The following is a 115,343-nucleotide window of genomic DNA, read 5'->3' as shown; positions in this document are numbered from 1 at the left end:
CGCACGCGCACGCCGTTCATCTACGCCTCCTCGGCCGCGACCTACGGGGGCGGCGAGCTGGGCTTCGACGACGACCCCGCCTTCGAGGCGCATGCGGCGCTGCGGCCGCTGAACCTCTATGGCTGGAGCAAGCAGCAGTTCGACCTGCTGGCGCTGCGCCGCGCCGAGCATCAGGCGACGCGGCCGCCCCAGTGGGCGGGGCTGAAGTTCTTCAACGTCTTCGGGCCCAACGAGTACCACAAGGGCGCCATGCAGAGCCTGGTGGCGAAGGTCTGGCCGGACGTCGACGCGGGCCGGCCGGCGCGGCTCTTCCGCTCGCACCGGCCGGACTATGCCGATGGCGGCCAGCTCCGGGACTTCGTCTGGGTCGGCGACGTCGTCGCCGTGATGCTCTGGCTGCTGGACAATCCCGGGGTCAGCGGGATCTTCAACGTGGGGACGGGGCAGGCGCGCAGCTTCGAGGCGCTGGTCTCGGCGGCCTACCGCGCCGTCGGGCGGGAGCCTGCCATCACCTTCGTGGACATGCCGCAGGAGATCCGCGGCCAGTACCAGTACTTCACCCAGGCCCGCATGGAACGGCTGCGCGCGGCCGGCTACGCCGAGCCGTTCACGCCGCTGGAGGACGCCGTGGGCACCTATGTCCGCGATTTCCTGGCTGCGGAGAACCGCTACCGCTGAGTGCGGGGCCGTCCGGGGCGTGAAAGCAGGAAGGCCTGCCCGGTCGGGCAGGCCTTCCTCTTTTCAGGGCTCGCCTGTCGGGCAACAGCGCTTGCTCTATCGATAGAGTTAGGCATTGCTTTACCAATTGTCAACCGGGTAGCGGACAAGCTTTCCCGGGCTCACCCCGCGTCATGCGGAGGCCGGCAGGGCGCCTGTGACGAAAGCGGGCGGCGGCGCGTGCCGTCACAACGCGCTTTGCCTTGCCGTCTCGGCGAGACTATACGGGTGAGCGGGGACGAACGAATTACGCCCATTGGCTCCGCCCTAGGCCATTGTCGCAGCGCAACCTCGCTCAGCCGGAATCAGACAAGAATGTCATCCAACGCAGCATCCGAACTCTTCGTCGATGGCCTGCTCGACGTGTCCTTCGCGCGCGGCATCGTGCGCGTGGACCTCTACAGCCTGTCGGCGGTCGAGAAGAACGCACAGGGCCAGCCGAAGCCGGAGCTGCGCCAGCGCCTGGTGCTGAGCGCGCAGGGCTTCGTCGATCTCGTGAACGGTCTTCAGATCGCGGCCCAGTCGCTGCGCGAGCGCGGTGCGCTTCCGGGCGCACCGGCGGCCGTCCCGCTGCGGGCCGTCGAGGCGGAGGCACCCGCGCCTGAGCCCGACGCGGCCCCGGCCGCAGCCGCGGCCCAGGCCCCGGCCGACACTGCCACCCGGGCCGTTCCCGCCCGCACGCCGCGCTCGCCGAACTTTCCGGCCAGCGCGGACCAGCTCGAGAGGGTGTGACGCCGCACATGTCCGTCCCCGACAACCAGAATCACACCTCGCTCCACTGCCTCATGCTGGTGGCGCGCCACCGTGGCGTCGAGCTGTCGGTGCAGCGCATGCTTCACGACTACGCCATCGGCGACGAGGCGCCGTCCCGGCCCATGCTGCTGCGCATCGCGCGTGACGCGAAGCTGCGCGCGAAGCTCGGGCGGCTGCGCTGGTCGGACCTGCGCAAGGTCGGCGAGGCCTATCCGCTCCTGGTCCCGCTCAAGAACGGGAACTGGGTCGTGCTGGCGGGCTATCGCGAGGCCGACGACCACGTGGCGGTCTTCGACCCGCTGGCCGACGTCCCGGAGATGATGTTCCTGTCCGAGGACGCGTTCTGCTCCGCCTGGACGGGCGACGTGCTGTTCGTGAAGCGCGCCCAGACCGCCGACGATCCCAACCGCCGCTTCGGCATCGGCTGGTTCGTGCCGGAGATCATGCGGCAGTGGAAGCTGTTCCGCGACATCGGCATCGTCGCGCTGGTGATGCACTTCCTGGCGCTGCTGTCGCCGATCTTCATGCAGCTCGTCCTGGACAAGGTGCTGACGCACGAGGGCTACTCGACCCTCTACGTGCTGACCATCGGCATCTCCTGCGCCATGCTGTTCGAGGCGTGCTTCGGCGCCCTGCGCCAGTATCTCGCCCTCTACGCCACCAACAAGATCGACGTCCGGGTCAACGACCGGATCTTCACGCGCCTGCTGAGCCTGCCGATCCACTTCTTCGAGCGCGCCTCGACCGGCATGCTCGTGAAGCACATGCAGCAGGCCGCGAGCATTCGCCAGTTCCTGACGGGCTCGCTGTTCATGACCATGCTCGACGCCACCGTCCTGCTGGTCGCCGTGCCCATGCTGCTGATGTACAGCGTGAAGCTGACCGTCCTGGTCGTGCTCTTCGCGCTGCTGATCGCCTCGGTGATCGCGATCGTGATGAAGCCGTTCCAGCGGCGCCTGAAGGAGCTCTACGAGGCCGAGGGCGAGCGCCAGGCCCTGCTGGTCGAGACCATCCAGGGCATGCGGACGGTCAAGTCGCTGGCGCTCGAGCCGCACCAGCGCCGCCATTGGAACGACAGCTCGGCGCGCAGCGTCGCCATGCAGTTCCGCGTCGGCAAGATTTCGCTCAGCGCCATGGCCGTGGTGCAGTTCCTGTCGACCTTCATGACGGTCGCGGTGCTGTTCGTGGGCACCCATTCGGTCTTCGACGGCACGCTGACCATCGGCGCGCTGGTCGCCTTCAACATGCTGTCGGGCCGCGTCACCGGCCCGCTGGTCCAGATGGTCGGGCTCGTCCACAGCTACCAGCAGGTCTCCCTGTCGGTGAAGATGCTGGGCTCGATCATGAACGAGACGCCCGAGCGCGGGAACGCCGGCCTGCGGCCGCCGCTGCGCGGTCGGATCGAGTTCGACAACGTGTCCTTCCGCTATTCCCCGGACAGCGCGCCGGTCCTGAACGAGGCGTCCTTCACCATCGCCGAGGGCATGATCTTCGGCCTGGTCGGCCGCAGCGGGTCGGGCAAGACGACCGTCACCCGCATGATCCAGGGCCTCTACCCGCCCCATGGCGGCGTGATCCGGATCGACGGCTACGACATGCGCGAGATCGACCTCGTCCATCTGCGCACCCATACCGGCGTCGTGCTGCAGGACAACTTCCTGTTCCGCGGCTCCGTGCGCGAGAACATCGCGGCGGCCCGCCCGGACTGCACGCTGCTCGAGGTGATGGAGGCCGCCAGGCTCGCCGGCGCGGACGAATTCATCGAGCGCCTGCCGCGCGGCTTCGACACCCAGCTCGAGGAGAACGCGGCGAACCTCTCGGGCGGGCAGAAGCAGCGCCTCGCGATCGCCCGTGCGCTCGTGACCAACCCGCGCATCCTGATCCTCGACGAGGCGACGAGCGCGCTCGACCCCGAGAGCGAGGCGATCGTCCAGCGCAACCTGAAGCAGATCGCCAAGGGGCGCACCCTGGTGATCGTCTCGCACCGGCTGTCCTCGCTGGTCGAGGCCGACGCGATCATGGTCATGGACCGCGGCCGGATCGAGAGCATCGGCCGGCACCACGAACTGCTGGCGCGCAGCCTCGTCTATCGCGGGCTGTGGAACCAGCAGACCAAGCACATCGCCTGAGCGGGACCAGATCATGAGCCACGAAGCCGATCCCAAGGGCGGGCAGCCGGGCCTGACCCTCGGTGCCCTGCAGCCGGACGCCAGGTCCGGCGCCGGACGCCGCGCCCGGCGCGAGGCCGCCCGCAAGGCGGCGCGCCAGCGCGACATCAACGAGCTGATCGTCGAGTTCCAGTCGGACTCCGTCGAGATCGAACACGGCCCGCCCCCGCGCGTCGCGCTGATCACGACCTACATGCTGCTGGCGCTCTTCGCGGTGGCGGTGACCTGGGGCTCGCTGGCCGAGGTCGACCGGATCGTGAGCGCGACCGGCACGCTGGTCACCACCGACCCGCAGATCGTCGTACAGCCCTACGAGGTCGGGGTGATCCGCAGCATCGACGCCCAGGTCGGGCAGGTCGTGCGCAAGGGGCAGGTGCTGGCGACGCTCGATTCCACCTTCGTGAAGGCCGACGTCTCCGATCTGCAGACCCGCAAGAGCAGCCTGGTGGCCGAGGTCGCGCGCCTGCGCGCCGAGGTCGACGGCAAGCCCTACGCGCCCGGACCCAACGCCTCGGCCGACGAGCTGCTGCAGGCGACGATCCACCAGCGCCGCATCGCCTCGTTCCGCTCGCAGGTCGAGGTCGCCGAGCAGGACATCGCGCAGACCGAGGCGAACATCCGCACGCTGATCGCCGACATCCAGGTCAACGAGCAGCGCATGGGCGTCGTCACCGAGGTCGAGAAGATGCGCAACGACCTGGAGCGCACGGCCGTGGGCTCCAAGCTCAACGTGCTGATCGCCCGGTCGGACCGGCTGACGGTGACGCGCGATCTCGACCGCGCCCGCAACTCGCTGGCCGAACAGCGCCACCGCCTGAGCGGGCTGCAGGCGCGGCGCGAGGCGATCGTCCAGAACTGGCGCCAGGAGGCCGCGAGCTTCCTGGTGGAGGCGTCGCGCCGGCTCGACAGCGTCGAGGAGCAGCTGCAGAAGGCGGTACGCCGCAGCGAGCTAGTGACGCTGACGGCGCCCGAGGACGCGGTCGTGCTCTCGGTGGTCGACCGGTCCGTCGGCTCGATCCAGCAGGAGGCCGAGCCGCTGATGACCCTGGTCCCGCTGAACTCGAAGCTTGAGGCCGAGGTCAAGGTGGATCCGAGGGACGTCGGCCTGATCGCGACCGGCATGCCGGTGCAGGTCAAGCTGGACGCCTTCCCGTACCAGAAGCACGGGATGATCCATGGCGACCTGCGCACGATCAGCGAGAACACGATCAAGCCCCAGAACCAGCAGGACAACCGCAGCTTCTACCGGGCGCGGGTCGGACTGGACGAGATCAAGCTGCGCGCCATGCCCGAGAACTACCGCCTGCTGCCCGGCATGACGGTGGGCGCCGAGATCAAGCTCGGCACGCGCTCGGTGCTGTCCTACTTCCTGTATCCGCTGGTCAGGACCTTCGACGAGAGCCTGACGGAACCCTGACCGGGGGCACGGACACGTCCATGCACTTCCTGTTCTTCCACCAGACGACGCCCGGTCAGTTCGAGCGTGTGGCGACCCGGCTCGCGGCGGAGCCGGGCAACCGGGTCTTGTGCCTGGGCCGCCGTCCGGTCTCGGAGACCCTTCCGGGCCTCGAGGTCCGGACCTACGAGATCGACGGCGATCCCAAGGCGAACCCGCACCGCTTCCTGCGCGAGGCGGACCTGGCGGTCCGCCACGGCGAGGGCATCGCCCGCGCGGCCATGGCGCTGAAGGCCGAGGGGTTCCGCCCCGACGTCATGATCGGCCATGCCGGCTGGGGCGAGGGGCTGTACCTCAAGGACGTCTGGCCGGACGTGCCGCTGGTCTCGTATTTCGAGTACTACTACGACGGCCGCGGGCTGCTGGCGGGTTTCGACCGCGCCGAGCCGCTGCCTTTCGATGACATGATGCGCGTGCGCACCAAGAACGCCGTCAACCTGATGTCGCTCGAGGCCGCCGACTGGGGCATCTCGCCGATGGTCTGGCAGCGGCTGCAGTACCCCGCCCATTACCGCGACCGCATCTCGGTGATCCATGACGGCGTCGACACGGCGCGGGCGCGCCCCGATCCCGCGCAGGTCGTGCGCCTGGCCGACGGCACCGTGCTGCGGGCCGGCGAGGAGATCGTCACCTATGTCGCGCGTGGGCTCGAGCCCTACCGCGGCTTCCCCGTCTTCATGCGGGCGCTGCCCGAGATCCTGGCCCGCCGGCCGCAGGCCCGGGTCGTCGTGGTGGGATCGCCCCAGACCGCGTACAACTCGCCGCTCCCCAACGGCGAGACGTATCTCGCGCGCATGCTGGCCGAGCTCGGCGACCGCCTGCCGCGCGAGCGCGTGAGCTTCCTGGGCTGGGTCCCGTTCGAATCCTATCTGGGCCTGCTGCGCGTCTCGGCGGCCCATGTCTACCTGACCCATCCCTTCGTCCTGTCCTGGTCGATGATGGAGGCCATGGCTTCAGGCTGCGTGCTGGTCGGCTCGGCGACGCCGCCGGTCGAGGAGGTCGTCCGCCACGGCGTCAACGGCTTCCTGTGCGAGTTCGGATCGCCCTCGGCCGTTGCGGATACGGTGGTCGAGGCGCTGGCCCGGCGGGCCGAGCTGGGCCCGATCCGCGCCGCGGCGCGCCAGACCATCGTCGACGGCTACGACCTGGAGCGCGTGTCGCTGCCGCGCTACCGGACCCTGATCGAGGCGATCGCGTCGGGCCGCCGGCCGCAGACCTACGATACGCCGACTCACGACAGGCCGGCCGCGGCATGACGGCGGACGTCCCGCTGACGGTGGTGGTCGAGGGGTGGCGCTGGGTGCTCCACTCCTACGCGATCGTGAACCAGTACCATCTGGTGGAGCTGGCGCGCCGGCCGGGCCTGCGCCTGTTCCACCGCGACCGCCCCTATTACGGGGCCAAGTGGACGCCGCTGCGCGGCCTGTTCCCGGCCGATGCAGAGGCGACGATCGCGGCGGTGCCGCCACCCCCGCCGGGGCTGGTGCCCGACATCGTGCTGCGGCTGACCGTGCCCTACGACCTGTCGGCCGCCGAGGCCGGGGCGACCATGGTGTTCGTGACCGCCGACATGGGGCGCCTTCCCGACGAGATGGTCGTGGGAAAGCGCCCGGCCGCCGCCGTGCAGCGCGAGACGGGGGCTTTCATCCTGACGCCGTCGCGCTGGTCGCGGGACGGGCTGGTGCGTACCGGCGTCGACCCCGACCGCGTCTTCGTGGTGCCCCATGGCGTCGACCCCGCCTGCTTCCGCCCGGCCTCGGCCGAGCGGCGGGCCGAGCTGCGGGCCCGCCGCGGCTGGACCGGGCGGTTCGTGCTGCTGAACGTGGGCGCGATGACCGCCAACAAGGGCGTGGCCGAGGCGATCCGGGCCGTCGCGCGCCTGGCCCCGCGGCATCCCGAGCTGCTGATGGTGTTCAAGGGCGGCGATCACACCTACCGCTCGCGCCAGCTCTTCTCCGAGGTTCTCGGCGCGCTTCCGGCGGCGCAGCGGGCCCTCGTCGCCGAGCGCATCGTCTATGACGGCTCGACCCTGGGCTTCCAGGAGATGGCCGAGCTCTACCAGGCGGCGGACTGCTACGTCTCCCCCTACAGCGCCGAGGGCTTCAACATGCCCGTGCTTGAGGCGGCGGCCTGCGGCCTTCCTGCGGTCTGCACGGCCGGCGGGCCCACCGACGACTTCGTGGCGGACGGCTTTGCCCGGCGGATCGCCGCCCGCGTCGTGGAGACCGGCGGCGGCTACCGCCACCTCCGGATCGAGGAGGACGACCTGGAGGCCTGCCTTTCCGCGGTGATCACGGACGGCGCCTGGCGCGAGCGCGCCCGCTTCACGGGGCCGCGGCACGTGCATGGCGGCTTCTCCTGGGCCGCCGTGACGGAACCGCTGGTCGCGGCGCTTCGGGCCGCCGCTGCACGCAACTGACGGGATTGCCGACACGCCGATGCGCTACCTGTTCGTCCACCAGAACTTCCCGGCCCAGTACAGGCAGGTCGTCCAGGACCTGGTCGCGGATCCCGCGAACGAGATCGTGTTCCTGACGCAGCCCAACGCCAAGACCATGGCGGGCGTGCGCAAGATCGAGTACCGGCCCGAGCTCTCGGCGCCGCAGGGGATGTCGCCTTATCTGGGCCCGGTCGAGCCCGCCATGCGCAACGCCGAGGCGGTGTGGAAGGTGGCGAAGCAGCTCGCGGCCGAGGGGTTCCGGCCCGACCTGATGGTCGGGCACAACGCCTGGGGCGAGATCCTGTTCCTGAAGGACGTCTGGCCCGACGTGCCCCTCCTTGGGCTGTTCGAGTTCTTCTACCGCGCCAAGGGCGCCGATGCCGGGTTCGACCTGTCCATAGCCAAGCCGCGGGCCGATGCGGACGCGCGCCTGCGCATCCAGAACACGGTGAACCTGCTGGGCCTCGATGCCGCCGACTGGGGCCACTGCGCGACCCATTGGCAGCGGCGCCAATATCCGCGGGTGCACAGGTCCAGGATCTCGGTGATCCACGAGGGGATCGACACCGCGGCCGTGCGCCCGAACCCCGGGATCCGGGTGAACCTGGCCGGGGCGGGGCGGGTGCTGACGCCCGAGGACGAGGTGATCACCTATGTCTCGCGCAGCCTGGAGCCCTATCGCGGCTTCCACATCTTCATGCGCAGCCTGCCCGAGATCCTGCGCCGGCGTCCCGCCGCGACGGTGATCGTGATCGGCGGCGACGATGTCAGCTATGGCGGCGCGCTGTCGGACGGCCGGACCTTCCGCCAGGCGCTGACCGAGGAGCTCGGCCCGCGCCTGGACATCAGCCGGGTCCATTTCCTGGGCCGCGTGCCGTTCGAGCAGTACCTGGCGGTGCTGCAGCTCTCCTCGGTGCACATCTACCTGACCTATCCTTTCGTGCTGTCCTGGTCGATGATCGAGGCCATGTCGGCGGGCTGCATGGTGGTGGGCTCGGCCACGCCGCCGGTGCAGGAGGTGATCGCCGACGGCGTGAACGGGCTGCTGGTCGATTTCTTCTCGACGACGCAGATCGCCGATGCCGTCGACCGGGTGCTGGACCATCCGAATCGCATGCGCGCGCAGCGCGAGGCCGCTCGGCGCACCGCCGTCCTGCGCTTTGACGCCAAAACCATCTCGGTGCCCAGGTTCCGTGCGCTTTTCGACGCCCTGATCGAGGGCCGCCAGCCCGAGACCTATGTCGACCCGCGGCTCGATCTGCTGGTGGGCGGCGACGGCGCCTGAGCCCGCGCGCACGCGCAGTGCGGCGCCGGTGCAACGCCTTTGCCGAGAATTTCGGCAAAGGTCGCGGTAAGGGGCCAGGAGGCCTGTAACCTCCGGTGTCCCAGCGCTTTTGTCGGTTGCAACTTCCCCCTTTTTTCAGGTAGCAGTTACTCCGAACGGGTGGGTCCAAAGGGGCTCCCCGTCGGGCAACTGCGCTTGAGGGATAACCCATGGCGACTTTTAATGGTACGTCGTCGGCAAACGACGTGCTGTATCTGGGCACCGGTGCCACCGATGCCCTGACCGTTTCCATCGCCCCGGTGGAAACGATCATCGGTACTGCTGGCACCAACGATCAGGTGGTGCTCGATCCGGCTGCGGCGACGACCGCCGTCACCGGCGTCGAGTCGATTAGTGCGGTCGGTGCCGGCACGCAGACCATTGTGCTTCTTGGCACCGGTTCCGCGCTCCGCAGCACGTTTACTGCCGCACAGACTCTTGGCTCCACGACGATCACCGCCGGCACCTTCGGCGAGACGATCGCGGTGGCGGGCATCGAGGCGGTGATCGGCGGCAGCGGGTCCGATCGCGTCACGATCGTCGGCAGCAGCGTCGGGGCGGCCATCTCGGTCAGCGGTGTCGAGACCATCATCGGCAGCACGTTTGGCGGTGAGTCGCTGACGCTGCTCGCGGGCGGTCAGACCACCACGGTCGACCTGTTCGAGAGCATCACCGGCAGCATCGGCACCGATGTCGTTCTGCTGGGAACCTCGAACCAGACCGTAGAGGTCCGCAACGTCGAGCAGGTCATCGGCGGTGCCGGCACTTCCTACGGCGTCACGCTCAGCAATGCCTCCGGTCAGACCCTGACGGTTTCGGGCGTTGACACCATCACCGGCGGGACCGGTGCGGACCGTGTGACCCTCGGGACCGGCGGCAATGACGTCGTGGTTTCCGGCGTCGAGACCCTGTTCGGCTCCTTCGGCACCGCCAGCGTTGACGTGGTCAGCCTCAGCAATGCTGCTGGCAACACGATGATTCTGATCGGCGTCGAGTCGCTGACGGGCAGCTCCGGCTCCGACGTTATCACGCTCGGTGCGGCCGGCAGCACGATGACCATTTCGGCCATCGACGTGCTGAACGGCGGATCGGGCGCTGAGCGCATCACTTTCGCCACGGGTGGCGTCAACGTCACGATCTCGGGCATCGAGACGCTTGTTGGCTCGACCTATGCTACGGATGCCGTCACGCTCGCCTCCGGCGGTAACGTCATCACCCTCTCGGGCATCGAAACCCTCGTTGGCGGCGCCGGCGTCGACGTCGTCACGCTCGCCGCTTCGGGCACGGCCACCTACCAGCTCACCGTCAGCGGCATTGAGAGCCTCGTGGGCGCCGCTTCGACGACGGACACCGCGACCGGCGTTGAGACGGTCTACAGCGAGAACGTCATCCTCGGTTCCGCCGGGACGACGGCCACCTTCTCGGGCATCGAGACGATCACGGGTTCGGGCCTCAGCGGCACGCGCGACGTCATCACGCTCGGCAACGCGAGCAACACGCTCACTGTTTCGGGCATCGACACCCTGATCGGCGGCTCGGGCGTTGACAGCATTACGCTGGGCGGTGTGGGCAGCCAGACGCTCGCGGTGATCGGCATCGAGACGCTCGTCGGAAGCGGCGCCACCAGCGACCAGGTGAACCTCGCGTCGACCGGCGTCGTCATGACGATCTCCGGCGTCGAGATCATCAACGGCGGCGCTGGCGCTGACCGCATTACGGTCGGTGCCTCCGGGACGGAGCTCTCGGTTAGCGGCATCGAGACGCTGTTCGGAGCCACGGCCGGAACTACGAACGTTTCGCTTGGTACCGCCGGCACGACGATCACCCTCGTCGATGTTGACGCCCTGGTTGGTTCCACGCGGGCCGGCGACAGCGTGACGCTCGGCGCACGTGGCAACACGATGAACGTCACGGCCATCGACACGCTGTTTGGCGGCGCTGGCAGCGATGCCATCACGCTGGCGAACACCAGCGGCACGACCATGATCCTGGTCGGCGTCGAGACCCTCGTGGGTGACTCGGCCGTCACGGCTCGCGACGTCGTCTCGCTGGGTGCGCGCGGCAACACCATGACGGTCTCGGCCGTCGAGGTGCTGAATGGTGGCAGCGGGTCCGACCGCATCACTCTGTCCGGCACCAGCGTGATCACCGTCTCGGGTATCGAGACGCTGATCGGTACGGGCACCGAGACTGTTACGCTCAGCTCGGGCGGTGACGTGATCTCCATCCAGGGGATCGACGTTCTGAACGCAGGCGCGGGCGCCGACAGCGTGACGCTTGGCACGGTCGCGGAGGTGATCACGGTCACCGGCGTCGAGACCCTGTTCGGTGGCACGGCCAATGATAGCGTCACCCTCGGCGCGACGGCCGGCAGCACCTTGATCCTGGTCGGGGTCGAGACGCTCGTTGGCAACACCGCTGGTGCTGACAACGTCACCCTGGGCAACCGTGGTTCGACGATGACTGTCTCGGCGATCGAGACGCTCTTCGGCGGTGCGGGCGCTGACAGCGTGACGCTGGGCACGGACGGCTCCACGATGATCCTGGTCGGCATCGAGACGCTGACCGGTGGCACTGGCTCCGACCTGATCACTCTCGGTGCCCGCGGCGCGACGATGACCGTCTCGGCCATCGAAACGCTGCGCGGCGGCGCGGGGGCGGAGCGGATCACGCTCGGCAACGCGGCGCAGGTGATCACCGTCTCGGGTATCGAGACGCTGTTCGGTGGCGACCTGGGTGACAATGTCACGCTGGGCTCGACCGGCAACTCCATCATCCTCGTGGGCGTCGAGACGCTGACGGGCGGTGCGGGTGCCGACAGCGTGACCCTCGGCGCGCGTGGCTCGACGATGACAGTCTCGGGCATCGAGACGCTGTTCGGCGGTGCTGGCGTGGACGACGTGCGGCTGGGTGATACTGGCAACACCATCATCCTGGTCGGCCTTGACAGCCTCACGGGCGGTGCGGGCACTGACGTCGTTAGCCTCGGCAATCGCGGCAACACCCTGACCGTCTCGGCCATCGAGACGCTCACCGGCGGCGCCTCGGCCGACGTCGTGGTCGTCACCGGCGGGACCGGCATGACCTTCCGCGGAAACGCGGGTGCCGACTCGCTGACCCTGGTTGCTGGTACCAACACCGACGTGGTGGTCTACGCCGCGGCGGCTGACGGCAGCGCGCTCGGTACCGCGACCGGTGCCGACACGATCACCAACTTCCAGACGAGCGACACGATCTCGATCGTGGGTGAACTGCGTACGCTGGTGGACGACAATCCTAACAGCGTCCTCCAGGTGAACACGGCGACCACGGGGACTGCGAACTTCACGACGAGCGAGGCGGTCGTCCTGACCACCACCGTCTCGGCGCTGGACGACGCGGGCTTCGCGGCCTTCCGGACGGCTCTCGGCAACGTCGCCGGCAGCAGCGCCGGTGCGGATGCCCTGGTCCTTGCCAACAACGGCAGCGACACGGGCCTGTACCTGGTCACCGACACCGACGGCAACGGCACGGTCGCGTCCAACGAAGTGCGCCTCCTGGGTCGCTTCAATGGCGTGATCCTGACCGGGACCAACCTCAACCTGGGCTGATAACCTCAGCATTGGGTCTCTACCGGGGGCAGCCGCAAGGCTGCCCCCATTTTTTTTGGCGTACCGGCTGGCAATGCCGTCACAGCCGATCGCGGCCGCCTTCAGGGTTCGAACGCACTGCCGAGCGCAGGGCTGGGTGTAGCGCGGCGCGCTGCACGGGCACGGAGAAAGAAGCGCTTCAGCAGAACTTGGAGCGATCCCGGGCTCGGATCTCAAGCCGCCACCCAGCGCTCGTGACAAATCGAGGGATTCAGCGTGGGATGGCGACGACGTGTTGCAGCTCGCAGTCGTGAAATGCGCGCTGTAGAGAGGATGGAGTTCATCCTCGAATCTCAATGGCCTTAGAGGACGGTGACGAATTGTAGCCTCCAGGGGCTAAACTTGACACCTATGCTAGCCCATGGGAGAACGGCCGAAGTTCAGAGGTCCCTCTCTTGTCGTGAGATCCTCGCAGTAGAAGTGAAATGGACATGCAGGACCAAAACCAAAATATTTTGTCTGGTCTCAGGCTTGTCGAGGGGCTGTTCGCGCAGGGGCGGTTTGTTGAAGTCAGGCAGGTCGGCAAGCAGGTGCTCGATACTGCTGGACCCGTGACCGAGTCCGGCTGGCACTTCCTGGTGCATCAGATTATTCATGCCGCCGAGAAGGAACTCGAGCGGCAGGCTACGGTTCCAGCGAAGAAGCTCAATATCGCCGTTGTCGCAGTCGCAACCGGAAAGTACTTTAGGTTTGTCGATCCTCTCGTCTCATCGCTTCGCGCAAATTTCCTCACATCTCATGATGTAAAAATTTTCGTCTTCTCGGATACGTATAAGTCGACGTCGGATGACGTTCACGTGCAGAAGGTCTCTCGGAAGGGGTTTCCTGGAGATACGCTGTACCGATATCATTATTTTGCCAGCATGTATGATGTTCTTCGTGGGTTTGACTACATCTTCTATCTAGATGCCGATATGTCCGTGTGTGATGTCGTCGGTGACGAGGTCATTCCAAGCTACGGCCGGACGCTCGTCGGCGTCGCTCATCCTGGCTTCTTCTGCATGCAGAACTATCTCGGAACTCCTGAAACACGGAGCGAATCCGTGGCGTTCCTGCCTGCCACTCAGTCACGCTACTGCTACTGGGCCGGGGGCTTCAACGGGGGCAGGGCGGACGCATTCCTCGACATGTGCGTTGCTCTTGCGCGTGCGGTCGATGAGGATGCGCGCCGCGGGACAACAGCTGTCTGGCATGACGAATCGCACCTCAACCGCTACTTTTCCGCGCATGCCGGTGCTGTCATGACCCTTACACCGGCTTACTGCTATCCCGAGGGGACCAACCTGCACCTTCCCATGAAGAGAAAGATCATGGCCCTCAAGAAGGATCATGCCGAGGTAAGATCCTTGTGAGCGACGGGATGGGCTGACGAGCTCGACAGCCATTTCAAAGCCGAAGGCAGCCGATAAACCGGATTAGCAACCCGCCGTGAAAGATCTTAGTCAATGACCAATCTGCGCAGTCAGGCGTCGTGGGATCAAAGTTATGCTGCCGTCCGGTTCGCAAAGGCGGATGAGAGCAGCAGCGTGGCCAGGTTTCTTAAGAACTCAGCAGCGGGGCTCACGGGTGAATGCATCGAGATCGGATGCTTTCCCGGCCAGTTCCTGCCGATCCTTGGCGATCTCGGTTTGAGGCTTAACGGGATCGATCTGGCGCCTGGAACGGATGACGCGCTTCCCACTTGGCTGCGGGGCCTTTCCTATGAAATCGGGCAGTTCGTTCGACAGGATTTCACGGAGTGGGCGCCAGAGAAATCATACTCGTTCGTCTATTCTCTTGGCTTTCTTGAGCACTTCGTGGAGTGGCCGAGCATCATCGCCCATCATGCAAAGCTCGTGGTGCCGGGCGGAACAATAGTTCTCGGAGCTCCAAACTTCTCGGGGATCCTGCAGCGCATCCTTCACAAGTTCCTAGATGGCAGAAACTATTCGACCCATTACGTCCCGTCGATGAACACGGAGGCCTGGTCAAGGGTGCTGGAGTTGCTGGGCTTCGATGTTACGTACGCGGGGCCCTTGGGAGGATTCGATTTCTGGGCTGAAGGTGATGTGCGCAGTCCTGTTCAAGACGCGTTCCTGGGGGTGGTCCAGAAGGCCCGCCCTTACCTGATGTCTTTGCCCGACTTGAACGGGTTCCATACGTCCAGCTACCTGGCCTTGGCGGCCAAGCGCCGGCCGCAGGTTGACGTGATGCAGCGCTACCAGCAGGCTGCGCCCGTGATCGAGATGATCCGATCCGATGCGGACGAAAAAAGTGCTGCGCTCGATACGGTGGCTGACGGGATTATCTCGGCCCTCAAGGCGCATATTCGGTAACAGACAGCCAGAGCGCGAAAATGACTGTCAGAATATACACATACGCTGACAAGCGGCCGGACTTCATCGCCGCTCAAGATGTATGCTTTAGGAAATTCATGCGCGAACCGTATGAGTTCGTCGTATTCAACAACGGGTCGACTCCCCAATTGGTTGAGGCTGTCGACCAAGCCTGCCGCAATCGGGGTATCAAATGTATACCGGTAGAAGGCAGGCGGCATGATACACCTGGAATCGCGTGTTCATATAGCATCCAATGGTCTATGGAGAACATAATCCGCTACGATAATGACGTAAGCGTCATTATCGACTCGGATATGTTTCTTCTAAAGGGTTGGTCGTTTTCCGAGTTTCTCGGTGATTTTCATTTGGCGGCTCTACGCCAGCGACGTCGCCACGTTCGTTATATTTGGAATGGTCTGGTGGTCATGCGGCCAGCGGCAATTCCTGGCTTGAATGAAATGAATTGGCATGGTGGCTATGTCGACGCTGTGCCGGTCGACGTTGGTGGTAACTTGTTTCATTGGATGAACAAGTACGCAGACAGGTTGCGATTCAAGCACATTTATGACAGCGGTGCAATTGAAGCACGGGCGGACAACCTGTTTCTTCTGCCGGAGGAGGTCAGGCCTTTATACCGAGATGAATTTTGCATTCAGATTTTGGAGGGGGCTGTTGTCCACTATAGAAAGGGCAGTAACTATAATCAGATGGGGAATGATTACCATGTGCAGAAGTCAAGGTTTTTCGAGAACCTTATAAACGGGTGTGTCTCCGGACGGTTCTCTCTAATGGATTTTGACTACCAGTGGATGCGGCCATGCGGTATGGAGGGCGAGTAGGAATAAATCCTGGGTGGTGTAGGGCGGCAGTTAGGTGGCGTAATCACGGTGAGCAGATACTGTGCCTAGCGCGAGCGTTATGGATTTTGGAATGCCGTCTGTAAATTATAGTAAATGATTTAGAGAGCGGTCGGAATGATTACGATGTTTGATATCGGCTACAACGGCCGACTCGGCAACCAGATGTTCCAGCTAGCTGCCCTATATGCAAGAGCGAAGAGTGGTGGATTTGATCTTCGCTTGCCGCTTGAGAACACAAGCTTCAGGCCGCTCGGCCCGGCAGATGCTCAAACAGGCAATCCCATGCCGGTTAAACTGGACCTCTTTGACGCATTTGATCTGAATACGGACTGTTTGAGGCCGCTTGAGCAGATCCGTTCTCATATAAAATTTCTGTTCAATGAGCCCGGGTTTGAGTACAGCGCTGATGTTCTTCGGACACCAGATGGAACTGCATTCCGGGGCTATTTTCAGAGCTTCAGATATTTTTTAGAGTGCGCTGCTGATGTAAGGAGACTTTTCACGTTCAAGAACGCTTGGCGGCTTGAGGCCGAAAGCTACCTTCGTGATGTCAGGCGAGGCGATTGTGAGTTGGTTTCGCTTCATGTCCGCCGGACGGATTACGTTGGCGCCGCCAACCTTCATTATGCATTGCAAAATGAATATTATAGGGTTGCCGCAGATCGTGTGGGCGCAGGGCGAAGATTTCTTATTTTTTCGGATGACCTGGATTGGTGTCGCGAAGAGTTCTCGGACCTGGAAGCGCAGTATGTGGAAACAACCTCGCCCTACATAGATCTTCAAATCATGGCAATGTGCGATCACCACATCATTGCGAATAGTAGCTATAGCTGGTGGGGGGCTTGGCTCAATCCGACGCAGAGCAAGACCGTGATCTATCCTCGCCAGTGGTTTGCGGGGCAGTCTGCCAAGAGTACGAAGGATCTCTGCCCAGGAGACTGGATGGCAATTTGAAGCCAGGGGGTAGGTCGGGCGTGGTCAGCCAGGACTAGGTTATTGGCGGCGACGTCCTTGGGTGGGATATAAGAGACAAACACCGTGTGAGCGGTTGAGCACCTTGCGCTCCCGCTCCGGCTTTGTGCCGATCGCCTGCTGGCGGGCGGGCGTGGTGCTGATGTCGGCCTGACGACAACTTCGCTCGCCCATGGTCGCCAGACCCAGGCTTTCCTTCAGCAGGTATCGCCGCCTCGTGCCGCTGCAGTTGCTCCGGCACCGCGCGTGCGGTTCGCGCCAAGTCGTGCACTGGACGGCCGCGGCGCGACCGCCCGGGCGGCAACAGGTTCAGGAGACGCCGGAGCCGCCCGGTTCTCCCCGTCTTCACCGCTTGCCTTAAGGGAGCTTCAGGCAACCGGCAACGGAAATCAGAAAGCGAAACTCGGAACGATGCCGGCGTCGGCGTTACATACCTTGGATTACGTCAGGGTGATCGACGGGCAGAAGATCAGTGCCAGTCCACCAGTTTGCAGATCTGGGCGGCCTTGTTGCGGATCATCACATGCTCCTCGGGCGTCATGTGCGGATACCGGTCGTAATGCCATTCGCAGATCAGCTCGCGGACCATTCCAAGGCTGCCATCGAAGATCATTTTTGTGAGTACGGCGTACTCTGCTCCCTCGATATCCATCTTGAGAACAATAAAGTCGTTTGCAGTGAAAGCGCTCACGATCCAGCGGCTTATGTCGACGCAAGGAACCGTGACATGCTTGGAGTAGTCGATTTGGCTGAAGCCGTACTGCGGGTGCTCGCGCTTTCCGCTGACGATCGTTGAAGCAACGTCTTCGTTCGACTGGAAGAAGCTGATCTGCCCATCGCGGATCCAGGCCGCTGCGGAGTGATGGACGATGTTGCGGCCGAGTTTCTGCGCAACGGCAGCGATATCGTTACGAAGGGCTTGGTTCGGCTCGAAGGTGAAGAGTTCGAAGTCCGGATGCTCCCGGCCGAATTTTTCGGTCACCACTCCATGGTTCGCGCCGAGGTCGATAAAGACTTTCCGCATGTGCATGCCCTTCATGTGCCACATCCGGGACCATCCGGGAGTTCGGTGAATCAAGTCTTAAGATCGTATGAGCTTGCAATCCGCGCCGCATTGGCATGTCGCCCGCGGCGTCAAGCCGAAGGGGCTGGCTGGGTGGGGCGGTAACGGATTGTTATCCAGGATTGTCCATCGTTGTGCGCTGGCGCGGCAGGCGCCGATCACTCAGAGCGACATGATGCAAATCTCCGTCAACGATGCGCTTTGCTATGCCCTTCAGCACCATGCGGCGGGTCGCCTGGATGATGCGGCGGCTCTCTATGAGGCCATTCTCCGCGTCGTTCCTCAGCAGGCCCAGGTGAAGGCGCTCCAGCACCAACTGGCCTTGCAGAAGGGACTCCAGGCTTCGGTCCGTGCGTCGCGGGAGCAGTGCGAGCCCTTCTACCTGCCGAACCAGACCTGCCAGGTGCGCGGCCTGGGGGCTCTTCTCGAACATCATCTTGGCCGTAAGACGGACGGCCGCTTTGTCGAAGTCGGAGCTTTCGACGGCGCGACTACCAGCAACACCGAATTTTTGGCCGACCTCGGATGGTCCGGTCTCTATATCGAGCCGGTTCCGGAGTACGCCCGCCTGTGCTTGAAGCGCCACCGCCACAGCATCGGGATCGAGGTGGCCCAGTACGCCGTGGGCTCAACCGAGCAGGACATCGAGATCTTTGTCGCCGGCGTGCTGACGACAGCAGCCCCCACCGTTCGGGACATGTATGCGACCATCGACTGGGCCAAAACGCTGCACGCGCAGGGCAAGACCATCACGGTCCCACAGAGACGGCTGGAAACGCTCCTCGAGACATATCAGGTCCCTCCCGGCTTTGACCTGCTGGTGATCGATGTCGAGGGGCGCGAACTGGACGTTATGCACAGCTTCGACCTGACCCATTGGAAGCCGAAGATGGCGATTGCGGAGCTTTCCGACGATCATCCGGACCTGAAGTCGGATGACGTGACCTCGGCCGGATCCCGGAAGGTCCGGGAGATCTTTAGCGCTGCCGGATACCGCGAGGTCTACCGAGACACGATCAATACCGTATTCGTGCGAGGCTGAACCAAAGAGGAAGAGCACGAGGCGCGAGCCGGTGACAAACACGGATCTGCGGGCTAAGCTCTCCCATAGCCGTCCGGCGCGGGCTTGATCAGTTTGATGAAGTAGATTGCAGCGCCATGCTCGCGCCGGAATCCAGCCGAACGCCGCAGGAAAAGATGTCCCGCCCCGCGGCCTTCCTCGACCGTGACGGCGTGCTCAACATCGACCGCGGCTATGTGCACCGGCCGGACCAGCTCGAATGGGTCGGGAACGCGCCGGAAGCCGTGCTCCTGCTGAACCGGCGGGGCTATCTCGTCTTCGTGGTAACGAACCAGTCGGGCATCGCCCGCGGCTTCTTCGGGCGTGCGGCGGTCGATGCGCTGCATGCCCACATGCAGGCGGAGCTGGGTCGCCTGGGCGCCCATGTGGATGCCTTCGCCCTGTGCCCGCATCACCCCGATTTCGACGGCGACTGCGCCTGCCGGAAGCCCAGGCCCGGCATGCTGCTCGACCTGATGGCGGCCTGGCCCGTCCGCAGGGAGGGCAGCTTCCTGATCGGCGACAAGGAGACCGACCTGGAGGCGGCGTGCGCGGCCGGCCTTCCCGGCCATCTCTTCCCCGGCGGCGACCTGCTGGCCTTCGTCCGCGGCATCCTTGGCGAAGGCCCCGGGGCAGACTGACGACGCCAGGCGCAGGGCCTTGCCCAGTGCGCCAGCACGGCGGCTTGGCGCGCGGCCGGCTCCTGCCCTGCGCCGATGCGCAGGAGGGAAGGGCACCTATTCCGGCGGGCCGCTCCGGGCAAGCTCCAGCACCAGGTCGCGCTCGGGGCGCTCCTCGTGCGGACGGTCCGCGCCGCGGCGGCTATTCGCCGTGACGATGGCGATCAGCAGCCAGGTGCCGTGGAACAGGCAGCCGCAGAGCAGCACCGCCATGCCCGAGATCGGCCCGATGGCCGCCCGCGCCCAGAACTCGTCCAACGTCGTGATCGGGACCGGGTGGATGATCAGCTTGCCGAGATAGGCCGTCACCTGGATCAGGAAGATCCAGGCATAGTTGTGCCGCAGCCGCCGGCCCAACGCCTCGGCCATGGTGATGTGCAGGACGGGATTGCGATAGTCCCGGTAGAGGATCCGGCTCCATTCCCGGTCGCGGCGGCCCCGCTCGCCGCGCAGGATCGGGCCGAAGAAGTAGACCTCCAGGATATGCGCGCGGATGCGCCAGAAATCGAAGAACCGGTAGCGCCGCGCCTCGATGAACAGGAACACCCCGACCAGCAGCCCCACCAGCATCAGCGGCAGGGGCGAGGCCGACGGGTCCGCGAAGGTCAGCGACAAGGCCAGCCCCGTGCTCACCACGGCCCAGTTGGTGGTGGTGTCCAGCCGCGTCCGCCAGACCGTGCTGCGGTAGAGCTCGCCCCGGTACAGATGGGCCAGCACGCCCATCTCGGCCGCGCTGAAGCCCGTCTCCGCCGCCGGAAGCCTTGCTCCCGTCGCTGCCGGCCGTCCCGCCTCGTCCATCGCATTCTCCCCCGGGCCGCGCCTTCGCGGCGCTTCCAGAGGTGAACAGCGCAGGATCGCGGATTGCGCCGGCCCGTCGGGGGCCGCGCGGCCGTTGCGGCCCCCGGTCAGGTCGTTTGCGGTCGCGGGGCGGAAAGGGGGCTCAGCCCGGGATCGCAGACTTGATGAGATAGGCCGCGAAATCGGCGGCCTTCACCTTGGGCGGCACCAGCTCCTCGGCGCCGGCCATGGCGCGGGCCACCAGCAGATGGTTCTCCACATTGGCCTGGGGCACGCGGAAGATGCCGGCGGCCCCCTTGATCCGGGGATAGTAGAAGGGATCGACGGGCTTCACCTTGGCCGCCAGGCGCTCCAGCGCCTGCTCCTCGGTGAGGCCCTCGACCTCCTGCTTCTTCACCAGCGTCCAGTCCGTCTCGCCGGCCCAGCCGGTCTCGATCAGCGGCTTCACGGGCTCCTCGGCGACGCCGACCTTGTACACATGCTTGCCCAGGCCGACGTCCGAGGCCCATTTCGTCAGGTTGGCGCTGCGCGCCACGTAGATCACGGCCATGCTGCCCTGCGTCTTCGCCCGGTCTCATCGTCCTGGGCGTGCTCGCCCCAACACGATGGGACCGGGCGCAGTTCTCCCACGAAACCAATCCCGGGCCAAGAGGCGAGGGCACGGGCGCGGGGGGCTGGGCGGCGCTCAGCGCGTCTGGGTGAAGCCCTCGGGCGTGGTGGTCTGCTCGATGTGGCCCTTGCCCTCCTGGCCCTCGGCGTCGGGCGGAACGTCGCGCTCCTCCGCCGTGTGCATGCCGGCATTGGCGGCGTCCAGCGCATCGCGGGTCTTGGGGGCGGGGTTGGCGATGGGGTGGGCCTCGCCCTCCTCGATCCGCTTGCCCTCGGCGCGCTTCTCGCGGGCGTAGTCCTCGAATTCCTTGCTGGCCATGGCGGGGCTCCGCTTGCGGTGGAGCCCCGACCAACAGCGCGGGCGCGCCGGCGTTGCGCCGGGTGCCGCGGAAACGCGGCCCGAAGGCCCGGCCGCGGGCCGCGCCGCAGGTCCTGCTACAGGCCCTTGGCAGCCTTCAGCACCTCGGCCACGTGGCCGGGCACCTTCACCTTGCGCCAGATGGCGCGCAGGATCCCCTCCCGGTCGATCAGGAAGGTCGCGCGGTCCACGCCCATGTACTTGCGCCCGTACATGCTCTTCTCGACCCAGGTCCCATAGCGCTCGCACACGGCGCCGTCCTCGTCCGAGGCCAGGGTGAAGGTCAGGCCGTGCTTGCCCTTGAACTTGTCGTGGCTCGCGACCGAATCCCTGGAGACGCCGATCACCACCGCGTCGATCCCCGAGTAGTCGGGCAAGGCATCGCGGAAGCCGCAGGCCTCGGCCGTGCAGCCCGAGGTGTCGTCCTTGGGATAGAAGTAGAGCACCACGGTCTTGCCGCGGAGATCCCGCAGGCCGACGGTCCCGCCGCCGTCGGTGGGCATGGTGAAGTCGGGGGCGGGCTGCCCGATGTCGAGGCTCATGGTCTCTCCTGGTCCGGTGCCGGGGAAAGCCGGGCCGCCGGATCCTCCACCAGCGCGCGGAAATGCGCGTGGGTGCGGCCGGCGACCGCGGCGATGTGATCTGTCATGGCGGCGAAGTCGAAGTCGCGCTCGGGGGCCATCACGGCGCGGAACAGCGCGCGCTTCAGTGCCTCGGGCGCGGCTTCGGCATCGAAGCCGCCTTCGGTGGTCAGCCGCAGGAAGCCCTGGATCCGGCGCCACATGCGCAGCGCCTCGACGAGGTCGCGCGCGGCCGCGAGATCGAGGAGGCCCGCCGTGGCGAGATTGTCCAGCGCCGTCGCCATGTTGGCCGACAGGACCGAGGGATCCCGGGCTGCGTGCCGCAGCATCAGGTACTGGGCCACGAACTCGGCGTCGATCTGCCCGCCGCGGACGTATTTCGTGTCCCAGAGGTCCCGGGTCCCGAACTCCCGGTCGATGCGCGCGCGCATGCTGGCCACGTCGCGCAGCAGCGCGTCGGGATCGCGGGGCCGCGTCAGGACTGCCGCCACCTCGGCGTCGAGCCGGCGGCAAAGCGCGGCCGGCCCCCAGATCACGCGCCCCCGGGTCAGCGCCATGTGCTCCCAGGTCCAGGCGGCATCGCGCTGATAGGCCGCGAAGCCGTCGATGCTGACGGCCAGCGGGCCCTTGTTGCCCGAGGGGCGCAGCCGCATGTCGACCTCGTACAGCGCGCCCTCGCCGGTCTGCACCGTGACGGCGTTGACGAGGCGCTGGGTGACCTTGGTGTAGTACTCGGTCGCGGACAGCGGCTTCGGCCCGTCCGAAAGGCTGCCGTCCGCCGGCGGCTCGTAGACGATGATCAGGTCCAGGTCGGACCGGATCGTCATCTGGCGGCTGCCGAGCTTTCCCAGCGCAAGGATCGCCATGCCGCCTTCGGCGAAGCGGCCATGGCGGCGCGAGAACTCGTCGAGGACGCTGGGCACCAGCGCGCCCACCGAGAGATCGGCGATGTCCGACAGGAAGGGGCCGCAGGCATCGCCGTCGGTGATGTTCCTCAGGATGTGCAGGCCGGCCCGGAAGCGCTGGTCGTTGGACCAGCGCCGCGCCGCGTCCAGGACGTCCTCGAACCCGGCCGCGACCCCGACCACGGCCGCAAGGTCGGCCTCCAGCTCGTCGCGCTCCGGAAGGTGCTCGAAGAAGCCCGGCGTCAGCACGGCATCGAGCCGCGAGGGCGAGCGCGCCAGGATCTCGGCCAGCCGCGGGGCGGTCCCCATCACCTCGGCCACGAGGCCCAGCAGCGCCGGGTTGCTGTAGAACATCGTGAAGAGCTGCACGCCTGCCGGCAGGCGCCCCAGGAACTCGTCGAAGCGCAGGAAGGCCTCGTCCGGGCTCGGGGTCGTCGCCAGCGCCTCCAGCAGCGCGGGGGTCAGCTCGGTCAGCAGCTCGCGGGCGCGGGTGCTGCGCGTCGCGCGGTAGCGGCCGTGATGCCAGCCGCGGATCGTCGCGGCGATCGCGGGGGCGTTGCGGAATCCCAGCCGCTCCAGCGTCTTCAGCGTCTCGGGGTCGTCCTCGGTGCCGGTGAAGACGAGGTTGCCGGGGCCCGAGAGCGCCGGCGCCTCCTCGAAGAGCGCGGCGTAATGGTCCTCGACCGTCGCCAGCGTCGCCGTCAGCTCCGCCCGGAAGGCGGCCGGGTCGTCGTAGCCCAGGAAGACGGCCAGCCTGTCGACCGCCGCGGGATCGGCGGGCAGCCGGTGGGTCTGGTGGTCCTCGATCATCTGCACGCGGTGCTCGACCCGGCGCAGGAAGCCGTAGGCGCGCTCGAGATCCCCGGCGGTCTCCGGCGCCACCCGCCCGGCGGCGACCAGGGCGTGCAGGCTCTCGACCGTGCCGCTGGTGCGCAGGCGCGGGTCGCGCCCGCCGAAGATCAGCTGCTGGGTCTGCGCGAAGAACTCGATCTCGCGGATGCCGCCGCGGCCGATCTTCACGTCGTGCCCCTCCACCGCGGTCGTACGGAAGCCGCGATGGGCGTTGATCTGCCGCTTGATCGAATGGATGTCCTGGATCGCCGCGAAGTCCAGGTGGCGCCGCCAGACAAAGGAGCGAAGCACGCCCAGCAGGTGCCGCGCCGCCTCGCCGTCGCCCGCCACCGGGCGCGCCTTGATCATCGCGGCGCGCTCCCAGTTCTGGCCGAGGCTGCCGTAATAGGCCTCGGCCGCCGAGACCGACACGGCCAGGGGCGTCGCGCCGGGATCCGGGCGCAGGCGCAGGTCCGTGCGGAAGACATAGCCGTCCTTTGTGCGTTCCTCCATAATGCGAACCAGGTCGCGCGCCAGCCGGATGAAGGTCCGGGCCATCAGGTCGGGTTGGGCGGTCTGGACGACCTGGTCGTCATACAGGACGATCAGGTCTATATCGCTGGAATAGTTGAGTTCGCGCGCGCCCAGCTTGCCCATGCCGAGGACGATGAGACCCGAGCCGATCTCCGGATTTTCCGGGTCCGGAATGATGAGCGACCCGCCGCGCGCCGCCTTGCGCAGGAGGTGGCCGCAGGCCTGCCGCAGGGCTGCCTCGGCCAGCTCGGACAGCGCGCCCGTGACCCGCTCCAGCGGCCAGGCGCCGCCTATGTCGGCCAGCGCGATCAGCAGCGCCGCGCGGCGCTTGGTCACGCGCAGGACCTCCATCAGCCGGTCGGTGTCCTCGACTCCGCGGCACTGCGCCTCCTGCTCGCGCAGCAGCGCGCCGAAGGCGTCGTCGGGGCCGTCCTCCACGAGCCGGCGCGCGAAGGCGATCTCGCGGACCAGCGACTGGCTGAGATACGGACTGTTCCCGAAGACCGCCTCCAGCACCGCGCGGCCGTGCGGCGCCTCGGCGAAGGACCTGGCGAAGGCGCGCAGCTCCGCGTCGTCGAGCCGGTCCGCCTGCTCGTGCCAGTGCGTCAGGCCAAGCGCAGCGGCCTGGAGATCGCCCGGGCGGGGCAGGGACGGGAAGGCCGGGGTCACCGCGCTGGTCCTCTTCGGTGGTGCAGGCCAGGCGACCATGCGCGTCCGACGGGCGCCGGTCAACGGTGACCGGCCGTGATCCGCCCGGCCTTCCGCCTCGCCGCCGAAGGGGTCAGCATCATCCTGGTGCTGCTGCTGGTGCTGGCCGGGGCAGCCATCTGGCGCCTGTCGCAGGGGCCGGTCGCGGTCGGCTTCCTGACCCCCGTCATCGAACGTGCCCTGACAGGCGCGGGGCTGCAGGTCGACATCCAAGACACGCTGCTGAGCTGGGGCGGAGGGGACAGCGTTCTGGAGCTGCGGGCGCGCGGCGTGCGCGTGGTGGGGACCGAGGGGGTCGAGGTCGCCTCCCTGCCCGAGCTCGGAATCGGGCTCGACCTGCGCCGGCTGGTGACCGGAACGCTGGCGCCGACCCGGCTCGAGCTCGTGCGCCCGCGCATCCGCGCCGTGCGCGACGAAGCCGGCGAAATCCATCTCGACATCTTCGAGAATGCCGATCCGCGGCCCCAGCCGGCCGATGCCCCCGATGTGGGGATGGGCCTGCTCCAGGCGCTCTCCCGCGCGCCCGGCGAGGGCGAAGGCGTGCTGGCCGAACTGCGCGAGGTCGGGATCGAGGGCGCAGCCCTGACCCTCGAGGACCTGCGCACCGGCCGGTTCTGGCATGCGCCGCGGTTCGATGGCGTGCTGCACAGGGACGCGGGCGGGGTGCGCGGGGCCGCCGGGCTCGACCTCGCGGTCGGGCAGGGCCAAGTCCGGCTCGGCACGCGCTTCTCGCTGCGCCTCGGCGTGGGCGCCGAGGTGGAGGCGGAGCTCCATGGGCTGCGTCCCGCCGATCTCGCCGCGCGCGCGCCGGAGCTGGCCTCGCTCGCGGCCGTCTCGCTGACCCTGGGCGGCACCGCCAGCGCCCGTTTCGACCGCGGCCTGCTGCTGCGCGAGGCACGCTTCGACCTCTCGGGCGAGGACGGGGCGGTGAACCTCCCCGAACTCTGGGCGGAGCCGCTGCATGTCGCTCGCGCGCGGCTCAGGGGACATCTCGACGCGGCGGCCCGCCTCCTGACGATCGAGGGGCTGGAAGCCGATCTCGACGGGCCGCGCCTGGCCCTGCACGGCACGCTGCGCGACCTCGGCGGCGCGCTGGATCTCGACGCGCAGGCGCGCCTGCAGGACGTCGCGCTGGATGGGCTGGGGCGGCTCTGGCCGGCCTCGGTCGCACCCAGTCCGCGGGGCTGGATCACCGAGAACCTGTCGCACGGAACCGTCGACGCCGCCGAGGCCAAGGTCTCGGCGCGGCTGGGGCTGGACGGCGCAGTCCAGGAGATCCGCACCCTCGACACCCAGATCCATTTCCGCGACGTCACCGTGCGGTATTTCGGGGACCTGCCGCCGGTGACCGGCGTCTCGGGGACCGCCCGGATCGACCGGGCGCGCCTGGAGGTCGACGGCGAGGGCGGAAGGCTGCGCGATGCGGTGCTCGGGCGCTCGCGCATCGTGATCTCCGGCCTCGATGCCGAGACCCAGGCGATCGACATCCGCATTCCCCTGACCGGGCCGCTGCGCACGGTGCTGGAGGTCGTCGACATGAAGCCGCTGGGCTATCCGTCGCGCCTCGGCATCAAGCCGGCGACGGCCGGGGGGCGCGTTGACGGCGTGCTGACATTCGCCTTCCCCCTCGTGAACGCGCTGACGCTGGACGAGATCGTCTTCGGCGCCAAGGCCCAGCTCGCGGAGGTGGCGCTGCAGGAGGTGGTCGGCGACATGCCGGTCACCGAGGGCGCGGGCACCCTGACTCTGGACCCGCGCAAGCTCGCCGTCGAGGGGACGGCCAGGCTCGCGGGCGTGCCCCTGTCCTTCGCCTGGGACGAGAACTTCGCGCGCAAGGCCGAATTCTCGACGCGGGTGCGGGCCCGCGGCACCCTGGCCGAGGCGGACAGGGTCCGGCTCGGCCACGACCTCGCGCCCTGGCTCGCCGGGCCGGTCGGCTTCAACGTGACCTACCTCGTGCCCGAGCCCGGCCGCGCCACGCTGTCGGGCGACCTTGCCCTGGCCGAGGCCGAACTCGCCGCGGCACCGCTGGGCTGGCGCAAGCCGCCGGGCACCGAGGCCAGGGGCCGGTTCGAGCTGGCCTTCCGCGCGGGCAAGCCCGTGGGGCTTCCGGCCTTCTCGCTGGACGGCGCGGGCATGCGCCTGCGCGGGAGGGCCGACCTTGCGGCCGATTTCCGGCCGACGCGCATCCAGGTCGACGAGCTGACCCAGGGCGAGAACCGGCAGCTCCGCGCCGAGATCCGGCACGAGGGGCAGGGACCCTGGCGCGTGAACCTGCAGGGCGCCTCGCTCGACCTGGGTCCGCTTCACGACGACATGGAGAAGACGCCGCCCGTCCGCGACCCCGGGAAGCCGCGGCGCACCGCGCCCGAGTTTCCGCTGGAGGTCCAGTTCCGGCTCGGCCGGTTGCTGCTCGGGGCGGAGCGCGTCTTGAGGGAGGCCGGCGGAACGCTGGCGGGCGACGGGCGGCAATGGACGCGCGCCTCGGTGGATGCACGGGTGGGCGACGGCGTGCCGATGCTGCTGCAATACGTGCCCGACGGAGCGGTCCGGCGGCTCACCCTCGAGACCATGGACGGCGGGTCGGCGCTGCGCGCCCTCGGCATCTACGAGACCGTGCGCGGGGGGCGGCTGCTGGTCTCGGGCACGACGGACGCGCGCGACCCGGACGCCCCGTTGCAGGGATCGATCGAGCTCCAGGACTTCTCGCTGACAGAGGCGCCGGCGCTGGCCAGGCTGCTGAACGCGGTCTCGCCGACCGGCTTCGCCGAGCTGCTGTCCAGCCGCGACATCCGCTTCGACCGGCTCTCGGCCGAGTGGGAATGGAAGGGAAACCGCATCCTCGTCCGCAAGGGCCGGACGGCCGGCGCGGCGCTGGGGCTGACGGCGGACGGGCTCGTCGACCTCAACGAGGACCGCCTGGATTTCGAGGGGACGATCGTTCCGATCTACGGGCTGAACAGGATCATCGGCTCGATCCCGCTGCTCGGCAGGCTGCTGACCGGCGGCGAGGGGCAGGGGATCTTCGCCTTCACCTATTCCCTGCGCGGGCCCATGGACGACCCCGCGGTGACCGTCAACCCGCTGTCCGTGCTGACGCCGGGCTTCCTCAGGAACCTCTTCTTCCTCGGCGATGCGCCCGGCGAGGAGCGCAAGCCCCCGCCGCCGGGCACCCCGCCGCCCGGCGGGTCGCCGGGATGGGGGCCGGAACAGTCGGGCGGCGGAAACTGACGGCGTCTCCGCCGCAGGCGGTCACGCCGCCGCCGTGACGCTCACAGGGCCTTGACGCTCAGACGGCCTTCGCTCAGAGGACCTTGACGAGGACGTGGCGCTTGCGCCCGGCCGAGAGCTTGGCGGTGCCGTCGCCGGTCAGGTCGGCCGTGCGCAGGGCCGCGGCCTCGTCGGCCACGGCGGCGTCGTTGAGCCGTGCCCCGTTGCCTCGGATCAGGCGGCGTGCCTCGCCCTTGCTTGCGGCGAGGCCGGCGCGGACCAGCAGGTCGACCACGGGGATGCCGGCCTCGATCTCGGGGGCGGCGACCTCGATCGTCGGCAGGCCCTCGGCCAGGCTGCCCTCCTCGAAGGTGCGCCGCGCCGTCTCGGCGGCCTCCTCGGCGGCTGCGGCGCCGCGGCACAGCGTGGTCGCCTCGTTCGCCAGGATCTTCTTCGCCTCGTTGATCTCGGAGCCGCCGAGGCGCTCGAGGCGCGCGATCTCGTCCAGCGGCAGCTCGGTGAACAGGCGCAGGAAGCGGCCGACATCCGCATCCTCGGTGTTGCGCCAGAACTGCCAGTAGTCGTAGGCCGACAGGCGCTCGGTGTTGAGCCAGACCGCGCCCGAGGCCGTCTTGCCCATCTTCGCGCCCGAGGCCAGCGTGATCAGCGGCGTCGTCAGGCCGAACAGTTCGCGCCCGTCGATGCGGCGCGTCAGCTCGATGCCGTTCACGATATTGCCCCACTGGTCCGAACCGCCCATCTGGAGCTGGCAGCCGAGGCGGCGCGACAGCTCCATGAAGTCGTAGGCCTGCAGGATCATGTAGTTGAATTCGAGGAAGGTCAGCGGCTGCTCGCGCTCCAGGCGCAGCCGGACGCTCTCGAAGCTCAGCATGCGGTTGATGGTGAAGTGGCGGCCGACGTCGCGCAGGAACGGGATGTACTCGATCCGGTCCAGCCAGTCCGCATTGTTCACCATCACGGCGTCCGCCGCGCCCTCCCCGAAGCTCAGGAACTGCGAGAAGACCTTGCGGATGCCGGCCATGTTCTGGCCGATCTGCTCGTCGGTGAGCATCCTCCGGCTCTCGTCGCGACCCGAGGGGTCGCCGACCTTTGTCGTGCCGCCGCCCATCAGCACGACGGGCTTGTTCCCGGTCTTCTGCAGCCAGCGCAGCATCATGATCTGCACCAGCGAGCCGACATGCAGGCTGTCCGCCGTCGCATCGAATCCGATATAGCCCGGCAGGCCGCCCGCGGCGGCCAGGGCATCCAGCCCCTCGGGGTCGGTGCACTGATGGATGAAGCCGCGCTCGTGCAGGGTGCGCAGGAAGTCCGAACGGAAGCTGCTCATCTCGGCGGATCCGGGTTGACGCGGGTGGCGGAGGCCGCGTCTGTTAGCATGAAAGCCGGCCGGGGACCACACCCCCTGGGACCACATCCCAGAGGCCGCACGGGGCGGCCGCAATGCGGAGGCAAGGCATGCAGACGGCGATCGGGCTGATGAGCGGGACCTCGCTCGACGGCATCGATGCGGCCCTGGTCCGGACCGACGGGCGCGAGCGCGTCGAGACCGGCCCGCACCTGACCCTTCCCTACGAGTCCGCCTTCCGGGAAAGGGTGCGCGCGACCTTCGGCGGCCGGGGGCCGGTCGCCGAGGTCGAGCGCGAGTTGACCGAGCTGCATGCCGAGGCGGTGGCGCGCCTCCTGGCGGCCGCCGGGCTGGCCGCCGACGCTGTGGACCTCGTGGGCTTCCACGGACAGACCATCCTGCACGCGCCCGAGCAACGCCGGACCTGGCAGATCGGCGACGGTGCGCTGCTCGCCAGGCTGACGGGGATCGCCGTGGTCGCCGATTTCCGCACCGCCGACGTGGCGGCGGGCGGCCAGGGCGCGCCGCTGGTGCCGGTCTATCATGGCGCGCTTGCGGCGGCTCTTGGCCGCCCGCTCGCGGTACTGAACATCGGCGGCGTCGCCAACGTGACCTGGATCGGGCCCCACGGCGAGCTGCTCGCCTTCGACACCGGGCCCGGCAACGCCCTGATCGACGATTGGGTCCTGCGCCGCGCCGGCCGCGCCTTCGACGCGGACGGGGCGCTTGCCGCCGCCGGAAAGGTCGATGCCGGCGCGCTCGCCGCGATGCTGTCCCATTCCTGGTTCGACTTGCCGCCGCCCAAGTCGCTGGACCGCGACGCCTGGGATCCGTCGCCGGTCCAGGGGCTGTCGGTGGAGGACGGGGCCGCGACCCTGGCCGCCTTCACGGCCGGTTCCGTGGCGAAGGCGGCAGCCAGCCTGCCGGTGGCGCCTGCGCGCTGGCTCGTGGCGGGGGGCGGGCGGCTGAACCGCGTGCTGATGGCGATGCTGCGCGAGCGCCTTGGCGTTCCCGTCGAGCCCGTCGAATCGGTGGGCTGGGAGGGCGACGCGATCGAGGCCCAGGCCTTCGCCTATCTTGCAGTGCGCAGCCGGCTGGGTCTGCCGCTGTCCTTTCCCGGCACCACCGGCGTGCCGGCGCCGCAGCCGGGCGGGCGCTTCCACCCCGTCACCGGATGAGCGCAGCGCCCGGGCTTCGGGTGCGGCCCGCAGATGCTCGGGGTGGAATCAGGCGTGATCCGGAACTTGGCTGGTCGCGTCGGCAAGGTTCAGCCGCGTCGCCTCGGCCTCGGCCTCGTCGTAGGTGGCGAAGGGGTGTTGCTCGCCTGTCTGCGAATCCAGCACGCGGAAAGGCCGGGGCACCTTTCCGCCTTTCGCCCAGAGGACGAAATACCGAGCCTTGACCGCGTCGTCCATGGCTCTTCCCCGTTGCCTGCCCGGACGATAGCACGGGCTTGCGGGGAAGGCCAATCCACCGGACGCTCCGAAACGGAGAGGCGGACTGGCCTTTCGAACTATTCCGCGACCGCGGCGACCCGCTGGCCGCCTCCGAGGATGCGGTCCAGATAATCCCCGACATGCCGGTCCAGCTCCTCGACATGGTTGCCGAAGAAGTGGTTCGCGCCCTCGACCTGGCGGAAGTCGATGCGGATGTCGCGCTGGCTCGAAAGCTTGTTCACGAGCTTGGCGACCGACGCCTCTGGGACGTGCTCGTCGCTCTTGCCATGGATGATCAGCCCCGAGGCGGGGCAGGGCGCCAGGAAGCTGAAGTCGAAGACGTTCGCCGGCGGCGCGATGGAGACGAAGCCGTCGATCTCCGGCCGCCGCATCAGGAGCTGCATGCCGATCCAGGCGCCGAAGGAGAAGCCGGCGATCCAGCAGGTCGAGGCGTTCGGGTTGTAGGTCTGCAGCCAGTCCAGCGCCGATGCGGCATCGGACAGCTCGCCCTCGCCGCGGTCGTAGGTGCCCTGGCTCCGCCCGACGCCACGGAAGTTGAAGCGCAGGCAGGAGAAGCCACGCCGCGCGAAGGCATGGAAGAGCGTGTAGACGACCTTGTTGTTCATCGTCCCGCCCTGCTGCGGGTGCGGGTGCAGGAACAGCGCGATCGGAGCGTTGGGCTGCTTGCTGTGGTGGTAGCGCCCTTCGAGCCGGCCTGCCGGCCCATTCATGATCACTTCAGGCATCGCGTCCCTGGTCCTGCGCGGGGCATCGAGCGGCGGGAGGCGCGCCTGCCGCATGCACCCGAGTCCTGGACTCGGGTAAGCGGCCACGGCGCTCGACGGCCTCCCGGCCTAAACTTGACCACCCCGCTGGGTAATCCTATATCCCCGAGGCGTGGCCGGACGCACGGGTCCGTGCGGTCGCCGCACGGTCCGCGCATCGATCCCGCCGGTCTACGCCGGGGCGGCGGACTATACCACGCGGCGCCCGCGCGAATTCAAGCCTCTTGAGGCGCGCCTCAAGAGGCATGCAGGGGGTCCGATGGCGGCGACGGAGATCGCATGCGACTGAGCACCAAGGGCCGGTACGCCGTCATGGCGATGGTCGACCTCGCCAGCACCGGCCGGGAAGGCCCCGTGGCCCTGGCCGACATAGCCCGCCGGCAGGAAATCTCGCTGTCCTATCTCGAGCAGCTCTTCGCGAAGCTGCGCCGTGCCGGGCTGGTCCGGAGCGTGCGCGGCCCGGGCGGCGGGTACATGCTCGGACGGGCGGCGGTTCAGACCCGCATCAGCGACATCGTCCTGGCCGTCGACGAGCCGATCCGCGCGACGCGCTGCACGGCGGGATCCGCATCGGGCTGCCATGCCGACCGCTCGCGCTGCATCACCCACGACCTGTGGGAGGAGCTCGGCAACCAAATCCATCTCTTTCTCAGCAGCGTCACCGTGGCCGACGTGGTCGAGCGGCGCGTGCTCGGCACCAGCGGCCTTTCGGACGAGATGCGGGAGCGCCTGCGCAGGGAGGCTGTCGACTGAGGATCTATCTCGACCACAACGCGACGGCGCCGCTGCGCCCGGAGGTCCGGGACGCCATGGCGGCCGCGCTGGATCTCGTCGGCAACCCGTCGTCGGTGCATGCCGAGGGGCGTGCTGCCCGCGCCGCGGTCGAGGGGGCCCGGGCTGCCGTCGCCGTGCTCGCCGGCGCCGATCCCGCCTGGATCGCCTTCACCTCCGGCGGGACCGAGGCAAACAACCTGGCGCTCGCCGGCGCCGGCAGCGGCCGCCGAATCCTGGCAAGCGCCGTCGAGCATGACTCCGTGCTCCAGGCGGCGCCGGATGGCGCGCTGCTGCCGGTCGACCGGCACGGCGTCCTTGACCTCGGCACCCTAGACCGCGTCCTGGCGGCAACGGAAGGGCCGGCGCTCGTCTCCCTGATGCTGGTCAACAACGAGACCGGCGTGATCCAGCCTGTGGCCGAGGCCGCCGCCATCGCGCATCGGCACGGCGCGCTGCTCCATTGCGACGCTGTCCAGGCCGCCGGGCGCGTCCCGCTCGACCTCGACGCGCTGGGCGCGGACCTTCTGACGCTCTCGGCCCACAAGATCGGCGGCCCGAAGGGCGTCGGCGCACTGGCGCTGCGTCCGGGATTGGCGCTGTCGCCGCTGCTCCGTGGCGGCGGGCAGGAGCGGCGGATGCGTGCGGGAACCGAGAACGTGGCGGGCATCGTGGGCTTCGGCCGGGCGGCCGAGCTGGCCCTCGCGGAGCTCGATCGCCAGCACGCCGTCGCCGCCCTGCGCGACCGGCTCGAGGCGGCGCTTTCCGCGCGGGCCCCCGGCACGCCCCTCCATGGCGCGGGGGCGCCGCGCGTCGCCAACACGAGCTGCGTCGGCATGGCCGGCGTTCCCAGCGAGGTCCAGGTCATGGCGTTCGACCTCGCCGGCATCGCCGTTAGCGCGGGCTCTGCCTGCTCGTCCGGGAAGGTGAAGCCGAGCCACGTGCTGGCCGCCATGGGCCTGCCTGCGGCCGAGGCCGCCTGCGCGGTGCGGATCTCGCTGGGCCCCGGCACAACCGAAGCCGAGATCGACCGGATTGTGGAGGCCTGGACGGCCCTGCGCGCCCGGCGGAGCGCCGCTGCGTGAGCGGCGGGGCCCCGATCCCCCTCGCGATCCACCTCGACCATCAGGCGACGACGCCGATCGATCCCCGCGTGCTTGACGCCATGGATCCCTGGCTGCGCGCGCCCGCCGCCAATCCCCACGCCCGCAATCCGCTGGGCTATCGCGCCGCCGAGGCGCTGGAGAAGGCGCGCGCCCAGGTGGCGGCGCTGCTGGGGGCGAACCCGCTGGAGATCATCTGGACCTCGGGGGCGACCGAGGCCAACAACCTCGCGCTCAAGGGGATCGCCCGGGCGGCGCGGGCGCAGGGGCGGGACCATGTGGTGACCACGGCGATCGAGCATCCCAGCGTGCTCGAACCCTGCCGGCGGCTGGAATCGGAAGGCTGCAGGATCGAGATGCTGCCTGTGGGGACCGGCGGCCTGATGACGCCCGACGCCGTGGCGGCGGCGCTGACGCCGCGCACGGCTCTGGTCTCGGTCATGGCCGCCAACAACGAGATCGGGACGCTGCAGCCGATCGCGGCGATCGCCGAGGCCTGCCGCGACCGGGACGTGCCCTTCCACACCGACGCCGCCCAGGCCTTCGGGCGCGTGCCGCTGGAGGGTGCGGCCGACCTCGTCAGCGTCTGCGCCCACAAGCTGCACGGCCCCCCCGGCATCGGCGCGCTGCGGGTCCGGCGCGGCATCGCGCTGGAGCCGCTCCTCGAGGGCGGAGGCCAGGAGCGGGGCCTGAGGCCCGGCACGGTGCCGGTGGCGCTGGCGGTCGGGTTCGGGGCTGCGGCTGCGATCGCAGGGGCGCAGATGGCGGAGGAGGGACGCCGGATCGCGGCGCTGCGGGACTTCCTGCTGACGCGTCTGCGCGCCGCCTGCCCGGAGCTTCGGCTGAACGGCGATGCCGTGCGCCGGCTGCCCGGAAACCTGAACGTGACGCTTCCCGGGGTTGATGCCGAGGCGCTGATGCTGGCGCTTCCGGAGCTGGCGCTCGCCAGCGGCGCCGCCTGCGCCTCTGGACGGCCAGGGCCCTCGCACGTGCTGCTGGCCCTCGGTCTCGGTCCCGAGGAGGCCGCCTCGTCGCTGCGCATCGGCATCGGCCGCTTCACGACCCGGGCCGAGGTCGAGCGCGCGGCCGACCTTCTGTCGGATGCGCTAAGATCCTTCACCGCTGGCCGCTGAGGGCCGCGTGCAGCAGGCGAAGCCGTTGCCCCGGCAGCAGGCGAAGCCGTTGCCTCGGCGGCGACTTGGCTGTATGACCGCGGCCGGACGAGGAGAAAAGGTCCCATGCCGAAGATGGTTTTCATCGAGAAGGACGGCACCCGCCGCGAGGTCGACGCGCCGGTCGGCCTGTCCGTGCTCGAGATCGCGCACCGCAACCGCATCGACCTCGAGGGAGCCTGCGAGGGCTCCCTCGCCTGCTCGACCTGCCATGTTGTGGTCGAGCCCGAATGGTACGACCTGCTGAACGATGCGAGCGAGGACGAGGAGGACATGCTGGATCTGGCCTTCGGCCTGACCAAGACCTCGCGCCTGGGCTGCCAGATCATCATCAGCGAGGAGCTGGACGGGCTGACCGTGCGCCTGCCGGCGGCGACCCGCAACAACATGAAGGGCTGAGGGCGCCGCCGCCATGGCCGGTCTCTTCTCCCGCCTGAAGGAGGCCTGCCGGCCGGACTGGGAGGCCTATGTCGGCCATGCCTTCGTCCGCGGGCTCGGCGACGGGTCGCTGCCCGAGCGGTGCTTCCGCCATTATCTCGTTCAGGATTACCTGTTCCTGATCCAGTTCGCCCGCGCCTATGCGCTGTCGGCGTACAAGAGCGATACGCTCGGGGACATGCGGCGTGCCGCCGGCGCGATGGGTGCCATCCTCGACCGTGAGATGGCGCTGCATGTCGAGTACTGCGCGGGCTGGGGCCTAGACGAGGCCGCCATGGCCGCCACCCCGGAGGCGACCGCGACGCTCGCCTATACCCGCTTCGTGCTGGAGCGCGGGATGTCCGGCGACCTGCTGGACCTGAACGTGGCGCTGGCGCCCTGCGTCGTGGGCTATGCCGAGATCGCCGCCGCCTTGCAGCGCGATCCCCGGATGCGGCTCGACGGCAATCCCTACCGAGCCTGGATCGAGGCCTACTCTGCCGATGACTACCAGGCCGTCGCGCGCGACAAGGTGGCGCTGCTCGACGACTTGGCCGCGCGGCGCGGGGGCGAGGCGCGCTTTACTGCGCTGACGCGCGATTTCTCTGCCGCCTGCCGCCTTGAGGCCGGTTTTTGGCAAATGGGGTACGACCTCTCGGCCTAGTCCTTGGCGGAACCTCCCATGTGACGCCGTGTTGCCTTCGCGACCGGTGTCACCATCGAATAGGGGGTTCGCATGTACAAGATCGGTATCGCCCTTCTGTCCCTGGGCGTCCTGGCCGCCTGCGGCAACAACGATACCAGCCGCGCGGCGAGCGGCGGCGGCGCGGGTGCCCTCGGCGGCGCGGTCGTGGGCGGTCCCGTCGGCGCCGTGGTCGGCGGCGTCGGCGGCGCCACGGCGGGCGCCTCGATGAACGAGGGGCTCGAGGACAAGACCACGCTGGACGAGCGCGCCAAGGCCGCGATCAAGAAGTAACGGCGCGGCACGCCGTTCGGCGCCGGCGGCTCCCGGGGCGGGGCCGCCGGCGCTGGCTTCTTGCGACGGCTCCGCGACACGCCTTGACCGCCGGGCGGCATTGCGCCGGGCGCGGATGCTGTCTATATCGCGCCCCATGAACAGCCTTGGGATCGACAAGCCCGCTTCCGCTACCCGGGTCGTCGTCGCCATGTCCGGCGGCGTCGACAGCTCGGTCACGGCCGCGCTCCTCCAGGCCGAGGGCTACGACGTCGTCGGGATCACCCTGCAGCTCTACGACCACGGCCTGACCGTGGGGCGCAAGGGTGCCTGCTGCGCGGGGCAGGACATTTACGATGCCCGCCAGGTCGCCGACCGGCTGGGCTTCCCGCACTACGTCCTGGATTACGAAAGCCGGTTCGGGCAGGCCGTCATCGACGACTTCGCGGATTCCTACCTGCGCGGCGAGACCCCGATCCCCTGCGTGCGCTGCAATCAGCGCGTCAAGTTCCGCGACCTGCTGGACACCGCGCGCGATCTCGGCGGCGACTGTCTCGCGACCGGCCACTACGTGCGCCGGGTCGCCGGGCCACGGGGCGCCGAGCTGCACCGTGCCGCCGACCCGTCCCGGGACCAGAGCTATTTCCTGTTCGCGACGACCCAGCCGCAGCTCGACTACCTACGCTTTCCCCTGGGCGGGCTCGCCAGCAAGGCCGAGACGCGGGCGCTTGCCGAACGGTTCGGCCTGGCCGTCGCCGACAAGCCTGACAGTCAGGACATCTGCTTCGTTCCCGACGGCGACTATGCGGGCGTGGTCGCGAAACTGCGCCCGGGCGCCATCGATCCCGGCGAGATCGTGCATGTCGACGGCCGCGTTCTCGGCCGGCACGACGGGGTGATCGGCTACACCGTCGGACAGCGCCGCGGGCTTGGCATCGGCGGCATCCGCGGAGAGGCGGGGGAGCCGCTCTACGTCGTCGGGCTCGACCCCGCGGCGCGGCGCGTCGTGGTGGGCCCGCGCACGGCGCTGGCGCGCGACCGCGTAATCCTGCGCGAGGTGAACTGGCTGACCGATCCCGACCCGCGGGGAGAGAGCGTCACCGTCAAGCTGCGCTCGGCCCAGCCGGCGGTTCCGGCGACGGTCGTCCCCGGTGCCGAAGGCGGTGCCGTAGTGGCGCTGGCCGAGCCGCAATACGGCATCGCGCCCGGCCAGGCCTGCGTTTTCTATCGCGGCGAGCGCGTCCTCGGCGGCGGCTGGATCGCGGCGGCCGAGCAGTCCGCGCCCCATCTCGGCATCGGCGCGGCATACGCGGCGCCGGCTGCGGGATAGAGCGCGGGGCCGGCCCTCAGGCCGCCAGCGGCACGGCCTTGCGCTCCAGCATGCGGCGGAAGGCGAGATCCATCAGCGTGCCGTATGCGGCGGGATCCGCGAAGGTTGGGCGCTTGGCCATCTGGGCAGTGACGGCCGCCGCTGCGGCCTTCCTGTAGGCCGCGTCGAGACCCAGCCGCACCGCGCGGGCCACATAGGCTTCGGCATCCTGGCAGACCAGCTCGCCGAGGCCGAGCTCCAGCAGCATCGCGGCTCCCTGCTGGTTGCGCAGGGTCGCACCGGCCGCCGCCACGACCGGCAGGCCCGCCTCCAGCGGATCAAAGGTCGTGTTGGCGCCGCCATAAGGGAAGGAGTCGAGATAGATGTCGCACTGGCGCAGCAGGGAGACCACATCGCTGCGCGTTGGCAGGCCCTTGATGATCCGGATGCCGTCGACCACGCCTGCGGCAGAGAGTTCTGCCTTGAAGGTCTCGAGGAAACGCTCCTCGGGGTAGGCGCTGCTCCACGCGCGGCTAAACGGATAGAGCACCAGCAGGGATCCGGGCACCGATGCAAGGATGCGCGTCCAGCTGGCGCGCAGATCTGGACCGATCTTGTAGAAATTGGCCCCGCTGACGAAGACGGTCCGTCCCACGGTGCCCATGGCCCTGCGGTCCGGGATCCGGACGGACGGGGCAGGTGCCATGGAGTAGTCGAAGCAGAAGCCGGCGCCCGGGAGCAGAAGCGGCGTCTCCGTGTAGTGCTGATGCGCTTCCGCCCGGTCATCCGACAGTTCGCCGCTGACGTAGAAGTCGACCGATGGAAAGCCCGTCGTGATCGGAGAGGAGAAGCCCGTGCACTGCACGCGGGCGAGCTTGTGGAGCGCCACGAGCGCCACCCGGTGGGTGACCGCCGTGACGTTCATCCCGATATGCAGAATGTCGAGGTCGCGGCTGCGGATCAGGCGCACCGCCTCGCCGGTGTCCTCGGGCAGGGCCAGCACGCTGTCGCCCGCCGCGCGCCGGGCCTGCTCGATGGCGCCGCCGGTCGGGTGCTGCAGGAAGATCGTGACCTCGTACCTGGAACGGTCGAGCCCCGCGAAGACGGGAAGCGTCGTGAAGGTCTCCGTGCGCGGCGTCAGGTCGCCGAGCAGCACGCCGAGCCGGATCCGGCCCGGCCGGCGCGGGGGTGGGGCCCAGTCGACGGCGTGGCCGTTCCTGCGCAGCCATCGATCCAGCAGCTCGGCCCGCAGGCGGCAGAGCGCCTTCAGGTTCCGGGTCGACATATAGGCGGCGATCAGGTTCAGACGCGTGACCGCCACCGCCGCTGCCTGGTTCCAAAACGGGGACTCAGGTTCGACGGCGAGCCGGGCCGTGATGACGGCGAGCAGGGTCTCCTGAATCACGACCTGCGTATTGCCGTCGTTCCCGCTCGTCAGCAGCGCCGGCGGTGTGAGGGCCCAGCGAAGATAGTCCTCGAGCATCTGGAGGGGCACCGCGTCGAATGCGGGGTCGTCCAGCTCGTGCGGCGCCAGGAAGAGCGTCGCCGCGACCCGTGCCAGGCCGGCGCGACGCTGGGAGCCGCTGTGCAGCTCCGGGCGCACCTTTTCCGCGAAAAAGCGACGGTCGACCTCGGGCAGCGGCTGGAGCGCCGTCTCGCCGCAGCGCTGGAGGTCGGCGAGCTGCTTGCGCTCGGGCGAGCTCGCGAATACGGCGACCGACGCCGCGCCGAGGGTCATCAGCCGTTGTGCGAGGCCGGTTCGGGTCGGGATGTCGGCGGTCAAGATGTCCGTCTCCTTCAACGGCCCACGCGCCGGCGCAGGTCGTCGCGTACGCGGAGCAGGACGGAATCCCAGTCGCCCTGCCGCGGCTGGCGGTAGAGGCGTGCCGTCGGATACCAGGGGCTGTCGTCGATGTCCTCGAGCCAGCGCCACTCCGCCGCATGGGGAAGCACGACCCAGAGCGGGCGGCCCAGCGCCCCTGCCAGGTGGGCCGGGCCGGTGCAGGACGAGATCACGAGGTCCAGGTTCGCCATGACGGCGGCCGTGTCGTCCCAGTTGCCGGCCTCGACCAGGTCGGTGAAGCTGGGGTGCCCCGGAAACCCGTCGAGGTCGCGCCGCCCGGCGCCCTGCTGCAGGGCGTAGAAGGCGATGTCCGGCACGTCCAGCAGCGGCAGATAGGGCTTCAGCCCCGGCGAGCGGATCCGGTCGGCCTTGTATTCGGGATTGCCTGCCCAGACCAGCCCCACGCGCAGGCGTCGGCCGCCGTCCCGCGCCTTCAGCAGCTCGGCCCAACGCCGCTGGCGCTCGGGCTCCGGCCGCAGATAGGGCACCGCAGTGGGGATCGTCGCCAGCGTCGTGCCCAGCAGGTGCGGCAGGCTCAGCAACGGCACGTGGACATCGTGGGCCGGAACGGGCATGCCGCGGGCCACCACCTCGGCGGCACCATCGAGCCCCCGCATCACGCCGGTGATCCGCGCATTGCACTCGAGGATCACGGTCGCGCCCTGCCGTGCCAGAAGCGGCACGAACCGCGCGAACTGGAAGGCATCGCCGACGCCCTGCTCGTCATGCACGAGAATGCAGCGTCCGGACAGCGGACCGCCGTCCCAGCGCGGCGTGGGGAAGCTGCGGACGGGGGACGGGAAGTCGGGCATCCGCGTCCGCCACTCGTAGGCGGCCCAGCCCTCGGCGTAGCGGCCCAGCATCAGCAGGACGGAGGCGAGCTGCGTGTGGCCCTCGGCGAGGTCGGGCTTCAGCCGCACCGCCTCGCGCGCCGCGGCAAGCGCCTTGTCGTGGCGACGCTCGGCCATCAGGGCCAGCGACAGGTTCAGATGGGCCTCCGCATAGGCAGGGCTATGGGAAATGGCGCGCTGCTGGCAGGAGATCGCCTCCGCGTACCGGTCCAGGTCGGCCAGCACGACCCCCAGGTTTGACCATGTCCCGGCGGCGGCGCCGTCCAGGCGCAGAGACGCCCGGTAAGCATCCACCGCCTCGTCCAGCCGGCCCAGCCGGCGCAGCGCGACTCCGAGATTGCTGAAGGCGCCGGCATGGCCCGGCGGCCGCTCGGCAGTTCGCCGGTACAGCGCGATGGCCTCCTCGACCGCGCCCGCGTTCAGCATCAGCGAGCCGGCCTGGAGCGCCAGGTCCGCATCCGACGGATGGTTGGCCAGTGCCTGGCGAAACGCGTCCAGCGCCTCGCCGGTGCGGCCGAGGTCCCGCAGCAGGCGCGCCATGTTTCCCGCGGCATCCGCCTGGCGCGGCTCCAGGCGCAGCGCCTCCCGATAGGCCTCCAACGCCTCGTCGTGGCGGCCCAGACGCTTCAGGGCGCTGCCGAGATTGTTGTGGTAGTGCGCGCTGTCGGGCCTGCGGGCGATCGCCTGGCGGATTAGTCTCGCCGCCTCGTCGTTGCGGCCGAGCTGGTAGGCGGCCACGCCCGAGAGGTGCAGCGCCTCCGCATGGCCGGGCTCGGCGGCGAGAACGGCGCGGTAGCAGGCCGTCGCCCGCGGCAGGTCGCCCCGCCCGTGATGGGCGAGCCCCTCGGACAGGAGCGCCGCCAGGTCGGTGCCGGCAAGGGCCGCTTGGGCAGTCATTGTCTCCGATCCCCCCGTCCGCCTTCAGACGATCGTGTAGTCGATGTTGCGCCAGATGTAGCACTTCTGATTGAAGTGCTCGGCGTCGACGGCGCAGTGCAGCATCGGCGAAGGCGCGTCGCGCCTGAGCGCCGCCGCCATTGAGTTCGCGCCGGAATGCACGGTGATCAGCGCCCTGGCCGAAGCGATGGCGTCGCAATAGTCGAAGATGCTCTTCACCGTATAGGTCGGAACGCCCTCGAGCCGCAGGTTGGGATCGCCGACATCGGGGCCCGCGAAGGCGATCTGCACGAGATCCGCGCGTGCGTAATGGAAGCGCGCGCAGATCATGTCGAGATACGCGCGCAGGCTCTCGGGCCTGTAGTGGATGGTCTTCGAGTGGAGGTCCACGAGCACCGCCCCGGCGAGCTGCGCGTGCCGCGACGGCGCGTAGTGGAGGCGCGGCAGGTCGTTGGACGGCGCGAAGCCGTGCAGGACCTCCATGCGCGTCAGCCAGTTGGTGATCTCGGTCAGCCGGTCGAAGCCCTTCAGCATCGGAGCCACCCCGGCATTCGGGAAGGCCTTCGAGATCCCCGCCACATGCGGATTGCAGCCCCAGACGAGCTCGTGGATCTCGGGATTGCGGACGGGATTCTGGTCCGAGACGAAGAACCGCCGCCCCGTGGCGGCGAACAGGCCGGGCAGGGTCGAGAACAGCAGGTTGTCGCCGAGGCCGCGCTTGTTCAGGAAAAGCACCACGTCGCCCTCGGGCGGCACAGGGGCGCCTCCGCAGGCGTAGATGGCGCGGTCGATCACGATCGGCAGCAGGTTCCGCGCGGGCCTGTGGTCGGGCTCCAGCTCGAGCACCCGGCGCAGCAGCGCCATGGCGGCCTCGATCCCGCCCTCGCGCATGCGTCCGTTCGCGAGGTTGTAGAGGGCGTCCGGCCAGTCCGGCCTGCGTGCCAGGGCTCGCTCGATCAGAGCAAGCCCGTCCGAGCCCCGGCGCCCCAGGAGCACTCCGAGAAGATGCAGGGCATCGGGATCGTCCGGCGCCTCATCCAGCACGCGGCGGTACAGCAGCTCCGCTTCGTCGAGTCGGCCGTCCCGGTGGGCGGCCGCCGCGGCCTGCAGGAGCTGGTCGGGCGGCACGGCACCCACCTGCGCTGCCAGCGCCATCGCGGGCGCGGTCACGGCTGCCCTCCCTGCGCATAGCGCGTGAAGGCGGTCGATGCGATCTGCGCCGCGGCGCTCGGCAGGCTGGCCCTGATGGACCAGAAATAGGCGTCCTCGTCACCGACGAGGCTTCCGTCCCTCATCAGCCGCATCTGCAGCCGATGGATCGAGGTCGGCAGCGATGCGAAGCCCGGGCGTTCGCCAGCCGGGCGGCAGCGCAGCGCCGCGAAGAGCGCGATCTGGTCGAGGAACCAGCGTGCCCGCCCCGTCTTCAGGAAGCTGCGCATGTAGGCGGCGGCCACCCTCAGTGTCTCGATCGTCCGCGGGCTCGGCCGAAGCAGAATCACGTCCGCCCAGTACCGGTTCCAGACGTCGGCGCCGGGGCTCTCGACCATGGCGAGCTCTGCCTCGTCCAGCACGGCCAGCAACGGCGCCGGGTCGCGCTGCACGATCAGGTCGATGTCCAGGCACAGCATGCGCCGGCCATAGCGCGCCAGCAGCTCGGGCAGCACCTGGAAGCGCGCGCAGGCGAAGTAGGTCCGCGCCTCGGCCCCGAAAGGCGCCAGGTCGACACGCTCCGTGCTGCAGGCCAGCGTCCAGCCGGGAAGCCGCCCCGAAATAGCCTCCATCTCCGCCGCAAGACCCTCGTCCGGGTTCACCACATGCAGGTGGAGATGCGCTCCCGGCAGGCCCGACCCCGCGAGCGAGGCGGCGAAGCTGGTGCCGAAACGGCGGAGATAGCCCATGTCGGCGCCGGCGAAGACGACGATCCCGGCCGATGCGGCCGGCGCGGCGCCCTGCACCGATAGCCGGGCCTGGACGACGCGTTCGCCCAGCAGCCCGCGCATGAAGCTGTCTGAGAGCCGGATCGCCGCGTCGCGGGTTCCGGGCTGGCGCGCCGCTTGCTGGAACAGGGCGTCGGCCTCTTCCAACCGGCCCAGTTCGGCCTGCAGGCAGGCGAGGCGGCTCGCGGCGAAGGGCAGGTCGGGCGCCAGCGCGAGAGCCGTGCGGAAGGCCGCCTCGGCCCCCGCGAGGTCTCCCGCGGCGCGGCGCTGGTTGCCGAGGCCGATCCAGGCGGGATATGGGCCGCGGCCGAGAGCCACGAGGCCGGCAAAGTCGACGTCGCCGGCCAGCTCACCGCCGAGCTTCGAAAGGACGCGCCAGGCGTTGTCGGCATGGCCGGCATCGTCCGGGGCAAGCCGGCTCGCCGTCAACAGGTGGACGGCGGCATCATAGGGATTGGTCTTCTGGCATGCGATCGCCATGGCGGCATGCAGCTCGGCCACGTCAGGCGCATAGGCGAGGCCGGTCCGCAGAAGGCCCACCGCAGCAACCGGGTCCCGCTCCATCGCCGCATTCGCGAGCGAGCCGAAGGTCATCGCGATGTTCCGGCGCGTCGCGGCATCGCAGGGCTTCAGCGCGTCGGCCATGCGGAAGCAGCGGTCGGCGTCCGCGAAGGCACCGGCCTGCCAGAGCCTGACGCCCAGCGCGAACAGCGTCGCCGGCATGGGACCGTCGGCGCGCGACAGCGCCGCACAGCGGCGCAGCGCCTCCGCGCAGGCCTCCAGCGCCTCGGTGAGCCGACCCTCGCGTTCAAGGCCGGTGATGCGCTCGATGTGGTGCCCGGCGTGGTGCTCGACGCTTCCAGACGTAGAGCCGGCGCCGGCACGCACGGGAGTCGCACCGCCAGGGCCTGCCGCGGGAGTCGTCGCCGCGACGAGCCGGGCGCGCAGCTCGGCCGCGCGCTGGGGCGCGCCGTCGGCCTCGGCTCGGCGCACCAGGGCCAGCAGCTCCTCGGGCTCGAGAAGCAGGTGCCGGGCCCAGTCCTGCGGGCGCTCCGAAAGGCTTCGCGGCAGGTCGCCTCCCAGCGGGATGCGTTCCCAGAGATAGTTGTCGCGGCCGAAAAGGTCGCGGCGCTCGGCCAGCGCCCGCTCCACGTCGATCGCGGCCGTGGTCTCGGGCGTGTTGTTCTCCTGGTGGGCGTAGTTCCTGATCTTGTTCAGGACATGCGCCTGATCGCCGATGAACGAGAAGTGCCAGCCGGCGCGGTCGAAGACGCGCGCATGGTCGGGCAGGCGGCCGTTCTCGCCGAGCTGCAGCCAGAACCGGCTGTCTCTGAGCTTCTGAGGGCTGTACCGCGCCAGCAGGCGCGCCCTCACACCGACCGGCCAGACGACGTGTGCCTCGGGGCCGGCAGCGTTCAGGTAGTTCAGGCGCAGGTAGAAGAGCGCCAGGCGGAAGCCCCAGACCTGGGTCCGCTCGGCCTGCAGGCCCGCCACCACCCCGGCGCGGACGATTTCGTCGGCATCCGACACCAGGATCACGTCGTCGCCGGTGATGCCGTCGAGGCCGCGCAGGATGGCGTCTCGCTGCATGTTCTCGCGCACCCATGCATCGCCGTCGGCCGGCAGGTCGTCGACGACGATGTGGCGGATCTTGTCCGCCCAGGGAGCGAAGCGGCTGCGGGAATCCGCGAAGTAGAGCGGCTTGGGACGGCCGGCATGGGTGCGCGTCGCCTCGACGAGGACGAAGCGGTCGACCACGCCGTGGAGCTCGCGCAGGCGAAGCTCGAGGACGTCGAGCTCGTTGAAGAAGGTGAAGGCGTCGATGATCATGCCGGGACGGCCTCCGCGGCCGGCCTCGTCGCGGCCACCTGGCCCGACGCGCACCAGGCCTGCCACATGCCCCTGTAGGCGAATTCGAGGTTGCGGGTGAAGCGCGGAGCGTCGCACAGCGGCGAGGCCGCGACCTGCTCGCGCAGGCGGGCGCGCAGCGCCGCAAGGCCGGCCGTGTCGGCCGCCTGGGCGACGGCGGTCTCGACATAGGCCGCGAGATCCGGCGCCACCAGGTGACCCAGGCCGCAGGCGAGGTTCAGCGTCGCTCCGACCCGCGCCACATGGGTGCGGCCCAGCAGGGTCACCGTCGGGACGCCCATCCAGAGCGCCTCGCAGGTGGTCGTGGTGCCGTTGTAGGGGAAGGGGTCGAGCGCCAGGTCCACCTGGCCATAGAGGGCGAGATGGTCCCTCGGCGAGGCCGTGGCGCCGAGCAGCACCAGCCGCCCGGCCTCGATGCCCTGGGCCGCGAAGGCCGCGACGACCCGGTCGCGGGTGCCGCCGTCCAGGAACTGCTTCGCCTTCAGCAGCAGGCGTGCGCCGGGGACGCGCCGGAGGATCTCGGACCAGGTCGCGATTACGTGGTCCGTGACCTTGGCGAGGTTGTTGAAGGACCCAAAGGTGAAGGGCGCGCCCACCGCGGCCGGAAGCGGCGCCACTTCGGGTGTTCCCGGTTGCGGCCGGTAGCACAGGAAGGTATCGGGCAGGCGCCAGAGCTTTTCCGTGCACAGCGCGTTGGCGCTTCCCGGCGGATCGGTTACCGCGTCGACGATGCGGTAGTCCATGGCCGCCATGCCGGTGGTGTTGGGATAGCCGATCCAGGTGGCCTGCACGGGGGCCGGCCGCCGGGCGAAGACGGTCAGCCGGTGGTTGGCCGTGTGGCCGGCCAGGTCCACCAGGATGTCGATCCCGTCGGCCTCGATCATCCGCGCGACCGTCTCGTCCGGGACCTTGCGGATCACCCGCCAGTGGTCGGCCAGCCTGCGCAGCCGCTCCGTCGTCTCGTCGACCACCTGGCCGTTGGAATAACAGAAGACCTCGACCGCGGCCCGGTCGTGCTGGCGCAGGACGCCTTCGAAGAAATGGCTGACCGAGTGGCCGTTGAAGTCGGGCGAGACGTATCCGATGCGCAGCCGGCGCTGGGGTTCGGGGCGGTTCGCGAACGGGCGGGAGCCGCGCGCCAGCGGCGCCGCGACGATGCGGCCCCAGGCCTCGTGCTCGCGCAGGATCTGCTCCGGCGGGATATCGGCCATGTAGCACAGGCAGAAGGCGTAGTTGGACCGCATCACGGCATGGCCCGGGGCGAGCTCCAGCCCCTTCTCGAGGATCTGGCGGGCCTCCCGGTGGCGGCCTTGGTCCTTCAGCGTCTCGGCGAGGTTGTTGTAGGCCTCGACTAGGCCGGGCTGGCGCCGGATCGCGTTGACGAAGCACTCGACGGCTTCGGTGAACTGGTTGCGGCCCTTGAGCATGTCGCCGAGATTGCTCCACGGCGCGGCGAAATCGGCCTTGAGCGAGACCGCCTTGAGGTAGGCGGCCTTGGCCTCGTCGAACCGACCCGCCTGGCGCAGGGCGTTGCCGAGGTTGTAATGCCCCTCGGCGTAGTCGGGTTTGCCGGCGACGGCGCGCGTAACGGCCTCGACCGCCTCCACGGCGCGCCCGGCCTCCATCAGCGCGCAGCTCAGATTGTTCAGGACCATGGGCGCGGGGCGGATCGCCAGCGCGCGCTCGTAGGTCGCGATCGCCTCGTCCAGGCGGCCGGTCGCCTTCAGCAGGACACCCAGGTTGCTCAGTGCGTCCGTGTGGTCGGGCTGCCTGGCCGCGATCTCGCGATAGGCCGCCTCGGCCTCGTCGAGCCGGCCGGCATGGTGCGCTGCGACGGCCTTGTCGAAGAGCGTCGCGATCGAAGCGTCGGCGGAAGGTGCGGACATGCTGGCACTGGCGACCGGGCGGCCCTTCGCCGCGGCTTTCTGGGCGGCTCGTCTCTGCTGGCGCGACAGGGAACTCATGCGCGTCACTCGTCCTCGGTGTGGGGCTGCTGGCTTCGGGGGCAGACCGCGGAACCGTCAGCCCCGGCAAGCCGCCACGAAGCTTTCCGCGAAGGAGCGCCAGGTTCGCTCCGTCTTCATGAAGGTGATGGCCCGCTCGGCGCGCCGCCGCGCCTCGGCCGTGTCGGTGCGCACCGTCTCCAGCACCTCGACCAGCTCGTCCACGCTGGATTCGCCCCACCCGATCCGGGCACCCGCGGCGTCCGGCACCATGGACTGGTCGGCGAGCGGGAAGGCGATGTCGCGGCCCAGCAGGTCGAGATGCCCGGTATTGGCAGACAGGATGGTCGGCACGCCGCAGGCCAGGGCCTCCATGGCGACCAGGTTGGTCGCGCCCTCGCAGCGGTTCGGGAAGACCGCCGCATGGCAGTCCGCCAGAACCGGCGCGATGCTGTCGCGACCGATGAAGCCGAGATCGACGAAGGCCGATTGCGGCACGCCGTTCTCGGCAGCCCAGGCGCGGATGTCGAGCCGCCCGTCGGCGCCGACCCGGGGCGGTGCCGCGGCAAGCGGGGATTCCGCCATGTTCATGGCGGTGGCCGGCCAGGGATTGTGCCAGGCGGTCACCAGCAGGGCGTCGGGGTGCCGCGCGTGGAAGCGCTTGAAGGCCGCAAGGACGATATCCTGACCCTTGCGGAACTCGAGCTTGCCGCCCGAGAAGACGACGAAGCGGTCGCCGAACCGCCGCGACGGCGCCATCGGCCCCATTTCGGTCGGGTCGATGCCCTGGAATGTGAGCCGCACGTCCGGCAGCCCCTCTGCCTCCAGCAGGGCCTTGTTGTAGGTCGAGTGGACGATCATGCGCTCGTACTGGCCTGCGCGAGCCCTGATTGCGCCATCCATGCGCGTGTCCTCGAAGGCGACGACCGCTACGCTGTGGCGTCCCCGAAACCGCTCCGAGCTTCCGCCGGCTTCGAAGCCGTTGCCGAGCGCGTGCAGCACGTCGGCGTCGATCGCCAGCGTCCCGCCCGGCTGCGCCGCCGCCAGCGCCATCATGCGCTCGTATCCCGAGACCAAGCCGCCGAGCCTTTCGCGGTTGAGCGGCCTCAGGGTCGACAGCGCCGGCTTCTCGAGCAGCAGCGGCGGCTCGCCGATCTCGGCGAGGTAGAGCGCAGCATGGACGCCCACCAGGCCCCAGCCGTGCATTTCCGAGAGGCTCCAGGTGAAGGCGAGGGGCAGGTTCATGCTGGGCTCGGGAACCTGGTTCCTGTGTGACGCGGAATGGTCGTGGTTTTGGTCACCAAACCATTAAGAAATTGACAAGACCTGCCTGCCAGGGTGCGTCTCGAACGGCGTCAGGCCTGGATTTCGATGGGGACGGACTTGGAAGCTGGCGGGGCGATCTCGAGCATGGCAAGTCCCCCCGCCGACCGGCCGCAGCTGGCCTCGCGGCAGCTGCTGCAGGAGGCCGCCGCCCTCGCCCGCGCGGGCCTGCTGGACCGGGCGCTCCAGGTGATCGGACACGCGCTTGCCCAGGCACCCGACGACCCCGCCTGCCGCCACGCCGCTGGGATCTTCCTGTTCCAGGCGGGCCGGGCCGCGGAGGCCGTGCCCCACCTCGCCCATGCCGTCCGCATCGATCCCGACGACAAGCCTTGCCTCGCCAATTTCGGTGCGGTCCTGCACTCCCTGGGACGGCTGGACGAGGCGCTGGTGGTTTTCCAGCGCCTGCTGACCATCGACGGGACGAACGCCTCCGGCTTTCAGAACCTCGCCATCGTCCTGTCCGATCTCGGCCGCAAGGACCAAGCCGAGAAGGTTTACAGGAAGGCGCTGTCGCTCCGGCCTGATCACCCGGAGACGCTGAACGGCCTCGGACGTCTGCTGCTCGATCTCGGCCGCCCGGCCGAGGCAGTCGCGCTTCACGAGCGTGCCATCGCGCTCGATCCGAACCTGCCGGCCGCGCACGAGGGGCTGGGTTCCACACTGCAGCGCCTTGGTCGGCTGGACGAGGCCATCGCATCGTATCGCAAGGCGCTGTCGCTGGATCCGCTGTCCGGGGTGGTCCTGAACAACCTGGCCACCGCCTATTACGAGCGCGGAGCGCCGGGCCAGGCAGCTGAGATCTACCGCGCGGGCATTGCCGTGCGGCCGGATTACGCGCCGACCTACAGCAATCTCGGCACCGCGCTGAAGGAACGGGGCCTCTATTTCCAAGCCCGGAGCGCACTCCGCCGCGCGCTCCAGATCGACCCGAACTTCAGCGACGCGATGAACAATCTCGCGAACGTGCTGAACGACCGGGGCGACTTCGCCGAGGCGCGATCGCTGTACCGGCGCGTGCTGGAGCTCCGGCCCGACGCGCCCGGCGTCGCGAGCAACCTCCTGATGTGCCTGAACTACGGCGCGGACCTTTCGGCCGAGGAGGTGTACCGCGCCCATCTGGACTGGGCCGCGGCGCCGGATCGCCTGACGGCGGCGGCGCCCGGCCACGCCAACGTGCCGGATCCCGAGCGCCGCCTGAGGGTCGGTTTCGTCTCGGCCGACTTCAGGAGCCATTCGGTCGCGCATTTCCTGCTCCCGCTCCTGGAGATGCGCGACCGGGGACGGATGGAGGTCTTCTGCTATTCCGAGGTGCGGCGGGTCGACGGGATCACGGCCCGGCTACGCGAGCTGTCCGATCACTGGCGCTCGACGGTCGGACAGAGCGATGCCGCCATGGATACGATGATCCGGGCCGACGGGATCGACGTGATCGTGGACCTGTCCGGACATACCGGCGACAACCGCCTGCCGGCGCTGGCGCGCAAGCCCGCGCCCGTCCAGGTGACCTGGCTGGGCTATCCCAACACTACCGGAATGGCGGCGATGGACGCGCGCATCGTGGATGCCGTGACGGATCCCGCGCCCGTGGCCGACCGGCTCAGCCGGGAGCGGCTGATCCGCCTGAAGGACGGCTTCCTATGCTATGCGCCGCCGGCGGATGCGCCCGAAGTCGGGCCCGTGCCGGCCCTATCGCGCGGGTACGTGACCTTCGGATCCTTCAACAACCTCGCCAAGATGACGCCCGAGGTGGTGCGCGTCTGGTCGCGCATCCTGGCCGAGACGCCGGGATCCCGCCTGCTGCTGAAGAGCCGCCCGCTTGCGGACGAGGGAACCCGCCGCGACGTCGAGGCGCAGTTCGCCCGCCACGGGATCGATCCCGCGCGCCTGGACCTCCTCGGTCATATCCCGCACAGGGACGGACATCTCGGCGCCTACGGCCAAGTGGACCTGGCGCTCGACCCCTTTCCCTACAACGGCACCACGACCACCTGCGAGGCGCTCTGGATGGGCGTGCCCGTGCTCACCCTCGAGGGCGAGCGCCATGCCGGGCGCGTGGGCGTCAGCCTGCTGCGGGGCCTCGGGCTTGACCGGCTGGTCGCGCCCGACGAGGCGGCCTATGCCGCGATGGCCAGGAGCCTGGCCGGGAACCTCCAGGAGCTCGCCACGCTGCGCGCCGGCCTGCGGAGCCGCATGGCGGCCGCACCCCTGTGCGACGCCCGGGGCTTCGCCAGCCGCATGGAGGCGGCGCTGCGCGATCTCTGGCGCGGCTGGTGCGCGCGCGCCGGCCGGCGGCCGCAAGCCGCCGGTAGCACCTCTGGTGGCGCCGCCGCGGAAGCCCCGGACGGCCAATCCTCGCCCAGCGATGCCTTCACGCGTGGCGTGGCCTTGGCCCAGACCGGCGACGCCGCGGGCGCGCTGGCGGTTCTGGAGCCGATGCTGGCGCAGGTCCCGGGACACCCCGACGTTCTGAACGGGGTCGGCTTCTGCCTGCGCCGCCTGGGACGCCTCGCGGAGGCGGAGGCGGCATTCCGGCAGGCCCTGGCGGTCGATGACGCCCATGCGAGCGCGCTGTCGAATCTATCCGTCGTCCTGATGGGGCGCGGCGATATCGAAGAGGCTGAGACCCTGCTGCGCCGCGCTCTTGCGGCGGCTCCCGGCGATCTGGCGGCGCTGGTGAACCTTGGCAAGGCGCTGCATGCCCGCGGATGCTACGCCGAGGGCGAGGCGGCGCTGCGTCAGGCATTGGCGATTCGGCCCGGCCTGGCCGAGGCCGAGCGAAATCTGAGCGAGTTCGTGCTGCTGCGCGGGGACCTTCCAGAGGGGTTCCGTCTCTACGAGGCGCGGCTGAACCTGCCCGACCACGGCCTCGTGCTCGATCGCGCGCGCCTGCGCTGCCCTAGATGGGACGGCACGTCCCTGGCCGGCCGGACGCTGCTGGCGATCACCGAGCAGGGATTCGGCGATACCCTGCAGTTCCTGCGGTACGGTGCCCTCGTGCGGGCGGCCGGCGGCCGCATGGTCATGACATGCCAGCCGCAACTGGAGCGGCTCCTCAGGGGGGCTGGTGTGCTCGATGGGCTGCTTTGCAACGGCGATCCCATGCCCGCCTGCGACTTCCATGTCCCGTTGCTGAGCCTGCCGCGCGCCTTCGGGACGCGCCTCGAGACCGTGCCGGCCGATATTCCCTATCTCCGCACGGACCCGTCCTGGGCGGCGCCCTGGGCCGAACGGCTCGGCCCGCGGATGCGACCCCGGATCGGCCTCGTCTGGTCCGGCAGCACGGCGCATCTCAACGACCGCAACCGGTCCATGACGGCTGCCTCCCTCGCTCCCCTTCTGTCCGACAGGCGGTTCGAGTTCCTGGGCGTCCAGGTGGGAGTGCGGGCCGGCGACCAGGCCTTCCTCGCGGCCCATCCGGAGTTCCGGCAGATGGGCGAGCATGTGAGGGATTTCGCGGACAGCGCCGCGCTGATCGAGCAGCTCGACCTGCTGGTCAGCGTCGACACCTCGGCCGCTCATCTTGCCGGCGCTCTTGGGCGGCCGGTGTGGACGTTGCTGCCCTACGTGCCGGACTGGCGCTGGATGCTGGGGGGCGAGACGACGCCCTGGTACCCCACCATGCGCCTCTTCCGCCAGTCCCGGGCAGGCGACTGGGACGCGGTGGTCGCCGCGGTGGCCCGAGCGCTCGACGGGCTGGCACCGCGGGGCTGAGTGGGCGCGGCTGAGTGGGCGCGGCTGAGCCCGGCGCGGTCAGGCGCCCGGCAGCACATCGCGGTTGGCCGCGCGCATGATCGCGATCTGCTCGGCCTTCGGCAGATGGGCAGGGTCGAGGCTCTGTCGCGCGCCCTCGTGGTTGCGCACCAGGGCCAGCCGCTCCCAGGTCAGGTTCGCCGCGCGGGCGCCAAGCGCCATCAGGCGCAGCCAGTAGTTCCAGTCCTCGTGCACGAGCCCTGCCGAGCGGTCGAAATCCACGAAGCCGCCGCTGCGCTGCCACAGGGTCCGGCGGTGCACCGCTGAGATGACGAACTCGTTCGCCGCCAGCAGATCCGCGGTGGTCGGGTTGCGCTTGAAGTTCCGGCGTCGGGCACCGCCGCCGAACTCCTGCGCGCCGAAGCCGACGATATCGTAGCCAAGCTCCTCCAGCCAGAAGACGGCCTTCTCCAGGCAGTCGGGGGCGAGCCGGTCATCGGCGTCCAGGCAGCAGACATACTTGCCGCGCGCGGCCGCGATGCCGTGGTTGCGGTTGTCGCCCGCGGGGGTCGGCGCCGTCCGGAACAGTGTCCGGACTCGGCTGTGCGAGAGTCGCCGCACCGCTTCGGCCGAGGTCCCGTCGGTGCTGCCGCCCTCGACCACCACGACCTCGACGTTCCGGTAGCCCTGCTCCAGCGCCGAGTTGACAGCCTCCTCGACGAAGGCTCCATGGTTGAAGCAGGGGATCACGACCGAGACCAGTGGCGCCGCGGCGGCGGGAGAGGGCAGGGGGTCGCCGAAGCGCCGGCAGTGGGCCGCGTTCTCCGCGGCCTCCGCTCCGAGGCGCGGATGATCCTTTACTGCATCGAAGCAGGCCCGCGCCGCAGCAGGGCGCCCGGCGGCAAGCCGCAGCATGCCGAGTTCGAACCAGGCCTCTGCCCGCGCGCCGGGCAGGGCTGTCGCCCGCTCCAGGACTTTCTCGGCGCCGGCGTCGTCGCCGTGGGCGCGCAGGGCGAGGCCCAGGTTGCAGCCCGCGACTGGATCCGCCGGCCGCGCGGCCGCGAGCGCGGAGAGCGCGTCGACCGCCGACGCGGTGTCCCCGAGCGCGAGGCTCGCGGCGCCAAGCACCTGGAGGGCCGCGGGATCGCCCGGTCGTCCGGCGAGGACCGACCGCGCGATTGCCGCGGCGGTCTGCGGGGTGCCCGCGTTCAGGGCTTCGACGGCGGGGCGGAGGTCGGTCAAGTCTGTCTCCGGAGGGGCAGGGGGGCGGCATGGGACGTCGCCGGGCCGGCGGCGGTCTCCCGCCACATGGTGGTGAAGGCCTCGCCCATTCTCTCTGCAAAGCCGGCGGCGTCGGTCAGCGGCGATGCTGCGAAGCGCGGCCGCAGCTCGGTGCGCAGCGCGGCAAGGCGCGGACGCTCGGCCATGAGCGCCAGCGCGCGGGCCTTGTAGTCATCGAGATCCGTCGCGACGAGATCCGTAAGCCCGAGCGTGCCCAGCAGGCTCGCTCCGACGCGCGCGACGTGGCTGTCGCCGGCCAGGGTGAGGACGGGCACGCCCATCCACAGGCTTTCGCAGGTGGTGGTGGTCCCGGCATAGGGAAAGGTGTCGAGGCAAAGGTCGATGCGCCCATAGAGCGCCAGATGGTCCCGCTTGGAGGGAAGCCAGGGCACCGTCTCGATCCTGTGGGCCTCGACACCCGCGTCCGCGAAGGCCCGCAGCAGCCTGATCCGAGCCTCGACATCCCGCAGCGGTCCGCTCTTCAGGAGCAGGCGGGCTCGCGGCTCGGCCCGCATGATCGCCGCCCATGCCCCGACGACCTGCCCGTTGATCTTGGCGAGGTCGTTGAAGGATCCCAGCGTGATCGCCGCCGAGGACGGAGGCGGGGTCACTTCGGGCGCGTCCTCGGGGGGGCTGTAGCATAGGAAGCAGCCGGGAAGCCTGAGCAGCCGCTCGGTCGCGAACGCCTCGCTTCCCGGCGGATCGGTCACGGCATCGACGATCCGGTAGTCCATCGCCGGCAGGCCCGTCGTGTTGGCGTAGCCGAGCCAGCTGGCGAGCACCGGCGCGGGACGCAGCGCGAAGGTGCGCAGGCGGTTGCCGGGCGTGTGGCCGTTCAGGTCGACGAGCACGTCGATGCCTGCCTCGCGGATGCGCGATGCCAGAGCCTCGTCTCCCAGCCCGGCGGCATCGTGCCAGGCATCGGACAGGCTGCGCAGGCGCGCCGTCACGGCGTCCGCAGCCTCGTTGACCGAGAAGCAGTGCAGCGCGAAGCGGTTGCGGTCGGTCCCGCGCAGGAGCGGCTCCAGAAAGTGGCTCACCGAGTGCTCGCGCAGATCGGCCGAGACGAAACCGATCCGGAGCCTGTCTCCGGGCATGCGCGCCCTGGCGGCCGGCCGCGGAAGGCTCTCCTGCCGGCTGCCCCAGAGGCCGTGTGCCCGCGTCACGGCGATCGCGGGCAGTTCAGGCATGCAGTTCATCAGGAACAGCAGCGCCGACGCGACGCTCGCGTCCTCGGGCGCCAGCGCCGCCGCCCTGCGCTGAACGGCGATGGCCTCGTCGAGGCGGCCCTGGCACCGCAGGGCCGTCGCGAGGGCCGACAGCGTCTCGGCAACGGCGGGGTCCCGGGCGAGCGCGCTCTGGTACGCCGCGACGGCCTCGGCCATGTTGCCGAGCGCCTGCAGGGTATTCCCGAGGGCAGTCCAGGCGGCGGCGCGGTCAGGCGCAAGGGCCAGCGCATTCTGGTACATGCGGATCGCGCCGGCGGTGTCCTTGGCGCCGTTCAGCGCGGCCGCGTGGTTCAGGAGGATCTCGGCGTTCGCTGGGTCCAGACGGGCGGCTTCGGCCAGGGCGGCCGTCGCCTCCGGCCAGCGCTGCATACGGGTCAGCGCGACGCCGAGGTTCTGGTGCAGCTTCGCGCTTTCCGGGCATCGGAGCAGGGTGGCCCGGCAGATCGCCTCCATCTCGGCGTAGCGCCCTTCCGCGAAGAGCTGGCTTGCCAGGTTCACCGCCGCGGCCTCGTCGCCGGGATCCGTCGCGAGAGCGCGTTCATAGTCCGCCCTGGCGTCGTCGCTGCGCCCGAGGGCGGCGAGCGCATTGCCACGGGCGTGCAGCGCGCGGACATGGTCGGGCCTGATGCCGAGCGCGCGGTCATAGGCGGCCACGGCGCCCGGGGTGTCGCCGGCGGCCTGGCGGCAGACGCCGAGATTGTAGTGCGCCTCGGGATCGTCGGGGCCGAGCGCAACGGCGCGCTCGAGGGATGCGATGGCTGCCTGCGTGTCGCCGTCCTCGTGCGCGATCGTGCCCAGGAGATGGTGCACGATCGCGTTCCCGGGCCAGGCGGCCGACAGCGCCTCGACCATGGAGCGCGCTACGCCGATCCTCCCGCCGCGGCGGAGTTCGAGCGCCTCGGCCAGTTGGCTTCGCAGCTCCGGTGCGAGGACCGTCATCTCGGCCTTTCCATGGTGTTCAGCTGGCGTTCCAGCGTGCCCTGCGACCCGCCGGAAGCGACCCTAGCCCGGCGGTCTTGAGGTTTTATTAACCGGCGGTCTTGAGGTTTTATTAACCGGAATTTGGCATCCCCTTCGATGCGCGGCGCAGCGATACGCGGCCGTGGCTGGCCGCCGGAAATCCATGCAGATCCAAGAAGCCATCCAACTCGCGATCGGTCTCCTCAAGGCGGGGCAACTGGATGATGCCGAGCGCGTGCTCGCGCAGATCGTGGCCCAACGGCCCGATGTCGCGGAGGCGTATCATATCCAGGGGCTGGTCCGGCGCCAGCGCGGCGACAACGAAGGCGCGCTGCGGCATCTGGACGCTGCGATCGCGGCCGATGCAGGCGTCGCGGTCTCTCACAACAATCGGGCCGAGATTCTACGCCTCCTCGGCCGCACCGCCGATGCAGCGCAGGGATACCGCAAAGCCCTGGCGCTAAAGCCCGACTTCCTGGAGGCGCTCAACAATCTCGGCGCCGCGCTGAAGGATCTCGGCCAGTTCGACGAGGCGCTTGCCTGCTACCGCGAGCTGCTGCGACGGCAGCCCGGCTACGCGCTCGGCCATATGCATCTCGGCACCGTATTGCAGCGGCTCGGCCAGGTCGACGATGCCTTCGCCTGCTACGAGCGCGCCATCGCGCTCGATTCCGGGCTCGCCGCCGCGCACATGCACCGTGGCACCGTCCTGGAGGCGAGGGGCCGTCTCGACGAGGCGCTGGCAGCCTACCGCCGGTCGACGGAGCTGCGCCCCGACGTTGCGCTGGCCCAGACCTGCCTCGGCGTCCTGCTGCACCGCCTCGGGCGATCGGTCGAGGCCCATGCCTGCCTGACGGCCGCTATCACCCTGGATCCCGGCTGCCTCGAGGCCCAGGGCGCGCTCGACAACGTGACTGAGGCGCTGGCGCCGGCGCGTGACGTGCCGATGCTGAACGACCCCCGGATTGCCGAAGCGTTCGGCGCGGCCATGCGCCGCGTCGTCGAGCCGCGCCACCTGGTCCTCGATCCGGACGCGGGCCCAGGCCTCCTCTCCATGGTGGCGGCGAAGGCCGGCGCAGAGCGCGTCGTCGGCTGCGGCGTCAGCGCGCCGGTTGCGGCGGTGGCGCGCGAGGCCGTGGCGCGGAACGGGCTTTCCGGCCGGGTCGAGATCGTGCCGCGGCCCTCCCGCGAGCTCGAGGTCGGCCGTGACCTCCCGCGTCGCGCCGACCTGCTCGTTCTGTCTCCCTCGGCGGGCGATCTTCTGTCCGGGGGGCTTCTCGGGCGGATCGAGGACGCCTGGGCACGGCTGCTGGATCCCTCGGCCAGGGTGGTCCCGGAGACGGTCACCATCCAGGGTGCCCTCGTCGGCGGCCCGGATGTGGAGCGGCTCGTGAACCTCGGCACCCTTGCCGGGCTCGATCTCAGCCCCATGAACGCGCTCCGGCCTCGGCAGGTCGCCATGCCGCCCGGCACCGTTCCCGACATGCTGTCGGTGGCCTTCGAGCTCTTCCGCTTCGACCTGCGGACCCGCCGCTTCGAGGCGCGGCGCAGGGATTTCGCCGTTCCGGCGGCCAAGACCGGCCTCTGCTACGGGGTCGTGCGCTGGGTCTCGGCCGGCTTGGCTCCCGGCCACATCTTCGAGCAGAGGCCGGGCGCCGTGCCGGGCGGCGCCTGGCCCGCGGTGCTCCACACATTCGAGACGCCGGTGCGGCTCTCCATGGGCGAGCGCCTGGCCTTCGCGGCATGGCATGACCGGTCCCGCATCATGGTCGTGCCTGCGGCCCGCAAGCTCGGCGCGACTGCCGCATGAGCAAGTCTCGTCCTATTCCTGCGTATTACCACGACCGAAAGATGCCTCGCCATTCGGCGGCGCGCTCTGGCATCCTCTCCGAGGATACCTCCATCGAAAGGAAGCTCCCTTGAAGATCCTGGTGACGGGTGGTTCCGGCTTCATCGGCTCGGCCCTGGTCCGGTTCCTCCTGCGCGAGGCCAAGGTCCAGGTGGTGAACGTCGACAAGCTCACCTATGCGGCGAGCCCGGCTGCTCTGGCATCGGTGGAGACGCATCCCGGCTACCGGTTCGAGCGCGTGGACATCTGCGACCGCGCCGGCCTCGACCGGGTCTTCGCCGAGCATCGGCCCGATGCCGTGATGCACCTCGCCGCGGAATCCCATGTCGACCGTTCGATCGATGCGCCGGCGGCCTTCATCGAGACGAACATCGTGGGCACCTACACGCTGCTGGAGACGTCGCTGGCCTATTGGCGCGGGCTCGACCCGGCGCGGCGCGCGGCCTTCCGCTTCCACCACGTCTCGACGGACGAGGTCTACGGCTCGCTGGGGCCCGATGGGCGCTTCACCGAGACGACGGCCTATGCGCCGAATTCGCCCTATTCCGCGAGCAAGGCCAGCTCCGATCACCTCGTCCGGGCATGGCACCACACCTTCGGCCTGCCCACCGTGACGAGCAACTGCTCGAACAACTACGGCCCCTATCAGTTTCCGGAGAAGCTCATCCCGTTGATGACCATCAACGGGTATGAGGGCAAACCCTTGCCGGTCTATGGGCGCGGCGAGAACATACGCGACTGGCTCCACGTGGACGATCACGCGCGGGCGCTGTGGACCGTGCTGACCCGCGGACGTCTGGGCGAGACCTACAACATCGGCGGCGACAGCGAGCGCCGGAACCTCGACGTGGTGCGGACGATCTGCGACGTGCTGGACGCCCTGCGCCCGTCGGCCGGTCCGTCGCGCCGCTCGCAGATCGTCTTCGTCGAGGACCGGCCCGGGCATGACCAGCGCTACGCGATCGATGCCACGAAGATCCAGGACGAGCTCGGCTGGCGGCCCCGCATGACCTTCGAGAGCGGGCTGCTGCAGACGGTCCGCTGGTATCTCGATAACGAGGATTGGTGGCGCGAGATCCGCGGCGAGCGCTACGACGGCGCGCGCCTCGGCGCCGCGCCCGCCGTCGCCGAGCTGGAGCCCGTCTGAGCATGGCCCCCATGCGGATCCTGGTCTTCGGACGCTCGGGGCAGGTCGGGGACGCGCTGGCCGGGTTGAATGGTCCCGGCGTTGCCGTCACCGCGCTGTCGCGGGTCGAGGCCGACCTTGCGGACCCCGAGGTGGTCGCGGCCGCGATCGAGCGGCATCCCGCGGATCTGGTGGTGAACGCAGCGGCCTATACCGCAGTCGACCGCGCCGAGGACGAGCCCGGATTGGCCTTCGCGGTGAACCGGGATGGGCCGCTGTTCCTGGCGCGCGCCTGCGCCCGCGCGGGCCGTCCGCTCGTGCACATCTCCACGGATTACGTCTTCGACGGCAGCAAGCCCATGCCCTATGACGAGGCGGACGCTCCCTGTCCGCTGAACGTCTACGGCGCCAGCAAGCTCGCCGGCGAGATGGCGGTGGCAGGGACGCTGGACAGACACGTGATCCTGCGGACGTCCTGGGTTTTCGCGTCCCATGGCGCGAACTTCGTGAAGACGATGCTGCGCCTGGGCACCCAGCGCCCGGAGCTCGCGATCGTCGCCGACCAGGTCGGCTGCCCCACGCCTGCCACCGATATCGCGCGCGCCGTCCTGCGGGTGGCCATGGCGGTGCGGGATGGCTCCGCCAGGTGGGGAACCTTCCATTTCACGGGACGCGAGGCGACCACCTGGTTCGGCTTCGCCCAGGCCATCTTCACCGAGGCCGAGCGGCGGACCGGCGCTCCCGCCCCGCGGCTCCGTCCGATTTCGACCGCGGAATATCCCGTCCGGGCCCGGCGACCGGCGAATTCCCGCCTGGACTGCAGCCATATCGGCTTAGCCTACGGGATCGCGCCCGCCGACTGGCGGGCGGGGCTGGCCGCGGCCATGGACGTACTCTGCCCCGAGCGGGTGGCGGCATCGTGAAGGGCATCATCCTGGCCGGAGGGGCGGGAACGCGCCTGCACCCGGTCACTCTGGCGGTGTGCAAGCAGCTCCTGCCGGTCTACGACAAGCCGATGATCTACTACCCGCTCTCCGTGCTGATGCTGGCGGGGATCCGGGACATCCTGGTGATCACGACGCCGCAGGATCGCGAGCCGTTCCGCGCGCTCCTGGGCGACGGCAGCCAGTGGGGCATCAGCATCCGCTACGAGGTCCAGCCGCGCCCCGAGGGGCTGGCGCAGGCCTTCGTGATCGGACGCGACTTCATCGCAGGGCAGCCCTGCTGCCTGATCCTCGGCGACAACATTTTCTACGGCCACCAGTTCGAGCTGAAGCTGCGCCGCGCAGCCCAGCTCGACCGTGGCGCGCTGGTCTTTGCCTATCCCGTGCGCGATCCCGAGCGCTACGGCGTCGTCGAGTTCGACGCGCATGGACGCGCGCTCAGCCTCGAGGAGAAGCCTGCGCGGCCACGCTCCAACTACGCCGTGACGGGTCTGTATTTCTATGACGGGCGCGTGGCCGACTACGCGGCCGAGGTCAGGCCGTCGCCCCGCGGCGAACTGGAGATCACGGACGTCAATCGCCGCTATCTCGCGGAAGGGATGCTGGAAGTCGAGCGCCTGGGCCGCGGCTATGCCTGGCTCGATACCGGAACCCATGACAGCCTTCTCGAGGCCGGCCAGTTCGTCCACACCCTTGAGCAGCGGCAGGGCCTCAAGATCGCCTGCATCGAGGAGGTCGCCTTCCGGTCCGGCTTCATCGGCAAGGACGCGCTGGAGAGGCTTGCCCGTCCCTTGCTGAAGACCGAATATGGGCAGTACCTGATGCGGATCGTCCGCGACGAGATCTGACCGCCCACCCGGATCGTCCTTGGTCTCCATAACACCAGCGGCCCTGGCGCGCCGCCTCTGGCTTGGCTGCCCGCCGGGCCTGCGCCGGCGCCTGCTCGGCCTTGCGCTTGACATTGTGGTGCCGCGCGCGGCCGGATCGCCGCCCGGCGACGGGAGCCCCACCGTCGCGGGGCTGCTGCGCAGCCCGACCGGCCTCGGGCGCGGCGCGCGCCTGCAGGGGGAAGCCTTTCGCGCGCTCGGCCGGTGCCCCGAGGCCGCCGACCTGACCGCGCTGTTCCATGACCCCGATCCCGGTCTGCCCGCTCCGCGCTGGACCGCGCGCGAGGCGGGAGCCCCTCCGCCGCGCGGCCCGGTGATCGTGCATCTCAACGCTCCCAACCTGCGCCATGCCCTGGCGGCGCTCGGGCGTCGCCGGATCAGGGGGCGGCGCATCGTCGGCTACTGGGCGTGGGAACTGCCGGTGCTCCCTGCTGCCTGGCTTCCTGCTCTTGTCCATCTGCACGAGGTCTGGACGCCGTCGGCCTTCAGCGCCGCTGCGATCGCCGCGGCGACCGAGAAACCCGTCCGGGTCGTGCCGCATCCGGTCGCCATCGCGCAGCCCGGGCGTGCTGCCCTCGGCCGCGCCGCGTTCGGCCTGCGGGAGCAGGATTTCGTGGCCCTGACGGCCTTTCATCCCGCCTCGGGGATCGAGCGGAAGAATCCCCTGGGAACCATCCGGGCCTTCCGGGAGGCCTTCGGCGGGCGGCCGGGCGCCGTCCTTGTGCTGAAGATCGGGGGCGAAGGTCCGCTGCCGTGGCTGGACGGGGTCCTTGCCCAGGCGGGCGGCGCCGGGCCGGACATCGCGGTGCTGCGCGGCGATCTGCCCGACGCGGAGCTGACGGCCCTGATGGCCTGCTCGGACGTGCTGCTGTCGCTGCACCGCTCGGAGGGCTTCGGGCTCGTGCTGGCGGAGGCGATGCAGCTCGGGATCCCGGTCGTCGCGACGGCCTGGTCCGGCAACCTGGACTTTATGCCGGACGGCAGCGCCGCCCTCGTCGAGCACTGCCTCGTTCCCGTCGCGGATCCCGAGGCGATCTACGGGGACGGCAGCCACTGGGCCGAGCCCGATACCGGTCATGCCGCGGCATGGCTGAGGCGGCTCGCTGCGGATTTCGAGACGCGGCGGCGCCTGGGCGAGGCGGGCAGCGCCGCCATCGCCGAGCGCTGCGGCCTGACCGCCTTCGCCAGGGCGTTGGAGTCGCCGCCGATTGCCAGCGGCGTCCCGGCGGCTCAGAGCCCGGTGTGGATCTCGCATTAGATCCTCAGGATCTTCGACGCGATCGAGCGGAAGCCGAAGGTCCCGATCCGGGGGCGGCGTGCTCATGCCCGGAAACGGGGCTTGCGGGCTATGAAGTTGAAGGCGAAGTCGTTGTTCGCGGCCTCGCGGTAGCCCGCCTGGGAGAGGCGCAGCATCTCGGAGATATGGAGCGGCACGGCGCGCCGGGATTCCTCGAGGATCAGCCAGTAGTCGAGATTGGCCTCGTGGAGCATCTCCAGGAAGGCGACGTATGAGCCGCCCGCCCTCTCGATGGCGTAGGGCCAGAATTCCGAGAAGATCGTGGGCCAGTGGCCGGTCGCGCGACACCAGGGCAGGAGCGAGCCGAAGATAACGGGCTCGAAGCCCTGCGTGTCGATCTTGACGAGGCCGGGCACCAGCGCCCCGGCCCGCAGGAAGCGGTCCAGCGAGCGCACGGCCACCTGCCGGACCTCGCGCACCTCGCCCGTGTCGTAGAGCCGGTGGTCGCCGAGGTTCGTCGGGCTGATGTGAAGCGGGAGAACTCCGTCATCGGCGCCGATCGCCGCCTCGATGACCTGGACGTTGTCGAGCTGGTTCAGCGCCACGTTCTCGCGGAGCAGCGCCGCGTTGACGGGATCCGGCTCGAAGGCGAAGACGCGCCCGGAGGCGCCGACCCGCGCCGCCGCCAGGATCGTGTAGTAGCCGATGTTCGCGCCGATATCGACGACGGTCATGCCCGGCTGGACGGCGTTGCAGAAGGCCAGAGTCTCCTGCGGCTCCCAGTATCCGTGCTGCCGGATGCTCGCCGACACGAAGATGTCGGTCCGGTCGTGCACCCGCATCGCTAGAGACCGGCCGAGGCCCTGGACCTGCAGGGGGATCGGGGCGGAGGTCGTCATTCCTTCGGCAGCCTCGCAGCTCGTTTCATATCCGGTCCGGCCGCCGTCCGGGGCTTCGGCCTCATCCGTGGCCGCGCACGGTCTCGGGCGTGGTCTCGAGATACCAGCGATAGGTCGCCTCGATGCCGGCGCGCAGCTCGGTCCTGGCGGTCCAGCCCATGCGGGCCATGCGCGAGACGTCCATCAGCTTGCGCGGGGTTCCATCCGGCTTGGAGGTGTCGAAGACAAACTCTCCGGTCCAGCCCACCACCTCGGCGATGGTCCGGGCCAGATCCCGGATCGTGACCTCGGAACCGGTCCCGATATTCACGTGCTCCTCCCCCGAGTAGTTGCGGAGCAGGAAGACCAGGCCGTCGGCGAGGTCGTCGACGAACAGGAACTCGCGCAGCGGCGTGCCGGATCCCCAGATCTCGACGGTCGGGGCGCGGGTCTCCCGGGCCGTGTGGATCTTGCGCATCAGCGCCGGCAGGACGTGGCTGCCGGCCAGGTCGAAATTGTCCCCGACGCCGTAGAGGTTGGTCGGCATCGCCGAGATGAAGTCGCAGCCGTACTGGCGGCGATACGCCTGGCACAGCTTGATGCCGGCGATCTTGGCGATGGCGTACCATTCGTTGGTCGGCTCGAGCGGGCCTGTCAGAAGCGCGCTCTCCTGCAGGGGCTGCGGGGCGAGCTTCGGGTAGATGCAGGATGATCCCAGGAACAGCAGCTTGCGCACGCCGGCCCGCCAGGCGGCGTGGATCACGTTCGCCTCGATGGCGAGATTGTCGTAGAGGAACTCGGCGGGATGCCGGTCGTTGGCGAGGATCCCGCCGACACGCGCCGCGGCCAGCACGATCGCGTCCGGGCGGTGCGCGTCCATCCACGCTTCGACATCGGCCTGCCGGCGCAGGTCGACCGCTTGGCGGTCCGCGGTCAGGATCTCGCAATGCTCCCGCGCAAGGCGGCGGACGAGGGCCGAACCGACCATGCCGCGGTGGCCGGCGACCCAGACACGCCGGCCCCGGAGGTCGAAGGTTTCGGCAGCGGTGGACATAAAGGTCTCCATACAGAACTTGGTTCTGTTCTTAGGGGCGTGCTCGCGGAAGGGCAAGCGCCAGACCTGCCGATGCGTTGTGTCCGATTTTTGTACCCGAAACGCCCTGGAAGGGGCCCGGGCGGGCGGTTATGGTGCGCAGTCGCGCGTCCGGGTGGTGTTTCGGGTGCGTCGGCGGGGTTTGAAGGGAAACAGGACGTGTCGAAGACAGCGCTGATTACGGGCATCACGGGACAGGACGGTGCGTATCTTGCGGAGCTCCTTCTGGGGAAGGGCTACACGGTGCACGGGGTGAAGCGGCGCTCGTCGTCGTTCAACACGGGCCGTGTCGAGCACCTGTACCGGGACCCGCACGAGGCCGGCGTGCGCTTCCTGATGCATTACGGCGACCTGACGGACGCGACCAACCTGATCCGCCTGGTCCAGGAGACCCAGCCCGACGAGATCTACAACCTCGCGGCCCAGAGCCACGTGCAGGTCAGCTTCGAGACGCCGGAATACACCGCCAATGCCGACGGGCTCGGGACGCTGCGCCTGCTCGAGGCGATCCGGATCCTGAAGCGCGAGGACAAGACCCGGTTCTACCAGGCCTCGACCTCGGAGCTCTATGGCAAGGTGCAGGAGACGCCGCAGCGCGAGACGACACCGTTCTACCCGCGCAGCCCCTATGCCGCAGCGAAGCTGTATGCCTACTGGATCACGGTGAACTACCGCGAGGCCTACGGGATGCATGCCTCCAACGGCATCCTGTTCAACCACGAGGGGCCGACGCGCGGCGAGACCTTCGTGACGCGCAAGATCACGCGGGCGGTGGCGGCGATCCATCACGGGCTTCAGGAGACCTTGTTCCTGGGCAACCTGGACGCCAAGCGCGACTGGGGCCATGCGCGGGACTATGTCGAGGGCATGTGGCGGATGCTGCAGCAGCCGCAGCCGGACGACTATGTCCTGGCGACGGGCGAGACGCACAGCGTGCGCGAGTTCGTCGAGCTCGCCTTCGCGGAGACCGGGCGGCGCATCGTGTGGCAGGGCGAGGGTGTCGAGGAGACCGGGGTGGACGCGGCGACGGGGGCGGTGCGGGTGCGCATCGACCCGCGCTACTTCCGCCCGACCGAGGTCGACCTTCTGCTGGGCGACCCGAGCAAGGCTCGCGACAGGCTGGGCTGGACGCACAGCACGTCCTTCCGCGATCTCGTCGCGGAGATGGTGCGCAGCGACCTGCACGTCATGGATCCCAAGGGCAACGGCATCGATCCCGTCGCCTCGCCCTTCGCAAGAGCCCTTACCGGGGCCGATTGAGGGCGCTGTCCGGGACGCGATGCGCCCGGATTGATCGGCATGCAGGGCAAGCAGCTTCTGCTGGCCCTGCACCAGCTTGCGGCGCTGAGAAGGTCACGGATGGGCTCTTCGCGGGCATGGTGCGCGAGCAGCCGGTTCCCTGCCGCCTACTTGCCTCGGCTGCCCGGACCCATGGGCGACATGAACATCGCCTGTGCCATAGTTGAGTTCCGCTCCACCGCCAATCCCTGGGCGGTGCTGAGGTCGCGCAGGGCTTGGCGCGTGCAATCGGCATGACGGTGCGCTGCCGTCCCGGCCGTTAGCAAGCCATTAATCCCAGGCCATCCAAGCTGCGATTGCGTTCCGCGGTTGCGCTTCCCTGCGCCCGCTCCCGTATTCATGGCATCATCGTGGCACAGAGCACGATCCTTCCCCTGGTCTCGGTATCCGCCGCCAACGCGTTCGATTCCCGTTACCTGGTCAGCCCAGGCACGGGCTACGACGGCGTCGGGATGGTCACCTTCGGCGGGATCTACGGAAGCGGGGCGCTGCTGTCGACAGGCCAGCACGTGCTCACCGCGGCCCATGTGGCGGAGCATTGGACCGGCAGCAACGCGTACGTGATCTTCAACATGAGCTCGGGAAGCCACCTGATCGGCATCAACACGGTGCGGATCAATCCCGGCTGGGACACCTCCCGGCTGATCAACGACATCGCGATCGTGGAGCTGGCGGCGCCGGCCCCAACCGGCGCCGAGCGCTACGAGATCCATCGCGGGACGGACGAAGTCGGCCAGACGGTCAGGCGGGTGGGCTACGGGGTGCCCGGCACCGGCGCCAACGGCCGCGTCACCTCAGGGACGGGAGCTCCGACGAAGCGGCAGGGGCTGAACCGGTACGATGCGCTCGGGTCGATCTTCGTCGGCGACGGCGATCCTGCGGGGACGCAGCTCGCCTACGACTTCGACGACGGCACGGTGGAGCGGGATGCCTTCGGCCACTACTACGGCCTATCCAACCTCGGCCTCGGACTTGGCGAGGTGTCGGCGACCAGCGGCGATTCCGGGGGTCCCGTCTTCATCGGGAACAGAATCGCCGGGATCACCTCCTACGGCATGACCTATTGGGGGCCGACCGACGCGGTCGCCGGCATCAACTTCTCGTTCGGCGAGTTCGGTGTCGACACGCGAATCTCGTCCTTCGCTGGGTGGATCGACAGCACGCTGGCCATCCCCGTGGGCAGCGGCTCGGGCGGCGGGACAGGCGGGTCCTCCAGCGCGCCGGGCAGTCCCTTCCGTGGCATCGGAGGCGACTTCGACGGCAACGGCCTCACCGACGTGCTGTTCCGCCGCGAGGACGCAGCACTCGTCCTGTGGCGGGTCGGATCGAACGGCACCTACGCAGAATCCGTGGTCAGCACCCTGCGGGATCCCCGCTGGCAGGTTGCTGGTACTGCCGACCTCACGGGCGACGGCAGGGCCGACATCCTGTTCCAGCGCAGCGACGGAACAATTGCGCTGTGGACGATGAACGGGGCCGCAGTCGAGGCCACGAAGGTGATTGGGACCCTGCGGGACCCCTTCTGGACCATCCGTGGGACAGCCGATCTCGACGGCGACCGCCGTCCCGACCTGATCATGCAGAACCCCAATGGCGGGCTCGCCGCCTGGATCATGGACGGCGCCGGCTCGGTCCGCCAGTACGCGTCGCTCGGGCAGCTTCGCGACCTGCAATGGCAGCTTGTCTCGGCCGCCGATGCCGATGGCGATGCGCGCGCGGACCTCGTGTTCCGGCATGGGAATGGAAGCGTCGCCGTGTGGCGGATGGCCGGAACCTCCGTTCTCGTCAGCAGCGTCGTCGGCACGGGGGTCCCGGAGAGCTGGCGCCTCGCGGCGGTCGGCGACACCAACGGCGACGGGCGTGCGGACCTCGTTTGGCAGCGCCCGGACTACGGGGTGGTCCGATGGGCGCTGAACGGCACCGGCGCGGTCGGGGCAGGCGTGATCCGCGACGCAGATCCCTCGGGTGCCGAGGTCGTCGGTATCGGCGACTATAACCTTGACGGCGCCATGGACCTGCTCGCCGAGGATTCGGTCGGCGCGTTCGGTTGGTGGGACGTTCGCGGGGGCTCGGTCGTCGCCAACGATTTCCGGGCCACCACCGCGGCCACGGCCGCGGCGCTGGCCGATGCGCCGGCGCTGCCCGATGGCGGAAACCGCCTGACCGTCTCGGGCATCGACCGCCTGCGGGGAGGGGCCGGCTTCGACGAGATCGCGATCGGCGCCGACGTGCCGCGGATCGTCGTCGAGAACGTCGAGGCCCTGATCGGCTCGGCCGGGGACGATATCGTGGACGTCGTCGGCGGAGGGTCCGTGATCACGGGCGGCGGCGGTGCCGACGTGATCACGCTGTGGTCCGGGGCGGCCGCCGACCGGATCGTCTTCCGCGACCTCGGCGAGGGTGGGGACGCGGTTCTCGGCTTCCGGTCCGGGATGGACGCGGTGGTCCTCGACCGACTTCCCGGCCTCGCCGGCGCCGGCCCCGTCAAGAACGTCGAGCTGAGGTCCGAGGGTGGCGTTGCCGCCTTCCAGACCGCCATGGCAGGAATTACAGGTGGTGGCGCGGGGGTGTGGATCGCCTTCGACGGGTCGGACAGCCACCTGCTGGCCGGTGCGCCCGGCCAGGAGGCCGTCCGGCTCGCCCGGTTCGAGCGGACCACGGTGCGGCCGGAGGACATCGTCCTCGTCTGATCGGGGACGCTGCCTTCCGCTGGCGCTCGGCGTCAGGCCTGCCTAGATTGCCCCACCGATGCAGCAGGACGTCCCGTGTCAAAGGTCCTGACCCTTCTCCACGGCGTCTGGCGCCGACTGCCGCGTGAACCCCGGCGCCGGATCGCCGCCGGGATCCCGGCGATCCTCGCCGCGCGCCCAAGCCGGCCGGCGCCGGCGCCGCACCCGGGCCAGCCCGTCACCGTCGCCGGGCTGCTGCGCGCGGCGAACGGGCTGGGCGAGGGGGCCCGGCTGATGATGGATGCCATGGGCGCGCTGGGGCGCGAGGTTCGTCATCTCGACGTCAGCGCTGCGTTCCGCACCCGCGACATGGTCGACCTGCCGCTCGGGCCGGAAGGCCGGCCCGGAGACGACGGTCCCCTGATCGTGCATGTCAACGCGCCGCACATGCCCTATGCGCTGATGCGGCTGGGCCGCAGGCACATCACCGGGCGCCGCGTCATCGGCTACTGGGCGTGGGAGCTGCCCGAGGTGCCGCCGACCTGGAGGGCCGGGCTTCCCTTCGTCCACGAGGTCTGGGCTCCCAGCCGCTTCACGGCCGAGGCGCTCGGCCGCGGCCTCGGGATTCCCGTGCATGTGGTCCCGCATCCCGTCGGCTACCGGCCTCCTGTTCCGGCGCCGCTGGACCGTGCCGCTTTCGGGCTTCCCGCCGACGCGCTGGTCGTCCTCACGGTCTTCAACCTTGCCTCGGGCTTCACCCGCAAGAACCCGCTAGGCGCCCTGCGCGCATTCAAGACCGCCTTCGGCGATGATCCCCGGCGCATCCTGGTACTCAAGCTCGTGAATGCCGACCACGCGCCGGAGCTTTATCGTGCGCTCCGTGATGCGATCGGCGGGGCCCCAAACGTGCGCGTCCTGGAGCAGCGCCAGGACGCCGCAACGCTCGCGGCTCTGATGGCCTGCGCCGACATCGTGCTGTCCCTGCACAGGGCTGAAGGATTCGGCCTGGTCCCTGCAGAGGCCATGCTGCTGGGAAAGCCGGTCGTCGCCACGGCATGGTCCGGCAATCTTGACTTCATGACGCCGGAGACGGCGGCGCTGGTGGATTTCCGGCTGGTGCCCGCGACCGATCCGCAGGGCACCTACGAGCTCGGCCGGACGCTCTGGGCCGACCCCTACACGGGCGCCGCCGCGGCCTGGCTCCGGCGGCTGGCCGAGGATGCCGGCCTGCGCACGCGCATGGGCGGCTTGGCGGCCGCCACACTGCGCCAGCGGCTCGGGCTCGAGGCGTACCGGCGCGTCGTCGAACCGCTGATCGGCTAGGCGCAGGCCCGCTGCGCCCACGGTTCCTTGGCGGCGAGCTTTGAGGCCGGTGGGAGCCGTGCTAGCCTTGTTGCGGGGCCGATTTGCAAGATCCCGCCGAGCCCAGCAACGGAGCGTCGTTTGCAGTACAGGTCGAACCCTCTTGAGGAGCTCGGGATAAAGCACGGCGCCACGAAGCAGGCGCACAACTATCTCCAGCATTACTGGACGCATCTGCGCGATCTCAGGGAGGAGGTCCGCTCCGTGCTCGAGATCGGCGTCCAGACCGGGGCCTCCCTGCGCATGTGGGAGGAGTTCTTTCCGAACGCGCTGATCCACGGAATCGATATAGACCCGGACTGCAAGCGCCACGAAAAAGGGCGCGTCCTCGTCCATATCGGCGACCAGAACGACGACGAGTTCCTGGCGAGCGTCCTCCATCGCGGCCCCTTCGACCTGGTGGTCGACGACGGCAGCCATCTTCCGCACCACCAGATCAAGGCCTTCGAAACGTTCTTCCCTCAACTCTCGCAGCACGGCATCTTCGTGATGGAGGATACCGGCGGCGTAGTGTCCGACTTCAATAACGTCGTCATCAACGCCCTGCGCAACCTCACGGATCACGTGAACTACTGGCCTCCCGGCTTCCCCTGCGCCGAATGGCCACATCTTGCCAGCTTCTCCGGGGACGTACCCTGGATCACCAGGAACGTCGTGGGCGTGGCTTTCTATCGCTGGCTCGTCTTCGTGTTCCGCGGCGACAATCCCGGCGACAACCCGAACCTCGTCCCGAAGCCTGCGCCGGTCGCATAGTGGGGTACAAACGAGGTGCGGAGTGGCGCACGCAGGGCGGGCGCCGCCTATCGCCGCGCACGGATTGCGGCGCATCCCGGGCGACCCGGCAATGGACAGGCGAGGGGCGAGCGGCTACGGTGCGGCCTTGTTCGCGTCGCGCCGGGGCGCATCAAAAGGGCGGTGGTTGAGTGTTCTCTGACACCCTGTTCAGAGATGGTCAGGAGGTGTCCCAGCTAGGCGAGCGGAGGTTGAACCTTCTCGTCTGGTGCTGGGGCCGGCGCGGCGGATCCGTCAGGCTGACCCATGATCTCGTGAAGTCGCTGCGCGCCAGGGACGACGTCGATCTCTCTGTCTCCCTCTCGCGACAGTCCGAGCTGTTCTACGAGACCTCTGAGCTCGGCCTGCCCGGATTCCATGTGGATACGTACACGGGGATCGGCTCGGCCCTGGTGAACAGCCTGAGGTTGCCGATCCTCCGTGCGCGCATGGCGCGGCTGGTCCGCGAACGGAATATCCATGTCGTGCTCTGCGTGATGCGCCATCCCTGGAGCAGCGTGGTGTTCCCGGCCTTCCGCGAGGCCGGCGCGCGGGTCCTGATGGAGCTCCACGACGCCGAGCCGCATCCCGGCGAGAGCTATCCGTTCTGGCAGCAGCACCTTGCCATGGACTTGGCCGCGACGGACGGCCTGGTCGTGCTCTCCGAGCATGTGCGCCGCGCGGCGCTGGCGACGCACAACTATCCCGCCGACCGGATCTGGACCGTCCCCCATGCCGGCTTCGTCTTCGACCCGCCCGCACGGCGCGAGAGCCCGCGGAGCCTGCCGACCGACCGTCCGCCGCGGCTTCTCTTCTTCGGCCGTCTCCTCGAATACAAGGGCCTCGACCTGCTGGCCAAGGCCTACAGGCTCCTGCGAGGGCGGCGAGAGGTCGAGCTGCGAATCGTCGGCACCGGCCGGTCCGCACTGGTCGGCGGGCTGCACGGCAAGCCGGGCGTGACGCTTGATCTGCGCTGGATCCCCGAGCGCGAGATCGGGCCGATCCTGAACGAGGCCGACCTGATCGTCGCGCCCTACCGCGAGGCGAGCCAGTCGGGCGTGATCCCGGCAGCCTATTCGCTGGGCCTCCCTGTCGTGGCGATGCCGGTCGGAGGGCTTGTCGAGCAGGTCGAGCATGGCCGCACAGGGCTGATCGCCGGCCAGACCAACGCCGAGAGCTTCGCTGCGACGGTCGAGATGCTGCTCGACAATCCGGGGCTCTACCGGACCTGCTCGGAAGGGGCATTGAACGCCAGCCGGACGACGCTGGACGCCGACCGCGTCGCAGGCCGCCTCTGCGACATCGCCCGCCAGGTCGCGGCGATTCCGCCACGCTGAGGCGCAGTCCGGGCCTCCTTTGCGCGCCGCCCGTGTGGATCGGCGCGCGGTGTGGTATCCTGCCGCCGACGCAATCTGTCGGGAACCTCCCATGACCGCGGAAGGGGCCGGGGCGCTCCGGTCGAACGTCGCCCACTGGCGGGCGCTTCAGGACGCCGACTATTTCGAGAATCATCAGTGCTATGGCGGCCTGAAGGCCTTCGGCCGGGACGCCACTGACACGCTGGCGCGCTTTCTGTCCCTGCGGCCCGACATGCAGGTCGCGGTGGTCGGGTGCGGTTATGGCCGCGACACGCTCCAGATCGCTCCGCAGGTCGCGCATGTCTACGGCATCGACGTCAGCGCCAGGATCCTGACGAAGGCTCACCGTTTCCTCGAGGAGCATGGCGTCCGCAACTTCACGCCGGTCCTCGCCGAGCTCTGGCGCGACGGGATTCCCGACGGCATCGACCTCGTCTTCTCGATCGTCGTGATGCAGCACCTGACGCGGGACCTCGTGCGCGACTACTTCGCTGGCTTCGCGCGCAAGCTGGCCCCCGGGGGATCGATGGTGATCCAGTTCCTGGAGAGCCGGGGTTACGGGCAGCAGGATGCGGAGCTCGCGACCTACGAGCCCTCCGTCAACTGGACGTGCTGGGACATCATGGATCTAGCCGAGGCCGTGGGCCTGCAGGCCGAGATCCGGACCGATCGGGTGGCCGAGACGGCGCTCTGGCACTGGGGCCATTTCCGGCGTCCCGCCTGACCCCGGGGGTCCGTTCAGGACAGGCCGAGGAGGGCCGGCATGCCGAACCGCGTCGTCGTGTGGGCGGACTGCGACCTGTCCGGCGGGGGAGGCACCTATCTGCGCAGCCTGGCGCGCTGGCTCGAGGCGCGCGGGACTGCGGCGCGCTTTGCTCACATCGAGGAATGGGACCTTCGGCTGGACGATCCCGACGCGGTGCGCTTCGCGGGGCATGTCCGGATCCCGTTGCCCGAGGGGATCCAGCCGCCGATCCTCGCCCAGGCATTCTCCGTCCGCCCGGCGCTGGAGTTCCTCGAGGCGGAGCGGCCGGACCTCGTGGTCTTCAGCAACAACTGCGCCGTCTCGAACCTGGGCGCCCGCCGTGCGGCGCGCTATGCCGGGTGCCGCTGGATCACGGTCGAGCACAATTGCGCCCCCGACCTCGTGGGGGCGGTCCCGGGTGTGCTGGTCGAAGACTTCATCACCCTGAACGCTGCATCTGCCGGCTCGGTCTGCGTGTCCCACTACAATGCCGGGCTCCTGGCGGACGTCTTCTCCGTGCCGCGCGAGAGGATCCGCGTGGTCTGGAATCCCGTGCGGGCGGACTTCTTCCGGCCGCCCGATGACGCCGCCGCCGCCGCGACCCGGGCGCGCCTGGGCGTCGCCCCGGGCCAGCTCCACTGCATGACCATGGGCCATGTCGTCGACTACAAGGCGCCCGATCTCCTGGTGCGCCTGGTCGAGCACCATGCGTCCGCGCTGCGGAGCCTGGGATGCCGCTTCACCTGGGCCGGCGACGGCGCCATGCTGGCGGACATGCGCAGCCGCGTCGCAGAAGCCGGCATTGGCGACCTGTTGAACTTCGCCGGCTGGGATCCGCATCCCCAAATGCTGCTGGATTCCGCCGACGTCCTGATCCACCTGTCCAGGAACGAGGGATTCGGCCTGGCGCCGGCCGAGGCCATGGCCAAGGGCAGACCGGTGATCGCCAGCCGCGTCGGCGGCCTTCCCGAGGTGCTGGGGGACACTGGATTCCTGATCGATCTCGACAGCTTCGAGATGGTGCCCCAGTTCATCGACGCCCTGTCCATCCTGGCCGACCCTGTACAGCGCGTCGAACACGGCGCGGCCGCCCGACTGCGGGCCGAAGGCTGCTTCTCGGAGCGACGCTTCGCAGAGGACATGGAACGCGTCTTCGCCATGGCCGAACTGACCTGATCGACCGTCTGCGCGGCCGTCTCCAGGAATGCGGCGGCACGTTACTTCGAGTCTGCAATATTCCCAGGAAGAGAGCCCTTGAGCGGCCGCGCCGAACCCGTGGTTTAAGGACTTATAAACCCTTATCCCGCACATCCTTGTGACCGGCGCTGGCCGTTCGGCAACCTGCCGCGGGGCGCCGCGCCGCTTGCGGCGCCTCAGGGACATCGGAGTCGGTCGGGCGTGCGGATCCTCGTCGTCGGTGCAGCCGGGATGCTCGGCCACAAGGTCGTCCAGCGGCTCGTCCGCACGCATTCCGTGGCCGCCGTCCTGCGCCGCCTGCCTCCCGGCGCGGCGCCCTTCCTCGATGGGGCCGAGATCTTCGCCGGCGTGGACGTGCGGGACGAGCCGGCCCTGGAAGCGGCGATGGATGCCTTCGCGCCCGAGGTCGTCGTCAATGCGGTGGGCGTGATCAAGCAGCTCCAGGTCGACACGGCCACGCAGATTGCGGTGAACGCGCTTTTCCCGCATCGGCTGGCGGCGCTCTGCGGCCGGCGCGGCGCACGTCTCGTGTCCTTCTCCACCGACTGCGTCTTCAGCGGCAGGCGTGGAGGCTACCGCGAGACCGATACCGCCGACGCCGAGGACGTCTACGGGCGCACGAAATGGCTCGGCGAGGTCGGCGGGCCGGGATGCATCACGCTGCGCACCTCGCTGATCGGACGCTGCCCCTGGTCGCCGGTCGGCCTTGTCGAGTGGTTCCTCGCGCAGCGCGGTCCCGTGAAGGGCTACCGGCGCGCGGTCTTCTCGGGGCTGACGACGGCGGTCGCCGCCGAGGTCGTCGAGCGGGTCGTGCGCGACCATCCCGCGCTTGAAGGCGTCTGGCAGGTCGCCAGCGCGCCGATCGCCAAGCTCGACCTGCTGCAGCTGCTGGCTCAGGCGTTCGGATCGGCCATCGCGATCGAGTCCGACGACGGCGTGGCGATCGACCGGAGCCTGGACGGATCCCGGTTCCTCGAGGCCACGGGGATCGCCATCCCGGCCTGGCCGGACATGGTCCGCGAACTTGCCGCCGACGATGCGGCCTACGAACGAAGCTGAGAACGGAACCGAAGATGGCCTTCCTCGACAACAAGCGGGTTCTTGTCACCGGCGGGACCGGGTCCCTCGGCAAGGTCCTGCTTAAGCGGCTGCTGGGCGGGTCGGCCGGCCGGCCCGCGCGCATCACGATCTTCTCGCGCGACGAGGCCAAGCAGCACGCGCTGCGTACGCGCTACGCCCGGCAGGCGGTGGCCACCGACGATATCGTCTACCGGAACTTCGACGACATCGTACGGTTCCGGATCGGCGACGTCCGGGACTTCGCATCCGTTGCCGCGGCCGTCCGCGACGCCGACGTGATCTTCAACGCGGCGGCGCTCAAGCAGGTGCCGACCTGCGAGTACTTCCCGCACGAGGCCGTGCTGACCAATGTCGGCGGCCCCCACAACATCGTCCGCGCGATCCGGGAGCTCGACGCTCCGGTCCAGGTCGTCGTCGGCATCTCCACCGACAAGGCGGTCGAGCCCGTCAACGTGATGGGCATGACCAAGGCGATCCAGGAGCGCGTCTTCGCCGGCGCGAACCTCGATTGTCCCGACACCCGCTTCGTCCTGGTGCGCTACGGCAACGTGCTGGCCTCGCGCGGGTCGGTGATCCCGCTGTTCCACGAGCAGATCCGCAAGGGCGGGCCCGTCACCATCACCGATCCCGGAATGACCCGGTTCCTGCTGACCCTGGAGGACGCCGTGGACACCGTCCTGGCGGCGGTCGAGCACGGGGCACGTGGCGAGACCTTCATCCCTCGGGTACCCGGGGCGCTCATCACGGATGTCGCCAGGGTTCTGGTGGGTGATCGGCCCGTGGCAACCAAGGTCGTCGGCATCCGCCCCGGCGAGAAGCTGCACGAGGTGCTGGTCTCCCAGGAAGAGGCTGCGCGCACGCGGGCGCGCCATGGCTACTATGTGATCGGCCCGCTGCTGCCAGACCTGCGCAGCGCTGCCGACGCCGCCGAGCCGGGTATCGGCCGGTTCTGCTCCAGCGACGATCTCCTGGACCTGGCCGGGGTGCGCGACTTGCTGGCGCGCAACCGCCTGCTGATCGGTGACGTCGCCGAAGACGAGGACGAGCTGCTGCGATGAAGGTCGTCACTGTCCTCGGGACACGCCCGGAGATCATCCGCCTGTCGCGGGTGATCGCACGGCTGGACGGGCTGTGCGAGCACAGGGTCGTCTTCACCGGCCAGAACTTTGATCCCGCGCTGAGCGATGTGTTCTTCGCGGATCTCGGCGTCCGCGCGCCCGATGTCAGCCTCGGCATCCGGGGCGACACGGCGGGCGAGCGGATCGGCGCGATCCTGGCGGGCTGCGAGGCCGTCTTCGCGGCCGAGCGTCCGGACCGGCTGCTGGTGCTCGGCGACACGGACAGCGCGCTCTGCGCCTTCATGGCCAAGCGCATGGGCATTCCGGTCCTGCACATGGAGGCCGGCAACCGCTGCTACGACGACCGGGTGCCGGAGGAGGTCAACCGCCGGCTGATCGACCATGCCAGCGACGTGCTGATGCCGTACACCGAGCGCAGCCGGCAGAACCTGCTGGACGAAAGCATCCCGGGGCGCAGGATCTTCGTCACGGGCAATCCCATCCACGAGGTGATCGAGCACCACGCGGCCGCCACCGCGCAGTCGGACGCGCTCGCCCGGCTCGGGGTGGAGCCCGGTGGCTACGTGCTCGTGACCTTCCACCGGGCCGAGAACGTGGACGACCCCGTGCGGCTCGCCTCGCTTCTCGGCGGTCTCCGGGCCGTCGCGGCCAGGCTCGCGCTGCCGGTGATCTGCAGCACCCATCCGCGCACCCGCGCCAAGGCCGAGGCCGCGGGCATCGCCCTCGACGGGCCGGGCCTGCGCTTCCTGCCCCCATTGCGCTTCTTCGACTTCGTGCATCTGGAACGCCACGCGAAGCTCGTGATGTCCGACAGCGGCACGGTGCAGGAGGAATGCGCGATCTTCGGCGTCCCCCAGGTCACGCTGCGCGACACGACCGAGCGGCCGGAGATCCGCGAGTTCGGCGGATCCATCCTCTCGGGCGTCGAGGCCGGCGCCATCGAGCAGGCCGCCGTCGCGGCGCTGGCGCTCGGGGCCAGCCCCAGCGTGCCGCCGGAATACCTTCGGCCCGACGTGTCCTCGATCGTCGCCCGTCTTGTCCTGTCCAGCGATCTCTGACGAGCGGAGCCACGCCGTGCCGACCGCGCCGACCTTCTCGATCCTCGTCCCAACCTACAACCAAGCGCATTTCCTCGCGGAATCGCTCGGTAGTCTGCTCGCCCAATCGGACCCGGACTGGGAGGCGGTGATCGTCGACGACGGATCGACGGACGCGACGCCCCAGGAGCTCGCCTCCTGGTCCGCGCGCGACCCGCGGTTCCGCGTCTTCCGGAAGGAGAACGGCGGCACGGCCTCGGCCCTGAACCGCGGCCTCGAGGAGGCGCGCGGCACCTGGATCCTCTGGCTCTCCTCCGACGACCTGTTCGAGCACGACCGCCTGGAAGTCGTCCGGAACGCGATCCGGTCCGAACCCGAGGCGCGCTTCTTCCACGGCGATTACGGCGTCCTGGACGGCGATACCCTGGAGTGGCGCCGCAACGTCAGCGACTTCAGCCAGGGGCGCGCGCCGGCGCCGCCCTGGCAGACCATTGCCTTCTGCGGGTTCAACTACGTGAACGGGATCACGATCGCGATCCATCGCGACGTGTTCGCGCGGCTGGGCCGATTCGATCTTCGCTACCCCTGGGGGCAGGACTTTGCATTCTGGCTGCACGCCAGCCGCACGGAGCGCCTCCATTTCATCGACCGGTCCACCGTCTTCACGCGGACCTACGCCACCCAGGCGACGACGAGCTTCCCCGAGCGCGGCATCTTCGACAGCGCGCGGGCCTGCGCCGACCTGCTGAACAGGAACCGGCTGGCCGACCTGCTGCCGGACCTCGACTGGAACGATCCCGTGCAGGCTTGCGCCGCAATCGAGGTCTGCACCCGGATCCTGATCGACGGTGGGGCGATCCTCGTCCAGGCTGGTCTGGGCCGGCTGCTCTTCGAGCGGCTGGTCGAGGCGGTCGGAGCGGTGGTCGCGCCGCAGGCGGCCGAAGAGCTGCGCGCGCGTCTTTACCTCATGCGCGGGCAGAGCCCGGCGCCCGTGGTCGGCGAGCTCTGGGGCGTCCTGCAGGGCGCCGTCGGCAGCAGCTTCGCCTATGCGCCGACGGCCCCGCTGGACGAGATGCGGCGTCATGCGGCACGGCTGCGCGACTCCGGGGCGGATGCCCAGGCGGCCAAGTTCGACAACTATTTCAAGTGGCTGGAGTCCAAGGCCTCGGCCGGGGTTCTCGGCGCCGGGTTCGAGCCCGCGCCGGCATTCTGATTTGTATGGGGCGCTCCGCGCAGGCGGACGGCCTCGATCGACGAATCCTGACGGGCGAGGTGACGCGATGGGGACGAGCGACAGCGACACCTCCGGGCCCATTCCCGACATGCCTGGCGCCGTGGAGCAGGCCCGGGCCGCGGATCCTGCGGTCTGGGAGAGCATGGGCATGACCGCCCTGTGGGACGGGCAGGTGGCGGCCGCGAGGGACTGCTTCCAGCATGCCGTCCGGCTCGGCGGACCGGCCTCGTCCTGGGTCCAGCTCGGCCGGGCCTGCCGGATGCTGAGGGACGTCGCCGGCGCCGAGCAGGCCTTCCGCGGGGCTGTCGCCCGCGATCCCACGAACACCGACTCCTGGACCAACCTGGCGAGCCTGCTCGCCGCCCAGGGCCGGATCGGGGAAGCGGTCCAGGTCCTGTGGCAGGGGCGCGAGCAGGGGCGGCCAGATCCGTGGCTCGTCTACTTCCTCGGCGGCGCCTTCGCCGCGGGCGGAGCGCTGGAGGAGGCGGGCCGCGTCTTCGCCTTCGACATCGAGCTGCCGATCTCGGCGACGCTGTCCATCAGTACGCGCGTCCTCCGCTTCGGGAAGGCCTACGAGGAAGTCATGGCCTCAGTCCGGGAGGCCGACGTTCTTCCGGGGCTTCCGTCGGTCCGGCCCGATCCCCATGCCGACCTGCTCTGCCTCCTGTGCTGCGATGGTGTCTATGCCGAGCGATTCCTTGCGGCTTCGGTGAACGCGTATTTCGAGAACGCCGGCGACGCAGCGGCCGTGCATGCGCATGTCGTCAACCCGACGGCCGGCTCGCAGGCCCTGCTGGCGCGCCTTTCGGCCCGTCACGGCGCGCGCCTGACCTGGAGCGAAGAGAGCGTCGACCTGCAGGGCGTCAGCGATCAGGCGCGCCGCACCTTCTTCGCCTGCCGGCGCTTCTTCGTTCTGCCGGACCTGGCCGCGGCCTTTCCCGGCCGCGCCATCCTCTGCGCCGATGTGGACCAGCTCGCGGTGAAGCCGATCCGGCCGCTCCTGGAGGGCGAGGACTGGGACGTCGCACTGATCCACGACCCGCTGAACGCCATCAATCTCTGCTCGTTCTTCTCGGCGTCGGTGGTGCTGGTGCGTCCCGGGCCTGGCGCCGAGGCCTATTTCCGGTCGGTTCGCCGCTACCTCTGGCATCTCCTGCACTGCGAACCCTCGGCCTACTGGCATCTCGACCAGGCGGCGCTCGCGTGCGTGTTCCTGAACGGCCGGGGCGGGCCCGGCGGCGTCCGGATGCGCTTTCTTCCCGTGGAGGTCATGCAGTCCGCGCCCGTCGAGCTCGACGGCGAGATCGGGGACGCGGTGTTCTGGTCGATCACCGGTTCGGTCCCCGAGAACGAGGCGAAGACCAGGACGGACCGCTTCCTGAGATACAGCGAGTTCTAGGACGGCCCGGCGGAGCCCCATAGGCGGTTGCGTCGCCTGCCCCCGTATGGCATAAGCCGGCGTCCGACGGCGGGCTGCTGTAGCTCAGTGGTAGAGCACTCCCTTGGTAAGGGAGAGGTCGAGAGTTCAATCCTCTCCAGCAGCACCATCCTCCTGCAGAGCTACTCGCAGAACCGGTAGGGCACGGCCGCGGCAGCCACGGCCAGCGGCGCGCAGGCGACCAGCGTCGCCACCTCGTCGGCGGCGAGCGTCGCCGGGACCTTCCCGAAGAAATGACGGTAGACCCCGATCGCCGCGCTCATGGCGACGGCGTGGCCTTGCTCCAGACAGCCTCGATACGCATCCACGATGGCGCGGCTCTGATTGGTGCTCAGCGACGGGATCGTCATGGGTCCTACCTCCGTTTTGGGAGATCAGGATGCGTCCGGTTGGTTAATGCAACCTTAGCCGCGCACCGCGAAAAAGTGGTAGTCTGCGGCCCGTGAACGGTCCGGCGGGGCGGTCCTGCGAGTCCCCGTCAAGCGATCTTTGCAGTTGAGTTCGGCGCCGCCGCGCGGCATCCATCAGCGCCTTCGAGGATGGGAGACCGCCATGCGCGCCTATTCGGGCCAGCGTTCCGACAACGCCGTGATCAAGCGCAGTTTCAAGGAAAAGGAGCAGCAGCTGCGCCAGCTGCGCGACCAGCTCGCGGGGCTGAAGTCCCATGTCTCCCCGGCGCTGCGCGAGTCCATTCAGAAGAAGATCGCCGAGCTGGAAGCCGATCTCGGGCGCAGCCCGCGCGGCCGCGACTGATCCTTGTCCCGGGTCCCGCGTTCCGGCATCAAGGCAGCAGCCGGGCCGGGACCCGGAGAGACTGGGGGGAGGATGACGCAAGCAGGAGGACCGGGATCGTCCCTTGCGGCGCGCCGGGAGAAGCAGGCGGCCGCTCTGCGCGAGAACCTTCGCCGTCGCAAGGAGCAGGCGCGACGGCGCGCGGACTCGGCGGCGGACGGCGAGGCGCCGGAGGACGGGGCTGCCGGCTTCGCGGTCCATTCCCGCGATGGGGATGGGCCGGCGGCTTGAGCCCCGCTGCTTGAGCCCCGCTGCCCGCTGGGGTAGAAGGGCGGCATGACAGCACCCGCCGCCCCGGAGGGGCCCCGCAGGGACCGGCGCCACGCGGTCCCGCCAAGGCCCCACGGGGCAGGGGGATCCCCATGAGCCGCAAGCACGTGCCGCAGGAAGACGGCGGCGCAATGGCGCTGGACTGGGACACCTACTTCATGAGCCTGGCCTATCTGGTCGCCATGAAGTCCAAGGACCCGCGGACGCGGGTCGGCGCCGTGATCGTCGGGCCCGACAACGAGATCCGGACCACCGGCTACAACTCCTTTCCCCGCGGCATGGACGACGACCGTCCGGAGCGGGCGGTATCCCCGGCCAAGCACCTGTTCTTCGAGCATGCCGAGCGGAACGCCATCTACAACGCGGCGCGCATGGGCACCTCGCTCAAGGGCTGTCGGATCTACCTGCCCTTCATGCCCTGCTCGGACTGCGCCCGCGGCATCGTGCAGGCGGGTCTGGCCGAGGTGATCCTGCACCGCGAGCACCCCGGCAACGACTCGGCTCGCTTCGGCAGCGAGCACCATCATGCGGCCTCCCGGGCGATCCTGCAGGAGGGCGGCGTCAGCGTGCGGCTGTGGAGCGGCGTGATCCCGCGGCTCGCCGCAAGGTTCGACGACGAGCCCGTGCCGCTGCACGGCCCCGGGTAAGGCGGAGGGCTCCGCGGAGCTTCGGGTTAATACGGACGTGGCAAGTTTGGGATCTCGCCGGGGGCATGGTGGACACCCCTTCGCAGCGTCCTATAGAAAGAGGTGCCCGCGCGGCGCTTGAGCCGCGGAAGCCATGAGTCGGATGGAACAGAATGGACAGGATCCGCATCCGCGGCGGTAGCCCCCTCAAGGGGAGCATCGCGGTCGGCGGCGCGAAGAACGCCGCCCTTCCCCTGATGACGGCCAGCCTTCTCACCGACGAGACGCTGACCCTCGTCAACCTGCCGGATCTTGCGGACATTCAGACGTTGACGCGCCTGCTGGAGCGCCACGGCGTCGGCATTGCCGTCGATGCGCCGGCCTCTGCGGCAACCGGTAGGGTCGTGTCGCTGCGGGCGCGCGAGATCACCGACGTCACGGCCCCCTACGACCTCGTGCGCAAGATGCGCGCGAGCGTGCTGGTGCTGGGTCCGCTGGTCGCCCGGTGCGGCCAGGCGCGCGTGTCGCTGCCCGGCGGCTGCGCCATCGGCGCGCGGCCCGTCGACCTGCACATCAAGGGGCTCGAGCAGATGGGCGCGCGCATCGAACTCGACGGCGGCTACATCAACGCCGCGGCGCCGGATGGCCTGCGCGGTGCGCATATCGTCTTCCCCATGGTCTCCGTGGGCGCCACCGAGAACCTGCTGATGGCCGCCTCGCTCGCCAGGGGCGAGACGGTCCTCGTCAATGCCGCCCGCGAGCCCGAGGTGGGCGACCTGGCCCGCTGCCTCGTCGCAATGGGCGCCGAAATCGACGGGATCGGCACGGACACGCTGCGGATCCAGGGCAAGGAGCGCCTGCACGGCGCCGTCCACCGGGTGATCTCGGATCGCATCGAGACCGGGACCTATGCCATGGCCGCTGCCATCACGGGGGGCTCGCTGGAGATCCTGGGCGGCGATCTCGACCAGATCCAGGCCGTGGAGAAGGTGCTGGGCGCCGCAGGCGTTGTCTTCGAGCGCACGGAGCGCGGCTTCAGCGTCGCGCGGGCGAACGGGCTGCACGGCGTCGACGTGATGACCGAGCCGTTCCCGGGGTTCCCCACGGATCTCCAGGCGCAGATGATGGCGCTGATGTGCGTGGCCCAGGGCGCCGCCATGATCACCGAGACCATCTTCGAGAACCGCTTCATGCACGTGCCGGAACTGGCGCGCATGGGTGCCAACATCACGATCCACGGTGCCTCGGCCCTGGTGCGCGGCACGCCGCGGCTGACCGGCGCGCCCGTGATGGCGACCGACCTGCGCGCCTCGGTCAGCCTCGTGCTGGCCGGGCTCGCCGCCGAGGGCGAGACCGAGATCAACCGCGTCTACCACCTCGACCGCGGCTACGAGCGGCTCGAGGAGAAGCTGGCGGCCTGCGGCGCCGAAATCGAGCGCATCAAGGGCTCCGAATAGACCGGCGAGGCCGGGTTCCTCCGACCACTGGGCTGCCTTCCGGTATCGTCCATTTCGGACCCTTTGCAGCCGCGCCCCGGGCAACTAATGTGCCTCGTTCCCTGACGGCTCCCCGGCCTCCTCGGTCGGGAGCCTCTCGGGCGGACCAGAGGAGCAGGGGTTGTCATGGCATTGGTGAAGAAGTCGCGTTTCGAGATGCAGGGGGCGCCTGCGCGCGCTTCGGCCGATGCCGGCCAGGCCACGGTCGCGGCGCCGGCCGCGAACGGCCGCGCCGCCGCGCAGCGCAAACGGACGCGGACCTTCGCCCGCCAGCAGAAGATCGCTGAGAGGGTGGCCGCCGCCTCGGCGGAGGTGGCCAGCAGCATCTCGCAAGCCGCATCCGCGGCCGAGGAACTGCGCCGCGCCATGGAGCAGATCGCCAGTGGCGCGCAGTCCGCCGCCGGCGCATCCCACCAGTCGCTGGCCGCGATCACGGAGATCGGCGCATCCTTCTCCCAGGCGCGCGAGAAGGCCGGCGCTTCGCGCCAGAAGACGGACAGCCTTCAGGTCCTGCTTGCGGAAAGCGGCGTCCAGGTCACGGGGACCATCGCCAGCATCAGCGCCAGCGCGGAGCGCCAGGTCGCCACGGCCGCACTGGTCCAGGATCTCGAGCGGCAGGCGACGGGCATCGGCGACGTCGTTCGCACGGTCGCGCATATCGCCGACCAGACGAACCTGCTGGCGCTGAATGCCGCGATCGAAGCCTCGCGCGCCGGGCAGGCGGGAGCGGGCTTCGCCGTGGTCGCGGACGAGGTGCGCATCCTGGCCGAGACCGCGGAACGCAGCGCGCGCGACATCGCGGAGCTCGTCCGCCGTATCCAGGACGAGGTCGGCGCCATCACTGCAGGGATCAGCTCCGCTGCCACTGCTGCCCAGCAGGAGGTCGAGAGCGGCCGGCAGGTGACCGGTACGCTCGAGAGGATTCGGACCAGCATGGCGACGCTTGCCGAAGGCAGCGTCGCGATCCTTTCGGCGGCCCAGGAGGCTGAACGCGCAGCCCACGAGGTCCAGAAAGGATCGGAGCAGATCGCCGCCGCCGCCGAGGAGCAGTCCTCGGCGGCCGAGGAATCGCTGCGCAGCATCGCCCAGCAGAGTCAGGCTCTGGATCAGAGTCAGGTAGCGGCCCAGGAGCTGGCAACCCTGTCCGACGACCTGCGCCACTCGAACGATCTGATCCGCAGTGCCGAGGATGTGGCGTCGGCCTCGGAGGAGCTGTCGGCGACCGTCCAGGAACTGTCGGGTGCGGCGGCCGAGATCATGGCGGCGGTCGGCCAGATCAGCCGGGGGGCGCAGCAGCAGGCCGCGGCCGCGCAGCAGTCGGGCGCGGCGCTGACCCAGATCGAGCGCAGCGCGAAGATGGTGGAGAGCACCACGGCAGGTGCTCTTCGCGACGCCGAAGAGATGGCCAGCCTCGTCCGCGCCAGCCAGGCAGGCATCCAGGGCCTGATCTCCGGCGTCGAGCGCGGCCTGGGGAACACGCGCGAGACCATGAAGCTGATGACCGGGCTGGAACAGGTCGGCCGGCGCATCGACAAGATCGTCGATGCCATCAACACCGCGTCGATCCAGACCAACATGCTCGCCATCAGTGGTTCGGTCGAGGCCGCGCGCGCAGGCGATGCCGGCAGGGGGTTCGCGGTCGTTTCGGCGGACATCCGCGGCCTTGCCCGCGAATCCGCGGAGAACGCCGACCGCATCCGGGATACCGTGCGCGACATGCACGATCAGGTCCTCACCGTCCGGCGCGAGCTCGAGCAGACCGTGACGGCCGGCGAGCTGGAGGTGCAGCGCAACCGCGCGATCATCCGCACGATCGAGAGCGTGACGGCGGAGGTGAGCGCCGTCGTTGCCGGCAATCAGGAGATCGCGGGCGGAGCCTCGGCCATCCTCGTGGCCGTCGGGCAGGCGATGGCCGGTACGGAGGCGATCGCCACGGCCGCCGAGCAGGCGAGCCGCTCGTCGTCGGAGGCGGCCGCTGCGGCCCGCCAGCAGGCCCGTGGCGCCGAGGATATGGCGGCCGCGGTCGAGGAGATCGCTTCGCTGGCCGACGAACTCCAGAACTCGGCCGATTAGCATGGCCGTCGCCGCTCTCGAGCACGAGCAGTCCGCCGCCGTCAGCCGGGGCGCCCATCTCGCCTTTCTGGTCGGCGGTGAACGGGCTGCCATTCCCCTGTCCCGGGTCAGCACGGTCGTTCGGCCGCCCGAGATCACGGACCTGCCCTTGAGCCCTAGGGCCGTTCTCGGACTCGCCAATCTCAGGGGCTCTGTCACCGCGATCATCGGGCTGCATGCTGCGATGCGCCTGCCCGAGGCCGCGATCACGGACAGGTCCCGCGTGATCGTGCTGGAGCACGAGACGCCGGTCGGGCTGCTCGTCGACCAGTTGCAGGGCGTTGTCGAGGTCGCCCTGGACGAGATCGAGCCCGCCTCGGCCGAAACCCCGGAGACCGGTGATATCCTCTCGGGCATCCTGCGCGGATCCCGGCACGGCTCGGCCACACTGATAGTGGACCTCGACAGGCTGCTCGGCCGTGTCTTCACGGCCGCAGCCCGTCGGACGTCCACCGCGATCCCCGCACGCCAGGCGGCGGAGCGTGCGCTTACCACGACCGTTTCGCACGAGCGCGTTCTCGTGAGCTTCGTTTCGGACGGCGAGGAGTACGCCGTGCCGATCACGGCCGTCCGCGAGATCGTCGCGCTGCCCGCCACGGTATCGCGCGTGCCCCATGCGCAGGACCACGTTCTCGGGGTCGTGACGTTGCGGGACCGCCTCGTGCCGCTGGTCTCGGCGCGAGCGCTGCTGGGCCTGCCTCCGGCTCCGGCCGGCAGCGGCGGCAAGGTCCTGGTCCTGTCAGTGGAGGATCAGGCGCTCGTCGGGCTAGTGGTGGACCAGCCGCGCGAGATCCTGCGCGTCGAGGAGGGGGCGGTTGAGCCCGTACCCGTCCTGCTCGCCCGCGACATGTCCGGTGACATCGAGGGGATCTGCCGGCTCGACGGCGGCCGCCGGCTGGTGTCCATTATCTCGCCAAGCCACCTGCTGCGCAGCGACGCCGTCGTCCATGCCCTGGCGGTGGGCGGCCAGCAGGAGGCAGCCATGAGGGAGGCCCGGGTCGGCGGCGAGGCCGAGACGGAGCAGTTCATCACGTTCCGCGTCGGACGGGTCGAGTACGGGCTCCCGATCGGCGTCGTCGACGAGGTCATCGGCGTGCCCGAGCAACTGACCGAGATCCCCAAAGCCCCGGCCTATGTCGCGGGCGTCGTGAACCGGCGCGGGACCGTGGTGCCGGTGATCGACCAGCGGCGGCGGTTCGACCTGCCGGCCTCCGAAGCGACGGCGCGCCATATCGTCGTGATCGCCCTGGGGAGCATCCGCGTCGGCCTCATGGTGGATTCCGTGACATCCGTCCTGAAGGTGCCTGCCGATGCGATCGGCCCGGCGCCAGAGCTGTCGTCGGAGCAGTCCCGCCTGATCTCGCGTATCGCGAATCTCGGGGATAGGGTCGTGCTCCTGCTGTCGCCGGAGAACTTGGCCAGTGCGGAGGAGGTCGGCACCCTCGCCGAGGTCGCGTCCGGAGCCGCCGATGGACCGGAATGACGCGCCTCCTGATCGCGGACGACTCCGCACTCATGCGCAAGCTGCTTGCGGAGATATTCCGGGCCGAGGGTGATTTCGAGATCGCATTGGCGCGGAACGGGGCCGAGGTGCTGGATCTGGCGGCGACCTTCCGGCCGGACGTCGTCACCCTGGACGTCAACATGCCGGTGATGGACGGTCTGACCTGCCTGAGCCGCCTGATGATCGAGGCGCCATGTCCGGTCGTCATGGTCTCCTCGCTGACGCGGAGCGCGGCCGAGGCCACGCTGGAGGCGCTGGACCTGGGAGCGGTCGACTACGTGGCGAAGCCGGAGGGAACGGTATCGCTGAGCATCGACCGGATCAGGCCGGTGCTCGTCGAGAAGGTCCGCCAGGCGGCCAAGGTGCGCCTGCGCAAGGCGCTGAGGCTCAAGGAGAGGGTCCGCCATCAGATCGGAAGCGTCGAGAACCGTTCCCCGCGCGATGCCGTGCCGGTGCCCACCGTCCAGCGCCCTCGGACATCGGCGGCACGACCCCAGGCAAACGCGGGCGAGCCGGATGGGCTGGTCCTGATCGGAGCGTCGACCGGTGGTCCTCAGGCACTCGAAACAATCCTTTCCGGCCTGCCGGAGGATCTTCCTTGGCCGGTGCTGATCGCGCAGCACATGCCGGCGACCTTCACCGGGATCTTCGCCCAGCGGCTGGACCGGTTGTGCCGCCTGGCCGTGGTCGAGGTGGATCGCCCACGGCCCCTGGAGCCCGCATGCGCCTATGTCGCGCGGGGGGATGCCGACATGGTCGTGGCGCGCCGGCCCTCGGGCCTGATCGTGCTTCCGGTTCCCGCCTCGCCATCCTTCGTCTGGCACCCGAGCGTGGACCGGCTTGCCCAGAGCACGCTGCAGCATCTCGGCGCCTCCCGGCTGCTGGGCGTGCTTCTGACGGGAATGGGCAACGACGGAGCCCAGAGCTTGGCCCGCATCGCGGCCGAAGGCGGACGCACCATCGCGGAAGCCGAGGAGACGGCCGTGGTGTGGGGCATGCCGGGCGAGCTGACGAGGCGCGGCGGCGCGGGTCAGGTGATCCCGTTGCAGGACATCGCCGCCGCGATCATCAGGGAGGTGATGCCGCATGCCGCTGGTCAGAAGAGACCCTGAGGCCCGGGAGAAGGCCCCAGGCGCAACCGCGCCCGACGAAACCGGGGCGCTGCTCCGGTCGCCCGATCCCGCGCAGAGGCGCCATGCGGCGCGCGCGCTGACAACCTGTCCGGGCGCCGTCCCTGCTCTCGTCCAGGCGCTGGGCGTAGAGGGCGACGCCGCCGTGCGCGAGGCAATCCTCGCCGCGCTGTCCGATATCGGTGACGAGGCCGCTGCCCTCGCGCTGATCTCAGCGCTGAGGTCGGAGGATGCAGGCCTCCGGAACGGGGCCCTGGAGGCGCTCCGGTCGATGCCGGAAGCCGCAGCGGCCCATCTCCCCGCATTGCTGGCCGATGGGGACTCCGATGTCAGGATCCTTGCGGCCGAGATCGCCCGGGGCCTCTCGCCGGCGGTTGCGACGGCATTGCTCTGCGCGATGCTCGACAGTGAAACGCACCCGAACGCCTGTGGAGCCGCTCTCGACGTGCTGACCGAGGTCGGGACGACCGATGCCCTGCCGACGCTGCGCCGCATAGCCGAACGCTTCGCCGGCGACCCGTTCGTTCCCTTCGCTGTGCAGGTCGCGATGGCCCGCATCGAGGGGCATCGAGATGGGGATGGGCTGCTCTGAAATCTTCCATGCCCCCGCGAAACCAATCGCCGAGCGCCGTCGAGATCCCGATCCACGACGAGGAGTTCCGTCGCTTGTGCGAATTCTTCTATCGCCGGACGGGAATGACGTTCAGCGACGCCAAGCGCTACTTCGTCGACCGGCGCCTTCGCAACCGGATCGCGGCGACGGGTAGCGGCACCTTCGCAGCCTACTTCGCACGGCTTCTCGTCGACGCGGCGGAGGTCGAGCAGCTGATCAATGCCTTCACGATCAACGAGACCTATTTCTTCCGCGAGGACCACCAGCTTCGGTGCCTGACCTCGGCAATCCTCGAGCGGGTCGTCGCCGGACGGCGGCCGGGGGCTACGATCCGCCTGTGGTCGGTGCCGTGCTCGACCGGAGAGGAGCCCTATTCCATCGGCATCTGGCTGCTGGAGAACTGGTCTCAGGTGGATTCCTGGGATATCGAGATCGTCGGCTCGGACATCGACACCGAGGCTCTGCGCGCGGCTGAGGCCGGCATCTATTCCGAACGCTCTCTGATGCGGCTGCCGCCATATCTCGTCAGCAAGTACTTCACGCGACTCGATGAAAGCCAATACCTCCTGGCAGAGGATCTCCGGGGCTCCGTCAGGTTCAGCCAGGTGAACGTCATGGATCGGAACGCCATGGCTCGCCACGGGAGCTTCGACGTCATATTTTGCCGCAACATGCTGATCTACTTCGACGACAAATCCCGCCGCGAGGCCGCCGACAACCTGTATGATTCCCTCGCTCCCGGCGGATTCATCTGCCTGGGCCATACGGAATCGATGAGCAGGATTTCGTCGCTGTTCCAGGTCTGCCGGTTCGCCGACGCCATCGTCTACCAGAAGCCGGAGGGGCCCTCCGATGCCTGACGCAACGCATCCCTACCGGCGCCGCGCCGGCGCGGCGCGGCGCGTTCTCGTGGTCGACGACGGCACGTTGATCCGGATCTACTACAGGAAGGCGCTCGAGCGCTCCGGCTTCGGGGTCGACGAGGCGGTCAATGGCATCGAGGCCATGGAGAAGCTGCTGTCCGGGCATTTCGATCTCGTCATCGTCGACATCAACATGCCGAAGATGGATGGGCTGAGCTTTCTTCGGGCCCTGCGCGCGCAGCCGGAGATAGGCTCGCTTCCCGCCATCGTCACCAGCACCGAAAGTGCCGAGCACGACCGCGACGCCGCACGCGCGGCCGGCGCGAACTTCTATCTGACCAAGCCGGTTTCCGAGGACTCGCTCGTGCTGCACGCCGCCGTGCTGACCGGAGCATCGGCATGACCCCTCTGCTGCGGCAGTTCCTCGACGAGGGCCGTGGCCTGATCCAGGAGGCCACCCGGCATCTGCTCGTCCTCGAGCGCGAAGGCGAGAGCCGCGAGGGCACGGCCATCGTGTTCCGGGCCTTCCATACGCTCAAGGGCTCCTCGGGCCTCTTCGAGGTCGGCGCCATGACGCGGATGCTCCACGTCGCCGAGGATCTGCTGGCCGGGATCCGGGAGGGCAGGACCGTGATCGGCGCTGGGCTCGTCGACGCGCTGCTGGCCTGTCTGGACCAGGTCGGGCAATGGCTCGACACGCTCGAGGCGAGCGGTGAGCTCCCGGACGGGGCCGACCGGGATGCCGATAGCCTGATCTCCACCTTGCGCAGCGCCGCAGGGCTGGGCGGTCCGGCCGTGCGCGACGGCGGCAGCCCCGCCCCCCAAGCGGGGGCGGCGGATGCGGGGGCCGACTTCCTTGCCGCCTTCGGTGAAGGCGAGCGCCGCGAGGCGCTTCGGCTGCTTCGCGAGGCCGGCCCCGGTGCCGGCATCCTTGCAATCCGGTATGAACCGCGCGCGGGCTGCTTCTTCGACGGCGACGACCCGCTGGAGCTGTTTCGCGGACTGCCGGGCCTCGCGGCATTCCGGATCGAGGCCGGCTCTCCCTGGCCGGTGCTGGAGGAGTTCGACCCGTTCTCCTGCTCACTGGTGTTCCGTGCCCTCGCGGTCGGCCAGGAGGAGCGCGTGAGGAACGCCTTCCGCCTCGTCTCCGATCAGGTGCGCATCGTCCCCCTGGACCTGGAGATGCCCGAAGGTCCGGCAGTCCGGAAGGGAACTGCCGTCGCCGACGCGGTGATCGCGGAGCAGGTGCGGCTTCTCCACATGCCGGGTTGCCCGCGTCCCGAGGTCGCAGGAAGGATCGGCTCGGCCGCCGCCGCGGTGATCAACGTGCTTCTCTACGAGGGCCGGCAGGACGATGTCGGCGCCGTGGAGATGGCCGCCGACGAGGCCCTTGCGAAGGCCGACCCGAGAATCCTCTCCGCGGCGATCCTCCGCATGGCCGAGCACCGCAGGGCCGAACACCGCCTGGCCGAGGGCGGAGCATCCGCGGCCTCGGCCCCGCTCACGGCGGCAGCCGGCCAGGATCAGGATACGGTGAGGACCGGCGCGGCGCAGCGCGTGCTGCGCGTCGACGAGGCGCGGGTTGATCATCTGATGCGGCTCGTGGGCGAGATGGCCGTTGCGAAGAACGGCCTGGAATGGCTGGTCCGGTCATCCGGTGCCGACGACGCCACCGTGCGTCGCCTCCAGGATCTCCATGGCACGCTCGACCGTCTGACGCGCGAGATGCATGGTGCCGTGCTGCGGATCCGCATGCTCCCGCTGCGGCAGGTGTTCCAGTCCTTCCCACGCCTCGTCCGGGATCTGTCGAACCGCCTCGGAAAGCCGGTGCGCCTCGTTCTCGAGGGCGAGGATGCGGAGGCTGACAAGGCGATCGTCGAGCAGCTCTTCGAGCCGGTCCTGCACCTCGTGCGGAACAGCCTGGACCATGGCGTCGAGGCGCAGGAGCATCGGCGCACGGCCGGCAAGCCGAATGAGGCTACGCTGACGCTGCGCGGGTTTCAGAGCCGTGGCCAGATCATCGTCGAGGTCGAGGACGACGGCAGGGGCATCGATGCCGCCGCGATCAGGCGCAGGGCGGTCGAGCGAGGTCTTTTGGATGCCGCGGCCGCGGCCGAGCTGACCGACGAGGACGCGGTCCAGCTCGTCTTCGCGCCGGGGCTTACGACCGCTGAGGCCGTATCCGAGCTTTCCGGGCGTGGCGTCGGCATGGATGCCGTCCGTGCCGCGGTCGAGAAGACCGGCGGCAGCGTGACGGTCCGGAGCAGGCCCGGCCAGGGAACCACCGTGCGCCTGGCCTTGCCTCTGACCCTTTCGTCCGTCCGCATCCTGACGGTCCAGGCCGGCGGCCGGCGCCTCGGCGTTCCAATGGATGTCGTGAGCCAGACGATCCGTCTGCCGCGCGGCCAGATCAGGCGCGTGAAGGAGCACGAGGTCTTCGTGCTGCGTGATCGGGTCATACCGGTGGTCGAGCTCAGCCGGCTTCTGGGCCTGGAAAGCCCGGTGCGATCCGCTGGCGAGGATGCGCGGCTGCTCGTGGTGGAGGTCGACGGTCGAGTCGCGGGCGTGGAGGTGGACGGCTTCGCAGAGCGGCTGGACGCCGTTCTGCGGCCCATGGACGGTCTTCTCTCGGGAATCCACGGCTATCTCGGGACCACGCTCCTGGGCAATGGCGAGGTGCTGCTCGTGCTCGACCTGAAGGAGATATTGCGGTGACCGTGCTCGTGGAGATGGACGCCATCCATCTGAAAGGCGATTGTCCGGTGGACGAGGCCGAGATCGTGCTGCAGGCGCTGCTTGCCAATCCCGGCCTGCCGGTCGACTGGTCGGAATGTGAGGGCCTTCATACCGCGGTGCTCCAGGTTCTGATGGCTGCCCGCGCGACACTCACCGGGTCTCCCAGGGACCAGTTCCTGCGACTTCGCGTGGCTGCGGCACTATCGTCGCAGGCCGAGGCCTGATGCCGACGCTGGACAGATGCTCCCGGTCGGCGGCTACAATCACCCTGGCGTGTGCTCATCGTTCAGGCTTTTATGCGCTCCGCGCCGGGAACGCGCGGTTTTAGGAGCAGGGAGCCCGGAGGGCGATGGTGCGGACGATCATTTTGGTCGATGACAGCAAGCTGGCGCGCATGGTCGTGACCGGCATCGTGGGGCGGATCCAGCCCGACTGGACCCTCATCGAGGCCGCGAATGCGCAGGAGGCGCTGGATCTCATCCGCGAGAACCGCGCCGACATCGCCCTCGTCGACTTCAATATGCCGGACATCGACGGGCTTACGCTGATCGCGAGAATCCGGGAAAGCCACCCTGACATGCCCGTGGCCGTCGTCTCGGCGAATGCCCAGGACGACATCATCGCGCGCGCCCGGGCGCTTGACGCCGCCTTCATCGAGAAGCCTCTGAAGGACGAGACGCTGAAGCCGTTCCTGTCGGGTGCGGCGCTTCGGCTGAAGCGTCTCGGCCGATGAGGAGCCCCGCATTCGCTCTGTCGGAGCTGGAGCGTGACGCGCTGACCGAGATCGTGAACATCGGTGTCGGGCGTGCCGCCAGAAACCTCAGCGTGATGATCAAGGCGCCGGTGCAGCTTTCGGTTCCCCGCACCGAGCTGCTGCTCCGGTCCGAGGCAGCGAAGGTGCTGTCCGGGCGTGGCGGAGCAGGACTTGTCTCGGTCGGGCAGAAGTTCCAGGGACCCTTCTCCGGCCAGGCGCTCCTGATCTTCCCGGAGGCAAACAGCCTCGAACTCGTAAGGGCAGTCCTCGGCGATGCCATGGACCTCAACGAGATCATCGATCTCGAACAGGAGGCGCTGGCCGAGATCGGCAACGTGATCCTCAATGGCTGCCTTGTGGTCGTCGCCAACATGCTGCGGCGCGGCCTGACGATGTCGCTGCCCCAGGTGAACCGTGGCAGCGGCAGCCGGATCCTGGACGCAGAGAACGGATCCTCCAGCGAGCCCGTCCTGTTCCTGCGGATCGATTTCAAGGTTTCGGCGCGGGACATCGAGGGCTACATCGCGCTCCTGATGGATCTTCCCTCGCTCGCATCGCTGCGCGAGCTGATCCGATCCTTCATCGACAACCTCGACGGCAAGGAAGTCGAGGAATGACCGGGGAGATGCCCAAGCTCGGGCCGGTCGCCTTCGGACTCATCGACCAGCTAGGGCTCGGAGTGTTCCTGCTCGACCAGGACCATTGCGTCCTCGCATGGAACACGTGGATGGCGGAGGCCTCCGGACTGCCCAGCGAGCAGGTGCTCGGCCGGACGCTGTGGCAGGTCCTCCCGGACCTGAAGCAGACGCGTCTCTTCGGTGCCGTCGAGGACGCCCTCCTGACCGGCGCCTCCAGCTTCTTCTCGCACAGCCTCAATCCGGACCTGCTGCCGCCGCTCCAGCCCGATGGGCAGCCTCTTCTGCTCAACGTCCGCGTCAGGCCGGTCGACACCGCCGAGGGCCGCTTCTGCCTCTTCCAGGTGGACGACCAGACGGGGATCGTGGCGCGGGAGCAGTTGCTGCGCCAGCGGGGCGACGCACGGTACAGGGCGATCGTGGACACGGCGCCGGAAGCGATCGTCACGACCGACCTGGCCGGGAACATCCAGTGGGCTAACAGCGCCGTCCGGCGCAACTTCGGCTATGCGCCCGGCGACCTCGTCGGGCGGGACATCGGCATGCTGCTGGCCCCGGACGCCTCGGCGCGATGGCCCCGCGGCCCCGCCGCCGTGAACCGTAAGCGCGGAGCCTCGCTCGAGCTGACCGGCCGCCGCCAGGACGGGACCCTGTTCGATCTGGAGGTCTCGGTCGGCGGATGGAACACCGACCGGCACCAGTTCCTGACCGGGATCCTGCGCGACGTCACCGCCCGCAAGCGCGCCGAGAGCGAGCTGCGCCACCTGAATGCGACCCTGGAGACCAGGATCGAGGAGCGGACCGCCGAGCTGCGACTGGAGGCGGCGGAGCGCCGGCGTGCCGAGGAAGCCCTGCTGCAGAGCCAGAAGATGGAGGCGGTGGGGCAGTTGACGGGCGGCATGGCCCACGACTTCAACAATCTGCTCCAGGCGATCCAGGCCTGCTTCCAGATCCTCGGCCGCAAGGCCAAGGGGGTGCCGGACATCGAGCCTCTGCTGGATGCGGGACGGCAGGCGGTGGACCGCGGCGCCAGCCTCGTGCGGCAGTTGCTGGCCTTCTCGCGCAAGCAGGCGCTGCGCCCGGAAACCTTCGACGTGCGGGATCGGATGCTCGGCATGCGCGGCCTGCTGGAGCGGGCCGTCCGGGCGGACATCCAGCTCGAGATCGACATCTCGGCCGGCCTCTGGCCGGTGCTCGCGGATCCCGTCCAGTTCGAGCTGGCGGTGCTCAATCTCGTCGTGAATGCCCGTGATGCGATCGCCTCGGATGGCAGGATCGTGGTCGCGGCGCGCAACCGGATCCTGGACGGGTTCGGGGCGGAGCGCCTGTCCGGCGCATTCGTGGAGATCCGCGTCACCGACACCGGCAGCGGCATGGGACCGGATACGGTGCGGCGCGCCTTCGAGCCCTTCTTCACGACCAAGGCCGTCGGCAAGGGCACGGGGCTCGGTCTCAGCCAAGTCTACGGCTTCTGCCAGCAGTCGGGCGGAACCGCGACCGTCGAGAGCAGCATGGGCGCCGGATCGACCGTCGCGCTGATCCTGCCGCGCTCGTCCGAGGTCCCGGGCTCGGAGCAGACGCGCGCGTCCGGGTCCAGCGAGGGGCTTGGTGCCCGGATCCTGTTCGTCGAGGATGATCCGGTCGTAGCCCCAGTCGTGAAGGCCGCCCTGGAGGAGTTCGGCTACTTCGTCGTCTGGGTCCCGACCGGCGACGAGGCTCTGATCCGCCTGAAGGCAGGAGAGAGGGTGGACCTGCTCTTCTCGGACGTCGTGATGCCCGGGCATCTCAGCGGCGTGACGCTCGCCCGGGAGGCGCGCATCCTCCGGCCGAGCCTGCCGGTCCTGCTCTCGACGGGCTACAGCGAGGACCTCGTGAGCCTGAAGGGGTTCCGCATCCTCGCGAAGCCCTATCACGTCGAGGATCTTGCCGCGGCGATCGAGGGAGAGCTCGGCAGGAAAGCCTGAGCGGCAAGCGCTTCGCTGTCGGCGGCCGCGCCCGGCCGCCCCTTGCCGCCGCGCCGGAGCCCGGACGCGAAGTCCGCGCGCGGCGGCCGTGTGGCGGCACCGGAGTGCCTCCGCAGGCCGGTCTGGAGTTCCGCAACACGTCTTGAACTCCCGCCTCCGCGGACCGAAATCCTTGCACGATCCCCGATGCCCGGAGAAAGCCCGCTATGAGCCGTCCGTTGAAACTCCGCGCCTGCGATGCCGAAGACCTGCAGGTCGTCTCGGGTTTCCTCCAGGACGCCATCGTTCCTATCGGGGAGATGTGCTACCTGCCGGCCGACCGGCGCTTCGCCATGGTGGTCAGCCGCTTCCGCTGGGAAGCCTGCAAGGGCGACGCTGCGACCGCCGCACCTCGCCCTGAGGGCGATGCCGGGCTCGAGGATGCCGCCTGCTACGAGCGCGTGCATTGCGGTATCTGCATTGAGGGGATCGAGGCGGCCCGCACCCGCGGGGTCGACCTGCGTGATCGCAGCCAGATCCTGAACCTGCTGACCATCGGCGTCGAGGACGGCGGGATCGTCATGCACTTCTCGGGCGGGGCCTGCATCAGGCTGGACGGCCCCGACTGGACCTGTCGCATCGAGGATCTCGGCGAGCCCTGGCCGACCGCGCGGCGTCCCTGCCATCTCTTCGAGGAGCCGGCGGCGGGCGTCGCCCGCTCCTGACACCCACGCTCCGAACCCCGCGCCCCGGGCCCGCGCCGCGAACCCGGTCCCGCGGGTGAACTGTCCCGCGGCACCGGGGCCGCAGATCCGATCGCTCAGATCTCCTCGTCACCAAAACCGAGGTCGTCGAAGCCGGGATCCTCGGGCAGGTGCTCGGACGCCTGCTGCACGGCGTCCTGGGCCATGGCCTCGCCATCCGAGAACATACCGGCCAGCGCATTGCCGATCAGCATGCCGCCTGCCACGCCCATCGCGGTCTGCATGGCTCCGGCCATGAAGCCGCCGCCGTGGCGCTGCTGGCCCGCGGCATAGGCGGCGAGTCGGGGATCGCCGTGGCCCGGGGTGGGCGCGGCTCCCCAGGGCGAGCCTGCGTGAGCGGGCCGGGACGGCTGCGGCGCCGCCGGCCGGCCGCCCCCGAACAGCCCGGCCAGCAGTCCGCCGCCTCCGGCGGCCGGCCGGTCGCGCAACTGCTGCTCGAGCTCCTGGTTGCGCGCCTGGGAGGCCGAGAGCGCCTGCTCCAGCATCACGATGGCCTGGGCCATCAGGTACGGCGCGGCCGGCTGGCGTGCCATGTGGTCGCGGATATGGGCCTCCGCCTGCGGGTCGCGCGGGCCCGACTGGGCCTCGGCCTGACGCAGCTTGGCGAAGAGCTCGTCGATGATCTGGCGTTCGGTCTGGTCCATGGTGGTCTGCGTGTCTCGCGTTGAGGGAAGGGGCGTGCCGGCGGAACGTGCCGGCGCGAGGATCACTCCTCGCGCTGGCCCATCAGATGCAGCAGCATCTGGAAGAGGTTGATGAAGTTCAGGTAGAGCGACAGAGCGCCCATGACCGCGAGCTTCGTGTTCGCCTCGTGGCCGTAGTGCTCGGCGTACTCCTCCTTAATGCGCTGCGTGTCGTAGGCCGTCAGGCCGCTGAACACGACCACGCCGATCACCGAGATCGCGAACTGCAGCGCGCTCGAGCCCAGGAAGATGTTGACGAGGCTCGCGACCACGATGCCGATCAGGCCCATCATCAAGAAGGAGCCCATCCGCGTCAGGTCGGCCTTGGTCGTGTAACCCCACAGGCTCGTGCCGGCGAACATCGCCGCCGTGATGAAGAAGACGCGCGCGATGCTCGCGCCCGTGAAGACAAGGAAGATCGAGGCCATCGACAGGCCCATGACGGCGCAGAAGGCCCAGAACGTGCCTTGCAGCGCCGACGACGACATGCGGTCGAAGCGCCAGGACAGCACGAGGATGAAGGCCAGCGGCGCCAGCATCACGACCCATTTCAGCGGCGTCGTGAAGATCGGCACGTAGAGCGCCGGGGTGCTGGCGACCAGGAGCGCGACCAGTCCGGTCACGCCGAGGCCGAGGGTCATGAAGTTGTAGACCCGCAGCATGTGCTGCCGCAGGCCCGCATCGAACGAGGCCTGGTCGATGGTGCGGCCAAAGGCCCCGAAGCGGCTGGGTTGCTGGTCGAACATGGTCGTTTTCACCGGGTGGGTTGCGTCACCGGAAGAACGCGCGAGGCCGCGCATCCATCGCCCGCGCCGGGCATGGCATCGGGCATGGCCCCGTGGCCCCGCACCTGCGGTGCGGCTTGTGGGTGGTCCATGAGGGAAGATCGAAGAACTCGGGCATTGGTCGGCAATCCCTCCAGATGCGATCGCGCCAGGGCGCGAGGGCAGGTGGGGGATCCGACATCGCGGCCGGGGCGGCCGCCAGAGGGGCCCGGATCCTTCGGCATTCTAGATTGTGCGACCCGCGGGCGGCTTCAAGACCGTCCGCGGGTTGCGATGCGTCGACGCGCGTGCCTCAGCGCGCCGGCCGGCCGGCGGTGGGCGCGGCCGGGCCGGAACTCACGCGGTTCCGCTTGGCGCGGCGCGCCAGCATGTTCAGCCCTTCGATAAGCCCCGAGAAGGCCATGGCGGCGTAGATGTAGCCCTTGGGCACATGGGCCCCGAAGCCCTCGGCGATGAGCGTCATTCCGATCATCAGCAGGAAACCGAGCGCCAGCATGACGATCGTCGGATTGGCGTGGATGAAGTTCGCCAGCGGCGTAGCTGCCACCAGCATCACCGCCACCGTGACCACGACCGCGATCACCATAATGGGAACGTGCTCGGTCATGCCCACCGCGGTGATGATGCTGTCGATGGAGAAGACCATGTCGAGGATCAGGATCTGCACGATGGCGGCGCCGAACCCGATCGCCGGCGCCTTGCTGTCGAACATGTCCGGGGCGGGATCCGGGTCGACGTTGTGGTGGATCTCCTTCGTCGCCTTCCAGACCAGGAAGAGGCCGCCCGCGATCAGGATCAGGTCGCGCCAGGAGAAGCCCTGGCCGAACAGCGTGACGACCGGTTCGGTCAGCTGCACGATGATCGCCACGGTGCCCAGCAGGCCAAGGCGCAGCAGCAGCGCCGCGCCGATCCCCATGCGCCTGGCCCGTTCCCGCTGATGCTCGGGCAGCTTGTTGGTCAGGATCGAGATGAAAATCAGGTTGTCGATCCCGAGCACCACCTCCATGGCGATCAGGGTCGCGAGTGCGGCCCATGCAGCCGGATCGGCGGCAAGGGCAAGCAGGCCGTCCATGGTCAAAAGCCCCCTCAGTCAGATAGGCGCGGGCCGCGCGGCGCATCGAAGCGAGCCGCGCGGCCCGTGGCGGAGTTAACCCCCGAGAACGCGGGAGATCCGATCCTCATCCATCCGCGGGGCCGGGAAGGGTGGGGGCTTCCCAGGCCGGGCTCCGTGACGCGCTCAGACCTCGACGGGGCCCTGGGTCCGCAGCATCTCGTCGAAATAGGCGATGGTGCGGCCCAGACCGTCGCGCAGCGGCACCCGCGGCTCCCAGTCCAGCAGCGCCTTGGCGCGGCTGATGTCCGGCTGGCGCTGCATCGGATCGTCCTGGGGCAGCGGCTTGTGGACGATTTCGGAGCGGGAGCCCGTCATCTCCACCACGATCTCGGCGAGCTCGCGGATCGTGAACTCGCCTGGATTGCCGAGGTTGACTGGGCCCGTCACGTCGGACGGCGCCGCCATCAGTCGCACGAATCCCTCGATCAGGTCGTCGACGAAGCAGAAGGACCGCGTCTGGCTGCCGTCGCCGTAGATGGTGATCGGCTTGGACTGGAGCGCCTGGACCACGAAGTTCGAGACCACACGGCCGTCGCGGGGATGCATGCGCGGGCCGTAGGTGTTGAAGATGCGGGCGACGCGGATGTCGAGGCCGTACTGGCGATGGTAGTCGAAGAACAGCGTCTCCGCGCAGCGCTTGCCCTCGTCGTAGCAGGCGCGCGGGCCGACCGGGTTCACGTTGCCCCAGTAGTCCTCGCGCTGGGGATGGACGTTGGGATCGCCATAGACCTCGGAGGTGGAGGCCTGGAAGATCCGCGCCTTCGTCCGCTTGGCCAGCCCCAGCATGTTGATGGCGCCGTGCACGCTGGTCTTGATCGTCTGAACGGGGTCGAACTGGTAGTGGATCGGCGAGGCCGGGCAGGCCAGGTTGTAGATCTCGTCGACCTCGACGTAGAGCGGGAAGGTGATGTCGTGACGCAGCGCCTCGAACCGCGGGTTGCCGAGAAGGTGCAGGATGTTGTTCCGCGATCCCGTGAAATAGTTGTCGGCGCACAGCACCTCGTGTCCCTCGGCGAGCAGCCGCTCGCACAGGAACGAGCCGAGGAAGCCGGCCCCGCCGGTGACCAGGATGCGTTTACGCCGTTCCATCAAGCCTCTCCGTCACACCGTCATGCCGCGGGCCGCCGGCCGTCGAAGGAACGGCAGGGCCGGGCAGCGCATCCTAGGGAACCGACACCGGGGCCCGCAAAGCGGCAGCAGGCTTGCCCCGGCCGGGCGGCCGGCCGCGGCAACAGGGTGACAAGGCGGCGAAGTGTGGTATCTAACCGCCCCGAGTGAGTGCCTATCCGGAGAGTCCGTTGACACCGATGCGGCAAGCCGCGGCCGGTGCGCCCGACGCGCCCGAGCCCCTGGTCCTCGCCCTGCCGAAGGGCCGGATCCTGGACGAGCTGCGCCCGCTGATGGAAGCGGCGGGCATCCATCCCGAGCCCGCTTTCGACGACCCGGGCAGCCGGGCCCTGCGTTTCTCGACCAATGTGCCCGGCCTCTCCATCATCCGCGTGCGCTCCTTCGACGTGGCGACCTTCGTGGCATTCGGCGCCGCGCATCTGGGCGTGGCGGGCAACGACGTGCTGATGGAGTTCGACTATCCCGAGATCTACGCGCCGCTCGACCTCAAGATCGGCAAGTGCCGCCTTGCGGTCGCCGAGCCGGCCACGCTCGTCGAGGGCGACGATCCGACCCGCTGGAGCCACGTGCGGGTTGCCACCAAATATCCCGAAGTGACCAAGCGCCACTTCGCGGCGCGCGGGGTCCAGGCGGAATGTATCAAGCTCAACGGCGCCATGGAGCTCGCACCCACCCTCGGCCTGTGCCGGCGGATCGTCGACCTCGTCTCCACGGGATCGACCCTGCGCGCAAACGGGCTCTTGGAGATCGAGCACATCGCCGACGTCTCCTCGCGGCTGGTGGTGAACCGTGCCGCTCTCAAGACCCGGCCCGATGAGATCGGCGGGTGGATCGAGAAGTTCCGGGAGGTCATAGATGGCATTCAGGCTTGATATCGGGGATCCTGGTTTCGAAGCGGAGTTCCGGCGCCTCCTCGCGACCAAGCGGGAGATCCAGGAGGACGTCCAGGCCGCGGTCGCGTCGATCCTGGAAGCCGTCCGCGCCCGCGGCGATGCCGCGCTGCTGGATTATACAAAGCGCTTCGACCGGATGGAGCTTACGCCCGGCCGCCTGCGTGTGACCGAGGCCGAGATCGATGATGCCTGCGCGCGCATCGAGCCCGGGCTGATGGAGGCGCTCCGCCTCGCGGCCGGGCGGATCGAGGCGTTCCACCGGCGCCAGACGCCCGAAACCCTGGACTACGTGGATGAGACGGGCGTGCGCCTCGGGGCGCGGTGGACGGCGGTCGGAGCCGTCGGCCTCTACGTGCCCGGCGGGCTTGCGGCCTATCCGAGCTCGGTCCTGATGAACGCGATCCCGGCGCGTGTCGCCGGCGTGCCGCGCGTCGTGATGGTCGTGCCCACGCCGGACGGCACGCTGAACCCCCTGGTCCTGGCGGCGGCGCGCCTGGGCGGCGTGCACGAGGTCTACCGCATAGGGGGCGCGCAGGCGGTCGGCGCGCTGGCCTTCGGCACCGAGACGATCCGGCCCGTGGACAAGATCGTGGGGCCTGGCAACGCCTATGTGGCCGCCGCCAAGCGGCATGTCTTCGGCACCGTCGGCATCGACATGATCGCGGGCCCTTCCGAGATCCTGGTGGTCGCGGACGGCGACAACGACCCGTCCTGGATCGCGGCCGACCTGCTATCCCAGGCCGAGCATGACGAATCCGCCCAGGCGATCCTGATCACCGACGATGCCGGCTTCGCCGACCGGGTGACGGCGGCCGTGGAAGCCCATCTGGCGAAGCTGCCGCGCGCCGCGATCGCCGGGGCATCGTGGCGCGACCACGGCGCGGTCATCGTTCTGCGCGAGCTGGACCAGGCGGTCCCGCTCATCGACCGCATCGCGCCCGAGCATCTGGAGCTCGCCGTGGCGGAGCCCGGCCCGCTCGCCGAAAGGGTGCGGAATGCCGGCGCGATCTTCCTCGGGCGCCACACGCCGGAGGTGATCGGCGACTACGTCGCGGGACCGAACCATGTCCTGCCGACGGCCCGAAGCGCACGCTTCTCCTCGGGGCTCAACGTGCTGGACTTCATGAAGCGCACGACCTTCGTGGCCTGTGACGCCAGGAGCCTGGCGGCCATCGGCCCGGCGGCCGTGCGCCTCGCGGAGGCCGAGGGCCTGCAGGGGCATGCGCTCTCCGTCGCCGTGCGCCTGAACGCCCTGCGGGGGTGAGGGGCTCGTGGCTGCGGAGGACCGGCACCGCATCGTCCACGTCACGCTCGACGAGCGCACGGTGATCCGCCGCAAGCCCGAGGTGGAGCACGAACGCGCGGTGGCCATCTTCGACCTGCTCGAGGAGAATGTCTTCCGCCCCATCGAATGCCCGGATGCGGGCCCCTTCCACCTGCATCTGGGGATCGAGGACAACCGCCTCGTCCTCGACGTGCGCGATCCGGCGGAGCGCGAGCTGACGCGGATCCAGCTCCCGATCTCGCCGTTCAAGACGATCGTGCGCGACTACTTCATGATCTGCGACAGCTACTACCAGGCGATCCGCCGCTCCTCGCCGTCGCAGATCGAAGCCATCGACATGGGCCGGCGCGGCCTGCACAACGAGGGGGCCGAGCTGCTGCGCGAGCGTCTGTCCGCCAAGGTAGAGATCGACCGCAACACGGCACGCCGGCTGTTCACGCTCGTCTGCGTCCTGCACATCCGGGCCTGAGCGCGGGGAGCGGCGGGATGTCCGACAGCACGCTGCCTCCGGTCACCAGCGTCCTCTTCGCCTGCACCTACAACGCCATCCGCTCGCCCATGGCCGAGGCGCTGATGAAGCACTACCATGGCCATCGGATCTACGTGGATTCCGTGGGGGTGCGCGAGGGCGACCTGGATCCCTTCATGGTCGCCGTGATGGACGAGATCGGCATCGACGTCCGGCGCCACCATCCCAAGACCTTCGATGACCTCGAGGATACGAGCTTCGACCTCGTCGTCTCGCTCTCGCCCGAAGCGCAGCACCGGGCGGTCGAGCTGACGCGCACCATGGCCTGCGACGTCATCTTCTGGAACACCTTCGATCCGACCCTGATCGAGGGCAGCCGCGAGGCCCGGCTCGATGCCTACCGTCAGGTGCGGGACCAGATCGAGCGCCAGATCCTGAGGGCCTTTCCAACCCAGGGCGGCCCGAACGTGTAGGAAGGCCGCTCAGCGTCCCGGCGCCGGGCCGGGCGGGCCCTCGAAGGGCGGCGGCTTCGGCGCCCGCGCCACGGCCTGCCTTCCCGCCGGCGAGATCCGGGCCAGCGCCTCCGCCAGCACGGCGTGCTGGCGCAGCTCGGCACGGCTTCGGCGTTCCGTGCCGTCGTCCAGCACCGCCCGGAACGCGGCCGCATCGAACGGCTCGGTCCCGACGATGGCATCCAGCCGGGCCCGCTCCTCGCGCAGGCGCGAGCGGAACTCCTCGGCCTCGGGGCCGGGGCTCAGGGCCTCGCGCAGGATGCGGGCGTCCTCTTCCGAGAGCCCAGCCGTCAGATGGCGCACGACGTCGGGGTTGGGGAAGCCGTGGCGCCCGCCCGGGACCGGGGGCGGCGGGCGGAACAAAAGGGCCGGCACCAGCGCTCCCGCAAGGAACAGGTTCAGGGCCAGGGACGCGATCAGCGGCCAGTGTCTCGTCTCGGGACCGGCAAGGCTTCACTCCACCATGGCCAGGAGAGGCGAGGGGGCATAGGCGACGTGCAGAATGCCGTAGCCGGGCACGCCGTAGGACGCCGGCATCACGGCGAGGCCGAAGGAGACACCGGCCGCGACCGCGCCGGTCATGATTCCGGCGGCGATCCAGCGGCCGGCGACGCGCCAGCTTCCGTCGGGTGCCAGGCATGTCGTGCCGTAGGCGGCCTGCAGCCGACCTCCGACCTGGACCGCCGTCTGATACTCACGGCAGGTCTGCCCGTCTGGCCGGCGATAGGCTTCCGAGGCGGGGACGGCCTGGACGGGCGCTGCCGCTGCCGGGGCGCCCGGGACCACGACCACCGTGGGCGGCGGGGCGACCGCCAGCGCCGCGAAGACGTCGCCGACGCGCCGAAATAGGGGAAGTGGCCACGCCTGTGGTGATGCCAGGGTGTGGCGAGCGCAGGGTTCGTGCCGGTCAGCACCAGCATTGCCCAGTCGATCATGCGAAGTCTGATCAAGCGTGAAGATCGAGCGTCCTTCCGCTGCTTACACGCGCGGAAGGGCGATACCCGACGCAGGTTGGAAAAATTTCTTTCGCAGGCGCCCGATCCGCCGCTTTCAGGTGTGTGGCGTGCCTGCCGCCCGGCCCGCGGGGCCGCGCAGGCGTGCCAGGACGGGCTGCGCCACCTGGTGGATCAGGACGACGATCAGGACACCGAGGACGAGGCCGACCAAGCCCGATGCGGCCGCGGTGGCGAGCCATTCGATCGCTGCTCCTGCCACCGGCACCGCGTGGGCGGCGGCTGCGGCGGCGTCGTGGATCGCATGTCCGATGCCCGGAAGGCCGTACTCCTCGAGCCCGTGGACGATGATTCCGCCGCCGACCCAGAGCATCGCGGCGGTCCCGACCAGGGCGAGCAGCCTGAGGAAGATCGGCATGCCGATGACGAGGCCGCGGCCGAGCGCCCTGGTCAGGGGAGCCAACGCCCGGTCGGCTCCACCGCGCGCCGTCGTCGCCCGCCCGCGGAGCCCGAGCAGAGTCGAGGCGGGGGCGCCGTTCTGCGCCAGCGCAACGCCGGCATCGTCCGCCTTCACGATCAGCGCGACGGCCCCGTAGACGAGCACGGTGATCCCCGCGCCGACCAGTGCGAGCACGAGCACCTGCGTCCAGAACGACGAGGTCTCCGCGGCGACGGTGGACAGGGTTATGGCCATGATCTCCGCGGAAAGGATCAGGTCCGTCTTGATCGCGCTGCGGACCTTCTGCTCCTCGAACTGGTGTGGGGTGCCCGCAGGGCCGGGAGGCTCGCCGCCATGGCCATGATGCGCGGCATGGGGCCAAACGGCCTCGATGACCTTTTCTGCGCCCTCGTAGCACAGGAAAGCGCCGCCCAGCATCAGCAGCGGGGTGATCGCCCAGGGCGCGACCAGGCTGAGCAGCAGGGCCGCGGGCAGGAGGTACAGCAGCTTGTTCTTCAGCGAGCCAAGGGCGATCCGGCCGATGATCGGCAGCTCCCGCTCGGCCGTGAAGCCCACCACGTAGCGCGGCGTCACGGCGGCATCGTCCACGACGACCCCCGCGGCCTTGGCGCCCGCCCGCGCGGCCTGGCCGGCGGCATCGTCGAGGGAGGCAGCGGCGACCTTCGCCAGGGCGGCGACGTCGTCGAGCAGCGCGATCAGTCCTGTGCTCAAGGCGGGGGCTCCCGTCGAACCAGTTCCGGCAGGCCGCGCCCGAGGGCCGGCGCGAGGTTCAACACGCGGGAGCGGGACTCGGTCACCGGCCGCGATGTTCGGCCGGGCTCTGGAACTCCGGGAAGGAGGAAAGACGCCATTTGCGGAAAGGCGCCCCTCCCCGCGTGGAGAGGGGCGCGCCTGGGGCCGTCAGTTCATGCCGACGGGCGTCGGGGTCTTCGCGGTGCTGGGCGGGAGGATCGGATACTCGATCCGCGGCTGCTCGCCGGTCAGGGTGCCGAGGAAGGCCACGATGGAGGTGACGTCGGCGTCGCTGAGCTTCTCGCCGAGTTGGCTCTGGCCCATGATCGCGACCGCCTGGCGGAGGTCCCAGACCTTGCCCGAGTGGAAGTAGGGATAGGTCAGCGCGACGTTCCGGAGCGGCGGGGCCCGGAAGACGTAGTTGTCGTCGGCCGTGTTGGTGACCGCGAAGCGACCCTTGTCGTCCGCAGGCAGGATGTCGGCGCCGGGCTTCTCGATGACGCCGAAGGGATAGTAGCCGTTGCCGCCGATGTTGATGCCGTTGTGGCAGGCGGAGCAGCCCTTGTCCATGAACAGCGCCAGGCCGCTCTTCTCGGCCGCCGTCAGCGCGTCGGTCTTGCCTTCGAGATACTGGTCGAACCGCGCGCCCGGCGTGATCAGCGTCGCCTCGAAGGCCTCGATGGCCCTGGCGACGTTGTCGAAGCTCACGGGCTTCTTCTCGCCCGGAAACGCGCCCTCGAAGGTCCGGACGTAGGCGGGGATCGAGTTCAGGATCGTGACCACGCGCTCCGGCTTGCTGTTCATCTCGACGCCGGCCTGGATCGGGCCCTTGGCCTGAGCCTTGAGATCCTCGGCGCGGCCGTCCCAGAACTGCGCCTGGTTGAGGACGGCATTCAGGACGGTCGGCGCGTTGCGCGGGCCCTTGGCCCAGCCGTGCCCGATCGACGTCTCTAGGTTGTCGCCGCCGCCCATGCCGAGGTTGTGGCAGGTGTTGCAGCTCAGCAGCCCGCTGGCCGAGAGGCGCGGGTCGAAGAACAGCTGCTTGCCGAGCTCGATCTTGTCGCGGGTGACCGCATTGTCCTTGACCGCCGGAAGGACCGACGGAATCGGCTTGAAGACCTCCCTCGCGCGTTCGAGCAGCGGGTCCGCGGCCGACGCCTGCCCCGCCGCCAGCGCGACCGCCAGCAGGGACGTGACCGTCAGAAGAAATTTCATCGTTGGTGCCTCCTAGCCTTGATGGCTGGAGGGTCGGTCCACTCCATCGCAATGCACATTGATGCGGATCAATGCTTTGGGGTACCGATCAATGGCTCGGTCGCGGCTTCGGCGCTCTCCGGGCGCGGTCCTCGCGGCCCGGCGTAGGTGAATGGGAGCACCCCGCCGCTGGCGCTGCCGATCGCCAGGGTCCGCGCTGCGACAATCCCACGCAGCGTCATCTCTCGCCCGCGGGCCCGCCCGACGGGATGCGCGGCGCGCCTTGGCCGGGCTCACCGCAGGGATCCCCCACGGGCGATCACTGGAGGGTCATCACTGAAAGGCGATCACCGGCCCGCGACCTGCCCCGCCTGGGGGCCGTCCGTGATCGCCTGATAGACCATCTGCTTGAACAGCTTGCGGTGATAGGTCCGGCCCGGTCCCATCGACTGGCTCATCATCACGGCGGCGATCCGCTCCTGCGGGTCGACCCAGAAATAGGTCCCGCCGTAGCCCGCCCACAGGAACTCGCCCTTCGATCCCGGCACGCCGGCGATGCCATCGCCCTCGCGCACCGCGAAGCCCAGGCCGAAGGTGTAGCCCGGCGTTCCGAGCAGCAGCTCGCCCGGGCTGACCACCGGCGTGATGCGGGTCCCGAGATGGTCCGAGGTCATTAGCCGCACCGTAGTCGGGCTGAGGACCCTGACGCCGTCGAGCTCGCCGCCATTGGCGAGCATCTGCAGGAAGCGGAGATAATCCCCGGCCGTCGAGACGCCGCCCGCACCGCCGGAGTCGTTCCGCGGCGGGGTCGAGACGTCGAGCATCGCGTTCCGCGCGCCGCTCGCGGACCCGGTCGCGGAGCCGGCCGCAGGGCCGGTCGGCAGGGGTTCCGCCAGCCGGGCCAGGGCCTGCTGCGGCACGGAGAACCCCGTGTCGTTCATCCTGAGGGGTTCGAACAGCCGCTGGCGCAGGAACTCGCCGAGGCGCATCCCCGACACCTTCTCGACGACGCGGCCCAGGACGTCCGTGGCCAGGCTGTATTCCCACCGGGTGCCAGGCTGATGGACGAGCGGCGCCTGGGCGAGCGCCCTGACCTGGTCCTCGGGCGTCACGTCCCGCAACTCGTATTCCGTCCCGTCGGCCTGGTAGACCCCGGCCTTGGCGTAGCCCTCCTTCACGGCCGTGTTCTCGGTGGTCTCGCCATAGGTCAGCCCCGCGGTGTGGCGCAGCAGGTCCTGCACCGTCGCCTGGCGCTCCGCCGCCACCGTCGTGTAGGTGATCTTTCCGTACGGGTCGGTCCGCCCGACGCTGACCGGAGTGCTCGCGAATTCCGGGAGATACCTGGAGACGGGGTCGGTGAGCTGGAGCCGGCCATCCTCCATGAGCAGCATGGCGCCGACCGAGGCCAGGGGCTTGGTCATGGAGTAGATGCGGAAGATGGCGTCCTCCGTCATCGGCTTGCCTGCCTGCTTGTCCTGGAACCCGATCGTGCTGGAATAGGCGAGCATGCCGTTGCGCGCGACGAGCATCACCACGCCTGCCAGCCTGCCCGCGTCGACCTCGGAGCGGAAGACCTGCTCGATCTTCCCCAGCCTCTCGGCCGACATCCCGACCCTGGCCGGGTCGGTGACCGGCAGGCTGCCCGCCCAGGCGATGCCGGGTGCCGACGCGGCGAGAAGGCCCAGGAGCGTGGCACCGCCGATCCGCGCGCTCAGCTGTCTCGTGATGCTGTCTTGCATGGCTTTCATCCCTCGGTTTCCAGAACGGGGTAGCCCTAGGGCACGCAACGGAGCACGCAGCAGGGCGTGGCGGGATGGAGATGAGGCGCGGGGCCGGCGTGCGGGTTCTCCACCTACGATGCCCTAGACAGGGAGACGCCTATCCGGCGCGGCGCTTCCTTGGCAGGGGGCTGTGCCTCCACGGATGCCGACGGCCAGGTTTCTGCCCGGGCCGCGCGGGGGCGCCGCCCGGGCGTCTCTCCCCGGACGGCCTGGTCCTGGTGAAGACACGAAGCGGGTCGGGTCCTGCGTTGCTGCCGGATCACCGCGACCGTCCCGGCGACCAGGGTGGCTGCGTCCGCCAGGACGACCGGGGACCAGATCAGGAGATCGTGAGCAAGCCAGAACGGCGCGCCGGCGACCACGAGGAGGCGCGTTCGCTCGGGGCTCTCCAGAACCCGGCCGATGACGATGAAGGCGGTGCCGGCAACCGCCAGCAGCGACGGGAGCCCGTTCCAGGTCAGGGCGGCGGCGGTGACCACGAGCGGCGCCAGCGCATAGGGGATCCATCGCAGGTTCGAACGCGCCCCGAAAAGGAGCGAGGCGCTGATCTGGGCTGCGCCCAGCGTATTGACGGCGGCGGCCGTGGCGGCTCCGGTCAGCGTGTAATGAAGCGCAAGGCTCGCGATCCCCGCGAGTTGCAGGAGCAGCATGGCCGCGCGCCCATGCAGGAGAGGCCACAGGGCCAGGCTGGCCATGCCGACGAATGCGAGAAGCAGGGCCAGGATGTCATCGAGCGTCCCCGTCAGCATGTCGACCGCCTGCACCTGCATATGCTGGACAATCGGCCGGCGGCTTCGCGTGGTGGGGTCTCCCGGAGGTTGTCGTGCCTTCGGGCGCCCGATGGAAGGCACGCAACGGGCCTTGCGCGGCCGGCGCGAAATGGCGTGTCGCGCCGGGAGATAATTGGATCCTCTGGCATATCATCTCCCCATGCATCGTGTTACTTGCTCTGCACGGGGCGGATCGAGATATGCAAAAATAAAGTTGTGCCCTCTGCAGGGTGGCGCCAAAAGTACGGCAGCCACGCGTGAAGGATACCGCTGGCCGGTTGCCGGCGTGTTTCGGATTCGGTGAGATTTGTTAACTTTGAAACGCAAGAAGTCTTGCGCCGGTCCGGGAAATTCGCTGGGTGACGTCGCTGCCGCGGTGCTGCCAGGTCAGGGGACCTCGACCACCTCGATCTTGATGGCGGCGTAATAGGCCGCAAGATTCGCGATATCCTCGTCCGAGAGGCCCTGGGCGATCACCGACATCTGCTCGTGCTTGCGTTCGCCCGAGCGGAACGCGCGAAGCTGGCGCTCCAGATAGGCCGGGCTCTCGCCGCCGATATTGGCGGCATCGGGCTGCTTGGCCATGCCATCCATCCCGTGGCAGACGGCGCACATGGCGGCCTTGGCCTTCCCGGCGGCCACCTCCGCCGCATGGACAGGCGCGGCGTGGCAAAGGGCCGCGAGGGCAGAGCCCAGGAGGATCGTCCGGAAACCGTTCATCTCGACCGCATCGGCAGCGAAGGGGCAGGGCGGAAGGAAGGGAAAAGAATGCGGCACCCGGAGCAGGCCGGGTGCCGCCAAGGCGGAGGCGGCGCGCCGCTACTGGGCGCTGTAGGAGATGCGGTAGATGGCGCCCGCGAAATCGTCCGAGACCAGCAGCGAGCCGTCCTGCATCATCTTCACGTCGACGGGCCGGCCCAGATACTCGCCGGTCGGCTGCAGCCAGCCATCGGCGAAGATCTCGGTCTGACCGGCGCTCCCGTCCTCCTTCACCGGCGTGAACATCACCCGCGCGCCGATCGGCTTGGTCCTGTTCCAGGAGCCGTGCTGGGCGCTGAAGATCCCGTTCCGGTACTTGGCGGGGAAGGCTTCTCCCCGGTAGAAGGTCATGCCGAGATCGGCCGCATGGGCGTCCATCTCGACCTCGGGGAAGACGACCCCTTGGGGCGGCTCCTTGCCCTGGTATTCCGCGGTTTGCGTCCTGCCGCCGCCGTACCAGGGGAAGCCGAAGTTCTGCCCGACCTGTGTCAGGCGGTTGAGCTCGCCCGCCGGCTTGTCGTCGCCCATGCCGTCGACCTGGTTGTCGGTGAACCAGAGCTGTCCGTTGGCCGGGTTGACGTCCATGCCGACGGAGTTGCGGACGCCGCGCGCGAGCACCTCGCGGTTCTTGCCGTCGCGGTCCATACGGATGATGCCGCCGATTCCCCACTTGTCGTAGACCGACAGCTTCTCCGGTGCCGGCACGTTGAAGGGCTGGCCGAGCGTGACGTAGAGCTTGTTGTCGGGGCCGATCACGCAGGTGCGCGCGCCGTGGTTGAAGGACTCCTCCTCGGGCGGGATCAGCTCGCCCTGCGGCACGACCACGTCGACCGCCACGTCGGGACTCTCGTAGAAGAATTCGGCCGCGGGATAGACCATGATGCGGTTGTGCTCGACGACATAGAGGAAGCCGTCGGGGCTGAAGCAGGTGCCGTTTGGCACCTTCAGATTGATCGAGGGTGCGAAGCGCTTGACCTCGTCGCCGACGCGATCCCGGTCGCGGTCCGTCACCGCCCACACGTCGGATTTCCTCGTGCCGACGAAGACGACGCCGGCATTGGTGCCGACCGCCATGTGCCGGGCGTCGGGGACCACGGCATAGAGTTCGATCCTGAAGCCAGGCGGCAGCTTCACCTTCTCCAGGTTCTTGCGGAGCTGGTCGGCCTTCCGGCCCTCCTGCGGGATCTGCTTGATCTCGAGCGGGGCGCCCGTTCCCTTGAACTGGCGGAGCTTCTCGATGTTGTCGGCGGGGGCCGCCGTCTGGGCCTGGGCCGTCGCGACGAGGCCCGCCGCGATCGCCAGGGCGGTGGACGCGGCCAGCAGTGTCCGAAGCATCTGGATCCTCCCTCGATTCCGGGCGGCCGTCCGGCGGCCCCCGATTCTTGATGCAGGCAGAACCGGTCCGAATGTCCGGCCCTCATGGACGCACGTCTCCCCGGTCCGCGGCGCACGTCCCGTGCGGCGGTTTCCGCGGATTCACCCCTCGCGGCTCCGTCCGCGCGACCCGGCGGTGCGGACGGTTGCAAAGGGCGGCTAGACCCGCGCGCTCGCGTAGCAGTTGATCTCCATGCCGCACGCGATCTCGACGACCTTCGGGGACTTCCACTTGGTCATCTCGTCCTCCCTGGTTGCGGTACGGTTCTGGTGCGGGGGCGGTCCCGAGCCTCCGGGCGCCCTGAAAACCGTACATCAAGCAGCCTCGGCGCGAGAAATAGACTCTTGTACTAAGCAATCCGTGTCGCTGACGAATTCGGCGCGGCCGAAAGACCACAGGATAAATGTGGGTTCTTCCCGGCGGTCCCCTTGCGCGAAGGGGGAGCTGCGACCACATCCGGGTCAGTCCTCCAGGACTGCACAGACGTGGGTCGGAGCCGGGCGTGCCTGACAGGGCGCCCGCACGAGAGGGGAGAGAACATGGATTTCGAGAAGTACACCGAGCGCTCGCGCGGGTTCGTCCAGGCTGCCCAGACGCTTGCGCTGCGTCGTGGCCATCAGCGGCTGACGCCCGAGCACCTCCTGAAGACGCTGCTCGACGACAAGGAAGGGCTGGCGGCCAACCTGATCCGTGCGGCCGGTGGCGATCCTGCCCGTGCCCTGGCGGCGGTGGACGCCGAGATCGACCGGATGCCCAAGGTCGAAGGCAGCGGCGCCGGGCAGGTATACCTGACGCCCGAGCTGGCGCGCGTCTTCGAGAGTGCCGAGAAGCTCGCGGAGAAGGCCGGCGACAGCTTCGTGACGGCCGAGCGTATGCTGCTCGCCCTGGCCATGGCCGAGGGGTCCCCTGCTTCGAAGGCGCTGAAGTCCGGCGGGATCACGCCGCAGGCGCTGAACCAGGCCGTCAACGAGGTCCGCAAGGGCCGCACCGCGGACACCGCCTCGGCCGAGCAGGGCTACGACGCGCTGAAGAAGTATGCCCGGGACCTGACCGAGGCCGCGCGCGAGAACAAGCTCGATCCCGTCATCGGCCGCGACGAGGAGGTCCGGCGCTGCATTCAGGTGCTGGCGCGGCGGACCAAGAACAACCCCGTCCTGATCGGCGAGCCCGGCGTCGGCAAGACCGCTATCGTCGAGGGGCTGGCCCAGCGCATCGTGAAGGGCGACGTGCCCGAGGGGCTGAAGGACAAGCGCCTGCTCGCGCTCGATCTGGGCGCGCTGGTGGCCGGCGCCAAGTTCCGCGGCGAGTTCGAGGAGCGGCTGAAGGCCGTCCTGCAGGAGATCACGGCAGCCGAGGGCGAGATCGTCCTCTTCATCGACGAGATCCACACCCTGGTCGGCGCGGGCAAGGCGGAGGGCGCCATGGACGCGTCCAACATGCTGAAGCCGGCGCTGGCCCGCGGCGAGCTGCACTGCATCGGCGCGACGACGCTGGACGAGTACCGCAAGTACATCGAGAAGGACGCGGCGCTCGCCCGGCGCTTCCAGTCCGTCTTCGTGAACGAGCCCTCGGTGGAGGATACGATCTCGATCCTGCGCGGCCTGAAGGAGCGCTACGAGGTCCATCACGGCGTGCGCATCACCGATGCCGCGATCGTGGCGGCGGCGACGCTCTCGAACCGCTACATCACGGACCGGTTCCTGCCGGACAAGGCGATTGACCTCGTGGATGAGGCCGCCTCGCGGCTGCGCATGGAGGTCGACAGCAAGCCCGAGGCGATCGACGAGCTCGACCGGCGCATCATCCAGCTCAAGATCGAGCGGGAGGCGCTGAAGAAGGAGACGGACCAGGGCTCGCGCGATCGGCTCGGCAGGCTCGAGGACGAGCTCGCGGACCTGGAGGCCCGCTCGGCCGAGCTGACGGCGAAGTGGCAGGCCGAGAAGGACCAGCTCCAGGGGGCCCAGAAGCTCAAGGAGCAGCTCGACCGCGCCCGCCACGAGCAGGAGGAGGCCCAGCGCCGCGGCGACTGGAACCGGGTGGCCGAGCTTGCCTACGGAATCGTGCCCGAGCTCGAGCGCAAGATCCAGGCGGCCGAGGCGAGCGCCGCCAGCCGCATGCTGCAGGAGGAGGTCCGCGAGGAGGACATCGCGGGCGTCGTCAGCCGCTGGACCGGCATCCCCGTCGACAAGATGATGACGGGCGAGCGCGAGAAGCTGCTGGCGATGGAGGAGCGCCTGCGCCTGCGGGTGGTCGGGCAGGACGACGCGGTGGTGGCCGTCGCCAATGCGGTCCGGCGTGCGCGTGCCGGGCTGCAGGACCCGAACCGGCCGATCGGCTCGTTCCTGTTCCTGGGACCCACGGGCGTCGGCAAGACCGAGCTGACCAAGGCGCTGGCCGAGTTCCTGTTCGACGACGAGACGGCCATGGTGCGCCTCGACATGTCGGAATACATGGAGAAGCACTCGGTGGCCCGCATGATCGGCGCGCCTCCGGGCTATGTCGGCTACGAGGAGGGCGGGGCGCTGACCGAGGCGGTCCGCCGGCGGCCGTACCAGGTCATCCTGTTCGACGAGATCGAGAAGGCCCATCCCGACGTCTTCAACGTGCTGCTGCAGGTGCTCGATGACGGGCGCCTGACGGACGGGCAGGGGCGTACGGTCGACTTCCGCAACACGGTCATCATCATGACCTCGAACCTCGGCTCCGAGGTGCTCGCGGCCCAGGCCGAGGGCGAGGACGTGGAGGCCGTGCGCGGCGACGTGATGGAGGTCGTGCGGGGCGCCTTCAGGCCGGAGTTCCTGAACCGGCTCGACGAGATCCTGCTGTTCCGGCGCCTCAGCCGCGGGCACATGACGGGCATCGTCGAGATCCAGCTCGGGCGCCTGCGCGGGATGCTGGCGGAGCGCGACATCCGGCTCGAACTCGACGAGGACGCGCGCCAGTTGCTCGCGGAGGCCGGCTACGACCCGGTCTACGGCGCGCGGCCGCTGAAGCGGGTGATCCAGCGCTCGCTGCAGAACCCGCTGGCGACCATGATCCTGGAAGGCCGGGTCAAGGACGGTGACACGCTCCATATCGGGGCGGAGGCCGGGACCCTGACGATCAACGGCCAGCCGGTCACCCTGGGGACGCGCCCGGTCAGCCCCGCTCCCGCGCAGGGCTGGAGCGGGTCGGCCGGCACCGTGCACTGAGGGCCGGGGCGCACCCGGACGCCGGGCCGCCCGGAATGCGAAAGGCCCCCGCCTCGCGGCGGGGGCCTTTTTGTTTCGAAGGCGGGTCGTTCCGGAGGCGGTCCTCTCAGCAGGGGGCGTCGGTACACGCCTTCTGCGCCGCGGAGGGCTGGTCCTTGGCGGCCACGCCCTTGAGGCCGACCGTCTCCGCGATCTGCGGCTCGCTGCTGCGGATCTCGGCATACTGCCGCTCGAGCTCCGCGATCATCGTGCGGAACGCCGCGAGCTCCTTGCCCTCGAGCATCTGGCCGGTGGGCAGGTCGATGCTCATGGGGTTCACCTGCCGCTCGTTCCGCAGGACCTCGTAGTGCAGGTGCGGCCCGGTGGACCGGCCGGTGGACCCGACATACCCGATCACGTCGCCCTGGCGGACGCGCCCGCCGCGCTTCACCCCCGGCGCGAACCGGCTCATATGGGCGTAGGCGGTCGAGATTTCCTTGTTGTGGCGGATCCGCACGTAGTTGCCGTAGGCCCCCTTGGCTCCCGCCTCGTCCACGGTCCCCGCGCCGGCGGCGTAGATCGGGGTGCCGGGAGGCGCGCCGAAGTCGATGCCCGCATGCAGCTTGCTGTAGCCGAGGATCGGGTGGCGGCGCAGGCCGAAGCCGGAGGTCAGCCGGGCGCCGTCTACCGGCGTGCGCAGAAGGGCCTTGCGGATGCTCTCGCCCTGGCTGTTGAAGTAGTCGATCACTCCGTCGCGGGTCTTGTACCGGTAGAAGGTCGTCGGCTTTCCCGACATCGTCAGCTCGGCGACAAGGATGTCGCCCTCGCCGGCGGCGTCCCCCTGGTCCGTGAACTGCCGCTGGTAGAGCACGCGGAACTCGTCGTCGCGCTGGATGTCGCGCTGGAAGTCGACGTCATAGGAGAAGAGCTTGATCACCTCGCTCAGGACGGCGATCGGAACCCCCGCCGAGACGCCCGCCTCGAACAGGCTGGACGAGATGCGGGCCGATGCCGCGACGAGCTTCGTCTCGAGGGGCCGGTCGACGGCCTTCGCCTCGTAAGAGTCGTCGGGGCTGCGCTGGACCGTGACCGAGCGCTGGACGTTGGGGGTGATGGTCAGGCCCATGAAGCGGTCCTGGCCGCCGGCGCGGTCGAACATCACCGCGATCTCCTGTCCGGCCTGCAGCAGGCGCGGGTTGAAGACGCGGCGCAGGGCGTCGATCGCCTGGATTGCCTCGTCGCGCGGCACCGCTGCGTTCACGAGGACGCCCAGCAGCGTGTCGCCGCGACCGACCTCGACCACCATGTGGCGCAGGCTGGCCTCGTCCTCCGCCGGCGACTCCGTCGCTTCGATGTCGGCGAGCGCGGTTCCGGCCGGGTCGGCGATGACATCGCTCTCGGGGCCATCGGCGGCCGGTGCCGGTGCGTCCGCCGCGACTGCAGGCAGCTCCTCCGCGGCCGCGGGCTGGTCTTGGACCGTCGCCGGAAGACCGGACGTCGAGGGGGCGAGCGGGGGCGCCGCGTCCTGTGCGATGGCGGGCGCCTCGGCGTCGGATCCCGCTTCGAAGCTCAGATGGGCGGAGACGCCCATGAGTCCTGCGGTGACGGCCGCGGCGGCGGGCAGGATGACTACCCAACGACGCAAGGCCGGGCCTCCCTGATGGTGTCGCGCACTGTCCCGTTCCTTCGTTTTCTGGGGGGAAGGGCTTGGTGTGGACTGGTGGAGCGACGATGAGGTTCAGATTTATCACTGTCAACGAGAATGTATGACGAATCGCGGAGTTTTTCCTTGACCCGCCAGATCCTCGCCGCAGCTTGCCGCTCCGTGTGAGGATCCTGTGCCAAGTCGCTGGTCTAGTCCAGCTTTCTGCGGCGAAACGTCCTTCAGGGAGAGGATGGCACTGACACGAAGCTCCGCCGAATGGGCTATGACTCGGGGGCGGGCCGGCCGGGGATTCGCGCCTGCGGGCAGTGTTTTCAAAGGAAGAGACCATGGGGAAGACCATGTCCGATCTGTCTTCGGGCGGCGTGCTGGAGGGGGGCTGCCAGTGCGGCCGGGTCCGCTACGAGATCCGCGGACGGCCCGTCGGCATCTACGTCTGCCACTGTCGCGAATGCCGCAAGCAGTCGGCATCCGCTTTCGGCATCTCGGTCATGGTGCGTTCCGCCGATCTCGTGCTCCTGTCCGGCACGCCGGGGATCTGGACCCGTGCGGCGACCGTCGGCGTTACGCTGGACTGCGCCTTCTGCCCGAGCTGCGGGTCGAGGCTGTGGCACGGCGACCGGCACCGCGACGCCGTGGTCAGCGTCAAGGGCGGCTCGCTCGATGCGCCGCTCGACCTGTCGGGAGCCATCCATATATGGACGTCCCGGAAGCTGCCGGGCGTCGTGATCCCTGCCGGGGCGGAGACCCATTCCGAGGAGCCGCCCGCCTAGGCCGGCCATGGGCCTGCGGGGGCATGGCGGGAACGGCATGTCCCGGATCGCGCCTGCACCGCGCTGTCACGGGAGTGAAAGAAACCGCTTGCCAGCCGATCCGGCCCGGCCTATATACCGGCTCCCGACGCGATGGCGGCCCTGGCCGCGGCGCGACGGACCGGCCGGGAAGCCGGGTTTCGGACGCGCTGTCCGGGGCCGCGCCGGCC

The 115,343-nt window shown here is 69.3% G+C and carries 96 protein-coding genes and 1 tRNA gene (1 of these 97 running past the window's edge); 63 read left to right on the top strand and 34 right to left on the bottom strand.

What is annotated here, in order from left to right; translation table 11 throughout:
* The 12 genes from rfaD to JUB13_RS04545 form a co-directional block, all read left to right on the top strand.
* On the top strand, nt 1-678 hold the 3' portion of the coding sequence (rfaD, locus tag JUB13_RS04600; protein ID WP_207477546.1) for an ADP-glyceromanno-heptose 6-epimerase. It extends 306 nt beyond the left edge of the window; only the last 678 of its 984 coding nucleotides appear in the window; the start codon falls outside the window, past its left edge; its stop codon occupies nt 676-678.
* A gap of 354 nt (nt 679-1,032) precedes the next feature.
* Complete coding sequence (locus JUB13_RS04595) at nt 1,033-1,449, top strand: hypothetical protein (protein WP_207477545.1); 417 nt, start codon at nt 1,033-1,035, stop codon at nt 1,447-1,449.
* An 8-nt stretch (nt 1,450-1,457) separates the two neighbouring features.
* Entirely contained in the window at nt 1,458-3,599 is a 2,142-nt protein-coding gene (locus tag JUB13_RS04590) for a peptidase domain-containing ABC transporter (RefSeq protein ID WP_207477544.1), read from the top strand.
* A gap of 13 nt (nt 3,600-3,612) precedes the next feature.
* Nucleotides 3,613-5,055 carry an HlyD family type I secretion periplasmic adaptor subunit gene (locus tag JUB13_RS04585; protein WP_207477543.1) on the top strand — a complete coding sequence of 481 codons (1,443 nt, stop codon included), beginning with the start codon at nt 3,613-3,615 and terminating at the stop codon, nt 5,053-5,055.
* Between the two features lie 20 nt (nt 5,056-5,075).
* Nucleotides 5,076-6,350 carry a glycosyltransferase gene (locus JUB13_RS04580; protein WP_207477542.1) on the top strand — a complete coding sequence of 425 codons (1,275 nt, stop codon included), beginning with the start codon at nt 5,076-5,078 and terminating at the stop codon, nt 6,348-6,350.
* Nucleotides 6,347-7,513 (top strand): glycosyltransferase family 4 protein, encoded by a 1,167-nt coding sequence (locus JUB13_RS04575; RefSeq protein ID WP_207477541.1) that lies wholly within the window; start codon nt 6,347-6,349, stop codon nt 7,511-7,513. The genes JUB13_RS04580 and JUB13_RS04575 overlap by 4 nt, the downstream gene beginning before the upstream one ends.
* Before the next feature lie 19 nt (nt 7,514-7,532).
* Nucleotides 7,533-8,819, top strand: a complete 1,287-nt coding sequence (locus JUB13_RS04570; RefSeq protein ID WP_207477540.1) for a glycosyltransferase — start codon at nt 7,533-7,535, stop codon at nt 8,817-8,819.
* Nucleotides 8,820-9,028: 209 nt separating this feature from the next.
* Nucleotides 9,029-12,448, top strand: coding sequence for a beta strand repeat-containing protein (locus JUB13_RS04565; RefSeq protein WP_207477539.1), 3,420 nt, complete (start codon nt 9,029-9,031; stop codon nt 12,446-12,448).
* A 464-nt stretch (nt 12,449-12,912) separates the two neighbouring features.
* Nucleotides 12,913-13,839, top strand: a complete 927-nt coding sequence (locus JUB13_RS04560) for a glycosyltransferase family protein (RefSeq protein ID WP_207477538.1) — start codon at nt 12,913-12,915, stop codon at nt 13,837-13,839.
* 93 nt (nt 13,840-13,932) lie between these two features.
* The gene (locus JUB13_RS04555; protein ID WP_207477537.1) at nt 13,933-14,802 is read left to right on the top strand and encodes a class I SAM-dependent methyltransferase; all 870 of its coding nucleotides are present in this window, start codon (nt 13,933-13,935) and stop codon (nt 14,800-14,802) included.
* A gap of 263 nt (nt 14,803-15,065) precedes the next feature.
* The gene (locus JUB13_RS04550) at nt 15,066-15,644 is read left to right on the top strand and encodes a hypothetical protein (protein ID WP_207477536.1); all 579 of its coding nucleotides are present in this window, start codon (nt 15,066-15,068) and stop codon (nt 15,642-15,644) included.
* Nucleotides 15,645-15,788: 144 nt separating this feature from the next.
* The gene (locus tag JUB13_RS04545; protein ID WP_207477535.1) at nt 15,789-16,619 is read left to right on the top strand and encodes an alpha-1,2-fucosyltransferase; all 831 of its coding nucleotides are present in this window, start codon (nt 15,789-15,791) and stop codon (nt 16,617-16,619) included.
* A 487-nt stretch (nt 16,620-17,106) separates the two neighbouring features.
* Here the strand turns inward: JUB13_RS04545 and JUB13_RS04540 are convergent, their stop codons facing one another.
* On the bottom strand, nt 17,107-17,676 hold the full coding sequence (locus JUB13_RS04540) for an FkbM family methyltransferase (RefSeq protein WP_207477534.1): 570 nt from the start codon (nt 17,674-17,676) through the stop codon (nt 17,107-17,109).
* Between the two features lie 52 nt (nt 17,677-17,728).
* On the opposite strand from JUB13_RS04540, the gene JUB13_RS04535 reads away from it, so the two are divergent.
* Together JUB13_RS04535 and JUB13_RS04530 are read left to right on the top strand one after the other, a co-directional pair.
* Nucleotides 17,729-18,742, top strand: a complete 1,014-nt coding sequence (locus JUB13_RS04535; RefSeq protein ID WP_207477533.1) for an FkbM family methyltransferase — start codon at nt 17,729-17,731, stop codon at nt 18,740-18,742.
* Between the two features lie 155 nt (nt 18,743-18,897).
* Nucleotides 18,898-19,401 carry a D-glycero-alpha-D-manno-heptose-1,7-bisphosphate 7-phosphatase gene (locus JUB13_RS04530; RefSeq protein ID WP_207477532.1) on the top strand — a complete coding sequence of 168 codons (504 nt, stop codon included), beginning with the start codon at nt 18,898-18,900 and terminating at the stop codon, nt 19,399-19,401.
* A gap of 96 nt (nt 19,402-19,497) precedes the next feature.
* Here JUB13_RS04530 and JUB13_RS04525 read toward each other — a convergent pair whose 3' ends face one another.
* From JUB13_RS04525 to JUB13_RS04505, 5 genes are all read right to left on the bottom strand, one after another.
* Nucleotides 19,498-20,238, bottom strand: a complete 741-nt coding sequence (locus JUB13_RS04525) for a DUF2270 domain-containing protein (protein ID WP_207477531.1) — start codon at nt 20,236-20,238, stop codon at nt 19,498-19,500.
* 142 nt (nt 20,239-20,380) lie between these two features.
* On the bottom strand, nt 20,381-20,788 hold the full coding sequence (locus JUB13_RS04520; protein ID WP_207477530.1) for a hypothetical protein: 408 nt from the start codon (nt 20,786-20,788) through the stop codon (nt 20,381-20,383).
* A 135-nt stretch (nt 20,789-20,923) separates the two neighbouring features.
* The gene (locus tag JUB13_RS04515; RefSeq protein WP_207477529.1) at nt 20,924-21,166 is read right to left on the bottom strand and encodes a hypothetical protein; all 243 of its coding nucleotides are present in this window, start codon (nt 21,164-21,166) and stop codon (nt 20,924-20,926) included.
* A gap of 116 nt (nt 21,167-21,282) precedes the next feature.
* Nucleotides 21,283-21,747: a peroxiredoxin gene (locus JUB13_RS04510; protein ID WP_207477528.1), complete on the bottom strand. Its 465-nt coding sequence runs from the start codon at nt 21,745-21,747 to the stop codon at nt 21,283-21,285.
* Nucleotides 21,744-24,725 (bottom strand): bifunctional [glutamine synthetase] adenylyltransferase/[glutamine synthetase]-adenylyl-L-tyrosine phosphorylase, encoded by a 2,982-nt coding sequence (locus tag JUB13_RS04505; protein WP_328702865.1) that lies wholly within the window; start codon nt 24,723-24,725, stop codon nt 21,744-21,746. The genes JUB13_RS04510 and JUB13_RS04505 overlap by 4 nt, the downstream gene beginning before the upstream one ends.
* A 75-nt stretch (nt 24,726-24,800) precedes the next feature.
* Between JUB13_RS04505 and JUB13_RS04500 the strand changes: the two genes are divergently transcribed.
* Nucleotides 24,801-27,995, top strand: coding sequence for a YhdP family protein (locus JUB13_RS04500; RefSeq protein ID WP_207477526.1), 3,195 nt, complete (start codon nt 24,801-24,803; stop codon nt 27,993-27,995).
* A gap of 73 nt (nt 27,996-28,068) precedes the next feature.
* Here the strand turns inward: JUB13_RS04500 and tyrS are convergent, their stop codons facing one another.
* Complete coding sequence (gene tyrS, locus JUB13_RS04495) at nt 28,069-29,322, bottom strand: tyrosine--tRNA ligase (protein WP_207477525.1); 1,254 nt, start codon at nt 29,320-29,322, stop codon at nt 28,069-28,071.
* A gap of 113 nt (nt 29,323-29,435) precedes the next feature.
* Between tyrS and JUB13_RS04490 the strand changes: the two genes are divergently transcribed.
* Complete coding sequence (locus JUB13_RS04490) at nt 29,436-30,518, top strand: anhydro-N-acetylmuramic acid kinase (protein WP_407928074.1); 1,083 nt, start codon at nt 29,436-29,438, stop codon at nt 30,516-30,518.
* A 48-nt stretch (nt 30,519-30,566) separates the two neighbouring features.
* Here JUB13_RS04490 and JUB13_RS04485 read toward each other — a convergent pair whose 3' ends face one another.
* On the bottom strand, nt 30,567-30,755 hold the full coding sequence (locus JUB13_RS04485; protein ID WP_207477523.1) for a hypothetical protein: 189 nt from the start codon (nt 30,753-30,755) through the stop codon (nt 30,567-30,569).
* 98 nt (nt 30,756-30,853) lie between these two features.
* Entirely contained in the window at nt 30,854-31,522 is a 669-nt protein-coding gene (locus tag JUB13_RS04480) for an alpha/beta hydrolase (RefSeq protein WP_207477522.1), read from the bottom strand.
* 318 nt (nt 31,523-31,840) lie between these two features.
* On the opposite strand from JUB13_RS04480, the gene JUB13_RS04475 reads away from it, so the two are divergent.
* The 7 genes from JUB13_RS04475 to mnmA all read left to right on the top strand — a co-directional run bounded on the left by JUB13_RS04475 (nt 31,841) and on the right by mnmA (nt 37,309).
* A complete protein-coding gene (locus JUB13_RS04475; protein WP_207477521.1) occupies nt 31,841-32,314 on the top strand; it encodes an Rrf2 family transcriptional regulator in 474 nt (157 codons plus the stop codon).
* Nucleotides 32,311-33,417, top strand: coding sequence for a cysteine desulfurase family protein (locus JUB13_RS04470; protein ID WP_207478086.1), 1,107 nt, complete (start codon nt 32,311-32,313; stop codon nt 33,415-33,417). Before JUB13_RS04475 ends, JUB13_RS04470 begins: the two co-directional genes overlap by 4 nt.
* A complete protein-coding gene (locus JUB13_RS04465) occupies nt 33,414-34,568 on the top strand; it encodes a cysteine desulfurase family protein (RefSeq protein WP_207477520.1) in 1,155 nt (384 codons plus the stop codon). Before JUB13_RS04470 ends, JUB13_RS04465 begins: the two co-directional genes overlap by 4 nt.
* Before the next feature lie 105 nt (nt 34,569-34,673).
* Nucleotides 34,674-35,006: a ferredoxin family 2Fe-2S iron-sulfur cluster binding protein gene (locus JUB13_RS04460; protein ID WP_207477519.1), complete on the top strand. Its 333-nt coding sequence runs from the start codon at nt 34,674-34,676 to the stop codon at nt 35,004-35,006.
* A 13-nt stretch (nt 35,007-35,019) separates the two neighbouring features.
* Nucleotides 35,020-35,688: a thiaminase II gene (gene tenA / locus JUB13_RS04455; RefSeq protein WP_207477518.1), complete on the top strand. Its 669-nt coding sequence runs from the start codon at nt 35,020-35,022 to the stop codon at nt 35,686-35,688.
* A gap of 72 nt (nt 35,689-35,760) precedes the next feature.
* Nucleotides 35,761-36,000 (top strand): hypothetical protein, encoded by a 240-nt coding sequence (locus tag JUB13_RS04450; RefSeq protein ID WP_207477517.1) that lies wholly within the window; start codon nt 35,761-35,763, stop codon nt 35,998-36,000.
* Between the two features lie 136 nt (nt 36,001-36,136).
* A complete protein-coding gene (mnmA, locus tag JUB13_RS04445) occupies nt 36,137-37,309 on the top strand; it encodes a tRNA 2-thiouridine(34) synthase MnmA (protein WP_207477516.1) in 1,173 nt (390 codons plus the stop codon).
* A 16-nt stretch (nt 37,310-37,325) separates the two neighbouring features.
* Here mnmA and JUB13_RS04440 read toward each other — a convergent pair whose 3' ends face one another.
* Genes JUB13_RS04440 through JUB13_RS04415 form a run of 6 tightly spaced genes read right to left on the bottom strand, consistent with a single transcriptional unit; the run spans nt 37,326 to nt 47,873 of the window.
* Complete coding sequence (locus JUB13_RS04440; RefSeq protein WP_207477515.1) at nt 37,326-39,071, bottom strand: O-linked N-acetylglucosamine transferase family protein; 1,746 nt, start codon at nt 39,069-39,071, stop codon at nt 37,326-37,328.
* 14 nt (nt 39,072-39,085) lie between these two features.
* The gene (locus JUB13_RS04435) at nt 39,086-40,879 is read right to left on the bottom strand and encodes a tetratricopeptide repeat protein (protein WP_207477514.1); all 1,794 of its coding nucleotides are present in this window, start codon (nt 40,877-40,879) and stop codon (nt 39,086-39,088) included.
* 24 nt (nt 40,880-40,903) lie between these two features.
* A complete protein-coding gene (locus JUB13_RS04430; protein ID WP_207477513.1) occupies nt 40,904-42,049 on the bottom strand; it encodes a tetratricopeptide repeat protein in 1,146 nt (381 codons plus the stop codon).
* Nucleotides 42,046-44,646, bottom strand: a complete 2,601-nt coding sequence (locus tag JUB13_RS04425; RefSeq protein ID WP_207477512.1) for a hypothetical protein — start codon at nt 44,644-44,646, stop codon at nt 42,046-42,048. Before JUB13_RS04425 ends, JUB13_RS04430 begins: the two co-directional genes overlap by 4 nt.
* Complete coding sequence (locus JUB13_RS04420; protein ID WP_207477511.1) at nt 44,643-46,649, bottom strand: O-linked N-acetylglucosamine transferase, SPINDLY family protein; 2,007 nt, start codon at nt 46,647-46,649, stop codon at nt 44,643-44,645. Before JUB13_RS04420 ends, JUB13_RS04425 begins: the two co-directional genes overlap by 4 nt.
* A 57-nt stretch (nt 46,650-46,706) precedes the next feature.
* Nucleotides 46,707-47,873 (bottom strand): glycosyltransferase, encoded by a 1,167-nt coding sequence (locus tag JUB13_RS04415; protein WP_207477510.1) that lies wholly within the window; start codon nt 47,871-47,873, stop codon nt 46,707-46,709.
* A 165-nt stretch (nt 47,874-48,038) separates the two neighbouring features.
* Between JUB13_RS04415 and JUB13_RS04410 the strand changes: the two genes are divergently transcribed.
* Nucleotides 48,039-51,665, top strand: a complete 3,627-nt coding sequence (locus tag JUB13_RS04410; protein WP_207477509.1) for a tetratricopeptide repeat protein — start codon at nt 48,039-48,041, stop codon at nt 51,663-51,665.
* A 39-nt stretch (nt 51,666-51,704) separates the two neighbouring features.
* Here JUB13_RS04410 and JUB13_RS04405 read toward each other — a convergent pair whose 3' ends face one another.
* Both JUB13_RS04405 and JUB13_RS04400 read right to left on the bottom strand, forming a co-directional pair.
* Nucleotides 51,705-52,886 (bottom strand): glycosyltransferase family 2 protein, encoded by a 1,182-nt coding sequence (locus JUB13_RS04405; protein WP_207477508.1) that lies wholly within the window; start codon nt 52,884-52,886, stop codon nt 51,705-51,707.
* Nucleotides 52,883-55,093 carry a tetratricopeptide repeat protein gene (locus JUB13_RS04400; RefSeq protein WP_207477507.1) on the bottom strand — a complete coding sequence of 737 codons (2,211 nt, stop codon included), beginning with the start codon at nt 55,091-55,093 and terminating at the stop codon, nt 52,883-52,885. Before JUB13_RS04400 ends, JUB13_RS04405 begins: the two co-directional genes overlap by 4 nt.
* Before the next feature lie 184 nt (nt 55,094-55,277).
* On the opposite strand from JUB13_RS04400, the gene JUB13_RS04395 reads away from it, so the two are divergent.
* The 5 genes from JUB13_RS04395 (at nt 55,278) to JUB13_RS04375 (ending at nt 61,178) form a co-directional block, all read left to right on the top strand.
* A complete protein-coding gene (locus tag JUB13_RS04395; RefSeq protein WP_207477506.1) occupies nt 55,278-56,924 on the top strand; it encodes a tetratricopeptide repeat protein in 1,647 nt (548 codons plus the stop codon).
* Between the two features lie 109 nt (nt 56,925-57,033).
* The gene (gene rfbB / locus JUB13_RS04390; protein ID WP_236024740.1) at nt 57,034-58,110 is read left to right on the top strand and encodes a dTDP-glucose 4,6-dehydratase; all 1,077 of its coding nucleotides are present in this window, start codon (nt 57,034-57,036) and stop codon (nt 58,108-58,110) included.
* A gap of 2 nt (nt 58,111-58,112) precedes the next feature.
* Nucleotides 58,113-59,012, top strand: coding sequence for a dTDP-4-dehydrorhamnose reductase (rfbD, locus tag JUB13_RS04385; RefSeq protein WP_207477504.1), 900 nt, complete (start codon nt 58,113-58,115; stop codon nt 59,010-59,012).
* A complete protein-coding gene (gene rfbA, locus JUB13_RS04380) occupies nt 59,009-59,881 on the top strand; it encodes a glucose-1-phosphate thymidylyltransferase RfbA (protein ID WP_207477503.1) in 873 nt (290 codons plus the stop codon). Before rfbD ends, rfbA begins: the two co-directional genes overlap by 4 nt.
* Nucleotides 59,882-59,900: 19 nt before the next feature.
* Nucleotides 59,901-61,178, top strand: coding sequence for a glycosyltransferase family 4 protein (locus JUB13_RS04375; protein ID WP_207477502.1), 1,278 nt, complete (start codon nt 59,901-59,903; stop codon nt 61,176-61,178).
* Nucleotides 61,179-61,240: 62 nt separating this feature from the next.
* Here the strand turns inward: JUB13_RS04375 and JUB13_RS04370 are convergent, their stop codons facing one another.
* Nucleotides 61,241-62,056 carry an FkbM family methyltransferase gene (locus tag JUB13_RS04370; RefSeq protein WP_207477501.1) on the bottom strand — a complete coding sequence of 272 codons (816 nt, stop codon included), beginning with the start codon at nt 62,054-62,056 and terminating at the stop codon, nt 61,241-61,243.
* Between the two features lie 61 nt (nt 62,057-62,117).
* A complete protein-coding gene (gene fcl, locus JUB13_RS04365; protein ID WP_207477500.1) occupies nt 62,118-63,089 on the bottom strand; it encodes a GDP-L-fucose synthase in 972 nt (323 codons plus the stop codon).
* 198 nt (nt 63,090-63,287) lie between these two features.
* Between fcl and gmd the strand changes: the two genes are divergently transcribed.
* The 13 genes from gmd to JUB13_RS04300 all read left to right on the top strand — a co-directional run bounded on the left by gmd (nt 63,288) and on the right by JUB13_RS04300 (nt 78,506).
* Nucleotides 63,288-64,388: a GDP-mannose 4,6-dehydratase gene (gene gmd, locus JUB13_RS04360; RefSeq protein WP_328702863.1), complete on the top strand. Its 1,101-nt coding sequence runs from the start codon at nt 63,288-63,290 to the stop codon at nt 64,386-64,388.
* Nucleotides 64,389-64,777: 389 nt separating this feature from the next.
* Nucleotides 64,778-67,117 carry an FG-GAP-like repeat-containing protein gene (locus JUB13_RS04355; protein ID WP_207477498.1) on the top strand — a complete coding sequence of 780 codons (2,340 nt, stop codon included), beginning with the start codon at nt 64,778-64,780 and terminating at the stop codon, nt 67,115-67,117.
* A 75-nt stretch (nt 67,118-67,192) separates the two neighbouring features.
* Entirely contained in the window at nt 67,193-68,419 is a 1,227-nt protein-coding gene (locus JUB13_RS04350) for a glycosyltransferase family 4 protein (RefSeq protein ID WP_207477497.1), read from the top strand.
* A gap of 120 nt (nt 68,420-68,539) precedes the next feature.
* Complete coding sequence (locus tag JUB13_RS04345) at nt 68,540-69,211, top strand: class I SAM-dependent methyltransferase (RefSeq protein WP_207477496.1); 672 nt, start codon at nt 68,540-68,542, stop codon at nt 69,209-69,211.
* 230 nt (nt 69,212-69,441) lie between these two features.
* Entirely contained in the window at nt 69,442-70,566 is a 1,125-nt protein-coding gene (locus tag JUB13_RS04340; RefSeq protein WP_207477495.1) for a glycosyltransferase family 4 protein, read from the top strand.
* 91 nt (nt 70,567-70,657) lie between these two features.
* The gene (locus JUB13_RS04335) at nt 70,658-71,311 is read left to right on the top strand and encodes an SAM-dependent methyltransferase (protein WP_207477494.1); all 654 of its coding nucleotides are present in this window, start codon (nt 70,658-70,660) and stop codon (nt 71,309-71,311) included.
* Nucleotides 71,312-71,350: 39 nt separating this feature from the next.
* Nucleotides 71,351-72,508, top strand: a complete 1,158-nt coding sequence (locus tag JUB13_RS04330; RefSeq protein ID WP_207477493.1) for a glycosyltransferase family 4 protein — start codon at nt 71,351-71,353, stop codon at nt 72,506-72,508.
* Nucleotides 72,509-72,730: 222 nt separating this feature from the next.
* Nucleotides 72,731-73,588 carry a sugar nucleotide-binding protein gene (locus tag JUB13_RS04325; RefSeq protein WP_207477492.1) on the top strand — a complete coding sequence of 286 codons (858 nt, stop codon included), beginning with the start codon at nt 72,731-72,733 and terminating at the stop codon, nt 73,586-73,588.
* Between the two features lie 14 nt (nt 73,589-73,602).
* The gene (locus JUB13_RS04320) at nt 73,603-74,667 is read left to right on the top strand and encodes a polysaccharide biosynthesis protein (protein WP_207477491.1); all 1,065 of its coding nucleotides are present in this window, start codon (nt 73,603-73,605) and stop codon (nt 74,665-74,667) included.
* On the top strand, nt 74,664-75,746 hold the full coding sequence (wecB, locus tag JUB13_RS04315; protein ID WP_207477490.1) for a non-hydrolyzing UDP-N-acetylglucosamine 2-epimerase: 1,083 nt from the start codon (nt 74,664-74,666) through the stop codon (nt 75,744-75,746). The genes JUB13_RS04320 and wecB overlap by 4 nt, the downstream gene beginning before the upstream one ends.
* Before the next feature lie 16 nt (nt 75,747-75,762).
* A complete protein-coding gene (locus JUB13_RS04310) occupies nt 75,763-76,938 on the top strand; it encodes a glycosyltransferase family 2 protein (RefSeq protein ID WP_207477489.1) in 1,176 nt (391 codons plus the stop codon).
* Nucleotides 76,939-77,005: 67 nt separating this feature from the next.
* Nucleotides 77,006-78,358 (top strand): tetratricopeptide repeat protein, encoded by a 1,353-nt coding sequence (locus tag JUB13_RS04305; RefSeq protein ID WP_207477488.1) that lies wholly within the window; start codon nt 77,006-77,008, stop codon nt 78,356-78,358.
* A gap of 73 nt (nt 78,359-78,431) precedes the next feature.
* A tRNA-Thr gene (locus tag JUB13_RS04300) sits at nt 78,432-78,506 on the top strand.
* Between the two features lie 13 nt (nt 78,507-78,519).
* Here JUB13_RS04300 and JUB13_RS04295 read toward each other — a convergent pair.
* The gene (locus tag JUB13_RS04295; RefSeq protein WP_207477487.1) at nt 78,520-78,747 is read right to left on the bottom strand and encodes a hypothetical protein; all 228 of its coding nucleotides are present in this window, start codon (nt 78,745-78,747) and stop codon (nt 78,520-78,522) included.
* 202 nt (nt 78,748-78,949) lie between these two features.
* Between JUB13_RS04295 and JUB13_RS04290 the strand changes: the two genes are divergently transcribed.
* The 15 genes from JUB13_RS04290 (at nt 78,950) to JUB13_RS04220 (ending at nt 94,596) form a co-directional block, all read left to right on the top strand.
* Entirely contained in the window at nt 78,950-79,150 is a 201-nt protein-coding gene (locus tag JUB13_RS04290) for a hypothetical protein (RefSeq protein ID WP_207477486.1), read from the top strand.
* Between the two features lie 401 nt (nt 79,151-79,551).
* The gene (locus JUB13_RS04285) at nt 79,552-80,106 is read left to right on the top strand and encodes a deoxycytidylate deaminase (protein ID WP_236024738.1); all 555 of its coding nucleotides are present in this window, start codon (nt 79,552-79,554) and stop codon (nt 80,104-80,106) included.
* A gap of 152 nt (nt 80,107-80,258) precedes the next feature.
* Nucleotides 80,259-81,542, top strand: a complete 1,284-nt coding sequence (murA, locus tag JUB13_RS04280; protein ID WP_207477485.1) for a UDP-N-acetylglucosamine 1-carboxyvinyltransferase — start codon at nt 80,259-80,261, stop codon at nt 81,540-81,542.
* Between the two features lie 165 nt (nt 81,543-81,707).
* Nucleotides 81,708-83,654, top strand: coding sequence for a methyl-accepting chemotaxis protein (locus tag JUB13_RS04275; protein ID WP_207477484.1), 1,947 nt, complete (start codon nt 81,708-81,710; stop codon nt 83,652-83,654).
* Between the two features lies 1 nt (nt 83,655).
* The gene (locus JUB13_RS04270) at nt 83,656-85,176 is read left to right on the top strand and encodes a chemotaxis protein CheW (protein WP_207477483.1); all 1,521 of its coding nucleotides are present in this window, start codon (nt 83,656-83,658) and stop codon (nt 85,174-85,176) included.
* Nucleotides 85,173-86,309: a chemotaxis-specific protein-glutamate methyltransferase CheB gene (gene cheB, locus JUB13_RS04265; RefSeq protein ID WP_207477482.1), complete on the top strand. Its 1,137-nt coding sequence runs from the start codon at nt 85,173-85,175 to the stop codon at nt 86,307-86,309. The genes JUB13_RS04270 and cheB overlap by 4 nt, the downstream gene beginning before the upstream one ends.
* Entirely contained in the window at nt 86,284-86,919 is a 636-nt protein-coding gene (locus tag JUB13_RS04260) for a HEAT repeat domain-containing protein (protein WP_207477481.1), read from the top strand. Before cheB ends, JUB13_RS04260 begins: the two co-directional genes overlap by 26 nt.
* 8 nt (nt 86,920-86,927) lie before the next feature.
* Entirely contained in the window at nt 86,928-87,800 is an 873-nt protein-coding gene (locus tag JUB13_RS04255; RefSeq protein WP_207477480.1) for a CheR family methyltransferase, read from the top strand.
* Nucleotides 87,793-88,206 carry a response regulator gene (locus JUB13_RS04250; RefSeq protein ID WP_207477479.1) on the top strand — a complete coding sequence of 138 codons (414 nt, stop codon included), beginning with the start codon at nt 87,793-87,795 and terminating at the stop codon, nt 88,204-88,206. Before JUB13_RS04255 ends, JUB13_RS04250 begins: the two co-directional genes overlap by 8 nt.
* A complete protein-coding gene (locus tag JUB13_RS04245) occupies nt 88,203-90,518 on the top strand; it encodes a chemotaxis protein CheA (protein WP_207477478.1) in 2,316 nt (771 codons plus the stop codon). Before JUB13_RS04250 ends, JUB13_RS04245 begins: the two co-directional genes overlap by 4 nt.
* Nucleotides 90,515-90,763, top strand: coding sequence for a hypothetical protein (locus JUB13_RS04240; protein ID WP_207477477.1), 249 nt, complete (start codon nt 90,515-90,517; stop codon nt 90,761-90,763). The genes JUB13_RS04245 and JUB13_RS04240 overlap by 4 nt, the downstream gene beginning before the upstream one ends.
* Nucleotides 90,764-90,888: 125 nt before the next feature.
* Nucleotides 90,889-91,272: a response regulator transcription factor gene (locus JUB13_RS04235; RefSeq protein WP_207477476.1), complete on the top strand. Its 384-nt coding sequence runs from the start codon at nt 90,889-90,891 to the stop codon at nt 91,270-91,272.
* Nucleotides 91,269-91,910, top strand: coding sequence for a chemotaxis protein CheX (locus JUB13_RS04230; RefSeq protein ID WP_207477475.1), 642 nt, complete (start codon nt 91,269-91,271; stop codon nt 91,908-91,910). The genes JUB13_RS04235 and JUB13_RS04230 overlap by 4 nt, the downstream gene beginning before the upstream one ends.
* Entirely contained in the window at nt 91,907-93,892 is a 1,986-nt protein-coding gene (locus JUB13_RS04225) for a hybrid sensor histidine kinase/response regulator (protein ID WP_207477474.1), read from the top strand. The genes JUB13_RS04230 and JUB13_RS04225 overlap by 4 nt, the downstream gene beginning before the upstream one ends.
* A 206-nt stretch (nt 93,893-94,098) precedes the next feature.
* On the top strand, nt 94,099-94,596 hold the full coding sequence (locus JUB13_RS04220; protein WP_207477473.1) for a DUF2948 family protein: 498 nt from the start codon (nt 94,099-94,101) through the stop codon (nt 94,594-94,596).
* Nucleotides 94,597-94,691: 95 nt separating this feature from the next.
* Here the strand turns inward: JUB13_RS04220 and JUB13_RS04215 are convergent, their stop codons facing one another.
* The 4 genes from JUB13_RS04215 to JUB13_RS04200 form a co-directional block, all read right to left on the bottom strand.
* A complete protein-coding gene (locus JUB13_RS04215; protein WP_207477472.1) occupies nt 94,692-95,279 on the bottom strand; it encodes a DUF2076 domain-containing protein in 588 nt (195 codons plus the stop codon).
* Between the two features lie 62 nt (nt 95,280-95,341).
* Nucleotides 95,342-96,064 carry a Bax inhibitor-1/YccA family protein gene (locus JUB13_RS04210; protein ID WP_207477471.1) on the bottom strand — a complete coding sequence of 241 codons (723 nt, stop codon included), beginning with the start codon at nt 96,062-96,064 and terminating at the stop codon, nt 95,342-95,344.
* Nucleotides 96,065-96,395: 331 nt separating this feature from the next.
* Nucleotides 96,396-97,175, bottom strand: coding sequence for a TerC family protein (locus JUB13_RS04205; RefSeq protein WP_207477470.1), 780 nt, complete (start codon nt 97,173-97,175; stop codon nt 96,396-96,398).
* 165 nt (nt 97,176-97,340) lie between these two features.
* Nucleotides 97,341-98,306: a UDP-glucuronic acid decarboxylase family protein gene (locus JUB13_RS04200; protein WP_207477469.1), complete on the bottom strand. Its 966-nt coding sequence runs from the start codon at nt 98,304-98,306 to the stop codon at nt 97,341-97,343.
* 218 nt (nt 98,307-98,524) lie between these two features.
* Here JUB13_RS04200 and hisG point away from each other — a divergent pair, with 218 nt between their 5' ends.
* Genes hisG through JUB13_RS04180 form a run of 4 tightly spaced genes read left to right on the top strand, consistent with a single transcriptional unit; the run spans nt 98,525 to nt 101,465 of the window.
* Nucleotides 98,525-99,217: an ATP phosphoribosyltransferase gene (gene hisG, locus JUB13_RS04195; RefSeq protein ID WP_207478084.1), complete on the top strand. Its 693-nt coding sequence runs from the start codon at nt 98,525-98,527 to the stop codon at nt 99,215-99,217.
* A complete protein-coding gene (gene hisD, locus JUB13_RS04190) occupies nt 99,201-100,502 on the top strand; it encodes a histidinol dehydrogenase (RefSeq protein WP_207477468.1) in 1,302 nt (433 codons plus the stop codon). Before hisG ends, hisD begins: the two co-directional genes overlap by 17 nt.
* 7 nt (nt 100,503-100,509) lie before the next feature.
* Entirely contained in the window at nt 100,510-100,992 is a 483-nt protein-coding gene (locus JUB13_RS04185; RefSeq protein WP_207477467.1) for a UPF0262 family protein, read from the top strand.
* Nucleotides 100,993-101,009: 17 nt separating this feature from the next.
* On the top strand, nt 101,010-101,465 hold the full coding sequence (locus tag JUB13_RS04180; RefSeq protein WP_207477466.1) for an arsenate reductase ArsC: 456 nt from the start codon (nt 101,010-101,012) through the stop codon (nt 101,463-101,465).
* Between the two features lie 9 nt (nt 101,466-101,474).
* On the opposite strand, the gene JUB13_RS04175 is transcribed toward JUB13_RS04180, so the two are convergent.
* From JUB13_RS04175 to pqqA, 9 genes are all read right to left on the bottom strand, one after another.
* A complete protein-coding gene (locus tag JUB13_RS04175; RefSeq protein ID WP_268914339.1) occupies nt 101,475-101,906 on the bottom strand; it encodes a periplasmic heavy metal sensor in 432 nt (143 codons plus the stop codon).
* A gap of 51 nt (nt 101,907-101,957) precedes the next feature.
* Nucleotides 101,958-102,296: a hypothetical protein gene (locus JUB13_RS04170; RefSeq protein ID WP_207477464.1), complete on the bottom strand. Its 339-nt coding sequence runs from the start codon at nt 102,294-102,296 to the stop codon at nt 101,958-101,960.
* A gap of 258 nt (nt 102,297-102,554) precedes the next feature.
* A complete protein-coding gene (locus tag JUB13_RS04165) occupies nt 102,555-103,628 on the bottom strand; it encodes a DUF808 domain-containing protein (RefSeq protein WP_207477463.1) in 1,074 nt (357 codons plus the stop codon).
* A gap of 189 nt (nt 103,629-103,817) precedes the next feature.
* Entirely contained in the window at nt 103,818-104,864 is a 1,047-nt protein-coding gene (locus tag JUB13_RS04160; RefSeq protein ID WP_207477462.1) for a cytochrome-c peroxidase, read from the bottom strand.
* Nucleotides 104,865-105,190: 326 nt separating this feature from the next.
* Entirely contained in the window at nt 105,191-106,582 is a 1,392-nt protein-coding gene (locus JUB13_RS04155) for a serine hydrolase domain-containing protein (protein WP_207477461.1), read from the bottom strand.
* 113 nt (nt 106,583-106,695) lie between these two features.
* Nucleotides 106,696-107,394 carry a YgjV family protein gene (locus tag JUB13_RS04150; RefSeq protein ID WP_207477460.1) on the bottom strand — a complete coding sequence of 233 codons (699 nt, stop codon included), beginning with the start codon at nt 107,392-107,394 and terminating at the stop codon, nt 106,696-106,698.
* Between the two features lie 387 nt (nt 107,395-107,781).
* Nucleotides 107,782-108,114: a c-type cytochrome gene (locus JUB13_RS04145; RefSeq protein WP_207477459.1), complete on the bottom strand. Its 333-nt coding sequence runs from the start codon at nt 108,112-108,114 to the stop codon at nt 107,782-107,784.
* A 99-nt stretch (nt 108,115-108,213) separates the two neighbouring features.
* On the bottom strand, nt 108,214-109,488 hold the full coding sequence (locus tag JUB13_RS04140; protein WP_207477458.1) for a PQQ-dependent sugar dehydrogenase: 1,275 nt from the start codon (nt 109,486-109,488) through the stop codon (nt 108,214-108,216).
* A 198-nt stretch (nt 109,489-109,686) separates the two neighbouring features.
* Nucleotides 109,687-109,767 carry a pyrroloquinoline quinone precursor peptide PqqA gene (gene pqqA / locus JUB13_RS32185; RefSeq protein ID WP_207478083.1) on the bottom strand — a complete coding sequence of 27 codons (81 nt, stop codon included), beginning with the start codon at nt 109,765-109,767 and terminating at the stop codon, nt 109,687-109,689.
* 300 nt (nt 109,768-110,067) lie between these two features.
* Here pqqA and clpB point away from each other — a divergent pair, with 300 nt between their 5' ends.
* Nucleotides 110,068-112,719, top strand: coding sequence for an ATP-dependent chaperone ClpB (gene clpB / locus JUB13_RS04130; RefSeq protein ID WP_207477457.1), 2,652 nt, complete (start codon nt 110,068-110,070; stop codon nt 112,717-112,719).
* A gap of 106 nt (nt 112,720-112,825) precedes the next feature.
* Here clpB and JUB13_RS04125 read toward each other — a convergent pair whose 3' ends face one another.
* Nucleotides 112,826-114,343, bottom strand: coding sequence for a M23 family metallopeptidase (locus JUB13_RS04125; RefSeq protein WP_236024737.1), 1,518 nt, complete (start codon nt 114,341-114,343; stop codon nt 112,826-112,828).
* Nucleotides 114,344-114,702: 359 nt separating this feature from the next.
* Between JUB13_RS04125 and JUB13_RS04120 the strand changes: the two genes are divergently transcribed.
* Entirely contained in the window at nt 114,703-115,134 is a 432-nt protein-coding gene (locus tag JUB13_RS04120) for a GFA family protein (protein ID WP_207477456.1), read from the top strand.
* The last annotated feature ends 209 nt before the right edge of the window (nt 115,135-115,343 follow it).

The organism is Arenibaculum pallidiluteum, from assembly GCF_017355985.1.
GTDB lineage: Bacteria > Pseudomonadota > Alphaproteobacteria > Azospirillales > Azospirillaceae > Arenibaculum > Arenibaculum pallidiluteum.
The sequence above is the reverse complement of the archived record's forward strand: the minus strand, read 5'-3'. Positions and strand labels throughout refer to the sequence as shown.

Excerpts from the sequence above, each read along its gene's own strand:
- JUB13_RS04580 (WP_207477542.1), top strand. The coding sequence starts at position 5,076 with ATGCACTTCCTGTTCTTCCACCAGACGACGCCCGGTCAGTTCGAGCGT.
- JUB13_RS04155 (WP_207477461.1), bottom strand. The coding sequence starts at position 106,582 with ATGCAAGACAGCATCACGAGACAGCTGAGCGCGCGGATCGGCGGTGCC.
- clpB (WP_207477457.1), top strand. The coding sequence starts at position 110,068 with ATGGATTTCGAGAAGTACACCGAGCGCTCGCGCGGGTTCGTCCAGGCT.
- JUB13_RS04320 (WP_207477491.1), top strand. The coding sequence starts at position 73,603 with ATGGCCTTCCTCGACAACAAGCGGGTTCTTGTCACCGGCGGGACCGGG.
- JUB13_RS04270 (WP_207477483.1), top strand. The coding sequence starts at position 83,656 with ATGGCCGTCGCCGCTCTCGAGCACGAGCAGTCCGCCGCCGTCAGCCGG.
- JUB13_RS04565 (WP_207477539.1), top strand. The coding sequence starts at position 9,029 with ATGGCGACTTTTAATGGTACGTCGTCGGCAAACGACGTGCTGTATCTG.
- JUB13_RS04120 (WP_207477456.1), top strand. The coding sequence starts at position 114,703 with ATGTCCGATCTGTCTTCGGGCGGCGTGCTGGAGGGGGGCTGCCAGTGC.
- mnmA (WP_207477516.1), top strand. The coding sequence starts at position 36,137 with ATGAACAGCCTTGGGATCGACAAGCCCGCTTCCGCTACCCGGGTCGTC.
- JUB13_RS04145 (WP_207477459.1), bottom strand. The coding sequence starts at position 108,114 with ATGAACGGTTTCCGGACGATCCTCCTGGGCTCTGCCCTCGCGGCCCTT.
- JUB13_RS04305 (WP_207477488.1), top strand. The coding sequence starts at position 77,006 with ATGGGGACGAGCGACAGCGACACCTCCGGGCCCATTCCCGACATGCCT.
- JUB13_RS04245 (WP_207477478.1), top strand. The coding sequence starts at position 88,203 with ATGACCCCTCTGCTGCGGCAGTTCCTCGACGAGGGCCGTGGCCTGATC.
- fcl (WP_207477500.1), bottom strand. The coding sequence starts at position 63,089 with ATGTCCACCGCTGCCGAAACCTTCGACCTCCGGGGCCGGCGTGTCTGG.
- JUB13_RS04400 (WP_207477507.1), bottom strand. The coding sequence starts at position 55,093 with ATGACGGTCCTCGCACCGGAGCTGCGAAGCCAACTGGCCGAGGCGCTC.
- JUB13_RS04510 (WP_207477528.1), bottom strand. The coding sequence starts at position 21,747 with ATGAGCCTCGACATCGGGCAGCCCGCCCCCGACTTCACCATGCCCACC.
- JUB13_RS04290 (WP_207477486.1), top strand. The coding sequence starts at position 78,950 with ATGCGCGCCTATTCGGGCCAGCGTTCCGACAACGCCGTGATCAAGCGC.
- wecB (WP_207477490.1), top strand. The coding sequence starts at position 74,664 with ATGAAGGTCGTCACTGTCCTCGGGACACGCCCGGAGATCATCCGCCTG.
- JUB13_RS04515 (WP_207477529.1), bottom strand. The coding sequence starts at position 21,166 with ATGGCCAGCAAGGAATTCGAGGACTACGCCCGCGAGAAGCGCGCCGAG.
- JUB13_RS04530 (WP_207477532.1), top strand. The coding sequence starts at position 18,898 with ATGTCCCGCCCCGCGGCCTTCCTCGACCGTGACGGCGTGCTCAACATC.
- JUB13_RS04550 (WP_207477536.1), top strand. The coding sequence starts at position 15,066 with ATGGAGAACATAATCCGCTACGATAATGACGTAAGCGTCATTATCGAC.
- hisD (WP_207477468.1), top strand. The coding sequence starts at position 99,201 with ATGGCATTCAGGCTTGATATCGGGGATCCTGGTTTCGAAGCGGAGTTC.
- cheB (WP_207477482.1), top strand. The coding sequence starts at position 85,173 with ATGACGCGCCTCCTGATCGCGGACGACTCCGCACTCATGCGCAAGCTG.
- JUB13_RS04570 (WP_207477540.1), top strand. The coding sequence starts at position 7,533 with ATGCGCTACCTGTTCGTCCACCAGAACTTCCCGGCCCAGTACAGGCAG.
- JUB13_RS04585 (WP_207477543.1), top strand. The coding sequence starts at position 3,613 with ATGAGCCACGAAGCCGATCCCAAGGGCGGGCAGCCGGGCCTGACCCTC.
- JUB13_RS04180 (WP_207477466.1), top strand. The coding sequence starts at position 101,010 with ATGTCCGACAGCACGCTGCCTCCGGTCACCAGCGTCCTCTTCGCCTGC.
- JUB13_RS04425 (WP_207477512.1), bottom strand. The coding sequence starts at position 44,646 with ATGATCATCGACGCCTTCACCTTCTTCAACGAGCTCGACGTCCTCGAG.
- JUB13_RS04415 (WP_207477510.1), bottom strand. The coding sequence starts at position 47,873 with ATGAACCTGCCCCTCGCCTTCACCTGGAGCCTCTCGGAAATGCACGGC.
- JUB13_RS04480 (WP_207477522.1), bottom strand. The coding sequence starts at position 31,522 with ATGCCTGAAGTGATCATGAATGGGCCGGCAGGCCGGCTCGAAGGGCGC.
- JUB13_RS04475 (WP_207477521.1), top strand. The coding sequence starts at position 31,841 with ATGCGACTGAGCACCAAGGGCCGGTACGCCGTCATGGCGATGGTCGAC.
- JUB13_RS04285 (WP_236024738.1), top strand. The coding sequence starts at position 79,552 with ATGAGCCGCAAGCACGTGCCGCAGGAAGACGGCGGCGCAATGGCGCTG.
- JUB13_RS04485 (WP_207477523.1), bottom strand. The coding sequence starts at position 30,755 with ATGGACGACGCGGTCAAGGCTCGGTATTTCGTCCTCTGGGCGAAAGGC.
- JUB13_RS04410 (WP_207477509.1), top strand. The coding sequence starts at position 48,039 with ATGGCAAGTCCCCCCGCCGACCGGCCGCAGCTGGCCTCGCGGCAGCTG.
- murA (WP_207477485.1), top strand. The coding sequence starts at position 80,259 with ATGGACAGGATCCGCATCCGCGGCGGTAGCCCCCTCAAGGGGAGCATC.
- JUB13_RS04435 (WP_207477514.1), bottom strand. The coding sequence starts at position 40,879 with ATGACTGCCCAAGCGGCCCTTGCCGGCACCGACCTGGCGGCGCTCCTG.
- JUB13_RS04140 (WP_207477458.1), bottom strand. The coding sequence starts at position 109,488 with ATGCTTCGGACACTGCTGGCCGCGTCCACCGCCCTGGCGATCGCGGCG.
- tyrS (WP_207477525.1), bottom strand. The coding sequence starts at position 29,322 with ATGAGCAGCTTCCGTTCGGACTTCCTGCGCACCCTGCACGAGCGCGGC.
- JUB13_RS04275 (WP_207477484.1), top strand. The coding sequence starts at position 81,708 with ATGGCATTGGTGAAGAAGTCGCGTTTCGAGATGCAGGGGGCGCCTGCG.
- JUB13_RS04335 (WP_207477494.1), top strand. The coding sequence starts at position 70,658 with ATGACCGCGGAAGGGGCCGGGGCGCTCCGGTCGAACGTCGCCCACTGG.
- JUB13_RS04255 (WP_207477480.1), top strand. The coding sequence starts at position 86,928 with ATGCCCCCGCGAAACCAATCGCCGAGCGCCGTCGAGATCCCGATCCAC.
- JUB13_RS04590 (WP_207477544.1), top strand. The coding sequence starts at position 1,458 with ATGTCCGTCCCCGACAACCAGAATCACACCTCGCTCCACTGCCTCATG.
- JUB13_RS04150 (WP_207477460.1), bottom strand. The coding sequence starts at position 107,394 with ATGCAGGTGCAGGCGGTCGACATGCTGACGGGGACGCTCGATGACATC.
- tenA (WP_207477518.1), top strand. The coding sequence starts at position 35,020 with ATGGCCGGTCTCTTCTCCCGCCTGAAGGAGGCCTGCCGGCCGGACTGG.
- JUB13_RS04545 (WP_207477535.1), top strand. The coding sequence starts at position 15,789 with ATGTTTGATATCGGCTACAACGGCCGACTCGGCAACCAGATGTTCCAG.
- JUB13_RS04220 (WP_207477473.1), top strand. The coding sequence starts at position 94,099 with ATGAGCCGTCCGTTGAAACTCCGCGCCTGCGATGCCGAAGACCTGCAG.
- JUB13_RS04525 (WP_207477531.1), bottom strand. The coding sequence starts at position 20,238 with ATGGACGAGGCGGGACGGCCGGCAGCGACGGGAGCAAGGCTTCCGGCG.
- JUB13_RS04460 (WP_207477519.1), top strand. The coding sequence starts at position 34,674 with ATGCCGAAGATGGTTTTCATCGAGAAGGACGGCACCCGCCGCGAGGTC.
- JUB13_RS04330 (WP_207477493.1), top strand. The coding sequence starts at position 71,351 with ATGCCGAACCGCGTCGTCGTGTGGGCGGACTGCGACCTGTCCGGCGGG.
- JUB13_RS04205 (WP_207477470.1), bottom strand. The coding sequence starts at position 97,175 with ATGGACGGCCTGCTTGCCCTTGCCGCCGATCCGGCTGCATGGGCCGCA.
- JUB13_RS04295 (WP_207477487.1), bottom strand. The coding sequence starts at position 78,747 with ATGACGATCCCGTCGCTGAGCACCAATCAGAGCCGCGCCATCGTGGAT.
- JUB13_RS04575 (WP_207477541.1), top strand. The coding sequence starts at position 6,347 with ATGACGGCGGACGTCCCGCTGACGGTGGTGGTCGAGGGGTGGCGCTGG.
- rfbD (WP_207477504.1), top strand. The coding sequence starts at position 58,113 with ATGGCCCCCATGCGGATCCTGGTCTTCGGACGCTCGGGGCAGGTCGGG.
- JUB13_RS04450 (WP_207477517.1), top strand. The coding sequence starts at position 35,761 with ATGTACAAGATCGGTATCGCCCTTCTGTCCCTGGGCGTCCTGGCCGCC.
- JUB13_RS04560 (WP_207477538.1), top strand. The coding sequence starts at position 12,913 with ATGGACATGCAGGACCAAAACCAAAATATTTTGTCTGGTCTCAGGCTT.
- JUB13_RS04215 (WP_207477472.1), bottom strand. The coding sequence starts at position 95,279 with ATGGACCAGACCGAACGCCAGATCATCGACGAGCTCTTCGCCAAGCTG.
- JUB13_RS04210 (WP_207477471.1), bottom strand. The coding sequence starts at position 96,064 with ATGTTCGACCAGCAACCCAGCCGCTTCGGGGCCTTTGGCCGCACCATC.
- hisG (WP_207478084.1), top strand. The coding sequence starts at position 98,525 with ATGCGGCAAGCCGCGGCCGGTGCGCCCGACGCGCCCGAGCCCCTGGTC.
- JUB13_RS04260 (WP_207477481.1), top strand. The coding sequence starts at position 86,284 with ATGCCGCTGGTCAGAAGAGACCCTGAGGCCCGGGAGAAGGCCCCAGGC.
- JUB13_RS04555 (WP_207477537.1), top strand. The coding sequence starts at position 13,933 with ATGACCAATCTGCGCAGTCAGGCGTCGTGGGATCAAAGTTATGCTGCC.
- JUB13_RS04595 (WP_207477545.1), top strand. The coding sequence starts at position 1,033 with ATGTCATCCAACGCAGCATCCGAACTCTTCGTCGATGGCCTGCTCGAC.
- JUB13_RS04420 (WP_207477511.1), bottom strand. The coding sequence starts at position 46,649 with ATGAGTTCCCTGTCGCGCCAGCAGAGACGAGCCGCCCAGAAAGCCGCG.
- JUB13_RS04535 (WP_207477533.1), top strand. The coding sequence starts at position 17,729 with ATGAGCTTGCAATCCGCGCCGCATTGGCATGTCGCCCGCGGCGTCAAG.
- JUB13_RS04520 (WP_207477530.1), bottom strand. The coding sequence starts at position 20,788 with ATGGCCGTGATCTACGTGGCGCGCAGCGCCAACCTGACGAAATGGGCC.
- JUB13_RS04230 (WP_207477475.1), top strand. The coding sequence starts at position 91,269 with ATGAGGAGCCCCGCATTCGCTCTGTCGGAGCTGGAGCGTGACGCGCTG.
- JUB13_RS04160 (WP_207477462.1), bottom strand. The coding sequence starts at position 104,864 with ATGAAATTTCTTCTGACGGTCACGTCCCTGCTGGCGGTCGCGCTGGCG.
- JUB13_RS04200 (WP_207477469.1), bottom strand. The coding sequence starts at position 98,306 with ATGGAACGGCGTAAACGCATCCTGGTCACCGGCGGGGCCGGCTTCCTC.
- JUB13_RS04490 (WP_407928074.1), top strand. The coding sequence starts at position 29,436 with ATGCGGAGGCAAGGCATGCAGACGGCGATCGGGCTGATGAGCGGGACC.
- pqqA (WP_207478083.1), bottom strand. The coding sequence starts at position 109,767 with ATGACCAAGTGGAAGTCCCCGAAGGTCGTCGAGATCGCGTGCGGCATG.
- JUB13_RS04370 (WP_207477501.1), bottom strand. The coding sequence starts at position 62,056 with ATGACGACCTCCGCCCCGATCCCCCTGCAGGTCCAGGGCCTCGGCCGG.
- JUB13_RS04395 (WP_207477506.1), top strand. The coding sequence starts at position 55,278 with ATGCAGATCCAAGAAGCCATCCAACTCGCGATCGGTCTCCTCAAGGCG.
- JUB13_RS04540 (WP_207477534.1), bottom strand. The coding sequence starts at position 17,676 with ATGAAGGGCATGCACATGCGGAAAGTCTTTATCGACCTCGGCGCGAAC.
- JUB13_RS04235 (WP_207477476.1), top strand. The coding sequence starts at position 90,889 with ATGGTGCGGACGATCATTTTGGTCGATGACAGCAAGCTGGCGCGCATG.
- JUB13_RS04225 (WP_207477474.1), top strand. The coding sequence starts at position 91,907 with ATGACCGGGGAGATGCCCAAGCTCGGGCCGGTCGCCTTCGGACTCATC.
- JUB13_RS04250 (WP_207477479.1), top strand. The coding sequence starts at position 87,793 with ATGCCTGACGCAACGCATCCCTACCGGCGCCGCGCCGGCGCGGCGCGG.